The sequence below is a fragment of the Xylophilus sp. GW821-FHT01B05 genome, from assembly GCA_038961845.1.
Taxonomy (GTDB): domain Bacteria; phylum Pseudomonadota; class Gammaproteobacteria; order Burkholderiales; family Burkholderiaceae_C; genus Xylophilus.
In genome coordinates this window covers 1-113,858 of sequence record CP152408.1, presented here as the reverse complement: position 1 = coordinate 113,858, position 113,858 = coordinate 1, and the positions used below count along the sequence as shown (strand labels likewise).

General features: G+C 67.4%; 103 protein-coding genes (1 of these 103 running past the window's edge). 53 read left to right on the top strand and 50 right to left on the bottom strand.

Translation table 11 applies throughout. The features are described 5' to 3' along the window. On the bottom strand, positions 1–928 hold the 5' portion of the coding sequence (locus AAFF27_00515; protein XAH23706.1) for a sensor histidine kinase N-terminal domain-containing protein. Its footprint begins 464 nt before the window's first position; 928 of the gene's 1,392 nt are visible here — the first part of the coding sequence; the start codon lies at positions 926–928; the stop codon falls past the left edge of the window. Further along, positions 925–1,617, bottom strand: coding sequence for a response regulator transcription factor (locus tag AAFF27_00510; protein ID XAH23705.1), 693 nt, complete (start codon positions 1,615–1,617; stop codon positions 925–927). The genes AAFF27_00515 and AAFF27_00510 overlap by 4 nt, the downstream gene beginning before the upstream one ends. Positions 1,618–1,723: 106 nt before the next feature. Here AAFF27_00510 and AAFF27_00505 point away from each other — a divergent pair, with 106 nt between their 5' ends. The 3 genes from AAFF27_00505 to AAFF27_00495 are packed head-to-tail and all read left to right on the top strand — an operon-like array spanning position 1,724 to position 7,376. Beyond that, on the top strand, positions 1,724–3,040 hold the full coding sequence (locus AAFF27_00505; GenBank protein XAH23704.1) for a TolC family protein: 1,317 nt from the start codon (positions 1,724–1,726) through the stop codon (positions 3,038–3,040). Between the two features lie 47 nt (positions 3,041–3,087). After that, the gene (locus AAFF27_00500) at positions 3,088–4,308 is read left to right on the top strand and encodes an efflux RND transporter periplasmic adaptor subunit (protein XAH23703.1); all 1,221 of its coding nucleotides are present in this window, start codon (positions 3,088–3,090) and stop codon (positions 4,306–4,308) included. Continuing rightward, entirely contained in the window at positions 4,305–7,376 is a 3,072-nt protein-coding gene (locus AAFF27_00495; GenBank protein ID XAH23702.1) for a CusA/CzcA family heavy metal efflux RND transporter, read from the top strand. Before AAFF27_00500 ends, AAFF27_00495 begins: the two co-directional genes overlap by 4 nt. A 23-nt stretch (positions 7,377–7,399) precedes the next feature. On the opposite strand, the gene AAFF27_00490 is transcribed toward AAFF27_00495, so the two are convergent. The 8 genes from AAFF27_00490 to AAFF27_00455 all read right to left on the bottom strand — a co-directional run bounded on the left by AAFF27_00490 (position 7,400) and on the right by AAFF27_00455 (position 19,545). Then, the gene (locus AAFF27_00490) at positions 7,400–9,661 is read right to left on the bottom strand and encodes a TonB-dependent siderophore receptor (GenBank protein XAH23701.1); all 2,262 of its coding nucleotides are present in this window, start codon (positions 9,659–9,661) and stop codon (positions 7,400–7,402) included. A 138-nt stretch (positions 9,662–9,799) separates the two neighbouring features. Continuing rightward, positions 9,800–9,994 (bottom strand): hypothetical protein, encoded by a 195-nt coding sequence (locus AAFF27_00485; protein ID XAH23700.1) that lies wholly within the window; start codon positions 9,992–9,994, stop codon positions 9,800–9,802. Further along, positions 9,991–11,130, bottom strand: coding sequence for a PepSY domain-containing protein (locus tag AAFF27_00480; GenBank protein ID XAH23699.1), 1,140 nt, complete (start codon positions 11,128–11,130; stop codon positions 9,991–9,993). Before AAFF27_00480 ends, AAFF27_00485 begins: the two co-directional genes overlap by 4 nt. Positions 11,131–11,149: 19 nt before the next feature. Next, positions 11,150–13,552 (bottom strand): TonB-dependent receptor, encoded by a 2,403-nt coding sequence (locus AAFF27_00475; GenBank protein XAH23698.1) that lies wholly within the window; start codon positions 13,550–13,552, stop codon positions 11,150–11,152. Positions 13,553–13,701: 149 nt separating this feature from the next. Then, positions 13,702–14,688, bottom strand: coding sequence for a FecR domain-containing protein (locus tag AAFF27_00470; GenBank protein XAH23697.1), 987 nt, complete (start codon positions 14,686–14,688; stop codon positions 13,702–13,704). Positions 14,689–14,692: 4 nt separating this feature from the next. Continuing rightward, positions 14,693–15,202 carry a sigma-70 family RNA polymerase sigma factor gene (locus AAFF27_00465; GenBank protein ID XAH23696.1) on the bottom strand — a complete coding sequence of 170 codons (510 nt, stop codon included), beginning with the start codon at positions 15,200–15,202 and terminating at the stop codon, positions 14,693–14,695. Between the two features lie 278 nt (positions 15,203–15,480). Then, a complete protein-coding gene (locus tag AAFF27_00460; protein XAH23695.1) occupies positions 15,481–17,133 on the bottom strand; it encodes a methyl-accepting chemotaxis protein in 1,653 nt (550 codons plus the stop codon). A gap of 216 nt (positions 17,134–17,349) precedes the next feature. Then, a complete protein-coding gene (locus tag AAFF27_00455; protein ID XAH23694.1) occupies positions 17,350–19,545 on the bottom strand; it encodes a heavy metal translocating P-type ATPase in 2,196 nt (731 codons plus the stop codon). A gap of 106 nt (positions 19,546–19,651) precedes the next feature. On the opposite strand from AAFF27_00455, the gene AAFF27_00450 reads away from it, so the two are divergent. The 4 genes from AAFF27_00450 (at position 19,652) to AAFF27_00435 (ending at position 23,026) form a co-directional block, all read left to right on the top strand. Further along, positions 19,652–19,846 carry a cation transporter gene (locus tag AAFF27_00450; GenBank protein ID XAH23693.1) on the top strand — a complete coding sequence of 65 codons (195 nt, stop codon included), beginning with the start codon at positions 19,652–19,654 and terminating at the stop codon, positions 19,844–19,846. Beyond that, a complete protein-coding gene (cueR, locus tag AAFF27_00445; GenBank protein ID XAH23692.1) occupies positions 19,843–20,274 on the top strand; it encodes a Cu(I)-responsive transcriptional regulator in 432 nt (143 codons plus the stop codon). Before AAFF27_00450 ends, cueR begins: the two co-directional genes overlap by 4 nt. Before the next feature lie 26 nt (positions 20,275–20,300). Beyond that, positions 20,301–21,233: a LysR family transcriptional regulator gene (locus AAFF27_00440; protein ID XAH23691.1), complete on the top strand. Its 933-nt coding sequence runs from the start codon at positions 20,301–20,303 to the stop codon at positions 21,231–21,233. Between the two features lie 95 nt (positions 21,234–21,328). Then, complete coding sequence (locus AAFF27_00435) at positions 21,329–23,026, top strand: thiamine pyrophosphate-binding protein (GenBank protein XAH23690.1); 1,698 nt, start codon at positions 21,329–21,331, stop codon at positions 23,024–23,026. A gap of 123 nt (positions 23,027–23,149) precedes the next feature. Here AAFF27_00435 and AAFF27_00430 read toward each other — a convergent pair whose 3' ends face one another. After that, the gene (locus AAFF27_00430) at positions 23,150–23,917 is read right to left on the bottom strand and encodes a GntR family transcriptional regulator (GenBank protein XAH23689.1); all 768 of its coding nucleotides are present in this window, start codon (positions 23,915–23,917) and stop codon (positions 23,150–23,152) included. 108 nt (positions 23,918–24,025) lie between these two features. Between AAFF27_00430 and AAFF27_00425 the strand changes: the two genes are divergently transcribed. The 6 genes from AAFF27_00425 (at position 24,026) to AAFF27_00400 (ending at position 30,371) form a co-directional block, all read left to right on the top strand. After that, the gene (locus AAFF27_00425) at positions 24,026–25,390 is read left to right on the top strand and encodes an adenylosuccinate lyase family protein (protein XAH23688.1); all 1,365 of its coding nucleotides are present in this window, start codon (positions 24,026–24,028) and stop codon (positions 25,388–25,390) included. A 62-nt stretch (positions 25,391–25,452) separates the two neighbouring features. Beyond that, a complete protein-coding gene (locus AAFF27_00420) occupies positions 25,453–26,409 on the top strand; it encodes a tripartite tricarboxylate transporter substrate-binding protein (protein ID XAH26347.1) in 957 nt (318 codons plus the stop codon). Continuing rightward, positions 26,406–27,800, top strand: coding sequence for a class II fumarate hydratase (locus tag AAFF27_00415; GenBank protein ID XAH23687.1), 1,395 nt, complete (start codon positions 26,406–26,408; stop codon positions 27,798–27,800). Before AAFF27_00420 ends, AAFF27_00415 begins: the two co-directional genes overlap by 4 nt. Positions 27,801–27,819: 19 nt before the next feature. Beyond that, complete coding sequence (locus AAFF27_00410) at positions 27,820–28,752, top strand: histone deacetylase (protein XAH23686.1); 933 nt, start codon at positions 27,820–27,822, stop codon at positions 28,750–28,752. A gap of 60 nt (positions 28,753–28,812) precedes the next feature. Beyond that, a complete protein-coding gene (locus AAFF27_00405; protein ID XAH23685.1) occupies positions 28,813–29,349 on the top strand; it encodes an Mpo1-like protein in 537 nt (178 codons plus the stop codon). Further along, a complete protein-coding gene (locus tag AAFF27_00400) occupies positions 29,349–30,371 on the top strand; it encodes a 2-dehydropantoate 2-reductase (protein ID XAH23684.1) in 1,023 nt (340 codons plus the stop codon). Before AAFF27_00405 ends, AAFF27_00400 begins: the two co-directional genes overlap by 1 nt. 460 nt (positions 30,372–30,831) lie before the next feature. Here the strand turns inward: AAFF27_00400 and AAFF27_00395 are convergent, their stop codons facing one another. The 6 genes from AAFF27_00395 to AAFF27_00370 form a co-directional block, all read right to left on the bottom strand. Next, entirely contained in the window at positions 30,832–31,449 is a 618-nt protein-coding gene (locus tag AAFF27_00395; protein ID XAH23683.1) for a DUF502 domain-containing protein, read from the bottom strand. Positions 31,450–31,609: 160 nt separating this feature from the next. Continuing rightward, positions 31,610–31,969, bottom strand: coding sequence for a hypothetical protein (locus AAFF27_00390; protein ID XAH23682.1), 360 nt, complete (start codon positions 31,967–31,969; stop codon positions 31,610–31,612). 72 nt (positions 31,970–32,041) lie between these two features. Next, the gene (locus AAFF27_00385) at positions 32,042–32,413 is read right to left on the bottom strand and encodes a hypothetical protein (protein XAH23681.1); all 372 of its coding nucleotides are present in this window, start codon (positions 32,411–32,413) and stop codon (positions 32,042–32,044) included. Further along, positions 32,410–32,796, bottom strand: a complete 387-nt coding sequence (locus AAFF27_00380) for a hypothetical protein (GenBank protein ID XAH23680.1) — start codon at positions 32,794–32,796, stop codon at positions 32,410–32,412. Before AAFF27_00380 ends, AAFF27_00385 begins: the two co-directional genes overlap by 4 nt. Positions 32,797–32,824: 28 nt before the next feature. Continuing rightward, positions 32,825–33,349: an ATP/GTP-binding protein gene (locus AAFF27_00375; GenBank protein ID XAH23679.1), complete on the bottom strand. Its 525-nt coding sequence runs from the start codon at positions 33,347–33,349 to the stop codon at positions 32,825–32,827. Then, complete coding sequence (locus AAFF27_00370; protein ID XAH23678.1) at positions 33,342–33,968, bottom strand: hypothetical protein; 627 nt, start codon at positions 33,966–33,968, stop codon at positions 33,342–33,344. The genes AAFF27_00375 and AAFF27_00370 overlap by 8 nt, the downstream gene beginning before the upstream one ends. A gap of 416 nt (positions 33,969–34,384) precedes the next feature. Between AAFF27_00370 and AAFF27_00365 the strand changes: the two genes are divergently transcribed. The 22 genes from AAFF27_00365 (at position 34,385) to AAFF27_00260 (ending at position 58,988) form a co-directional block, all read left to right on the top strand. Continuing rightward, on the top strand, positions 34,385–35,437 hold the full coding sequence (locus AAFF27_00365; GenBank protein XAH23677.1) for an ABC transporter ATP-binding protein: 1,053 nt from the start codon (positions 34,385–34,387) through the stop codon (positions 35,435–35,437). 43 nt (positions 35,438–35,480) lie between these two features. Next, positions 35,481–36,752, top strand: coding sequence for a PotD/PotF family extracellular solute-binding protein (locus AAFF27_00360; GenBank protein XAH23676.1), 1,272 nt, complete (start codon positions 35,481–35,483; stop codon positions 36,750–36,752). A 155-nt stretch (positions 36,753–36,907) separates the two neighbouring features. After that, positions 36,908–37,804, top strand: a complete 897-nt coding sequence (locus tag AAFF27_00355; protein ID XAH23675.1) for an ABC transporter permease — start codon at positions 36,908–36,910, stop codon at positions 37,802–37,804. 2 nt (positions 37,805–37,806) lie between these two features. Then, positions 37,807–38,688, top strand: a complete 882-nt coding sequence (locus tag AAFF27_00350) for an ABC transporter permease (GenBank protein XAH23674.1) — start codon at positions 37,807–37,809, stop codon at positions 38,686–38,688. Next, the gene (locus AAFF27_00345) at positions 38,685–39,404 is read left to right on the top strand and encodes a GntR family transcriptional regulator (protein ID XAH23673.1); all 720 of its coding nucleotides are present in this window, start codon (positions 38,685–38,687) and stop codon (positions 39,402–39,404) included. Before AAFF27_00350 ends, AAFF27_00345 begins: the two co-directional genes overlap by 4 nt. A 7-nt stretch (positions 39,405–39,411) precedes the next feature. Then, positions 39,412–40,155, top strand: coding sequence for an aspartate/glutamate racemase family protein (locus tag AAFF27_00340; GenBank protein XAH23672.1), 744 nt, complete (start codon positions 39,412–39,414; stop codon positions 40,153–40,155). Between the two features lie 18 nt (positions 40,156–40,173). Next, positions 40,174–40,917, top strand: coding sequence for a two-component system response regulator CreB (gene creB / locus AAFF27_00335; protein XAH23671.1), 744 nt, complete (start codon positions 40,174–40,176; stop codon positions 40,915–40,917). A gap of 709 nt (positions 40,918–41,626) precedes the next feature. Then, positions 41,627–43,060, top strand: coding sequence for a two-component system sensor histidine kinase CreC (gene creC / locus AAFF27_00330; GenBank protein XAH23670.1), 1,434 nt, complete (start codon positions 41,627–41,629; stop codon positions 43,058–43,060). Between the two features lie 179 nt (positions 43,061–43,239). Next, positions 43,240–45,303, top strand: coding sequence for a VIT and VWA domain-containing protein (locus tag AAFF27_00325; protein XAH23669.1), 2,064 nt, complete (start codon positions 43,240–43,242; stop codon positions 45,301–45,303). Then, positions 45,300–46,196 carry an exosortase Q gene (gene xrtQ / locus AAFF27_00320; protein ID XAH23668.1) on the top strand — a complete coding sequence of 299 codons (897 nt, stop codon included), beginning with the start codon at positions 45,300–45,302 and terminating at the stop codon, positions 46,194–46,196. Before AAFF27_00325 ends, xrtQ begins: the two co-directional genes overlap by 4 nt. Then, complete coding sequence (locus tag AAFF27_00315) at positions 46,189–46,764, top strand: hypothetical protein (GenBank protein ID XAH23667.1); 576 nt, start codon at positions 46,189–46,191, stop codon at positions 46,762–46,764. The genes xrtQ and AAFF27_00315 overlap by 8 nt, the downstream gene beginning before the upstream one ends. Further along, positions 46,716–48,050, top strand: coding sequence for a biosynthetic peptidoglycan transglycosylase (locus tag AAFF27_00310; protein ID XAH23666.1), 1,335 nt, complete (start codon positions 46,716–46,718; stop codon positions 48,048–48,050). Before AAFF27_00315 ends, AAFF27_00310 begins: the two co-directional genes overlap by 49 nt. Positions 48,051–48,189: 139 nt before the next feature. Continuing rightward, positions 48,190–48,855, top strand: a complete 666-nt coding sequence (locus AAFF27_00305) for a TetR family transcriptional regulator C-terminal domain-containing protein (GenBank protein ID XAH23665.1) — start codon at positions 48,190–48,192, stop codon at positions 48,853–48,855. 743 nt (positions 48,856–49,598) lie between these two features. After that, complete coding sequence (locus tag AAFF27_00300; GenBank protein ID XAH23664.1) at positions 49,599–50,855, top strand: amidohydrolase family protein; 1,257 nt, start codon at positions 49,599–49,601, stop codon at positions 50,853–50,855. After that, positions 50,852–51,298, top strand: coding sequence for a RidA family protein (locus AAFF27_00295; GenBank protein ID XAH23663.1), 447 nt, complete (start codon positions 50,852–50,854; stop codon positions 51,296–51,298). The genes AAFF27_00300 and AAFF27_00295 overlap by 4 nt, the downstream gene beginning before the upstream one ends. A gap of 171 nt (positions 51,299–51,469) precedes the next feature. Further along, positions 51,470–52,321 (top strand): creatininase family protein, encoded by an 852-nt coding sequence (locus tag AAFF27_00290; protein ID XAH23662.1) that lies wholly within the window; start codon positions 51,470–51,472, stop codon positions 52,319–52,321. A 70-nt stretch (positions 52,322–52,391) separates the two neighbouring features. Then, positions 52,392–53,375, top strand: a complete 984-nt coding sequence (locus tag AAFF27_00285; GenBank protein ID XAH23661.1) for an ABC transporter substrate-binding protein — start codon at positions 52,392–52,394, stop codon at positions 53,373–53,375. Positions 53,376–53,557: 182 nt separating this feature from the next. Beyond that, positions 53,558–54,385, top strand: coding sequence for an ABC transporter ATP-binding protein (locus AAFF27_00280; GenBank protein ID XAH23660.1), 828 nt, complete (start codon positions 53,558–53,560; stop codon positions 54,383–54,385). Between the two features lies 1 nt (position 54,386). Then, the gene (locus tag AAFF27_00275; GenBank protein XAH23659.1) at positions 54,387–55,190 is read left to right on the top strand and encodes an ABC transporter permease; all 804 of its coding nucleotides are present in this window, start codon (positions 54,387–54,389) and stop codon (positions 55,188–55,190) included. A gap of 128 nt (positions 55,191–55,318) precedes the next feature. Beyond that, positions 55,319–56,704, top strand: coding sequence for an FAD-binding oxidoreductase (locus AAFF27_00270; GenBank protein XAH23658.1), 1,386 nt, complete (start codon positions 55,319–55,321; stop codon positions 56,702–56,704). Between the two features lie 252 nt (positions 56,705–56,956). After that, positions 56,957–57,718, top strand: a complete 762-nt coding sequence (locus AAFF27_00265; protein ID XAH26346.1) for a creatininase family protein — start codon at positions 56,957–56,959, stop codon at positions 57,716–57,718. Positions 57,719–57,902: 184 nt separating this feature from the next. After that, on the top strand, positions 57,903–58,988 hold the full coding sequence (locus tag AAFF27_00260; GenBank protein XAH26345.1) for a YncE family protein: 1,086 nt from the start codon (positions 57,903–57,905) through the stop codon (positions 58,986–58,988). 84 nt (positions 58,989–59,072) lie between these two features. Here AAFF27_00260 and mntR read toward each other — a convergent pair whose 3' ends face one another. After that, positions 59,073–59,540 carry a manganese-binding transcriptional regulator MntR gene (mntR, locus tag AAFF27_00255; protein XAH23657.1) on the bottom strand — a complete coding sequence of 156 codons (468 nt, stop codon included), beginning with the start codon at positions 59,538–59,540 and terminating at the stop codon, positions 59,073–59,075. Between the two features lie 75 nt (positions 59,541–59,615). On the opposite strand from mntR, the gene AAFF27_00250 reads away from it, so the two are divergent. Further along, a complete protein-coding gene (locus AAFF27_00250; protein ID XAH23656.1) occupies positions 59,616–60,935 on the top strand; it encodes an Nramp family divalent metal transporter in 1,320 nt (439 codons plus the stop codon). Here AAFF27_00250 and AAFF27_00245 read toward each other — a convergent pair. The 5 genes from AAFF27_00245 to AAFF27_00225 all read right to left on the bottom strand — a co-directional run bounded on the left by AAFF27_00245 (position 60,922) and on the right by AAFF27_00225 (position 66,146). Then, positions 60,922–61,473, bottom strand: coding sequence for a cytochrome b/b6 domain-containing protein (locus AAFF27_00245; protein XAH23655.1), 552 nt, complete (start codon positions 61,471–61,473; stop codon positions 60,922–60,924). The two genes, AAFF27_00250 and AAFF27_00245, sit on opposite strands and share 14 nt — an antisense overlap. An 8-nt stretch (positions 61,474–61,481) precedes the next feature. Next, positions 61,482–61,778 (bottom strand): PepSY domain-containing protein, encoded by a 297-nt coding sequence (locus AAFF27_00240; protein XAH23654.1) that lies wholly within the window; start codon positions 61,776–61,778, stop codon positions 61,482–61,484. A gap of 155 nt (positions 61,779–61,933) precedes the next feature. Next, a complete protein-coding gene (locus tag AAFF27_00235; GenBank protein XAH23653.1) occupies positions 61,934–62,626 on the bottom strand; it encodes a Fe2+-dependent dioxygenase in 693 nt (230 codons plus the stop codon). A 170-nt stretch (positions 62,627–62,796) separates the two neighbouring features. Then, positions 62,797–65,046: a TonB-dependent siderophore receptor gene (locus tag AAFF27_00230; protein XAH23652.1), complete on the bottom strand. Its 2,250-nt coding sequence runs from the start codon at positions 65,044–65,046 to the stop codon at positions 62,797–62,799. 170 nt (positions 65,047–65,216) lie between these two features. Beyond that, positions 65,217–66,146 carry a recombination-associated protein RdgC gene (locus AAFF27_00225; GenBank protein XAH23651.1) on the bottom strand — a complete coding sequence of 310 codons (930 nt, stop codon included), beginning with the start codon at positions 66,144–66,146 and terminating at the stop codon, positions 65,217–65,219. A 256-nt stretch (positions 66,147–66,402) separates the two neighbouring features. On the opposite strand from AAFF27_00225, the gene AAFF27_00220 reads away from it, so the two are divergent. From AAFF27_00220 to AAFF27_00200, 5 genes are all read left to right on the top strand, one after another. Continuing rightward, positions 66,403–66,990, top strand: coding sequence for a Spy/CpxP family protein refolding chaperone (locus AAFF27_00220; GenBank protein ID XAH23650.1), 588 nt, complete (start codon positions 66,403–66,405; stop codon positions 66,988–66,990). Between the two features lie 222 nt (positions 66,991–67,212). Beyond that, positions 67,213–67,767 (top strand): acyloxyacyl hydrolase, encoded by a 555-nt coding sequence (locus AAFF27_00215; GenBank protein XAH23649.1) that lies wholly within the window; start codon positions 67,213–67,215, stop codon positions 67,765–67,767. A gap of 105 nt (positions 67,768–67,872) precedes the next feature. Further along, positions 67,873–68,652, top strand: a complete 780-nt coding sequence (locus AAFF27_00210) for an endonuclease/exonuclease/phosphatase family protein (protein XAH23648.1) — start codon at positions 67,873–67,875, stop codon at positions 68,650–68,652. Further along, complete coding sequence (gene clsB / locus AAFF27_00205; GenBank protein ID XAH23647.1) at positions 68,649–69,893, top strand: cardiolipin synthase ClsB; 1,245 nt, start codon at positions 68,649–68,651, stop codon at positions 69,891–69,893. Before AAFF27_00210 ends, clsB begins: the two co-directional genes overlap by 4 nt. Beyond that, positions 69,883–70,857: a lysylphosphatidylglycerol synthase domain-containing protein gene (locus AAFF27_00200; GenBank protein ID XAH23646.1), complete on the top strand. Its 975-nt coding sequence runs from the start codon at positions 69,883–69,885 to the stop codon at positions 70,855–70,857. The genes clsB and AAFF27_00200 overlap by 11 nt, the downstream gene beginning before the upstream one ends. A gap of 1,308 nt (positions 70,858–72,165) precedes the next feature. Here AAFF27_00200 and AAFF27_00195 read toward each other — a convergent pair. From AAFF27_00195 to AAFF27_00185, 3 genes are all read right to left on the bottom strand, one after another. After that, the gene (locus tag AAFF27_00195; GenBank protein ID XAH23645.1) at positions 72,166–73,143 is read right to left on the bottom strand and encodes a tripartite tricarboxylate transporter substrate binding protein; all 978 of its coding nucleotides are present in this window, start codon (positions 73,141–73,143) and stop codon (positions 72,166–72,168) included. Between the two features lie 89 nt (positions 73,144–73,232). Further along, positions 73,233–74,228, bottom strand: coding sequence for a hydroxymethylglutaryl-CoA lyase (locus tag AAFF27_00190; protein ID XAH23644.1), 996 nt, complete (start codon positions 74,226–74,228; stop codon positions 73,233–73,235). After that, positions 74,225–75,433 carry a CaiB/BaiF CoA-transferase family protein gene (locus tag AAFF27_00185; protein ID XAH23643.1) on the bottom strand — a complete coding sequence of 403 codons (1,209 nt, stop codon included), beginning with the start codon at positions 75,431–75,433 and terminating at the stop codon, positions 74,225–74,227. Before AAFF27_00185 ends, AAFF27_00190 begins: the two co-directional genes overlap by 4 nt. 112 nt (positions 75,434–75,545) lie before the next feature. On the opposite strand from AAFF27_00185, the gene AAFF27_00180 reads away from it, so the two are divergent. Next, positions 75,546–76,442, top strand: coding sequence for a LysR family transcriptional regulator (locus tag AAFF27_00180; protein XAH26344.1), 897 nt, complete (start codon positions 75,546–75,548; stop codon positions 76,440–76,442). Positions 76,443–76,893: 451 nt separating this feature from the next. Continuing rightward, entirely contained in the window at positions 76,894–77,526 is a 633-nt protein-coding gene (locus tag AAFF27_00175) for a hypothetical protein (protein XAH23642.1), read from the top strand. Between the two features lie 118 nt (positions 77,527–77,644). Here the strand turns inward: AAFF27_00175 and AAFF27_00170 are convergent, their stop codons facing one another. Further along, positions 77,645–79,768, bottom strand: a complete 2,124-nt coding sequence (locus tag AAFF27_00170; protein ID XAH23641.1) for a TonB-dependent receptor — start codon at positions 79,766–79,768, stop codon at positions 77,645–77,647. 132 nt (positions 79,769–79,900) lie between these two features. On the opposite strand from AAFF27_00170, the gene AAFF27_00165 reads away from it, so the two are divergent. Beyond that, positions 79,901–80,149, top strand: a complete 249-nt coding sequence (locus tag AAFF27_00165) for a DUF3297 family protein (GenBank protein XAH23640.1) — start codon at positions 79,901–79,903, stop codon at positions 80,147–80,149. 85 nt (positions 80,150–80,234) lie between these two features. Here the strand turns inward: AAFF27_00165 and AAFF27_00160 are convergent, their stop codons facing one another. Then, complete coding sequence (locus AAFF27_00160; protein ID XAH23639.1) at positions 80,235–81,119, bottom strand: NmrA family NAD(P)-binding protein; 885 nt, start codon at positions 81,117–81,119, stop codon at positions 80,235–80,237. A gap of 38 nt (positions 81,120–81,157) precedes the next feature. Between AAFF27_00160 and AAFF27_00155 the strand changes: the two genes are divergently transcribed. Both AAFF27_00155 and AAFF27_00150 read left to right on the top strand, forming a co-directional pair. Beyond that, a complete protein-coding gene (locus AAFF27_00155; GenBank protein ID XAH23638.1) occupies positions 81,158–81,841 on the top strand; it encodes a TetR/AcrR family transcriptional regulator in 684 nt (227 codons plus the stop codon). Positions 81,842–82,301: 460 nt separating this feature from the next. Then, a complete protein-coding gene (locus AAFF27_00150; protein XAH23637.1) occupies positions 82,302–82,736 on the top strand; it encodes a cupin domain-containing protein in 435 nt (144 codons plus the stop codon). Between the two features lie 6 nt (positions 82,737–82,742). Here the strand turns inward: AAFF27_00150 and AAFF27_00145 are convergent, their stop codons facing one another. From AAFF27_00145 to AAFF27_00135, 3 genes are all read right to left on the bottom strand, one after another. After that, positions 82,743–83,693, bottom strand: a complete 951-nt coding sequence (locus AAFF27_00145) for a cation diffusion facilitator family transporter (GenBank protein XAH23636.1) — start codon at positions 83,691–83,693, stop codon at positions 82,743–82,745. A gap of 137 nt (positions 83,694–83,830) precedes the next feature. Then, positions 83,831–85,573: a methyl-accepting chemotaxis protein gene (locus AAFF27_00140; protein ID XAH23635.1), complete on the bottom strand. Its 1,743-nt coding sequence runs from the start codon at positions 85,571–85,573 to the stop codon at positions 83,831–83,833. 123 nt (positions 85,574–85,696) lie between these two features. Continuing rightward, on the bottom strand, positions 85,697–86,707 hold the full coding sequence (locus AAFF27_00135) for a zinc-binding alcohol dehydrogenase family protein (protein XAH23634.1): 1,011 nt from the start codon (positions 86,705–86,707) through the stop codon (positions 85,697–85,699). Between the two features lie 91 nt (positions 86,708–86,798). Between AAFF27_00135 and AAFF27_00130 the strand changes: the two genes are divergently transcribed. Then, positions 86,799–87,716, top strand: coding sequence for a LysR family transcriptional regulator (locus tag AAFF27_00130; protein XAH23633.1), 918 nt, complete (start codon positions 86,799–86,801; stop codon positions 87,714–87,716). Between the two features lie 129 nt (positions 87,717–87,845). On the opposite strand, the gene AAFF27_00125 is transcribed toward AAFF27_00130, so the two are convergent. The 5 genes from AAFF27_00125 to dinG all read right to left on the bottom strand — a co-directional run bounded on the left by AAFF27_00125 (position 87,846) and on the right by dinG (position 94,110). Continuing rightward, entirely contained in the window at positions 87,846–88,061 is a 216-nt protein-coding gene (locus AAFF27_00125) for a hypothetical protein (GenBank protein XAH23632.1), read from the bottom strand. Between the two features lie 83 nt (positions 88,062–88,144). After that, entirely contained in the window at positions 88,145–89,302 is a 1,158-nt protein-coding gene (locus tag AAFF27_00120; GenBank protein XAH23631.1) for a metallophosphoesterase, read from the bottom strand. A gap of 19 nt (positions 89,303–89,321) precedes the next feature. Beyond that, on the bottom strand, positions 89,322–90,806 hold the full coding sequence (locus tag AAFF27_00115) for a CYTH and CHAD domain-containing protein (protein ID XAH23630.1): 1,485 nt from the start codon (positions 90,804–90,806) through the stop codon (positions 89,322–89,324). 292 nt (positions 90,807–91,098) lie between these two features. Next, on the bottom strand, positions 91,099–91,374 hold the full coding sequence (locus AAFF27_00110) for a GlsB/YeaQ/YmgE family stress response membrane protein (protein ID XAH23629.1): 276 nt from the start codon (positions 91,372–91,374) through the stop codon (positions 91,099–91,101). Between the two features lie 570 nt (positions 91,375–91,944). Next, on the bottom strand, positions 91,945–94,110 hold the full coding sequence (gene dinG, locus AAFF27_00105) for an ATP-dependent DNA helicase DinG (GenBank protein ID XAH23628.1): 2,166 nt from the start codon (positions 94,108–94,110) through the stop codon (positions 91,945–91,947). A 58-nt stretch (positions 94,111–94,168) separates the two neighbouring features. Between dinG and AAFF27_00100 the strand changes: the two genes are divergently transcribed. Next, complete coding sequence (locus AAFF27_00100; GenBank protein XAH23627.1) at positions 94,169–94,300, top strand: hypothetical protein; 132 nt, start codon at positions 94,169–94,171, stop codon at positions 94,298–94,300. Between the two features lie 7 nt (positions 94,301–94,307). On the opposite strand, the gene AAFF27_00095 is transcribed toward AAFF27_00100, so the two are convergent. From AAFF27_00095 to AAFF27_00065, 7 genes are all read right to left on the bottom strand, one after another. After that, on the bottom strand, positions 94,308–94,631 hold the full coding sequence (locus AAFF27_00095; protein XAH23626.1) for an NIPSNAP family protein: 324 nt from the start codon (positions 94,629–94,631) through the stop codon (positions 94,308–94,310). A 34-nt stretch (positions 94,632–94,665) separates the two neighbouring features. Next, a complete protein-coding gene (locus tag AAFF27_00090) occupies positions 94,666–95,634 on the bottom strand; it encodes a tripartite tricarboxylate transporter substrate binding protein (GenBank protein ID XAH23625.1) in 969 nt (322 codons plus the stop codon). Between the two features lie 146 nt (positions 95,635–95,780). Next, entirely contained in the window at positions 95,781–96,671 is an 891-nt protein-coding gene (locus tag AAFF27_00085) for a helix-turn-helix domain-containing protein (protein XAH23624.1), read from the bottom strand. 25 nt (positions 96,672–96,696) lie between these two features. Continuing rightward, positions 96,697–97,596 carry a 4,5-DOPA dioxygenase extradiol gene (gene ygiD, locus AAFF27_00080; protein XAH23623.1) on the bottom strand — a complete coding sequence of 300 codons (900 nt, stop codon included), beginning with the start codon at positions 97,594–97,596 and terminating at the stop codon, positions 96,697–96,699. 90 nt (positions 97,597–97,686) lie between these two features. After that, positions 97,687–98,115, bottom strand: coding sequence for a hypothetical protein (locus AAFF27_00075; protein ID XAH23622.1), 429 nt, complete (start codon positions 98,113–98,115; stop codon positions 97,687–97,689). Next, positions 98,099–98,731 carry a transcriptional regulator gene (locus AAFF27_00070; GenBank protein XAH23621.1) on the bottom strand — a complete coding sequence of 211 codons (633 nt, stop codon included), beginning with the start codon at positions 98,729–98,731 and terminating at the stop codon, positions 98,099–98,101. The genes AAFF27_00075 and AAFF27_00070 overlap by 17 nt, the downstream gene beginning before the upstream one ends. 98 nt (positions 98,732–98,829) lie before the next feature. Next, the gene (locus tag AAFF27_00065; protein XAH23620.1) at positions 98,830–99,444 is read right to left on the bottom strand and encodes a 3'-5' exonuclease; all 615 of its coding nucleotides are present in this window, start codon (positions 99,442–99,444) and stop codon (positions 98,830–98,832) included. Positions 99,445–99,508: 64 nt separating this feature from the next. Between AAFF27_00065 and AAFF27_00060 the strand changes: the two genes are divergently transcribed. Next, on the top strand, positions 99,509–99,796 hold the full coding sequence (locus AAFF27_00060) for an acylphosphatase (protein ID XAH23619.1): 288 nt from the start codon (positions 99,509–99,511) through the stop codon (positions 99,794–99,796). Positions 99,797–99,839: 43 nt separating this feature from the next. On the opposite strand, the gene AAFF27_00055 is transcribed toward AAFF27_00060, so the two are convergent. After that, complete coding sequence (locus AAFF27_00055; protein ID XAH23618.1) at positions 99,840–100,580, bottom strand: GntR family transcriptional regulator; 741 nt, start codon at positions 100,578–100,580, stop codon at positions 99,840–99,842. Positions 100,581–100,892: 312 nt separating this feature from the next. On the opposite strand from AAFF27_00055, the gene AAFF27_00050 reads away from it, so the two are divergent. Genes AAFF27_00050 through AAFF27_00035 form a run of 4 tightly spaced genes read left to right on the top strand, consistent with a single transcriptional unit; the run spans position 100,893 to position 104,485 of the window. Next, positions 100,893–101,783 (top strand): dihydrodipicolinate synthase family protein, encoded by an 891-nt coding sequence (locus AAFF27_00050; protein ID XAH23617.1) that lies wholly within the window; start codon positions 100,893–100,895, stop codon positions 101,781–101,783. A 47-nt stretch (positions 101,784–101,830) separates the two neighbouring features. Further along, positions 101,831–102,811: a tripartite tricarboxylate transporter substrate binding protein gene (locus tag AAFF27_00045; protein ID XAH23616.1), complete on the top strand. Its 981-nt coding sequence runs from the start codon at positions 101,831–101,833 to the stop codon at positions 102,809–102,811. 43 nt (positions 102,812–102,854) lie between these two features. Continuing rightward, positions 102,855–103,856, top strand: a complete 1,002-nt coding sequence (locus AAFF27_00040) for a dihydroxyacetone kinase subunit DhaK (protein ID XAH23615.1) — start codon at positions 102,855–102,857, stop codon at positions 103,854–103,856. Continuing rightward, positions 103,853–104,485, top strand: coding sequence for a dihydroxyacetone kinase subunit L (locus tag AAFF27_00035; GenBank protein ID XAH23614.1), 633 nt, complete (start codon positions 103,853–103,855; stop codon positions 104,483–104,485). The genes AAFF27_00040 and AAFF27_00035 overlap by 4 nt, the downstream gene beginning before the upstream one ends. A gap of 51 nt (positions 104,486–104,536) precedes the next feature. Here the strand turns inward: AAFF27_00035 and AAFF27_00030 are convergent, their stop codons facing one another. The 6 genes from AAFF27_00030 to dnaA all read right to left on the bottom strand — a co-directional run bounded on the left by AAFF27_00030 (position 104,537) and on the right by dnaA (position 113,858). Then, positions 104,537–105,370, bottom strand: coding sequence for a DUF3883 domain-containing protein (locus AAFF27_00030; protein ID XAH23613.1), 834 nt, complete (start codon positions 105,368–105,370; stop codon positions 104,537–104,539). A 172-nt stretch (positions 105,371–105,542) separates the two neighbouring features. Next, on the bottom strand, positions 105,543–107,963 hold the full coding sequence (locus tag AAFF27_00025) for a DNA/RNA helicase domain-containing protein (protein ID XAH23612.1): 2,421 nt from the start codon (positions 107,961–107,963) through the stop codon (positions 105,543–105,545). A 93-nt stretch (positions 107,964–108,056) separates the two neighbouring features. Continuing rightward, positions 108,057–108,413, bottom strand: a complete 357-nt coding sequence (locus AAFF27_00020; GenBank protein XAH23611.1) for a nucleotide pyrophosphohydrolase — start codon at positions 108,411–108,413, stop codon at positions 108,057–108,059. 24 nt (positions 108,414–108,437) lie between these two features. Beyond that, complete coding sequence (gyrB, locus tag AAFF27_00015) at positions 108,438–111,065, bottom strand: DNA topoisomerase (ATP-hydrolyzing) subunit B (GenBank protein ID XAH23610.1); 2,628 nt, start codon at positions 111,063–111,065, stop codon at positions 108,438–108,440. Positions 111,066–111,197: 132 nt separating this feature from the next. Next, positions 111,198–112,319: a DNA polymerase III subunit beta gene (gene dnaN, locus AAFF27_00010; GenBank protein ID XAH23609.1), complete on the bottom strand. Its 1,122-nt coding sequence runs from the start codon at positions 112,317–112,319 to the stop codon at positions 111,198–111,200. Positions 112,320–112,436: 117 nt separating this feature from the next. Further along, positions 112,437–113,858 (bottom strand): chromosomal replication initiator protein DnaA, encoded by a 1,422-nt coding sequence (gene dnaA / locus AAFF27_00005; protein ID XAH23608.1) that lies wholly within the window; start codon positions 113,856–113,858, stop codon positions 112,437–112,439.

Sequence of the window (113,858 nt, the reverse complement as noted above, 5' to 3'; positions counted from 1 at the left end):
GCTGCAGCTGCATGCTGCGGCCCTCGTCGGCGCGCGCCATGGCCAGCAGTTGCTCCACCAGATGGCTGGCGCGCTCCTCGCTTTGCGCCACGCGCTCCAGTTGCTCGCGCCACACGGCCGGGTCTTTCTGCGCCAGGCCGTACTCGGCCAGCGCGCGGATGCCGGCCAGCGGCGTGCGCAGCTCGTGCGCCACGTTGCCGGCAAATTCACGCTGCGTGCGCACGCCTTCGTTCACACGCGCGAACAGGCCGTTGACGGCCTCGCCCAGGCGCTGCACCTCGCGCGTGGAGGCCGTGGCCGGCACGGGCGTCAGGTCGCGCACATCGCGCTGCTCTACCGCGCGCTGCAGCGCGGCCAGCGGGCGCAGGTCGCTGCCAATGGCGCGGCGCAGCCAGAACGCCAGCAGCGCCAGCAGCAGCAGCTGCGGCAGGATCGACAGCACCAGCACATTGCGCAGCAGGGCCTGGCGCGACTGCGTGGTCTCGGCCATCACCACATCGAAGGCCAGCGGCGAGGTGCGCTGCAGCACCACCGCGCGCAAGGCGCGGCCCTGGTAGTGGATGTCAGAGAAGCGGTAGCCCGTGTCCTCTGGCGCCGAGGGCGCATACAGGCCCGCATGGCCGGCGATCAAATTGCCATCGGGCCAGCGCACGGCAAAGAAAACGGATTCGGTCTGGTCATACAGCACCGCGCCCACCTCGCGCGGCGTAAGCGTCAGCTCCAGCCCGCCGCTGCTGTTCGGCCGCACGCTGGCGGCCACCGAATACGCGTCATCCAGCAAGGCGCGGTCGAAGGCGCGCTGGGTGAAGACACTGGCCACCACCACCGACACCACGCCGCCCACCACCCAGGCCCCGGCCAATGGCCACAGCACGTGCTGCAGCACGCGCGACCGAAGAGAACCTGGGGCTGGGGCCTGCGCAGTCAAGGCGCCTCCGCCTCCAGCATGTAGCCCAGGCCGCGCAAGGTGCGTATGCCGGCGCCGCTGCCGCCCAGCTTCTTGCGCAGGCGCGATATGAAGGCTTCGAGTGCGTTGTCGCCCAGGGTTTCGTCAAAGTCCGACAGCTTTTGCGACAGCGCACGCTTGCTCACCACGCGCCCGGGCGGGGTCATCAGCTCCCACAGCACCTCGAACTCGCGCGCCGGCAGCTCCAGCCGCGTGCTGTGCAACGAGAAGGTGCGGGCCTTGCGGTCCAGCACCAGCGCGGCCACGGTGGAGATGTCTTGCGTGCCCTGGCTGCGCCGCACCAGGGCGCGCAGCCGGGCCTCGACCTCGGCCAGCTCGAAGGGCTTGCCCAGGTAGTCGTCGGCACCGGCGTCCAGGCCGGCAATGCGCTCTTCAGTGCGGTCGCGCGCGGTCAGCACCAGCACCGGTGTGCGGTCGCCACGGTTGCGCGCGGCGCGCAGCGCGGTCAGGCCGCTGGAGAGCGCCGGGCCGGTGGGATCGACGGCCGGCAGGTTCAGGTCCAGCAGCACCGCATCGAAGGGTTGCACGCGCCAGAAATGGTCGGCCTCGGCCACCGTGCGCGCCTCGTCCACGCGGTGGCCGGCATCGCACAGGCTGCGCACCATCATGTCCCGCAGGACGACGTCGTCTTCGACCACAAGAATGCGCATGGAAGGCTGCTGTGGATAGGTATTTGATAGGTACTTCTACGGACTCAGAGGCGTTTCTGGCAGTCCGGTCAGGCGACGGTCAGTTGCCCCCGCCGATAAGGCGCATATGAGCATACGACAGTTGATTGCGGCCCTCTGCCTCGGCCCGGCCTTGCCGGCCCTGGCGCAGGTGCCCCCCGTTCCGCCGGTGAACCCGCCACCGGCCTCCACCACCACTGCTGCGGCAGCGCCGCGCAGCCTCACGCTGGGCCAGACACTGGCCGCCGCGCGCGACAACCTCGACGTTGCCATCTCGCGCGGTGCGCTGTCGGCCGCGCGTGCCGACGTACTCACGGCCGACCACGCGCCGCTGCCGGTGCTGTCGGGCAAGACCGCCTCCATCGATCTGCAGAACGGCGTCGGCTCGGGCAACACCCTGAGCCGCAAGCGCATCGACAAGGCCATTGGCATCGACTGGACCTGGGAGCGCGGCGGCAAGCGCCAGCTGCGCACCCAGGCCGCGCAGCGCGACGCCGATGCCGCCGCCGCCGACGTCGAAGACGTGCAGATGCAGCAACAGGTGGCCGCCCTGGGCGCCTACTACGACCTGCTGGCCGCACAGGAAAAGCTGGTGGAGGTGAGCGAGATCGAACGCAGCGCGGCCCAGCTCGCCAACAGCTCCAACCGCCGCGTGCAGGCCGGCGACCTGCCGGCGCAAGACGCCCTGCGCACCGAGATCGAAGCCCAGCGCGCCCAGGCCGACGTGCAGCAGGCCGCGCTGGAGCGCGACCGCGCCACCCTGGCACTGGCGCAGGCCACCGGCCTGCGCGGGCCGCTGGCCATCCAGGGCCCCTGGCCCACGCTGCCCGCATTGGCCACGCCCGCCGCCGACTACACGGCGCTGGCCGAAGCCCGCCCCGAAGTGCGCGCCGCGCTGGCGCGCGTGCAGTCGGCCCAGGCCGGACTGGACGGCGCCAATGCGCTGAAGAAGTCGGATGTGACCATAGGCGCCTCGTACGACCATTACCCCAGCGTGTCGAACCGGCTGATCGAGCTGCGTGCCTCCATCCCGCTGCAATGGGGCTATAGCTACCAAGGCGAGATCGGCCGCGCGCAGGCCACCTACACCCAGGCACAAGACGCGCTGGAGAAGGTCCGGCGCGACGCCGCACTGGAGCTGCAGGGCCTGCAGCAGGCCGCGCTCACCGCCGAGCAGCGCGCCCGCAGCTACGAGACCGACATCCTGCCGCGCGCACGCCGCGTGGCAGAAAACGCCGAGCTGGCCTTCCGCCGCGGCGCCATCCCGCTGGTGGACCTGCTCGATGCGCGCCGCACCCTGCGCGCCACGCTGCTCGACGGCATTGCCGCGCGCGGCGACTACGCCCGCGCCGCCGGCGCCTGGACGCTGCAGACCCAGCCGGCGCTGCTGGCGGCACAGCCATGACACGTTCCATGACCTCCCTCTTTTCCGCCTGCTCCGAGAGCCCTGCCATGTCCCACCCCCACCGTCTTCCGCTGCGCGCCGCGCTGACCGTTGCCGCCTGCTGCGTCCTGCTGCTGGCCGGCTGCGGCGGCGACTCCGACAGCAGCAAGCTTGCAGAAGCGCCGCCCACCGCGCCCATCGTGCAAGGCAAGCAACTGCGCTTTCCGCCCAACCACCCGCAGCTCGCGCTGCTCAATAGCGTGCCCGCCACCGCCGCGACCGAGCTGATGGTGGAGCTGCCCGCGCGCCTGGTCTGGAACGAAGAGCGCACCCAGCGCATCTACCCGCCCTTTGGCGGCCGCATCACCGCCATCGGCGCAGATGTGGGCCAGAGCGTGAAGCCCGGCGCGCTGCTGGCGCGCATCGCCTCGCCCGACTTTGGCCAGGCCCAGGCCGACACCGCCAAGGCGCAGGTCGACGTGGGGCTGTCGCGCAAGAACCTGCAGCGCCAGCGCGAGCTGTTCGAGGCCGGCATCATCGCCCGCAAGGACCTGGAGCAGGCCGAGGCCGACAGCGCACGCGCGCAGGCCGAGGCCTCGCGCGCCGCAGCCCGCACCAGCCTCTACGGCGCTGGCAGCGCGGTGAACCAGCAGCTCGGCATCAGCGCCGGCATTGCCGGCGTGGTGGTTGAGCGCAACCTCAACCCGGGCCAGGAAGTGCGGCCCGACCAGTCCGGCCCCGGCGTGCCCGCGCTGTTCGTGGTGACCGACCCGACCTCGCTCTGGGTGCAGATCGACGCCAAGGAAAGCGACGTTGCCAGCCTGCAGCCGGGCGCCACATTCACGCTGCAGGTCGCCGCCTATCCAGGCGAGACCTTCACCGGCCGCGTCACCGCAGCAGCGGACTTCATCGACCCCAACACCCGCACCATCAAGATCCGTGGCCTGGTGGCCAATGCCAACCGCCGGCTCAAGGGCGAGATGCTGGCTACCGCCCAGGTCAAGGAATCGCTGCAGGGCGTCGTGGTGCCGGCCGGCGCCGTGACCCTGGATGGCACGCGCCATACGGTCTTCGTGCAGACCCAGCCCGGCGTCTTCGAGCCGCGCGAGGTGGTGCCGGCCCACATGGGGCCAACCGAAGTGGTGCTGGCACGCGGCCTGGCCGTGGGCGAGCAGGTGGTGGCAGAAAACGCGCTGCTGCTGGCGCGCCAATTTGCCGTGGCGCGTGAAGACGCGGCCCCGGTCACGGCCCAGCCATCCGGCGCCACCAGCGAGGCCGCCAAGAAATGAAGCGCCTCATCCAGTACGCGCTGCACCAGCCGCTGTTCATCGTCCTCGGTACCTTGTTGTTCGCGCTGGCGGGCGTGATCGCCTTCCAGAACCTGTCGGTCGAGGCCTTCCCCGACGTTACCGACACCCAGGTCACCGTCATCACGCTCTACCCCGGCCGCGCGGCCGAAGAGGTAGAGAAGCAGGTCACCCTGCCGATCGAGGTGGCGCTGGCCGGCCTGCCCAATTCGATCCGCGTGTTCTCGCACACGCAGTTCGGCCTGTCCTTCACCGTCGTCACCTATGACGACAAGGCCGAGGTGAACCTGGCGCGCCAGCAGGTGGCAGAGCGCCTGCGCGGCATCGACCTGCCCGACGGCGTAGAGGCCGACATCGCGCCCAACGCCACGCCGGTGGGTGAAATCATGCGCTACCGCCTGAAGGGCGACGGCCTCACCACCACCGAGCTGCGCACGCTCGAAGACTGGGTGGCCGAACGCGGCCTGCGCCAGGTGCCCGGCGTGGCCGACGTGGTCGCCATGGGCGGCGCCATCAAGCAGTACGAGGTGCAGCCGGACCTCGACAAGCTGCGCGCCTACAAGGTCACCTTCCAGAACCTGCTCGACGCGCTCGGCCGCAGCAACGCCAACGCCGGCGGCAGCTACGTGCCGCAGGGCGCGCAGCAGTACACCATTCGCGGCATCGGGCTGCTGCGCTCGGCCGACGACATCGGCCGCGTGGTGGTGGCCGCGCGCAACGGCACGCCCATCTTGATCCGCGACATCGCGCAGGTGAAGATCGGCGCCGTGCCGCGCCTGGGCGTGGTCGGCCAGGACCTGGACGACGACGTGGTCACCGGCATCGTCATCATGCGCAAGGGCGAGAACCCCAGCGTGGTGCTGAAGGGCGTCAAGGCCAAGATCGCCGAGATCAACGCCCGCGCCTTGCCGCCGGGCGTGCAGATCGTGCCCTTCTATGACCGCACCTGGCTAATGGAGAAGACGCTCTCCACCGTCTTCCGCAACCTGGTGGAAGGCGCGCTGCTGGTGTCGCTGGTGCTCTACATCTTCTTGTCCAACCTGCGCGCCAGCCTGGCCGTGGTGGTGGTGATCCCGCTGGCCCTGTTGTCGACCTTCATGGGCCTGAAGATCATGGGCGTGCCGGCCAACCTGCTGAGCCTGGGCGCGATGGACTTCGGCATCATCGTGGACGGCGCGGTGATCGTGATCGAAAACATCATGCACCGCCTGGCCGAGAAGCGCGAGAACATGAGCGCCGAAGAACGCCGCTCGGTCATCGTCAACGCCGCCAACGAAGTCGGCCGGCCCACGCTGTTCTCGATGCTGATCATCATCGCCGCGCACATCCCGATCTTTGCGCTGCAACGCCATGAAGGCCGCATCTTCCAGCCCATGGCGCTGTCGGTTACCACGGCGCTGATCGGCTCGCTGATCTTCTCGCTCACGCTGGTGCCGCTGCTGGCCTACTGGATGCTGCGCAAGAAGCTGCCGCATGGCGACAACCGCGTGGTGCGCGGCGCCAAGCACTTCTACGGCCCGGTGCTGGACTGGGCGCTGCGCCGCCGCCGCACCGTAGTGCTGATCGCCGTCGTCGCCTTTGGCCTGACCACGGTGGTGGCCTCGCGTTTGGGGTCTGAATTTTTGCCTGAGCTGAACGAGGGCACGACCTGGGTCAACTTCACGCTGTCGCCCAATGTCTCGACCAACGAGGCCTCGCGCATCCTGCGCATGGCGCGCAAGGCGCTGCTGACCATCCCCGAGGTGCGCACCACGGTTTCCAAGGCCGGCCAGCCAGAAGATGGCACCGACCCCAAGACCATCTCCATGGCCGAGATCTTCGTGGACATGAAGCCCGAGGACCAATGGCGCAAGGGCATGACGCGCGAGAAGATCACCGAGGAAATGAACCGCGTGCTGTCGGCCATCCCCAGCATCGACCCGGCCTTCTCGCAGCCGATCCGCGACAACGTGCTGGAGTCGATCTCGCAGATCAAGGGCCAGATCGTCATCAAGCTCGCGGGTGACGACCTGAACCTGATGCAGCAGGTCACCGAGCAGATCGCGCACGAGGTCAAGCAGGTGGCGGGCGTGGCCCGCGCCGAAATCGACCGCGCCGGCCAGGTGCCGCAATTGCTGCTGGACATCGACCGCGACCGCGCCGCGCGCTACGGCCTGAACGTGGGCGACATCCAGGACGTGATCGAGGCCGCGCTGGCCGGCAAGGCCGCCACCAGCCTGTGGGAGGGCGAGCGCAAGTTCGCCGTCGCCGTGCGCCTGCCGCCCGAAGAACGCGTCATCGCCAACCTGCGCCGCACCCCCATCGCCACGCCGGATGGCGGCTTTGTCACGCTGGGCGACGTGGTCACCGTGCGCGAAACCACCGGCGCCATGAACATCGCCCGCGAAGCCGGCCGCCGCACCACCGCCATCGGCATCTTCATCGCTGGCCGCGACATGGGCTCGGTGGTGGCCGACATGAAGGCGCGCGTATCGCAGAACGTGCAGATCCCGCAGGGCTACGTGGTCAACTGGTCGGGCGAGTTCGAGAACCAGGAGCGCGCCATGAAGCGCCTGGCCGTGGTGGTGCCGATCTCGCTGCTGCTGATCTTCGTGCTGCTGTTCGACGCCTTCAAGTCCTTCAAGATGGCCGGCCTGATCCTGATCAACGTGCCACTGGCGCTGATCGGCGGCTTTGTCGCGCTGTGGGTGTTCGGCATCCCGCTGTCGGTGTCGGCCGCCATCGGCTTCATCGCGCTGTCGGGCCAGTCGGTGCTCAACGGCGTGGTGATGCTGTCGGTGTTCCAGCAGCTGCGCAACGCCGGCATGCGCGTCACCGATGCCGTGCGCGAGGGCTCGATGCAACGCCTGCGCACCGTGCTCATGACCGCCATGCTGGCCGCGCTGGGCCTGCTGCCCATGGCCTTGTCGCATGAGATCGGGTCGGAGACTCAGCGGCCGCTGGCGATCGTGGTGATTGGTGGGCTGGTTACGGCTACGTTGTTGACGCTGGTGGTGCTGCCGGCGCTGTATGTGGCTTGGTTTGCGCCTAAGGAAGAGCGCAACGCTTGAGCTACCGCACCCCGCCCATGAGCTCAAAGGTCTACCGAGACCGACATGACCACGGTGCGGGGGGCGCCCAGCCCGCTGGAGAGGGCGCCGGCCCAGTACGCTTTGTTGGCCACATTCTGGACGGCAGCGCGTATGGCGACCGGATGCCTCCCCACGCGCATGGCATAGCGGGTGCCCAGGTCGTACACGGTGCGGCCAGCCACCCATAGCGAGTTGTCGGCGTTGATGTACTGCTTGGACACCGAGACCGCGTTGCCCGCCAGGGTCAGGCCCTGTACCGTCGGCACATCCCATTCCACACCGGTCTTGGCCTGCCATTCAGGCGTGGCCGTCGCGGACTTTCCCTGGTTGTTGCCCCCTGCTGTCCTGGTCAGCCTGGCCTGTGTGTAGGCCAGGCCGCCGAGAACGCGCACGCCCTTGCTTGCCTCTCCGAAGAAGCTCCACTCCAGGCCTCGGTTGCGCTGCTCGCCGCCGAACGAGAAGACATTGCTTGCCGGGTCCGTGTACGAACTTGGCCGGGCAATCTGAAAGACGCTGAGCGTTGTGCCGAACCCTTGCATGTCTGTCTTGATGCCAATCTCTTTCTGCTTTGTCTTGAAGGGGGGAAACACCTCCCCGGCATTGGCGGCCGTGGCCGGAGCGGTGGAGCCCTGGCTCAGGCCCTCGATGTAGTTGGCGTAGACCGACAGCCTGTCGCTCGCCTTCGCCAGCAATGCAATGACAGGCGTGGTGGCGCTGGCGTCGTAGCGGGCTGTGCGAATGCCCGTGCTGCCGTTGAAGGTGTCGCTGACCACCCTCTGGCGGCGTACTCCCAGTGTCAGCTGCAGTCGATCCTGTGCGAAAGACGCGGTATTGGCGACACCCCAACTCGTCGTGTGCAATGCGCTGGTTCGCGACAGCGGCGCATTGCTGAAGCTGCTGTCAACGCCCGGAGCCGCGCTTGAGCGATAGAGGTTGCCCTCCCAATCCTTGGGCAGCATGTTGCGCAGAAATCCGAACTTGTTGTCATGCTGGTAGTGCGTTGCTGACAGCGCCAGCTCGTGGCCGACACCGCCCGTACGAAACCTTGTCCTGAGCCCGGCATCGGCCGACTCCCTGTCATAGATGGAGCGCTGATGCGCGTAGTTCGCGCGGTAGTCTCCCTGCCGGTTGTAGACGGTGTAGACCGTACTGGCCAGCGCATCGAAGTCGGTGTGGCTACGGCCATAGCTGGCGTAGGCAGTGATGTCACGCGTGACGTCCGCCTCCGCACGCAGGACGATGGCTTCATCCTTTGACGTGCTGAAGGTCCCATCGGGAGACAGCATGGTCCGCGCCTGTGGCGCGCGCGGAACCGGCAGCCCGGCGGCAAGCCCAATACCGCGATTGAGGACATCAACCTTGTCCACACCGGAATACAGATCGGCCGAAAGCCGCAGGCGATCCGAGCGCCAGTCCAAACCCAGCGCCGCGAGCTTCGCGGCCTTGGACTGATGCGCCATGGCGCTGTCACCATCCCGCCACACGCCGTTGAAGCGAATGCCCAGCTGCTTTTCGGCACCAAAGCGCTGCCCCAGATCGGCGTGCATACCCAACTGCGCATCGGATGCAAAGGTGCCCGTGATGCGGGCCAGGGGCACGTCACCCGCGCGCTTGGGAACAAGGTTGATGCTGCCCCCGACCGAGCCCCCGGGCGGCATCCCGTTCAGCAGCGCCGAAGGCCCTTTGAGCACCTCCACACGCTCTGCGATCTCGGGGCTGATGCGATAGAAAGGCAGCAGCCCGTACAACCCGCCCAGCGCAACGTCACTATTGGCCACACCGAATCCGCGTATCGAAAAACTATCGGCGACGAGGCCGATGGCGCCATCGTTGAAAACGCCTGGATCGGTCAACGAAATGACCCGGCTCAGCTCCATGGCCTGTGCGTCCTGCACGAAGGTGTCGGTGTAGCTGATGGTGTTGAACGGCGTCTCCATGAAATCCTTGTTCCCGAGCAGGCCCACGCGGCCTCCGCTGGCCACTTGCCCCCCGGCATATGGCGGCGGTGGTTCGTGGGAGCGCTCACTGCTGGCGGTGACAGTGACCGTTGGCAGCGCAGACACCGGGCCATGCGAGCTGCCCGTGCCCACTGCCTGGCCGATTGGGTCCGGAGTGCTGTCCGGTGGTGCGCCAGGCACGCCAACGGCTTGCGCCCATGCATGCGGAATGCCGGCCACGACCATGGCGGCGCCCAGTACTGCGGCCTGCAAGGCCAGGAAGATCGGCGTGTGCCGGAAAGCGTGAGCTGAATGAGGGCGTGCCATGACGGGGGGTTCCTTTGGTGATGCGGGGATATGTGTGGTGGGGCTGAGTGGTCAGCGCCGTGCCGGCGCAAGACGGTGGAGATGTCGGGCGATGCAAGCCAGCGCGGCCTTGGCCGCCGTGGCTTGCTTACCGTGGCGTCACCGAGCGCGCGGCCGCCGCCCGATCAGGGGCTTCAGGCACCAGGCACTGACCCACAGCGTCGGAATGCCCAGGCTGAGCCATGACAGTCCATCCCACGGCCCGTCACCCAGCAGGCCCGAGACCAGACCCACCAGGCTCAGGCAGGCCAGCAGAAGCGGCCCGCGAAAGATCATCCAGAGCGTCTGGTTCATGCCGCGCGCTCCTGCGGCGCTTGCCTGCGCCGGCCCGCAGCGCTGGCAAGCGCCGCCCGGGGCTTGCGGAGCCACAGGTAGATACCACTGGCGAGCACCACAATGCTCAGCACATCCAGAATGGCCCAGATGATCTTCAAGGGCATGCCGCCATAGTCGCCAAAATGGAGCGGCTGCGACAGAAACAGAGCTTTGGCATACAGGGGCATATCGCGCATATCGACCACGCGAGCACTGCCGGCGTCCACCAGCGCGGGGGAAAGCAGCCGGCTGGTGAGTGGCGCGTCGCCCACCAGGTAGACGCCAAAGTGATGCGGGCTGGCAAAGGGAGTGCCAGGGAAGGCCAGTGTGCGCACGGTCTTGCCCGGGGCTGCGGTCAGCACACTGCCCAGCACATCGTCCACCGCGGCATGCGGCGCACCTGCGGCGCGATCGGGCGGGTGCGCTGCCATCTGTGCCAGTTCGGTGCTCTGCCAGAGCATCTCAACGGGCATGGCCAGCGTATTGATGGCGCCGGTGAAGCCGACCACACCCAGCCATGCGGCTGTGACGATGCCCAGCAGGTTATGCACATCGAGCCAGAGCACGCGCGGCCCGCGCGTGTCACGCAAGGTGGCGAAGCCGAGCTTGCGCATGAAGGGCGCATACAGCACCACACCGCTGGCAATCGCTAACAAAAGCAACAGAGCCATGGCGCCGAGGAACAGCATGCCCTTCATGCCGGCAAACAGATCCACGTGCAGTTTGGCCACTACGTACATGAAGCCCTCGGTGGGCTGCCGATGCTCAAGCATCAGTCCGTCACGCAAGTCAAACAGCTGGTAGTGGGTGTCGCCGGGCAGGGAATCGCGACGCTCGGCCGTGGCGACCATGGCGTGCGGCGCATCGTCGACAAAGTAGATGTAGTTGACGACTTGGCCAGGACGCGCCGCCTGCGCCTTTAGAACAACGGCTTCGAGGGACGGCGCGCTTGTGCCCGGCACCAAGGCCGGACGCGCGGGCATGAGCAAGTGATCGATCTCGTGATGAAAGATCAGTGGCAGGCCGGTCACGCACAGCAGTAGCATGAACAGCATGCATACCAGGCTGCTCCAGCGGTGTATGGCGCTCCAGGCGCGGATGGTTCGGGATTTCACGTTCGGTGCCTCGCCTGCCTCAGAAATCCACCTGCATGGATACGCGCACAGTGCGCGTATCACCCATTGCCAGGCCACCCCAGCTCGTGACGCCGGACCAGTAGTGCCGATCAGCAAGGTTGAATATCTGCGCCCGAAAAACCACCGGGCGGCTGGCGATGCGCGTCGCGTAGCGTGCACCCGGATCGAAGCGCCACCAGGCGGGCAGGCGTTGTGTGTTCGCCTGGTCGACGTACTGACTGCTGGTGTACAGGGTGCGGCCCGTCAGCGTCAGTCCTGGCACGCCGGGCACGTCCCATTCCAGCCCCAGGTTGGCCTGGACACGAGGCACGCCAGGGGCGTCGTTGCCCTGCACCGCGGCGCTGGCGCGTGTGAGCTCTCCATCGAGCAGGCTCAGGCTGGCCATGGGACGCAGGCCACGCACGGGTTCGCCGGCCAGAGAAACTTCGAGGCCGCGGTTGCGTTGCTCTGCATTGGGGCGGTAGTAGCCGTCGGTGCCCAACTGGCCGCTGGGCTTGCCGATCTGAAAGACACTGGCGGTGGCAAGCCAGCCTGCAGCCTCGTACTTGACGCCTGCCTCGTATTGCTTGGCCTTGTACGGCTTGAAGACCTCGCCGGCGTTGTGACTGTTGGTGGGCGCCGTGTCGCCAACATTCAACCCCTGTATGTAGTTGGCGAACAGGGACACGTTTGGCCATGGCTTGACCACCAGCCCCACCATGGGAGTGAGTGCATGTTCGTCATCGCGGGTGCCGGCCGCCGGATTGACGCTGCGCACCTGCTGCTGGCGCAGGCCCAGTGTCAAGAGCACACGGTCATCGGCCAGCGCCATCGTGTCGGCCAGCGCCAGGCCGCGCAGCGTAGTGCGGCTGAAGGCCATCTCGGCCGGGCGCGACAGATCGACCTTGGGGAAGTCAATGGGGTCATAGATGTTGCTGCCAAGCGGCGTCGAGGCGAAGTTGAAGCCCACGTCCATTTCGTCGTGGTAGACGTTGGCGCCCAGGGTCCAGCGGTGCTCCACGGCGCCTGTGCGCCAGCGTCCACGCAGGCCGGCCTCGGCCGTCCACTTGCGCAGGTGCAGCGAAATGCGCGAGGGCAGCATCGTGGTCTGGCCCGAGGCATCGGTGATCATCGGATTGCTGTAGAGCCCATCCGTGGCGCTGCGTGATGCGCCGGTGGCGAAGTAGGCACCGAGTCGGTCTGAGATTTCGTAGTCCACCCGGGCGAGCAGAGACTGATCGCGCAGCACGGATCGGTCCCAGGGCTGCGCCAGGTTGCGGCGCGCATCGGGTGCTTCGGGCACCCGCACTCCTGCGGCCAGCATCGGCTGGCGGGTTGGGGCATCCACCGTCAGTTGCTGGTTCACATAGTCCAGAGACGCGCGCAACTGGCTGCCCTTGTAGTCCAGCGCGATGGCTCCCAGTTGCGTGTGGGCGTTCTGCTTGTCCCGCTCGGTGTCTCCGTCGCGAAGCACACCATTCACGCGCACGCCCCATTCCTGGTTGTCACCGAAGCGCCGCCCCACATCCACATGCGCGCCAGCCTGACTGCGCGTGGCGTAGTCCAGTGTCATGCGGGTCAGCGGCTGCGCGCCGGCGCGTTTGGGCACGATGTTCAGGCCGCCGCCCAGCGCGCCGTTGGGGGCAATGCCATTGAGCAGCGCCGTCGGCCCCTTGATGAGCTCGACGCGCTCGGCATAGGCCGCCGACGTCTGGTAGTTCGGCGCGACGCCGTAGAGCCCGTCAAAAGATACGTCGCCAATATTGCCGTCGTTGATCGGGAATCCGCGGATGGCGTAGGACTCCGTCACGCCATAGGACTGACTGGTCAGGCGCACGGAGGCGTCGGCAGCGATCACTTCGCCAACGGTGCGCGCCTGTTGGTCATCGATGGCCTGGGCCGTGTAGTTGACGGTGCTCAGCGGCGTGTCCATCACATCCACATTGCCGAGGAAGCCGGCACGTCCGCCGCGCGCGATCTGCCCCCCGGCAAAGGCCTCTGGTAGGTCGTCGGCCCGTTCGGCGCGTGCCGTCACGAGCACGGCTGGCAACGCGGGGGCTGCACCCTCGCTTTCCGGCCTGCTCCCCTTGCGCTGGAGCACATAGCGGCCGCTGCCGGAGTCCACCGCTTCGAAGCCCGAGCCCGCCAGCAGGCGCCCGAAACCCGAACCTACGGCGTAGCGCCCCTGCAGCCCGCTGCTTTGCAGGCCGTCAAGCAGGTGGGGGTCGAAGGACAGGGGAACGCCGGCCGCGCCGGCGAACTGTGCGAGCACATCGCCGAGCCTGCCGGGCGCTATCGCATAGTCCTGAATGGAGGCCGCATCCGCCGCCTCGATGGCCGAGGCAGGAAGGGGCGCAAGCGTGGCGATGGCGCCAACCGCTCCCATGCGCAGGAGCAAGCCACCCACGACGAGGGCCCGCATGCGGGGTTTGGGTTGCGGGGCTGGGCTGAAGCGCCTGAAAGCCATGGTCGAAGAACCTTTCGTCGGTGTGTTTTAGCTGTATGGACGCGTGCGCAAACGCGCGTTCAACAGCTACACCGCACGAACGAAAAAAAGGTATCACATGGACTTCAGCGGGCCTTCAGCGTGATCCAGTACGGGGTGACGCTCTCAACGCGCACCGGCAAGGATTTCTCCAGCATGTCCAGGCTGGCCAGGGTGTTGGTGACCGGGAACGCGCCGGAGACGGTCAAGCCTGCAACCGCCGGATCGCAGCGCAGGACGCCCCGGTGATAGCGCTTGAGCTCCGCCGTCAGTTCATCCAGGCGCATGTCACGGGCCAACAGCATGCCGCGCTCCCAGAGCGCGGCGCCGGGTTCCACCGGCTGCGCGGGCTCCATGGCGGAGGCAGTGAAGCGGAGCTGTTCACCCTCGCGCACGATCACCTGCGCCACGGCAGAGCCGAGGCCGCCGGCCGCGCGCACCTGCACCGCGCCCGTAAAGACAGCCAGCCGCGTGTCAGTGTCCGTGTGGCGCACACTGAAGCGTGTCCCCAGCGCGCGCATGCTGCCGTTGGCCGTGTCCACGATGAAGGGGCGTGGCGCGGCCGCAGGATCGCGGTGACTGGTAGTGACGAGAATCTCACCCGCAACGAGCGTCAGCCGGCGCTCTGCGGCGGTGAACAAGACATTGACGGAGCTGCCAGTGTTGAGCACCAGACGCGTGCCGTCGGCCAGCGTGAGCGTCCTCTGCTCGCCCGTGCTGGTGCTCAGGTCGGCGCTCCATTCCTGCCACGGCGCCAGACGCCAAGCCACCCAGCCGGCGGGCAGCGCCATAGCCAGCACGCCCATGCGCAGCGCATGCCTGCGCATGGCGGCGTGGCCCGGGCGCAGCAAGGTGTCATGCGCCAGCCTGGAGGGCACAAACTCAAGCGTGCCGAGCATGTTCTGCGCGCGCGCCCAGGCTGCGGCATGTGCAGCGCTGCGCTCGCACCAGCGCGCAAGACGCGTGCGTTCCCGCTCGGAGACCTCACTGGACTGCAGCAGCACCAGCCAGTCTGCAGCCTCCAGCAAGATGGCCGCGTCGATGTCGGGCGATGGGGGATGGGCAGCGCTCATCACCTCACCCAATCGCCAGGCAGGCGGCAAAAGCCGTGCGCATGTGGCGCTTGACGGTGATGAGGGATGTGCCAAGTTGATCGGCAACCTGCTGGTAAGTGAGGCCGTCGATCTGCGACAACACGAAGATCTGGCGTGTGCGCCCGGGCAGGCGGTCCAGCATGGCGTCGATGCGCTGCAGCGCCTCCAGGATCAGCAGGCGCGCTTCAGGCGAAGGCATCTCTGGCTCGGGCAGTTGGGCCAGCGCCTCCAGGTAGGCGCGCTCCACCTCCTGGCGCCGCCAATGGTCGACAACCAGCCCTTTGGCGATGTGTGTCAGCAGCGCCCGGGGCTCTTCGCCCAGGTGCATGGGCAGCCGCCGCGAGGCCATGACCCGCACAAAGGTGTCGTGCGCCAGATCAGCGGCATCGCAGGCATTTCCCAGTTTGCGACGCAGCCAGCTTCTCAGCCAGCCGTGATGGTCCGTGTAAAGGGTTTCGATCCGTTGCTGCAGCGCGAACTCTTCGGTGCCCATGAGGCCCTTCCTGTGCCTCATGGCCAACGGAAAATGGGTGCGTTAAATGAGAATTAATATCATTTTATTGAATTTTTACGAACAGCAGCCTGCATGGTTCCCGAAATTGAAAGAAACGTCGTCCCGCAGCACCGATCCGAAACCCCGGTTGAAAGCGGTGTAGATGCCCACGTTTGACATCGACCGCGGGCTTGGTGAGCTTGATCTGTTCAGTGCCGGAGTCACTGTGAAATGAAAAAAGCGCCCTCAGGCGCTTTTTTCATGGGCTGGCTTGCTGCTCAGGCCGCAGCAAGCTGCTTGTGCGGCTGGTGCGCCACCGCCGATGGCGCAAAGCGCGGCCCGGTGCTGCTTGGCAGGGCCAGGCCGCTTTCATCGCTCAGGTGGAAGCGGCGCACCACTTCAGCCAGGCGGCCGGCCTGCTCGCGCAGCGACTCGGCGGCGGCGGCAGACTCTTCCACCAGCGCGGCGTTCTGCTGCGTCATGCGGTCGATGTCGTTGACCGCCTGGCTCACCTCGCCAATGCCCACCGACTGCTCGGATGCGGCCGCGCTGATTTCGCCGATGACGTCGCTCACGCGCTGCACGCTGCCCACGATCTCTTTCATGGCGGCGCCGGCTTCTTCCACCAGGCGCACGCCGCCGTCCACTGCGGTCACGCTGTTGCCGATCAGGGTCTTGATCTCGCTGGCGGCCTGGGCCGAGCGCTGGGCCAGGTTGCGCACCTCGCTGGCCACCACGGCAAAGCCACGGCCTTGTTCGCCGGCACGCGCAGCCTCTACTGCGGCGTTGAGCGCCAGGATGTTGGTCTGGAAGGCGATGGAGTCGATCAGCGCAATGATGTCGTTGATCTTGCGGCTGGAGGACGAGATCTCCTGCATGCTGGTCACCGCCTGCTGCACCACGCTGCCGCCGCGCGTGGCCGCGGTCGAGGCCGATGCCGCAAGCTGGTTGGCCAACTGGGCCGAGGATGCGGTCTGCTGCACGTTGCCGCTCAGCTCGCTGATCGAGGCCACGGTCTGCTGCACATTGCCGGCGGTTTGCTCGGTGCGGCTGGAGAGGTCCTGGTTGCCGGTGGCGATCTCCTGGCTGGCGGTGGCGATGTTCTCGCTGGAGTCGCGCACCTTGGCCACCATGGCGCCCAGGCCGGCCTGCATGCTGGCCAGTGCGCGCTGCAGGTCGGCCAGCTCGTCGCGGCCTTCGGATTCGATCTTTTGCGACAGATCCGCGTTGGCGATGGCCAGGGCCGACTGGCGCGCCTGCTCCAGCGGGCCGCAGATGGAGCGCATGTTGGCCACCGTGAGCGGCACCACCGTGAGGATCATCAGCGCCACGATGGCGGCAAACAGCAATTGCGTCTGCCGCGCCACCTCGCGCTGCTGCTCCAGCGCAGCTTCCACCTGCTGGCGCAGCGCGGCTTCCAGGGCCTGCAGCTGCTTCTCGGCTTCTTCGAACTGGGCCACGGCGCGCGCGCTCATGCGGTTGGCGGTGGTGGCGGACTCATAGCCGCTGCTCTCCAGCTGGTTGGCCACGCTGGCGAACAGGTCGCGGTAGGCACCGAGCTTTTGCAGCAGCGTGGTCATGAGCGCTGCGTCTTCGGCGCTGCGGCCTTCGATGAAGGCCTTGCCGACCTTCTCTGCACGGGCCTGCGCGTCCAGCCACTTGACGCGGGTGGCCTTCACTGCCTCGGCCTTCTCGTACTGGATGATCATGTCCTTCTCGTTCTGCCGCACCGCCGACAGCGCGTCGCGCAGCTGGCCCACCTGCTCGGTCGCGGCATACGAGGTGTTCATGAAGCTCTCGCTCATGTTCTGGATGCGCAGCATGCCCAGCGCACCCGCACCGCCCAGCAGGCCCAGCAAGACCAGAACAACGGCAATCGCGCCATACATCCGAAAACGGATGGTGAAACGGCGAAGAGACAGAAAACTCATGCAAGCACTCCTAGGACGGTCAACGTGGCGGCCCGCTTGTTACGCGTCTGCGGCCACTTCCCGCCGCCGACATGGCGTGCGGGTTGTTGCTCACGCCTACTGAAAGGCGTCACCCCGGCCAAATTTGTAAATTTTGTGAGAAAAAACCTCCGGGGCTCTGTATTTTCGGCCGCGGTTCGCATCGCTGTAGGGGTGATTCCACGTACGAACCAACTGTTACGGTTTCCAGCGGCGCAGCAACAATGCATTGGCCATGACGCTGACCGAGCTGAGCGCCATGGCCGCCCCCGCCACCACCGGGCTCAGCAGGCCGAAGGCCGCCAGCGGTATGCCCGCCACGTTGTAGACAAAGGCCCAGAACAGGTTTTGCCGGATCTTGGCCACGGTGCGGCCGGCAATATCCAGCGCCGCGCCCACCAGCGCCAGGTCGGGCCGCATCAGGGTGATGCCGGCGGCGTGCATGGCCACGTCGGTGCCGCTGCCCATGGCAATGCCCACATCGGCCGCCGCCAGCGCCGGCGCATCGTTGACGCCGTCGCCCACCATGGCCACCACATGGCCGCCGGCCTGCAGGCCGCGCACCGCGTCCACCTTGCCGGCCGGCAGTACCTCGGCCTGCACCTCGGACGGCCGCAGGCCCAGGCGCTCGCCCATGGCCAGCGCCGCGCCCCGGTTGTCGCCCGACACCAGCGCCAGCCGCAGCGGCCGCGCGCGCAGGGCGGCCAGGGCTTCGCGCGCACCGACGCGCGGTGTGTCGGCAAAGGCCAGCAGGGCCAGCAGTTGGTCGCCTTCGGCCAGCGCCGACAGCGTGGCGCCGCCTTGCTGCAGATCAGCCACGCGGGCGGCCTGCGCGCCCAGGTCCACGCCCAGCTCCTCCATCCAGCGCAGGCTGCCCAGGCGCAGGCGCCGGCCGTCCACCAGGCCTTCGATGCCGCGTCCTGGCACGGCTTGCAGATCCTGCGCGGGTTGCACCTCAATGGCACGCTCAGCCGCTGCTGCCAACACCGCCCGTGCGAGTGGATGCTCGCTTCCTGCCTGCAGGGCAGCCGCCAGCCGCAGTGCAGAACCCTCTTCACAAGCTGTGGATAAGTCCAACGCGGTGAGGCGTGGCCGGCCCAGGGTCAGGGTGCCGGTCTTGTCGAAGGCCACGGTGTCCACGCGCTGCGCGCGCTCCAGCGCCTCGGCGTCACGGATCAGAATGCCGTGGCGCGCCGCCACGCCGGTGCCGGCCATGATGGCTGCCGGCGTCGCCAGGCCCAGCGCGCAGGGGCAGGCAATCACCAGCACCGCCACTGCGTGCACCAGCGCCACTTCCGCGCCCTGCCCGGCCAGCATCCAGCCAAGGGCGGTGAGCACGGCAATCACCAGCACCACCGGCACGAAGACGGCGGCCACCTTGTCCACCGTGCGCTGGATCGGGGCCTTGGCGGCCTGGGCGTCTTCCACCAGCCGGATGATGCGGGCCAGCACGGTCTCGGCGCCGGCGGTCGAGACCTCCATCACCAGCCGGCCGTCGCCGTTGACTGCGCCGCCAGTGAGCGTGTCGCCCTCGGACTTATCCACAGGCAGCGGCTCGCCGGTGAGCATGGATTCGTCGGCCTGCGAACGGCCCTCCAGCACGCGGCCGTCGGCCGGGATGCGCTCGCCCGGGCGCACCGCCAGCCGGTCGCCCACCAGCAGCTCGGCCACCGGCAGCTCGATTTCCCGGCCGTTGCGCAGCACATGCGCCGTCTCTGGCCGCAGCGCCTGCAGCGCGCGGATGGCCGAGGTGGTCTGGTGCTTGGCGCGCGACTCCAGCCATTTGCCCAGCAGCACCAGGGTGATGACCACGGCCGAGGCCTCGAAGTACAGATGCGGCATCTCCCCCGGCGCGGCGCGCCACCACAGCCAGAGCGACAACCCAAACGCCGCCGAGGTGCCCAGCGCCACCAACAAATCCATATTGCCGGCGCCCGCTTTGGCCGCATGCCAGCCGGCGCGGTAAAAGCGCGCACCCAGCCAGAACTGCACCGGCGCGGCCAGCAGCAACTGCGCCCAGGCCGGCAGCATCCAGTGCAGGCCGGCCCATTCGGCAAACATCGGCAGCAAGAGCGGCGCCGACAGCACAAAGCCCAGCGCCACCGGGCCAAAGCCGGCCCAGGGCGAGGCGTTTTCCACCGCCTGCGCCTGCTCAGGTGTGCGCGGCTCGTAGCCGGCATCGCGCACGGCGCGGCGCAGGCGCGCCTGCCACTGCGCGGCGTCCATGCCGCCGCCCTGCACCGTGACGCGGGCCGATTCGGTCGCCAGGTTGACGGCGGCGGCCTCCACGCCCGGCACGGCTTTCAGCGCCCGCTCGACACGCGCCACACAAGAGGCGCAGGTCATGCCGCCCACGGAAATATCGGCCGAGAGGGTGTTGCTTGCAGTGTTCATAAGGCGAGCCTAAAGCCTCACACCATGGCAAGGTCAAGCGCTTGACCTTGCCACCGTGGCAGGGTTCAAACTCGCAGCTACCCCATTCAAACCAAGGAGTCTTCCCATGAGCCAACAATTCCAGGTCGAAGGCATGAGCTGCGGCCACTGCTCGCAAGCCGTGCAAAACGCCGTGCAGGCCGCTGACCCGCAAGCCCAGGTCAAGGTTGACCTGCCCACCGGCCATGTCGATGTTGTAAGCACACACTCACGTGAAAGCCTGCGCCTGGCCATCGAGGGTGCGGGCTACAAGGCATCGTGAGCACGGCTGCCGCGGTCCCGGAAGCCGGCGCCACTATAGGCGCCGCGGCCCGGCGCTCGGGCGTGTCGGCACGCATGGTGCGCCACTACGAGGCGCTGGGCCTGCTGCCGCCGGTAGCCCGCACCGACAGCGGCTACCGCCTGTACGGCGAGCCCGAGGTGCACACCCTGCGCTTCATCAAGCGCGCCCGCGACCTGGGCTTTTCCATGGCCGAGATCGGCGAGCTGGTCGGCCTCTGGCACGACCGCAGCCGCGCCAGCGCCCAGGTCAAGCGCATCGCCCAGGCGCACATCAGCGACCTGGCCCGCCGCATCGCCGACATGCAGGCCATGCAGCGCACGCTGGAAGGCCTGGTGTCCTGCTGCCACGGCGACAGCCGGCCGGACTGCCCGATCCTGGACGACCTGGCGGGCGCCGCCCCCCGATAGACGCGCCGGCTGGTTACAGTCCCGGCATGGACCCCGGCGCGCTTGAATACTTCCACCTGGTCGCCCACAGCGGCAGCATTTCGCGGGCGGCCGGCGTGCTGGGCATGGAGCCGTCCACGCTGACCCGCCACATCGGCCGGCTGGAAGAAGAAGCCGGCGTGAAGCTGTTCCACCGCAGCGGCCGCGGCATGGTGCTGACGGATGCCGGCGCGCTGCTGCTGCCCGAGGCGCAAAAGCTGGTCGATGCGCTGCAGCACACGCGCCGCGTGGCGGCCGACCTGGCCGCCGGCGGCCCTTCGCAGATCGTGCTGGCGGCCCAACCGACCATTGCCCAGGTCAGCTTTGGGGCGCTGGGCCATGCGCTCAAGGCGCGCTTCCCGCGCGCCCGCATCCGGCTGGCCGAGGGCTTGGGCCACCAACTGGTGGACTGGCTGCAAGAGGGCAAGATCGACGTCGCCCTGCTCTACGTGCCGACCCAGTCGCGCATCGTCGACCACGACCTGCTGCTGCAAGAGCCGCTGCACTGCGTGCTGCCCCCCGGCCACAAGCGGCCGGTGGAACCGCTGCCCATTGCCGCGCTGCTGGACCTGCCGCTGGTGCTGCCCAGCACGCCGCACGGCCTGCGCGGCCTGGCCGAGAGCTGGGCGCAGCGCCACGGCAAGCGCCTGAACCTCGCCTTGGAATGCGACGGCTCCACCTTCATGACGCGCCGCCTGGTCCAGGCCGGCCATGGCTGCACCCTGCTGCCGCTGGCCGCCGTGCAGGAAGAGGTAGAGCGCGGCCTGCTGCAAGCCGTGCGCCTGGAAGGCGACGAGGCGCTGCGCACGGTGGCCGTGGCCACCGCCCTCAACCGGCCGCCCGCCAACGGCCTGTGGGAGACAACCCAGCTGCTGCGCCAGGTGATTGCCACGCTGGTGGCCGGCGGCCATTGGCCCGGCGTCAGCCGCATGGCTGGCTGAGCCCAGCGCTTTCGGCAAGTCTGCACTGCGGGAATGGCGGTGCGCAAAGCCGTGGCGCTTCCTAGACTGCGGCTTCCATCGTCAGGACCCGCACCATGCTCCAGGAACCCGAACTCCGCGCCGCCGCCCCCGGCCACACCTCCACCAAAGCCCGTACGGCCGGCCAGGTGCTGGTCGATTCGCTGCGCCTGCACGGTGTAGACCGCGTCTTTTGCGTGCCGGGCGAAAGCTACCTGGCCGTGCTCGATGCGCTGCACGACGTGCAGGACAGCATCCAGCTGGTGGTGGCCAAGCACGAAGGCGGCGCGGCCAACATGGCCGAGGCCGACGGCAAGCTCACCGGCCGCCCCGGCATCTGCATGGTGACGCGCGGCCCGGGTGCCACGCACGCCAGCATCGGCGTGCACACGGCGCAGCAAGACTCCACGCCCATGGTCCTGTTCGTGGGCCAGATCGCGCGCGGCCATGTCGGGCGCGAAGCCTTCCAGGAGGTCGACTACCACGCCATGTTCGGCAAGCTGGCCAAGTGGGTGGTGGAGGTGACCGACGCCTCGCGCATGGCCGAGATCGTGGCGCGCGCCTTTCACACCGCCGTCTCTGGCCGGCCCGGCCCGGTGGTGGTGTCCCTGCCCGAAGACATGCTGACCGAAGCCAGCAGCGTGCCGGCCTTTGTCTCTGCCCCGCTGGCGCCGGCGCTGCCCGCGCCCCAGGCGCTGCAGCAGATCGCCACGATGCTGGCCGCCGCCCAGCGCCCGCTGGTGGTGGTGGGCGGCAGCGCCTGGTCGCCAGAGGCGTCGGCCTCGCTGGCCGCCTTTGCCAGCGCCTGGAAGCTGCCGGTGGCCTGCTCCTTCCGCCGCCAGGACGCGCTGGACAACCGTCATCCGCAATACGTGGGCCACCTGGCGCTGGGCCTAAACCCGGCCCTGCGGCAGATGGTGGCCGAGGCCGACCTGATCCTGGCCCTGGGCACGCGCCTGGGCGACATCGCCACCGACGGCTACAGCCTGCTGCGGCCGCCAGTGCCGCAGCAAACGCTGATCCATGTGCATGTGGACGCCGCCGAGATCGGCCGCGTGTACCGCCCAACGCTGGGCGTGCAGGCCGACACCGCGCCCACGGCCGCGGCCCTGGCCGCCCTGCCCGCGCCGCCCCAGCGCCCCTGGGCCGACTGGGCGCGCGCCGCGCGTCAGACCCACGAGGCCTTCAGCCTGCCGCCGCAGCGCGCGCCCGAAGCCAGCGGCGTGGACATGGGCCTGGCCATGCAGCACCTGGGCCAGGTGCTGCCCGAGGACAGCATCCTCACCAACGGCGCCGGCAACTACTCGGTCTGGCTGCACCGCTTCTACCCCTACCGGCAGGCGCGCACCGAGCTCGCGCCCACCTGCGGCGCCATGGGCTACGGCCTGCCCGCCGCCGTGGCCGCGTCGCTGCGGCATCCCGGGCGCAGCGTGGTCTGCGTGGCGGGCGACGGCTGCTTCCTGATGTACCCGCAAGAGCTGGCCACCGCCGCAGAGTACGGCGGCAGCTTCATCGTGCTGGTGGTGAACAACGGCATGTACGGCACCATCCGCATGCACCAGGAGAACCACTACCCCGACCGCATCAGCGGCACGCGGCTGCAAGGGCCTGACTACGTGGCGCTGGCGCGGGCCTTTGGCGCGCATGCGGAGCGCGTCGCCGCCACCGCCGACTTTGCCCCGGCCCTGGAGCGGGCGCGCGCAGCCGGCGGCCTGGCCTTGCTGGAGCTGGTCACCGACCCACGGCAGATCACGCCCACCAAGCGTTTGGCATGAAAAGTGGCTTCAGCCCAGGCGCAGCCTTGGCATGTAGCTATCAATTTCAAAGCAAAAGCCATCATCACTATCAATTAGATAGCTAATAGCCCAGGCCCCGCCTGGGCTAGAGGCATATTTTGCTTAAATTTCTGGCGCCGCCGCCGTGGCACTGGCCTGCTCGCGCGTGAGCTGGACCGAGAAGGTGTAGCGGTCTGCCGGGTGCACGGTAATGCTCAGGTCGATCAATTGGCCCGCGCCGTCCAGGTAGCGGCGCACGATGCGCAGGGCCGGCGCGCCGGCCGGCGCCTGCAGCGCCTCGGCCAGCTCGGGCGGCACCAGCGCGCCTTGCACGTCTTGCCGCACCTGCGCCACGCGGCGGCCGTAGTGCGCCTCCAGCAGGGTGGACACCAGCATGTCGGGCGCCGCCTCTATGCGCGCGGGCAGGTCGGACACATCGCCCTGCTCGGCGTCCACATACACATCCGTCCAGCCCATGGGCAGGCCCGAGGGCGAGCCGTCCATGCGCACAAAGGACACGCGCAGCCAGCGCGAGCCCGGGGCGCAGCCCAGTTGCCCAGCCAACGCCCGGTCGGCCACCACCGTGGCCGTGCCGCGCAGCACTCGGGTGTGGGTGGCGCCGAAATGCACCAGGTCTTCCAGCGAGGTCAGTGACTGCCGGTAGTGGCCCGTGGGCGTGGCCGCCTCCACCCGCGTGCCGGCCTTGCGCCGGCGCGACACCAGGCCGAGCTGCTGCAGCTCGGTGATCGCCGCGCGAATGGTGTGGCGGCTCACGCCCAGTGATTCGGCCAGGTCCACCTCCTTCGGCAGCACCGTGCCCACCGGCATCTCGCCCGAGGCCATGCGGGCCGCCAGGTCGCGCGCGATCTGGGCGTAACGGGTATCGGCCATCAGCACGCCCCCCGTGGAAACCCCAGGGAACATTCAAGTCCGGTCATATTAAATTCCAATATTAAGTACGGACCTAATACCGGGTTCACCTTGTTTTCGTAGCTGCCCATGTCCTCTGCCTTCTCCGCCAGTACCGTTGTCGACTCGATTCTCTTCCGCGATGCCTTTGGCACCGCGGGCATGCGCGCCATCTTCTCCGACCACGCGCTGATCCAGCGCTATATCGACGCCGAGGTGGCCTTGGCCAAGGCCGAGGCGCGCTGCGGCGTGATCCCGGCCGAGGCCGCCGAGGTGATCGCCCGCGAGTCGCGCATCGAGCGCATCGACTTCGACCACATGCGCGAGGAAACCGACATCGTCGGCTACCCCATCCTGCCGCTGGTGCACCAGTTGGTCGCCATCTGTGGCGAGGCCGGCCGCTATGTGCACTGGGGCGCCACCACGCAAGACATCATGGATACGGCCGTCGCCCTGCAGGTGCGCGACGCACTCGACAGCATCGACGCCGACATCCGTGCGCTGCGCGCCATCCTGGCCGGCCTGGCCCAGAAGTACCGCGACACGCCCATGGCCGGCCGCACCCATCTGCAGCAGGCGCTGCCGGTGACCTTCGGCTACAAGGCCGCGATCTGGCTGGCCATGTTCGACCGCCACCAGCAGCGCCTGGCCGAGCTGCGCCCGCGCGTGGCGGTGCTTGAATTTGCCGGTGCCGCCGGCACGCTGGCTTCGCTGGGCGACAAAGGCTTTGCCGTGCAAGCCGCCATGGCCGAAGAACTGGGCCTGGGCGTGCCCGCCACCACCTGGCATGTGGCGCGCGACGGCTTTGCCGAAGCCGTGAACCTGCTGGCGCTCATCACCGGCTCGCTCGGCAAGATCGCGCTGGACATCATGATCATGGCGTCCACCGAGTTCGCCGAGGTGTATGAGCCCTTCGTCAAGGGCCGTGGTGCCAGCAGCACCATGCCGCAAAAGCGCAACCCCATCTCCAGCGAGCTGATGCTGGCGGCCTCCAAGGCCGTGCGCCAGCACGCCGGCCTGATGGTCGACGCCATGGTGCAGGACTTCGAGCGCGCCACCGGCCCCTGGCATGCCGAGTGGATCGCCATCCCCGAGAGCTTCATCCTCAGCGCCGGCGCGCTGCACCAGGCCAGGTTCGCCCTGGGCGGGCTGATCGTGGACGAGGCGCGCATGGCGCACAACCTCGGCATCACCAAGGGCCTGATCGTGGCCGAGGCCGTGATGATGGGCCTGGCCCCCTTCACCGGCCGCCAGCAGGCGCACGACATCGTCTACGACGCCTGCCGCACCGTGAACGAGCACGGCGGCACCCTGGCCGAGGCGCTGGCCGCCCTGCCCGCCGTCACCACGCACTTCGACCGCGCCGCCATCAACCGCCTGACCGACCCCGCCAACTACCTGGGCCTGGCGCCGCAAATGGTGGACCGCGCGCTGCAGCTGTCGGCGCAGATCTGATCCCGCTCAACACCTCGTAGAGGAGACATCGCTTGAAAGCACTGAAGAAAACCGCCACCGCCCTGGCCCTGGCCGCCGGCGCACTCACCCTGCACGCCACGGCACAGGCCCAGGCCTGGCCGGCGCGGCCCATCACCTGGATCGTGCCCTTTGCCGCCGGCGGCCCCACCGACGCGCTGGCGCGCGACATCGCCGACCGCACCGGCAAACAGCTGGGCCAGACCATCCTGATCGACAACGCCGCCGGCGCCGGCGGCACCATTGGCTCGGCCAAGGCGGCGCGCGCCGCGCCCGATGGCTATACCTTCCTGGTCGGCCACATGGGCTACATGGGCGCCGCGCCCGCGCTCTACAAAAAGCTCAGCTACGACCCGGTGAAGGACTTCGAGGCGGTGTTCCGCTTCCCCGACACGCCGCTGGTGCTGCTGGTGCCCACCAATTCGCCCTACAAGAACGCGGAAGAACTGGTGGCCTTCGGCAAGAAGAACCCGGGCCGCCTCAATTTCAGCAACGCGGGCGTGGGCTCGACCTCGCACCTGGTCGCGGCCTTGTTCGCCAGCAAGGCTGGTATGCAGATCACCTCCGTCGCCTACAAGGGCGCGGCCCCGGCCATGAACGACCTGATCGCCGGCCAGGTCGACGCCATGTTCGACCAGACCAACACCGCCCTGCCGCAGATCGGCCCACGCCTGAAAGCCATAGGCCTGACATCGGACAAGGAAATGGCGCAGTTCCCCGGCGTGCCCGCGCTCGGTGCCAAGGTGGTGCCGGGCTTCGAGACCGCCACCTGGTATGGCATCTACGCACCGCGCAACACGCCCAAGGACGTGGTCGAGAAGATGCACCAGGCCTACCTCAAGGCGCTGGACGACAAGGCCTGGACGCAGAAGATGGCGGCCCAGGGCATACGCCTGCTGCCGGTGGCCGACTACGCGCCCGCCGCCTTCGCCCGGCACACCGCGGCCGAAGTCGAGCGCTGGAAGAAGGTCGCGGCCGAGGCCAACATCAGCGTCGAATGAGCGCCACCCGCACCGAGCACGACGCCTTCGGCCCGGTCCAGATCCCCGCCGGCCGCTACTGGGGGGCGCAGACCCAGCGCGCGCTGGAGGTGTTCGACATCGGCGAAGAGCGCTTCCCGGCGCGGCTGCTGCACGCCTTCGGGCTGCAGAAGATCGCCGCCGCGCGCGCCAACCTGCGCTGCGGCACGCTTGATGCGGCGCTGGCCCAGGCCATCATCAACGCCGCCACCGAGCTGCGCGCAGGCCGCTTCGATGCCGACTTCCCGCTCACCATCTGGCAGACCGGCTCCGGCACCCAGACCAACATGAACGCCAACGAGGTCATTGCCAACCGCGCCAACGAGCTGCTGGGCCAGCCGCTGGGCAGCAAGCGGCCGGTGCACCCGAACGACCACGTCAACGCCTCGCAGTCGTCCAACGACAGCTTTCCCACGGTGATGCACATCGCCACCGCGCAAGAGCTGCACGAGCGCCTGCTGCCCGCGCTGGCGCTGCTGCGCGATCGCCTGCAAGAGCGCGCCCAGGCCTTTGCCGGCGTGCTCAAGGTCGCGCGCACCCACCTGATGGACGCCGTGCCCATGACCATGGGCCAGGCCTTCGACACCTTCGCCCGGCAGGCCGCGCTGGGACGCGAACGGCTGCTGGGCACGCTGCCGCGCCTGCTGGTGTTGCCCCAGGGCGGCACCGCGGCCGGCACCGGGATCAACGCGCCGCCGGGCTTCGATGTGGCCTTCTGCGAAGAGGCCAGCGTACTTGCCGGCCTGGCCTTTGTGCCCAACCCCAGCAAGTTCGAAGGCATGGGCGTGCACGACGCGCTGGTGGAGGTATCGGGCGCGCTCAACACCGTCGCCAGCTCATTGCTGAAGATCGCCAACGACATCCGCCTGCTGGGCTCGGGCCCGCGCTGCGGCCTGGGCGAATTGCGCCTGCCGGACGACGGCCTGACCTCATCCATCATGCCCGGCAAGCGCAACCCGACCATCGCCGAAGTGCTGGCACAGGCCTGCCTGCAGGTCATGGGCAACCACAGCACCATCACCCTGGCCAATGCCTCCGGCAACTTCGAACTCAACGTCGCCAAGCCGGTGCTGATCCACAACCTGCTGCAGTCGATCCGCGTGCTGGCCGATGCGGCCCGCGTCTTCGCCGAGCGCCTGGTGAAAGACCTGGAGCTGGACCACGCGCGCCTGGCCGCCAACGTCGAGCAGGCGCTGCTGGCGGTCACCGCGCTCAACCCGGTGCTGGGCTACGACCGCGTGGCACAGATCACCCGCAGCGCGCTGGAGCGCGGCACTAGCCCGCGCGCCGCGGCCCTGGCGCTGGGGCTCATCAGTGCCGAGGACTACGACCGCTTGGTGGACCCGGCCGCCATGGCTGCGCCGCATAGCTGACCGCCACAATGGGCGGCCCATGATCGCCCACTACGCCGACCACTTCGTGCTGCCGCTGCCGGCCGGCCACCGCTTCCCCATGGCCAAGTACGCGGCGCTGCGCGACCGGCTGCTGGCACAGTTCCCGGATATCCGCCTGCGCGAGGCGCCACCGGCCACCGACGGCGAGCTGGCCCTGGCGCACACGCCCAGCTACATCGCGGCGGTGGCGCAAGGCCTGCTGACGGCAGAGCAGCAGAAAGCCATCGGCTTTCCGTGGTCGCCGGCCATGGCCGAGCGCGCGCGGCGCTCAGTGGGCGGCACCATCGCCGCGCTGCGCACCGCGCTGGCGGACGGCCTCTCGGCCAACCTGGCCGGCGGCACCCACCATGCCAGCGCCGACGGCGGCAGCGGCTTCTGCGTGTTCAACGACGTGGCGGTAGCCGCGCGCGTAGTGCAGGCCGAGTGGGGACGCCGCACGCGCCGCGCCTGCCAGGTCGCCATCATCGACCTCGACGTACACCAGGGCGACGGCACGGCGCGCATCTTCCGGCGCGACCCGACCGTGTTCACGCTGTCGCTGCATGCCGAGCGCAACTTCCCCTTCGAGAAGCCGCCCGGCGACCTCGACGTGGGCCTGCCCGATGGCTGCGGCGACGCCGACTACCTGGCCGCGCTGGACCGCGCCCTGGCGCTGCTGGACGAACACTTCGCCGCCGACCTGGTGCTCTACCTGGCCGGCGCCGACCCGCACGAGGGCGACCGCCTGGGCCGGCTCAAGCTCAGCGACGCCGGCATGCAGGCGCGCGACCGCCGCGTATTCGACTGGGCCGGCCAGCGCCGGCTGCCGCTGGCCTTTGTCATGGCCGGCGGCTACGGCCGCGACATGGACACCACGCTGCGGGTGCAGACCGCCACCTACGGCGTGGCGCTGGAGGCCTACCGGCGCTGGCATGCCGAGGGTCGCCCCTAGCTGGTGCAAGGCGGTCCATAGGCGTCAAATGGCTCCATCCCCACCACCCACGGTGACGCCATGAAAACCCTGACTGACCAGCTCACGCAGTACGCCGCCTACCACCGCGACCGCCGCAACGTCGCCACGCATTTCGCCGGTATTCCCATGATCGTCGTCGCCGTGGCCATCCTGCTGGCCCGGCCCCGGCTTGAACTGCTGGGCGTCACCGTGTCGCCGGCCACGCTGGCGGTGCTGCTGTCGGCCATCTACTACCTGCGGCTGGATCTGCGCCTGGGCGCGGCCATGGCCGTGCTGCTGGCCGCTGCACTGGTGCTGGCGCAGACGCTGGCGGGCGCATCCACCACCGTCTGGCTCGCCAGCGGCATCGGCCTGTTCGTCGTCGGCTGGGTGCTGCAGTTCATCGGCCACTGGTTCGAGGGCCGCAAGCCGGCCTTCGTCGACGACATCATGGGCCTGATCATTGGCCCGCTGTTCGTCGCGGCCGAGGCCGGCTTTGCCTTTGGCTGGCGGCTGGAGCTGCAGCAGGCGATAGAGGCGCGCCTGCCACCCACTCCCAGCGCCATGCAGCACACGCAGCGCTCGGCCCATTCCTGATGGCGAGCCCGATCTTTCCCGGCCCGGTGCTGGTCATGGGCGCCGGCAATATCGGCTGCTTTCTGGGTGGCCAGTTGGCCGCTGCTGGCGCGCAAGTGAGCTTTGTCGTGCGCCCGCGTGTGCACACGGCGCTGGTGCAGCGCGGCCTCACGCTCACCGATCTCGACGGCTCACACCAACACTTGCCCGCATCGACCCTGCGGCTGCTGCCAAGCGTGCCGCATGGCGAGGCCTTCTCGTTGGTACTGCTCACGGTCAAGAGCGGCGCCACCGCCACAGCGGCAGCAGAACTGGCCGCATCGCTCGCACCCGGCACCCTGGTGCTATCACTGCAAAACGGTGTCGACAACGCCGCCATCGCGCAAGCTGCTGCGCCTGGCCTGCGCGTGCTGCCGGGCATGGTCCCCTACAACGTCGCAGAAGAAGGCCCAGGCCGCTACCACCGCGGCACCACCGGCCGGCTCGCCGCGCAAGACGATGCCGCGCTGCAGCCCTGGCTGCCCGGCTTCGCCCACGCCGGCCTGCCGCTGGAGCTGCACACCGACCTGCGGCCAGTGCTGTGGGGCAAGCTGCTGCTCAACCTCAACAACCCGGTCAATGCGCTGTCGGGTCTGCCGCTGCGCGACGAGCTGCTGGACCGCGGCTACCGCCGCTGCCTGGCCGGCCTGATGGAAGAAACGCTGAGCGTGCTGGCCCGCGCGGGCCTGCAGCCGGCGCCGGTATCGCCCGTGCCGCCGCGCTGGCTGCCGGCCTTGCTGCGCCTGCCCACGCCGCTGTTCCGCCTGCTGGCCGCGCGCATGCTGCGCATAGACGCCCGCGCCCGCTCCAGCATGGCCGACGACCTGCGCCTGGGCCGCACCAGCGAGATCGACGCACTATGCGGCGCCGTGGTCCGGCTGGCCCAGGCGCACGGCCTGGCGGCGCCGCGCAACCAGCACATGGTGGAGCTGATGCAACACCAGACCGAGCGGCCCCGGCCCATGCCATCGGCGCGGCTGCAGGCGGTGCTGGCCGGGTCTTAAGAGCATCTCTTTCAAGGTCTTGTCATGTATTTGGTAGTTCTTGTGACTTGCTGAGTTCCGGAGCCGGGACTCGCCCCGGCGGGGGCAACCAACAACCGAACAGCCGGCCCCCAGCGAGGGAGGGAGTAGTACCGGGGCCGAGCGTAGCGATGGCCCGACTGGCGGTCCCGGGTCCCCTCTGTGGCGTCGAGGAGCGGAGGAGTCGGCAGGTTGCCCGTAGCGCAGCGGAGGGACGGCGAGGACTGTTTGAGCGAAGCGAGTTCCGCAGCCACCTGCCGACTCTGAGCACCGGAGAGCAGTCCGCGCAGCGGACCGCCACAGTGGGGTCGCCTTTTCTTCGGTTACCTTCTTTTGGCGAAGCAAAAGAAGGTGACTGCGCCGCCGGGCGCACATCCCGGCACCCGCCGCCTGCAAGGCACACAGCGCAGGGATACCTCGAAGACCTTGAAAGGGCTGGGTCCTAAAACGGCCGCGGCGCCGCCGCCGGGTCCACCGGCGCCCGCGCCATCCACGCAATCAGCGAAGAGCGCATCGCCTCTTCCACCGACATCTCTATCGGCGTCACCCAGGATGCAGGCACAAACACGGTATAGCCGCCGATGTTGTAGCCCATGGGCAGATACACCGCCACCCGGTCGCCGGGCAGGAAGCCCTCTGGCAAGCCCTGCATGCCGCGCCGCGTGACCAGGCCCACCAGCTCCACCTCTTGCCCGGGCCGGCGCAGCAGCACCACTTGTTGCGCCTTTTGCTGGTTGCCCGCAGGGGTGAAGTAGTCGGCAAAGCTCTTCAGCGAAGAGTAGATGCTCTTGACCACCGGGATGTTGGTGAAGGGCAGCTCCACGAACCACAGCAGCCGCCGCACGTGCGCCACCGACACCAGGTAGCCCACGCCCACGATGAAGGCCACCGCGATCACCAGGCCCATGCCCGGTACGTGAAAGTCGCCAAACACCGGCCGCAGCACCGCCAGCGCCGTGGCCTCGACCCAGGCCAGGAACATGAACAAGAGGTAGAGCGTGAGCACCACCGGCAGCACGGTGATCAGGCCGCGCAGGAAGTATTGGGTCAGTCGTTTCATGGCAGGGACCTTCTGGGCATTGCCCTGTTGCGGCAGCATGGTAGCGCCCCCTGCCGCGCAGCATGTAGCGCAAAGTTCTGCGGCCGCGCCAATGCGAACGGCACCATGAAAAAAGCCCCGGCGGATGCTCGGGGCTTGTCTGTCCGCGCAGTGCAGATGGTCAGAACACCATGTCCTTGTCGACGTCGGTGGCCTTGCGGCGGGCCAGCGCCAGGTTGGACTTGGCCTTGTCCAGCACGAAGTAGATGAACACGCCGTCGCGGCGCGAGGACGGGCGAATGATGTGGTACTGCTTGCCCAGCGTGATCAGGATGTCCTCGATCACGTCGTTCAGGCCCAAAGCCTTCATCGTCTTCATCTTGGCGCGCACCACGTCCGTGTTGCCGGCGGCCGCCACTTCCATGTCCACGCCGGCGCCAGCGGAGCCCAGCATCATGCCGCTGGTGGAGTCCACCACGGCGGCGCACAGCGCGCCGTCGACCGCCAACAGCTCTTCGAGTGTTTGTTTGATGGTTGCCATTTCTTCCTTCTCTCGTTTCTCAGGTACGCAGGCTCCATGGGCCTGCGCGATAGGAGACTTGCGTCCCGAAAATCAAGGCGCCGACGGCGCCGCCAGCTGTTGCGACAGGGCACGCACCTGCTTCTGCGCCGACACCCAGTCGGTCTGGCGCAGCTCCCCCACGCAGATCACCAGCAACGGGGGGCTGGCCTGGCACGGCATCACGGCCAGCGCACCGCGCACGTGGTACATCACGGCGGCACTCAGCGGGCCCAGCGCGGCAAAGTGGGCTTGCAGGCGATGGTGCATGCGCCAGTAGTCCACGGCGGCCTCCCACAGGGCTTCTTCACCTTCGCCGTGGTGCAACAGCACCAGCCCGCTCTCGGACTCCACCAGCGCGCATCCACGAATGCCTGCCAATGTCACCAGGCGCTCCAGGGCCGACCGCAATGCGGCCTGCTTCATGCCGCGTCCGCAAAGCGCCGGGCGGCCTCGCTCACCTGCAGGCGCACCATGCCCAGCAACGCGCTGCGGTCGGTGACCACGGTCATCACCAGGTCGCCGCCAAACACCGGAATGGCGCGCGCCACCACGTAGCCGCCGCTGGATTCCAGCACCACGCCCTGCGTGTCGCCGATGTCGCAGCTGCGGCCAAGTTCGCAGGACAGCGCCACCAGGGAGCTGGTCATGGCCGCCACACGCGACGCGTCCAGATTGCGGCGGCAGGCGCGCGCCACATCGAAGCCGTCGATGGTGGCGAAGTGCACGGAGAACGCGCCGTCGAGCGAAGAGACGATCTCGTCAGCCAGCGACTGGGCCAGCGAGTAGCGGGGATGGGAAATTGTCATGAAGCGTGAGAAAAAACAGTCCGCAGGGTCAGCCCGCACTGTCGACCAAATTGAGCAAGGCGTCGACGAGCAACAGCACGTCGTCACGCTGGCGCACGTCCACCGCCAGCACCGGGCACACCAGCCCCCGTGCGGCCAATGCCTGCGCGTAGTCGTCGAGCGAGGGCAGCGGGTGTGCGTCGGTACGGCCCACGCCCAGCACCAGCGCGGTGCTTGCATCGGGTGCCAGCACGTCGAGGTAGGTGGCCATGTCGGCCAGCGGATCGGCGGCGGAGTTGTCGGCGAGGTAGACCACGCCCAGCGCGTTCTGCGCCAGCACGCGCCACATGAAGTCGAAGCGCGCCTGGCCGGGCGTGCCGAAGAGCCGCACGCGGTCACCCTCGCCCAGGTCGATTTCGCCAAAGTCCATGCCGACGGTGGTCATCTCCTTGTGCAAGGTCGGGTCGCTGTTGCGCACATCGGTCACCACCGGTGCCACGTCGCTGATGACGCCGATGGCGGTGGTCTTGCCCGCGCCTGGCGGGCCGCTGAAAAGAATCTTGTACTCAGCCACGCGGGCCTCCTGCAATGCCCAGCCGCGCGCGCAAGCGCTGCACCAGCCCGCTGCGCACTGGCGTTACCGCCGCGCCCGAAGGCTCTACCGTGCCAGGCCGCGCGGCCTGGGCAAGGTTGGCCACGGGCTCGCCACCGGGGTTCTCGACGATGCCCAGCGCCTGCATTGAATCGACGAAGTCCACGCAACGCTCCATGGGCACGTTGCTCATCAGGCTCAGGCGCGAGAGCGTGACCGGGCGCGACATGAAGCTCGCCAGCCGCGGGTAGTACTTGTGCTCCATCAGGGCCAGCGCCGGAGGCCAGCGCTTGAGGCGCAGCTCCACCTGCTGGGCGACGCGGTTGCCGGCCGCAGCCGGCGCCCGGGGCACCAACGCATTGCCCAGCATCTGCTCGACCTGGCCCAGTGCAACGACGAAATCCTCCATCTGCAACGGCAGCGGCAACACCGCGTCGGGCAGGCCTGATCCGGGGCAGCCCAGCAGCAGCGACTGCACAGCCACGCTACCGCCGACAGGGGCACGCAGCACGGCGTCGGCCTGGCCGTCCTCCACGCAGTGCCAATTCGCGGTAAAGCGCGCATCGGCAATCACGAGGAAGGTATTGATCTGCGCAGCCATGCGTGGAGCAAGGCCGGTACAGCGCAGGAGGTAGTTGGATCGTGTGGCGCCGGTTTTCATGAAAAGCTCGTCGGCGCCATGACAGTGGTTGTATCAGTACGCCCTGGCGAGCAAACCGTCCGCGCCCACCTCTGGTCCGCGGCACGCCGTCGGCCCCCCGAGGCGATCGGCCGATTTTAAGGACTTTTGCCTGAGCGACAGTGCCCGCACGCGCCCATGGGCGCCGCCCCGCCTCAAGTGTCCCCGTTACGCAACGGCGCGCCGGGCGGGCCCGAATAGGCCGCCTCCAGCATCCGGCGGCGCACCGACTCGGCGCATACGCCGCCCATTGCGCACCATGCGGCAGCTTTTTTGTACGCAATTTGTGCCAGTTATTCCATACAACCATGGCATGCCTTTTGCGATCAGGGCGCGGCATGGATGCATCTTCCGCCCCGTCCTCTCCCGGCTTCGCAGTCGAACTGGTCGCGCTGAGCAAGCGCTATGACGGCGGCAGCGTGGCGGTGGACAGCATCAACCTGCGCATCGCGGCCGGCAGCTACTGCTGCCTGCTCGGGCCCTCGGGCTGCGGCAAGAGCACCACGCTGCGCATGGTGGCCGGGCATGAGTCGGTGAGCAGCGGCGACATCCTGCTGTTCAACCGCAACATCACTGACCTGCCAGCAGCCGAGCGCGGCACGGCCATGATGTTCCAGAGCTTCGCGCTGTTCCCACACCTGTCCGCGCTCGACAACGTGGCCTTCAGCCTGAAGATGAAGGGCGTGGGCAAGAGCGAGCGCCACGCCAAGGCGCGCGACCTGCTGGAGCGCGTGTCCCTGGGCCACCTGGCGCAGCGCAAGCCCGGCGAACTGTCGGGTGGCCAGCAGCAACGCGTGGCGCTGGCGCGCGCCCTCATGACCAGCCCCAAGGTGCTGCTGCTGGACGAGCCGCTGTCCGCGCTCGACCCCTTCCTGCGCGTGCAGATGCGCGCCGAGCTGCGCCGCTGGCAGAAGGAGCTGGGCCTGACCTTCATCCACGTCACCCACAGCCAGGAAGAGGCCATGGCCCTGGCCGACACCATGGTGGTGATGAACCAGGGCGTGATCGAGCAGGTTGGCTCGCCGCACGAGATCTACAACCGCCCGGTCAACGAGTTTGTGGCGCGCTTCATGGGCGGCCACAACGTGCTGCACACGGCAGAAGGCCCCGTGGCCGTGCGCAATGACCGCATCCGCCTGTCCCCAGCCGGCACTGCGCCCAGCGGCCTCGCCGCCCAGGTGACCGATGTCGAATACCAAGGCAGCTACGTGCTGATCGGCCTGCAGGCCACGGCCGCCGACGGCGGTGGCCCGGCCATTGCCGCGACCCTGCCCGAGGCCGACTTCAATGCGCTGCCCTATGCCGTGGGCCAGCGTGTCGAGCTGGCCTGGCTGCCGGCCCATGCGCATGCGCTGCAGGCCACGCCCCATCCCGTTTCCGCCGCCGCCTGACGGTTCTCAGGTGCCCCCAACCTTTGTTCGAGGAGCTTTAGCCATGTCCGACACCACCGACCACCCGTCCGCAGGCCTGAAGCGCCGCTCGCTGCTGACCGGCACCGCCGGCATCCTGGCCAGCGGCCTCGCGCCCGCTGTCCACGCGCAAGAAAAGCCGGTGCTGCGCTACCTGGGCACGGCGGTGAATCAGGACAAGGCGATTGCCGAGAAATTCAAGGCCGACACCGGCATCACCATCCAGTACGTGGCCGTCACCACCGACGACGTCACCAAGCGCGCCGTCACCGCACCCAACAGCTTCGACCTGATCGACACCGAGTTCTTCTCGCTCAAGAAGATCGTGCCCACCGGCAACCTGAAGGGCATAGACACCAAGCGCATCAAGAACGCCGACAAGATCACCTCGCTGTTCACCACCGGCACCATCGCCGGCAAGGCCGTGGGCGACCAGGGCACGGCGCCCAAGAAGGTGATCTTTCTCGAAGGCGAAAAGAGCAAGGTGTTTGCCAAGTCGCCCACGCAGTTCATGTCGCTGATCCCCACGGTCTACAACGCCGACACGCTGGGCATTCGTCCCGACCTGATCAAGCGCCCCATCGAGAGCTGGGCCGAGCTGCTCAACCCCGAGTTCAAGGGCAAGACCGCCATCCTCAACATCCCCTCCATCGGCATCATGGACGCGGCCATGGTGGTCGAGGCCAAGGGCATCCACAAGTACGCCGACAAGGGCAACATGACCAAGGCCGAGATCGACCTCACGATCAAGACCCTGATCGAGGCCAAGCGCGCCGGCCAGTTCCGCGCGCTGTGGAAGGACTTCAACGAATCCGTGAACCTGATGGCCTCGGGCGAAGTGGTGATCCAGTCCATGTGGAGCCCGGCCGTCACCGCCGTGCGCACCAAGGGCATTGCCTGCAACTTCCAGCCGCTGAAGGAAGGCTACCGCGCCTGGGCTGCCGGCTTTGGCCTGCCGGCCACGATCGCGGGCAAGAAGCAGGACGCGGCCTACGAGTTCATCAACTGGTTCCTCGACGGCTGGGCCGGTGCCTACCTGAACCGCCAGGGCTACTACAGCGCCGTGCTCGACACCGCCAAAACCAAGATGGAAGCCTACGAGTGGGCCTACTGGATGGAAGGCAAGCCCGCCGCCCAGGACATCAAGAGCCCCAACGGCGACCTGCTGGCCAAGGCCGGCAGCGTGCGCGACGGCGGCAGCTACGAGCAGCGCATGGGCGGCATCGCCTGCTGGAATGCGGTGATGGACGAGAACGAATACATGGTCCGGAAATGGAACGAATTTGTGGCTGCCTGAAGGCAGTCCACACATTCGACCCCCAGGCTGCGCTGCGCTTCGCCAACCCCCTGTGAGGGGGCGACACCAGTGGCCCGGCAAAGCCGGTTCCACGGTGTCCTGCGAAGGGGCTTCGCTGCGCTTGCCTTGGGGACGAACGTCGGATTCTCTGCACTATGAACACACCTGCTCCTTCATCACGGCCGCTGCACGCTATCAAAGCCTGGTGGCAGGCGGCGCCGTTTGCGCTGGTGTTTTTGTTCTTCTTCATCGCGCCGCTGTTGCTGGTGGCGGCGGTGAGCTTCTGGCCTTCCAGCGAGTACGAACTGATCCCCGGCTTCACCGTGCAGAACTACGCCACGTTGTTCGAGGGCTGCAGCAACCTGGCCGACCCTTGCCTGGCGCTGCGCACCTACTGGTCCACGCTGCAGTTCAGCCTGATGGCCTGGGGCGCCACGCTGGTGCTGGGCTTTGCCATTGCCTACTTCCTGGCCTTCCACGTGCGCTCCACGGCCATGCAGACCGCGCTCTTCGTGCTCTGCACCATTCCGTTCTGGACATCGAACGTGATCCGCATGATCTCGTGGGTGCCGCTGCTCGGGCGCAACGGGCTGGTCAATGATTTCTTGCTGGGCATCGGCCTGGTGCAGGAGCCGGTGGAGTGGCTGCTGTTCTCGCGCTTCTCGGTGGTGCTGGCCTTTGTGCACCTCTACACCATGTTCATGCTGGTGCCCATCTTCAACTCCATGATGCGCATAGACCGCTCGCTGCTGGAGGCGGCAGACGACGCCGGCGCCTCTGGCTGGCAGACGCTGTGGAACGTCATCGTGCCGCTGTCACGCACCGGCATCCTGGTGGGTTCGATCTTTGTGCTCACCATCGTCATGGGCGACTTCGTCACCGTCGGTGTGATGGGCGGCCAGCAGATCGCCTCGGTCGGCAAGATGATCCAGGTGCAGACCTCTTACCTGCAGTTTCCGCTGGCTGCGGCCAACGCCGTGGTGCTGCTGGCGGTGGTGCTGATGATCGTCGTCGCGCTCAACCGCCTGGTTGATCTGCGCAAGGAGCTTTGACCATGTCACGCCGCCGCTCCCGCAGCTTCTGGCCCCTGGCCGTGTTGTTTGGCCTGTTCGTCGTGTTTCTCTATGGCCCGGTGGCGACCATCTTCGTGCTGAGCTTTCAGGGGCCCTCGGGCGGGCTGACCTTTCCGATGCGCGGCTGGTCCACGCACTGGTATGCGCAGCTGTGGCAAGGCCTGGGCACGGTGGACATCGCCGCCGCGCTGCAGCGCTCGCTGGCGCTGGGCACGGTGGTGATGGTGCTCACCGTGCTGCTGTCGCTGGGCGCGGGGCTGGCGTTTCGCAAGCGCTTTGCTGGCTCGGGCGCGCTGTTCTATGTGGCCATTGGCAGCCTGATCATGCCCTCCATCATCATCTCGCTGGGCATAGGTTTGCAGTTCCGCCTGATCGATGCCGGCATCAAACATGTGTTCGAAGCCCTGGGCGCCGACGGCCTGCTGGAGAACTACGGCACCGCGCTGGGCCTGTTCACCTCGGCCCTGGGCGCGCACCTGACCTGGACCCTGCCCTTTGGCCTGCTGATCATGTTCGCGGTGTTCAACCGCTTCAACCCGGCCTACGAAGAAGCCGCGCGCGACCTGGGCGCAACGCCCTGGCAGGGCTTTCGGCACGTGGTGCTGCCGCTGGTCGCGCCCTCGGTGGTGGGCATAGGCATGTTCGGCTTCACGCTGTCGTGGGACGAGATTGCGCGCACCTCGCAGGCCATTGGCGACGTCAACACCTTGCCGCTGGAGCTGCAAGGGCTGACCAGCACCGTCACCACGCCCGCCATCTACGCCCTGGGCAGCGTCACCACCGTGGTGTCGCTGCTGGTGATGGCGCTGGCCTTGCTGCTGGCGCGGCTGCTGGGCCGCCGTGCCGGCAAGGCGCGCACATGAAATCCGCCGCCACCGACAACGCGGCCAGCCAAGGCAGCGACGAGATCTACGAGCGCATCCTCGCCGCCGTGCTGGACCACCAGTTGCCGCCCGGCACCAAGCTGGTGGAAGACCGCCTGGCCACCGCCTTTGGCGTCTCGCGCACGCGCATCCGCCCAGCGCTGGTGCGGCTGGCCAACGAGCAGGTCGTGACCATGGCGCCCAACCGCGGCGCGGTGGTGGCCCAGCCCACCGAGCAAGAGGCGCGCGAGGTGTTCGAGGTGCGCCGCATGATCGAACCCACCCTGGTCGAACACTTCATGGCCCGTGCCAGCAAGGCAGACCTGGCCCAACTGGCGCGCTGCCTGGACGACGAAGAAGCCGCGCGCGCAGCGGGCGACATGCGCCGCGCGATCCGGCTCGCCGGCACCTTCCACCTGGAGATCGCCGACCGCTCCGGCCATGCCACGCTCGGCCGCATCCTGCGCGACCTGACATCGCGCACCTCGCTGGTCCTCATGACCTACAGCTCGGCCCACGCCCGCGAGCGCGAAGAAGCCACCGCCTGCGGCTGCCGCGAGCACCGCGCGCTGTTCGACGCCATCCGCCTTGGCGACGCGCGCGAGGCCGCGCGCCTGATGCACGCCCATCTGCTGCGGCTCGAAGCACAGCTGCACTTCGAGCCGCCCGCTGCCACCGGCCCGGACCTGGAAAAGCTCTTTGGCCACGCCGCCTGACATCCCCATGCAGGACCTGCTCGTCCTCAACCCCAACACCACCGCCTCGATCACCGCCCTGCTGCAGCAGCATGTCGCCGCAGCCCTGGGCCGTGACCTGGCAACGGTACACACGGCCACCGCGCGCTTTGGCGCCCCCTACATCGCCTGCGAAGCCAGCTACGCCGTGGCCGCGCACGCCGCCCTCGACTGCTGGGCCGATTGGCAAGCGCAGCACACCGGCCCGCAGCCCGGTGCGGTGCTGATCGGCTGCTTTGGCGACCCGGGCCTGCTGGCCCTGCGCGAAAGCGCCAGCGTGCCCGTCACCGGCCTGGCCGAGGCTGCCTTCATCGAAGCCGCAGCCCACGGCCGCTTTGCCATCGTCACCGGCGGCGCGCGCTGGGAGCCCATGCTGCAGCGCCTGGCCCATGCCCTGGGCCATGGCCCGCAGCTGGCCGGCATCCACACCGTCACCCCCAGCGGTGCCGAGCTGGCGGCCAACCCGGAGCACGCCCAGCACCTGCTGGCGCGCGCCTGCCGCGACGCCGCCCAGGCCACCGGCGCCAACGCGGTGATCCTTGGCGGCGCCGGCCTGGCCGGCATGGCGGCCGCCATCCAGCCCCTGGTGGGCGTGCCGCTGATCGACAGCGTGGCCGCCGGTGCGCGCCAGGCTGCTTTGCTGTGTGGCCAGCCCGGCGCACGTGCCAGCGCTGGCTTCGATGTGCCATGGAGCGGCCTGTCAGCCGCAATGCAGTCCCTGGGCCGGCCCTGATACGGCGAGAATCCGGGCATGACGACCACCCGGCCCCGCATCCTGATCGCCGAAGACGAGCCCGGCATTGCCGACACCCTGCAGTACGTGCTGCAGACCGACGGCTTCACGCCCATCTGGTGCGCCACCGCCGAAGAGGCCATTGCCCAGTTCACCGCCGAGCCGCCCGCGCTCGCCATCCTCGACGTCGGCCTGCCCGACCTCAATGGCTTCGAACTCTTCAAGCGCCTGCAGGCCCTCAACCGTGCCGCCGGCGGGCCCGAGGTGCCGATGCTGTTCCTCACCGCGCGCAGCGACGAGATCGACCGCGTCGTCGGCCTGGAGCTGGGCGCCGACGACTACATCGCCAAGCCCTTCTCCCCGCGCGAGCTGGTGGCCCGCGTGCGCACCATCCTGCGCCGCAGCGGCCGCGTGCAGTCCACACCCGCTGCCACGCCGCAGCCTGCGGCAGCACCCGTCGCGCCCTTCGTGGTCGATGCCGAGCGCATGCAGATCCGCTACTACGGCCAGTTGCTGGACCTGTCGCGCTACGAGTACGGACTGCTGCGCCTGCTGGTGCAGCGCCCCGGCCGCGTGTTCACGCGCGATGAGCTGCTGAACCTGGTGTGGGACGACACGCGCGAGAGCTTTGACCGCACGGTGGATGCGCATATCAAGACCTTGCGCGCCAAGCTCAAGGCCGTTGCGCCGGATGTGGAGCCGATTCGCACCTTGCGGGGGACGGGGTATGCGTTGCATGAAGAGTTGCCGGTGAGGTTGTGAGAGACGCCTTGCTGACTCCCGCGTCTGGCTACTCCTGCGGAGGGCGGGTGCCGGGAGTTCGCCCCGGCGGGCGAGTAACTTTCTTTCGCGTCGCCGAAAGAAAGTCACCAAAGAAAGGGCGACCCCGCTGTGACGGTCCGCTGCGCGGACTGCTCTGCGGTGCTCGGAATCGGCAGGCGGCTGCGGAACTCGCCTGCGGCTCAAACAGTCCTCGCCGTCCCTTCGCTTCGCTGCGGGCAACCTGCCGATTCCTCCGCTCCTCGACGCCACAGAGGGGACCCCGGGACAACCGGTCGGGCCATCGCTGCGCTCGGCCTGCGGAGCCCCCACCCCTGCCCTCCCCCAAAGGGAGAGGGAGTAGAGAAGTTAGGCCGTTTGGTATTGCTCCCTCCCCCGCTGGGGGAGGGCTGGGGTGGGGGCCGGCTGTTCGGCTGTTGGCTGCCCGCTTGCGCCGTTGGCAGGGCCGAGCAGCGCAGCGACGGGCGGATCAGGGATCGCCCTTGTCTGAGCCGCAGGCGAGTTTGGGCGATACCCCGCCCGGCGCGAGCAGCGCAGGGAAGCCCGCAGGGCCCCTGACTCCGGCTCACCTTTCTTTTGCCTACTTTTCTTTGGCGAAGCAAAGAACAAGTAGGTCGCCCGCCGGGGCGAGTCCCGGCTCCCGCCCTCAGCAAGAGGCACAGAAACAGCGGTGGCAGGGAGCAAACCCAGCATGACCCGCCGCACCCGCATCTTCCTAGCCATCCTCCTGATCTACGCCGCCGGCATCGGCGTGCTGCTCTACCGCGTCGTCGCCGACATCGATCCGCGCTACCGCGAGTCGGCCGAAGAGTCGCTGGTGGAAACCTCGCAGTTGCTGGCCAGCCTGGTCGAGCAGGATGTGGTCGCTGGCGCGGTCATCACGCAGCGGCTGGGGCCGCTGTTTCGCTCGGTCTACGCGCGGCGCTTTTCCGCGCAGATCTACAACCTGCACAAGGACCAGGTGGAGCTGCGCTTCTACGTCACCGACCGGCGCGGCATCGTGCTGTATGACTCGCTGGGCCGCAGCATGGGCCAGGATTTCTCGCGCTGGGGCGATGTGCGGCAGACGCTGTCGGGCACCTACGGCGCGCGCACCACGCGCGACGTGGCCAGCGAGCCGCGCAGCGCCGTCATGTACGTGGGCGCGCCGATCCGCTGGGGCAACGAGATCGTCGGCATGGTCAGCGTTGGCAAGCCGGTGCAGAGCTTTGGCCAGTTCGTGGAAGATGCGCGCGCGCGCACCATCGGCGTCTTCGCGGGCTCTGCACTGGCACTGGCGGTGCTGGCCGCCATTGCCTCGATCTGGCTGGTGCGGCCCTTTGGCCTCACGGCTGGCTACATACGCTGGCTGCGCACGCAGCGCGGCTTTCACCCGGTGCGCATGCTGCGCCAGGCCATCAGCATGCTGCGCGCCGCCGTGGGCGAACTGCGCGATGCCTTCACCGGCCGCAACACCGTGGCCGACTATGTGCAAACCTTCACGCACGAGGTCAAGTCGCCGCTGTCGGCCATACGCGGCGCGGCCGAGCTGCTGCAAGAGCCCTCCATGCCGCAGCCCGAGCGCGTGCGCTTCCTGGGCAACATCACGCGCGAGACCGGCCGTATCCAGGAGATCGTCGACCGCATGATGGAACTCACCGCGCTGGAGGCGCGCCGCGTGCTGGACCAGACCCAGGCCGTGGCGCTGGCCCCGCTGCTGCAGGACGTGGCGGCCGGTGCCCAGGCCGCCGCGCGCGGCGTGCGCGTGCTGGTCGCCGTGCCTGCCGATGCCACGGTAGAGGGCGACCCGTTTCTGCTGCGCCGCGCGGTCAGCAACCTGCTCGACAACGCCATCGACTTCGCGCCCGCTGGCAGCGAGGTGCTGCTGGCGCTGGAGCCCGGCGCGCGCCTGGCCCGCATCACCGTGCGCGACCACGGCCCGGGCGTGCCCGACTACGCGCGCGACAAGGTGTTCGAGAAGTTCTATTCCCTGGCCCGCCCCGGCGGCCGCAAGAAAAGCACCGGCCTGGGCCTGGCCTTTGTGCGCGAGATCGCGGCACTGCACGGCGGCCGCATCACGCTCGTCAATGCGCCAGGCGGCGGCGCGTTGGCCACCTTGGCGCTGCCACTGCGCGCGGGCAATTGAATTCAAGAGAAATAGGCCTCCATCCCATACCCCACCTGGGCTTATAGCTATATTTTTCATAGCTATTAGCAGCACTTCACAGCCACTTCACACAACACACACCGGCTTCTTACTGCCTTCCCGCGCGCCTTCGACAGTGCCACCTGTGCACCGTCGCACAGCCCCACAGGAAGAACAAGATGCCGTCCCTCCCAGCCGCCGACCCGCGCACGGGCCATAGCTTCCGGCTCTGGATCGCCACCCTGGGCGCCGCCACCGTCTGCTATCTGGCGATGAGCGCGAACCCGCTCGGCGCGCAGGAGCTGGCACCGTCCGCCACCACCGCCGAGAGCCCCTACTTCTTCGTCGCCAGCGACGACCCTTCGGTAGACCGGCTGCCACTCAAGGGCACCGAGGTGGAGGTGCGTGTCTCCGGCGTGATCGCCGACGTCACCGTCACCCAGCACTACCGCAACGAAGGCACACGGCCGATCGAGGCGCGCTATGTGTTCCCGGGCTCCACCCGCGCCGCCGTGAACGGCCTCAACGTGCGCCTGGCCGACCGCCTCATCACCGCGCAGATCCGCGAGAAGCAACAGGCGCGCATCGAATACGCCGCCGCCCAGCGCGAGGGCAAGACCGCCGCGTTGCTGGAGCAGCAACGGCCCAACGTGTTCCAGATGAATGTCGCCAACATCCTGCCGGGCGACGACGTGAAGGTGGAGCTGCGCTACACCGAGCTGCTGGTGCCCGATCGCGGCCAGTACCAGTTCGTGTTCCCGACCGTGGTCGGCCCACGCTACAACAGCCCGCAATCACAAAGCGCAGGTGAAAAGTGGGTGGCGCAGCCCACGCTGCGTGCCGGCGTGGCATCGCCTGCCGCGTTCAAGCTGCATGTCGCGCTCGACACGCCGCTGGGCCTGCAAGAGATCCGCTCGCGCACCCATGCACTCGATGTGCAAAAGACCGACCGTGACCGCCATGCCGACATCGCACTGGCCAGCAACGCCGGCCCGGCCAATGACCGCGACTTCATCCTCGACTGGCGCCTGGCCGGCGACCGCATCGCATCCGGCCTGATGCTCTACCCGGGCCAGGGCGAGCACGCAGAGAACTTCTTCCTCGCCATGGTCGAGCCGCCGCAGGCCGTGGCCGCCAGCGCCATCACGCCGCGCGACTACATCTTTGTGGTGGACATCTCGGGCTCCATGCACGGCTTTCCGCTGGACACGGCCAAGGCCACGCTGCAGCGCCTGATCGGCGGCCTGCGGCCCAGCGACAGCTTCAATGTGCTGCTGTTCTCGGGCAGCAACAAGATGCTGTCGCCGCACTCGGTGCCCGCCACCCGCGCCAACATCGACCAGGCCCTGGCCACCATCCAGAACTACAGCGGCAGCGGCAGCACCGAGCTGATCCCGGCGCTGAAGCGCGTCTATGCCGAGCCCAAATCGCCCGACGTCTCGCGCACCGTGGTGGTGGTAACCGATGGCTATGTGACCGTCGAGCGCGAAGCCTTCGAGCTGGTGCGCCGCAACCTGTCGCAGGCCAACCTGTTTGCGATTGGCATCGGCTCCTCCGTCAACCGCAGCCTGATCGAAGGCCTGGCCCGCGCCGGCATGGGCGAGCCCTTCGTCATCACCGACCCGGTGCAGGCGCCCGAGCAGGCCGCGCGCTTTCGGCGCATGGTCGAGTCCCCCGTGCTGACCAGCGTCAAGGCCAAGTTCGAAGGCCTGGATGTCTACGACGTGGAGCCCGCCGCGCTGCCCGACGTGCTGGGCGAGCGCCCGGTGATCGTCTTTGGCAAGTGGCGCGGCGAGCCCAAGGGCCGCGTGGTCATCGAAGGCCTCGGCGCCAGCGGGCCCTTCAGCCAGTCGCTCGATGCCGCCAGCGCCGTGCGCACCGATGCATCGGCCCTGCGCGCGCTGTGGGCACGCCACCGCATCGCCAGCCTGTCAGACCAAGAAGCGCTGGAAGGCGGCGACGCCTGGCGCCAGCGCATCACTGATCTGGGCCTGCAGTACCAGTTGCTCACGCAGTACACCAGCTTCATCGCGGTGGACCAGGTCGTGCGCAACGCTGCAAACAACAGCACCAGCGTGGACCAGCCTTCGCCCATGCCGCAGGGCGTGAGCGATCTGGCGGTGGGCGCGGAAGTGCCCGGCACGCCTGAGCCAGAAGTCTGGGGCGCCATGGCGCTGGTGGTCTCAATGCTCTACATGCTGCGCCGCCGCGCCCGCCGGCAAGACCCACGGAGGCTCGCATGACCCTCGTCAAACTCGCCCAGCGCCACCCGCGCCTGCTCGACTGGAGCATCCGCCTGGACCGCGCACCGGCCTGGCAATGGCTGGCGCTGCTGGCCGCCGCCCTCACGCCCACCTGGGCCTGGATGGCGCGGCGCCTGGTCGACGGCTCGGATGACCCGCTCGGCCTGCTGGCACTCGCCACGCTGGCCGTGCTGGTGGTGCAGCGCCGCCACGTGCTGCGCGTATCGCCGCGCCTGGGCTGGCTGCTGCTGGCGCTGGCCGGCACCGTGCTGGCCACGGCCACGCGTGGCGCGCTGCCGGCGCTGCTCACCAGCCTGTTGTCGGTGCTGGCGCTGGCCTGCGGGCTGCTGGCCTTTGTGCCCACGCATGGCGTGCAGCGCGTGCCGGCGCTGCCGGTGGTGGGGCTGGCCGTGCTGGCGCTGCCGCTGCTGTCGTCGCTGCAGTTCTACGCCGGCTACCCGCTGCGCGTGCTCACGGCCGAGGCCAGCCGCTGGCTGCTCGCGCCCTTCTTCACGGTGCTGCGCGAAGGCAGCACGCTGCTGGTCGATGGCCGCATGGTGATCGTCGATGCGCCCTGCTCCGGCGTGCAGATGGCCTGGCTCGGCTACTTCAGCGCCTGCGCCGTGGCGCTATGGGCACAGCGCGATGGCCGCAGTTTTCTGGCGCGGCTGCCGGTGGTGGGCGTGCTGGTGCTGCTGGGCAATGTGCTGCGCAACAGCTTGCTGGTGGCGGCCGAAGGCGCGGGCCAGCCGCTCGCGCCCTGGGCGCACCAGGCGCTGGGCCTGCTGCTGCTGGCCCTGGTCTGCGGCGGCATAGCACGCGCCATGGCCGGGCAGCGCCTGCCGGCTTTCTCCACCCCACGCTTCACCACCTACGGAGGCCATCATGCTTGAGCGCTGGCTGCCCAACAGCTTCACCCACCGCGTGGCCTGCAAGGCCGCCTGCGCCATCGTGCTGCCGCTGTGCCTGGCCTGGGGCACGGCGCAGGCGCTGCGGCAATCGCCCACCCCTGTCGCCACGGCCGACAGCTTTCATGAATGGCCATCGAGCTGGGACGGCGCTGCGCTGCGGCCGCTGGCACTGGGCGCGGTGGAGCAGCGCTTTGCCGAGCGCTTTCCCGGCGCCCTGGCGCGCATGACCGATGGCCAGCGCGTGTTCGTGCTGCGCCAGGTGCGCACGCCCACGCGCATGCTGCACCCAGCCGCCGACTGCTACCGCGCGCTGGGCTATCGCATCAACGCCGAGCGCCTGCAGCAAGACGCCCAACAGCGGCTGTGGCGCTGCTTTACCGCGCAGCACGGCACCGGCGCGGCGCTGCAGGTGTGCGAGCGCATAGAGGCCGCTGATGGCACGGCCTTTACCGACACCTCGGCCTGGTACTGGTCCGCCGCCGCAGGCCAATCCACCGGCCCATGGCAGGCCGTCACCGTGGCCACGCCGCTGGCGCGGGGGCCGCTGTGAAAGCGCTGCTGCTGCGGGGCGCTGCCCAGGTGCTACGCGCACTGGCTGCGGCCGGCGTGGCCTTTGCTGTGCTGGTGGCCATGGTGGGCGTGGTGGTGCTGCTGTTCCTCGGCCTGCGCCTGCATGCGCCGGCTGCGGGCGAATGGTCGGCGCCGGTCGGCGGCATCGACATCGGCGTGCCCAGCGCGCTGCGCCTGGCCACCACGCCCTGGTTCGCGCCCTGGCTGGATGGCCGCCGCATCGCTACCCGCCACGGCAGCGTGTTGCTGGGCTGGGACGCGCCCACGCGCACGCTGTCGCTGGAATGCGCGCCCTGCCGCGTGGCCCTGCCCGCGCTGGGCGCGCAAGCCGTGCCGCTGGCGCGGCTGCGGTTGACGGTGCGGCGCGCGCTGGACGACCGCCTCAGCGGCACGCTGGAGGCCGCGCCCGCCACGCCCGGCCCGCTGCTGCAGGCCAACTGGCACGGCCAGCTGACGCAGCAAGACCTGCAGATCGAGGCCGCCGTGCCGGCCACGCCCATCGCCAACTGGTATGCGGTGCTGGCGCCCGGCCTGCCCGAACTGCGCCAGGCCCGCATCACCGGCAGCATGGCGCTGCAGGCACGGCTCAGCCTGCCGCAGCGGCAGTTGGCAATGCGGCCGGAGGTGCAGGGCTTTACGGTCGAAGGCCTGGGCACCGAGGCATTGCTGGGCGCGCACAGCGCCTGCGGGCCTTCCGCCGGGCTGGGCAATGACAGCTGGCTGGCGCGCGCCGTCATCGCCGCAGAAGACCAGCGCTTTTTCGAACACCCCGGCTATGACCTGGTGGAGCTGGGCGCCGCCTTCGAGGCCAACCAGGCGCGCGGCGACATCGTGCGCGGCGGCAGCACCGTGAGCCAGCAGCTCGCCAAGCTGCTGCTCACCGGCAGCGAGCGCGACGCCCAGCGCAAGCTGCGCGAGCTGCTCTACGCGGTAGAGATGGAGCGCACCCTGGGCAAGGCGCGCGTGCTGCAGCTGTACCTGGACAACGCGCCCTGGGGCGCCGGCGTGTGCGGCGCCGAGGCCGCCGCGCAGCGCTACTTTGGCCGCAGCGCCCGCACGCTGGCCCCGGCCCAGGCGGTGTGGCTGGCTGCCATGCTGCACAACCCGGGCGCCGCCTCCAGCCGCTGGGCACAAGACGGCCACATCGACCTGCCACGCGCCCGCTGGGTGGCCGAGGGCGTGCGCGGCATCCGCCCCGCGCAGCGGCGCGCGCTGCTGGCGCAGTTGCAGCAGGCGCCGGCCTGGGCTGTGCCTGCTGCGCCTTGATGCGGCACTCTGTTTTTTATAGCTAATAGCCCAGGCTGCACCTGGGTTAGAGGCACTTTTTCTATAAATTCCCCGTTCGGGCCGGCCCCGGCAGGCATCGTGCTTAAATTCCGCACTGCCCCAGCTCCGCCGCCCTGCCTTGACGACACCGCCCACGCCCACAGCCGATACGCCCGATGCCCCTGCCGCGCCACGCAGGCGCCTGGGCCGCGACCGCATCCTGGCGGCGATCCGCGAGGCGGCCATTGAGGAATTCAGCCTGCACGGCCTGCGCGGCGCGTCCACCCAGTCCATCGCCGAGCGCGCCGGCCTGACCAAGCCGCAACTGCACTACTACATCCCCGGCAAGGACGAGCTGTACGAAGACCTGCTGGGGTCCGTTCTGGAAGGCTGGTCCCACGCCTTCGCCTTCGACGAAACCGACCCCGACCCCAAGCGCGTGCTGGGCAACTACGTGCAGAAGAAGCTCGACTACGCGCTGGACAACAGCGGCCTGTCGCGCATCTTCACCGGCGAGCTGCTGGCCGGCGGTGCCCACCTGGACAAGTACTGGCCGCGCGCGCTTGCCTCCACCGACCAGAAGGTGCGCCTGATCGAGGGCTGGATACAGCGCGGCCTGATCCAGCCGGTGGACGCCCGCCTGCTGCTGATGCAGATCTGGGCCATGACCCAGCACTACGCCGACTACGGCGTGCAGGCGCGCGTGATGCTGCGCCTGCCGCCCGACGCGCCCATAGACCGCGCCCCCATCGCGCGCCAGATCACCAATTCCGTGCTGCTGCTCTGCGGGTTGGCACCAGACTGAGGCGCGCGCCCTCCGGCCGCCGCTGGCGCGGCCACCGCACCAGGCTGGCACGGCCTTTGCGTAAATCTGACCGTTCGATCAAATCAAATGGTCAAAGATGCGCGTATTCGTTTTTTGCTGCCGGCTGGTTGATGCCCGTTGCTACGCTGGGCAGCACGGCGCGCCTGTGCTGCGCTGTGGCGAGTGGGAGATGGGGCGGTTCGTATGAGGGGATTGCGTCTCCTGCGGAGGGCGGGTGCCGGGAGTTCGCCCCGGCGGGCGAGTAACTTTCTTTCGCGTCGCCGAAAGAAAGTCACCAAAGAAAGGGCGACCCCGCTGTGGCGGTCCGGCTTTGCCGGACTGCTCTGCGGTGCTCGAAGTCGGCAGGCGGCTGCGGAACTCGCTTCGCTCAAACAGTCCTCGCCGTCCCTCCGCTGCGCTGCGGGCAACCTGCCGACTCCTCCGCTCCTCGACGCCACAGAGGGGACCCCGGATAGCCAGTCGGGCCATCGCTGCGCTCGGCCCGTTTGTACTACTCCCTCCCCCGCTGGGGGAGGGCTGGGGTGGGGGCCGGCTGTTGAATGTTCAGGCTGTCCCACGCCGTTGGCAGGGCCGAGCAGCGCAGGGCCCCTGACTTCGGCTCGCCTCTCTTTTGCCTACTTTTCTTTGGCGAAGCAAAGACAAAGTAGGTCGCCCGCCGGGGCGAGTTCCGGCACCCGCCGCCAGCAAGGCAAGCAAACCACCAAGCCAGGGGCAGGCCGCCCATGAGAGAAGCCCACCTCCTCCACCAAGCCCGCCTCCCCCAATGGCTGCTCCCCACCACCTGGCCCAGCCAGGGCACGCAGCCCGCCCTGGCAGACATCCACATCACCCAAGGCCGCATCGCCAGCATCGTTCCCGCACAGCACACACCCACGGGTGACGCCGTACAGCACCTGCAAGGCGCCCCCGTGCTCCCAGGCCTGGTAGACGCCCACACCCACCTGGACAAATCCTTCACCCTGCCGCGCATGGGCGCAGTCAAACCCGGCCTGCTAGGCGCCATCGAGGCCATGATGGCCGACCGCCAGCACTGGACGCCGGCCGACGTGCATGCGCGCGCCTCCAAGGCGTTGCAATGGGCCTACGCAGCCGGCGTGACCCGCCTGCGCACGCACTGCGACTGGTGGGAGCCGCATACCGAGCCGGTCGCGTGGAACGTGCTGCGCGAGCTGGCCGAGGAATGGCGTGGCCGCATCGCCATCGAGCGGGTCACCCTGGTGCCGCTCTACCTCTATGCCGACGCCGCCACCGCCGACGCACTGGCGCGCCGCGTGGCCAGCAGCGGCGCGGGCGCCGTGATGGGCGGCTTCGTGCATTCGCACAACTGGGACCCGCAGGCGCTGGCGCATCTGCTCGATGCCGCCGCGCGCCACGACCTGGACCTGGACCTGCATGTGGACGAAGAGCTGCACCCCGGCGCGCAAGGCCTGGCCGCCATCGCGCGCCACCTGAAGGCCAGCGGCTACGCCGGCCGCGCCGTCTGCGGCCATACCTGCGCGCTGGCCGCCAAGCCCGAGGCCGAGGCGCTGGCCGTGCTCGACGCGGTGGCGCAGGCGCCCATCACCCTGGTCACCCTGCCGCTCACCAACCTGCTGCTGCAAGACGCCGTCACCGGCCGCAGCCCGCGCCAGCGCGGCCTCACGCTGGTGAAAGAGGCGCGCGCACGCGGCATCCCGCTGCTGATCGCCAGCGACAACGTGCAAGACCCGTTCTGCCCCGTTGGCAGCTACGACCCGCTGGAGTCATTGGCCGCGGGCGTACTCGCCGCGCAGCTGGATCAGCCCTTTGACCGCTGGACCGACGCGCTGTGCCGCAGCGACTGGCTCACGCGCACGCCGGGCCGCCTGCCGCTGCAGGTGGGCGATGCCGCCGACCTGCTCATCTTCACCGCCGCCGACAGCTGGGGCTTCCCCTCGCGCACGCAGCCGCGTACCGTTTTGCGCGCGGGCCGGCCCATCAATGAAGGAGTTCCCACATGAGCGGAGCCAAACCTCTTGCGCGTTATTCGGCCTACCGCCGCGTAGGCGACATCGTCTATCTCTCTGGCGTGATCCCGGTCGATCCCGAAGCCGCCCGCATCGTGCGCGGCTATGCCGACATCCCGCCCGAGGCAGCCGAGCGCATAGGCCGCACCGGCGAGTTCTCCAGCGACATCAAAGAGGGCCCCATCCTGGCGCAGAGCTGGATGGTGCTGGACCTGATCCGCCAGACCGTCGAGTCCGCCGGCGGCCAGATGTCTGATGTGTTCAAGCTGGTGCAGTACTTCAAGAACCTGGACCACTTCCCGCTCTACAGCCGGGTGCGCCGCCAGTTCTTCCCGGGCGAGCCGCCGGCCTCCACCGTGGTCGAGGTCAGCGGCCTCATGCCCACGGCCGACGTGCTGATCGAGGTCGAAGCCACCGCCCACATCCCGCGCAAATGAAACACCCCCAGGCTGCGCGCTTCGCGTCTTCGCCAACCCCCTTGCAGGGGGCACATCCAGCGGCCCGGCAGAGCCGGTTCCGCGGATGTCCTGGCATGGCCTGCTCCGCGGCCTTTGGTGCCTCTCTGTGGTCGGCGCAGCGCCATGCATAACTGATACCGAAAGACTCCCATGCTCCACGGCTACACCCCGCCCCACCGCTTCCTGCCCTACCTCAGCTGGACCGATGTCGATGCGCTGCCAGACCGCGCCAACACCGTCATCGTGCTGCCCTGCGGCGCCATCGAGCAGCACGGCCCGCACCTGCCCTGCTCGGTCGACAGCGTCATCGCCTCCGGCGTGATCGGCCGCGCGCTGGCGTTGCTGCCGGCCAGCGTGCCGGCCTATGCCATGGCCCCCATCACCTACGGCAAGTCCGAAGAGCACCTGCACTTTCCCGGCACCATGACGCTCACCGGCACCACGCTGCTGTCGACCATGGTGGAGATTGGTGAATCGGTCTACCGCGCCGGCTTTCGCAAGCTGGTGTTCGCCAACGGCCACGGCGGCCAGCCCCAGGTGCTGGAGATGGCCGCGCGCGAGCTGCGCCTGCGCCATGGCGACTTCGTGGTGATACCGCACGGCGTATCGCGCCTGCCCAATGCATCGGGCGGGCAGATCAGCGAGCAAGAGAAAAAACTCGCCATGCACGCCGGCCATTCAGAGACCGCGCTGATGCTGGCCCTGGCGCCCGACACCGTGCACATGGAGCGCGCCGCAGCCAACTTTCCGCCGCCCTTCCCGATCAAGCTGCTGTCGCCCGACGGCCGCCCCGCCTGCGCCTGGACCGCGCGCGACTTCGGCCCCAGCGGCGTGATCGGCGACCCGACCACCGCCACGCGCGAGCAGGGTATGGAGATCTTGGAGACCCTGGCCGCCAGCTGGGTGCAGGTGCTGACCGAGCTGCACGCGCTGCGCTGGGTGGTGCGCGAAGAAGCCACCTGGGAGCGCGGCCACCACGCCGGCTTCATCCAGACCGCCTGAACACCTGTCGGCGCAGTCCTTGCATTGCCCGCGCAACCCCTTCCACCCACGCTCCACCAAAGGCCCCACCATGCGCATCCGCACCGCTTCCCGCCTCGGCTTTCTCGCCCTTGCACTGGCTGCCGCCAGCGCGGCGCAGGCCGATGAAAAGTTCGTCTACATGACCAACTGGTACGCCCAGGCCGAGCACGGCGGCTTCTACCAGGCACTGGCCACCGGCCTCTACAAAAAGGCCGGGCTCGACGTCAGCATCAAGATGGGCGGCCCGCAGGTCAACGCCATCCAGATCGTCGCCGCCGGCCAGGCTGATTGCGTCATGGGCTCCAGCGATCTGCAGGTGATGCAGGTGCGCGCAGGCGGCGTGCCGCTCACCACCGTGGCCGCCTTCTTCCAGAAAGACCCGCAGGTGCTGATCGCGCATGAAGACGTCACCAGCCTGGAGCAACTGAAGGGCAAGACATTGCTCATAGGCCAGGCCGCCAACCTCAGCTTCTGGCCCTGGCTCAAGGCCAAGTACGGCTTCACCGACAACCAGACGCGGCCCTACACCTTCAACATCCAGCCCTTCGTCGCCGACAAGAACACCGCGCAGCAGGGCTACCTCACCTCCGAGCCCTTCGCCATCCAGAAGGCCGGCGTCAAGGCCAATGTGCTGATGTTCAGCGACCAGGGCTACCCCGCCTACGCCACCACCATCAGTTGCATGGACAAGACCCTGAAGGACCGCAGCAAGGCCGTGGCCGCCTTCGTCAAAGCCTCTGCAGAAGGCTGGAAGAGCTACCTGGCAGACCCGGCGCCGGCCAACGCCCTCATCAAAAAAGACAACCCCAACATGACGGATGAGCAGCTCGCCTACAGCGTCGCCAAGCTGAACGAGATGCGCATGATCACCGGCGGCGACGCCGCCACGCAGGGCATAGGCACCATCACCGAAGCGCGCAGCAAGGCCAGCTACGACTTCCTGGTCAGCGCCAAGCTGATCGACCCGGCCAAGGTCGATGTCAGCAAGACCTACACCACGGCCTTCATCAAGGACGTCAAGGTCATGCCCTGAGAGTGATGGCCCCGTTCACTCCTCCGTTCGGGCTGAGCCTGTCGAAGCCCCGCCCCCACGGCGACCAGCCCTTCGACAAGCTCAGGGCGAACGGAATCAGCTGAACAGCATTCGCCCCAAGTCCCCCACCACGCCCTAAAACCACGGGAGCCCCGCTCCCGTGCCCCCATCGAAAGGCACCCATGATCCCCGCAGAAGCCGCCACGCTGGCCGCACCGCCCAAGCTGCCGCCCACCGGCATTCCCGCCGTCGAATGTCTGTCCGTCGAGAAGACCTACCCCAACGGCACCCAGGCCCTGCAGCCGGTGGACTTGAAGATCGCCGAGGGCGAGTTCGTCACCCTGCTTGGCCCATCCGGTTGCGGCAAAAGCACGCTGCTGAAAATGGTCGCCGGCCTGCTCGAACCCAGCGACGGCCGCCTGCTGCTGTGGCGCAAGCCGGTGGCGCAAATCCATGACTGCGCGCAGAAGCTGGCCTTCGTCTTCCAGTCGCCCACGCTCATGCCCTGGGCCAGCGTGCAGAGCAATGTGCGCCTGCCGCTGGACCTGGCCGGCGTGCCGCGGCAAGAGGCAGACGCGCGCGTGGCCGATGCGCTGGCCCTGGTCGGCCTGGCCAAGTTTGCCAACGCGCTGCCGCGTGCGCTGTCGGGCGGCATGCAGATGCGCGTATCGATCGCGCGCGGCCTGGTCACCGAGCCCGACCTGCTGCTGATGGACGAGCCCTTTGGCGCGCTGGACGAGATCACGCGCCACAAGCTCGACTCGGATCTGCTGGAGCTGTGGCAGCGCAAGAAGCTCACCGTCATCTTCGTTACGCACTCGATCCACGAGGCGGTGTTCCTCAGCAGCCGCGTGGTGATGATGGCCGCGCGCCCGGGCCGCGTGGTCGAGCAGTTCCACATCGATGCGCCCTACCCGCGCAGTGCCGACTTCATGGTCTCGCCCGAGTTCGCGCGCTACGCAAAAGCGCTGCAAGACAGCCTCCTGCGCGCAAGTGCTGAGGAGCACTGAGATGAGCCGCACCCCCTTGCTGCACCAGCCACGCGTGCAACGCATCGTCTACCCGCTGCTGGTCGGCGCCGTGCTGCTGGTGCTGTGGCAGGCGCTGGTCACCGGGTTTGATCTTCCGCCCTACCTCGTGCCCTCGCCCTTGCTGATGCTGCAGACCTTGTTCACCGACTGGGCGCCGCTGGGCCTGGCGCTGTGGGTCACGGTGAAGATCACGCTGCTGGCCTTTGTCGCGGCCACCGTGGTCGGCGTGCTGATCTCCTTCTTGTTCGTGCAGAGCCGGCGCATCGAGACCGCGCTGTTTCCCTACGCCGTGCTGCTGCAGGTCACGCCCATCGTGGCGGTGGCGCCGCTCATCATCATCTGGGTCAAGGACCCGGTGCTGTCCATGGTGATCTGCGCCGCGCTGGTGGCGCTGTTTCCCATCATCAGCAACACCACGCTGGGCCTGCGCAGCATCGACCCGGATCTGCAGGCTTACTTTCGCCTGAACCGCGCCACGCGCTGGCAGCAACTGGTGCGCCTGCGCATCCCCAGCGCGCTGCCCTACTTCTTTGGCGGGCTGCGCATCTCCAGCGGCCTGTCGCTGATAGGCGCGGTGGTGGCCGAGTTTGTCGCCGGCACCGGCGGCAGCGGCGCCGGCCTGGCCTACCAGATCCTGCAGGCCGGCTTCCAGCTCAACATCCCGCGCATGTTTGCCGCGCTGCTGCTGATATCGCTCACCGGCGTGGCGCTGTTCGCCGCCATGGCCTGGGCCACGCGCCGCGCGCTCGGCTCCTGGCACGCCAGCGAGCAATCGCATGACTGATACCAAGTTGCGCTCACTCAAAAAATCCGTTCGGGCTGAGCTTGTCGAAGCCGGGGAGCCCCTTCGACAGGGCGAACGGTTTCTATTTGGGCCGCAAACCGCATGACCCACTCCGCCAAAGACACCGCATGACCATCACCGCCACCCCCGTGGAACGCCTGCAGGACGCCCTGCCCGATGCCGACTGGATCGTCGACGCCTCGCGCGTGGCACGCCTGTCGCAAGACTTCGCCTGGTACAGCCCGGTGCTCAAGCGCCAGCTGGCCGACAAGCGCGCCGACATCGCCGTGCGCCCGCGCACCGAGGCCGAGATCCGCAGCGTGGTGGCCGCCTGCGCCAAAGAGGGCATCCCGATCACCGTGCGCGGCAGCGGCACCGGCAACTACGGCCAGTGCATCCCGCTGCAGGGCGGGCTGGTGCTGGATTTATCGGCCTACAACGGCTTTGGCTGGGTGCGCAATGGCGTGGGCCGGGCGCAGGCCGGCATCCGGCTGGCGGCGTTTGACGACGAGGCCCGGCCGCACGGCTGGGAGCTGCGCTGGCTGCCCTCGACCTTTCGCAGCGCCACGCTGGGCGGGCTGTTTGGCGGCGGCTTTGGCGGCGCCGGCTCGATCACCTACGGCCCGCTGGCCGCGCCCGGCAACGTGCTGGGCCTGCGCGTGATGACGGTAGAGCCCGAGCCCCGCGTGCTGGAGCTGCGCGGCGCCGAGGCCATGCTGCTGCACCACACCTACGGCACCAACGGCATCGTGCTCGAGCTGGAAGTGGCGCTGGCGCCGGTCACCCCCTGGACCGAATGCATCGCGCTGTTCGACGCCGGCGATGCCGGCTACGCCGCCGCGCTGGACTGCGCCAGTGCGCTGGCCGCGGCGCCCGGCATCAGCAAGAAAGAGGTGTGCTTCCTCGGCGCGCCAGTGCCCGACTACATGGCCTCGCTGGCCGAATGGCTGCCCGCCGGCGGCCACGCGCTGCTGCTGTCCATCGCGCCGCAGTCTGAATCCACGGCGCAGGAAATGGTCGCCGCGCGCGGCGGCCGCATCAGCTACCGCAAAGATGCCGACGAGGTACGCGCCGGCAAAAAAACGCTGCTGGAATACACCTGGAACCACACCACCCTGCATGCGATGAAGGTCGACCCCACGCTGACCTACCTGCAGACCGGCTTCGACCCGGCGCGCTACCGCGAGCAAGTGCTGGCGCTGGAGCAGGCGCTGGGCGGCGAGGTGCTGATGCACCTGGAGTTTTTGCGCACCAAGGACGGCGCCCTCACCTGCAGCGGCCTGCAACTGGTGCGCTTCAGCACCGAAGAGCGGCTGGAGCAGATCATGCAGATCCACCGCGAGCACGGCGTGCACGTCAACAACCCGCATGTCTACATCGTCGAAGACGGCAAGCAGGGCCAGCTCAACCCCGCCGTGCTGGAGATGAAGCGCCGCTTCGACCCGCAAGGCCTGCTCAACCCGGGCAAGCTGCGCGGCTGGGAACAGCAGCAGCCGCAAGCCCGCGCCGCCTGAAGCTACTGTTTTTATAGCTATCAGCCCAGGTCACGCCTGGGCTAGAGGCATTTTTTATTCAAATTCCTATTCGGCAGCGCACCAAAGCTTACAAGTTGCCCCCGGAACCACGCCAAAGCTCTTGTCCAATCGCTGCTTTCGGTTTGCGCAGTGCAGCGGCGAGGAGCGGGAATGGCGGTTGTAGGTAAGGGACGGCGTGCCGCCCTGGGGCAGTTGCTGGGGGCCGCCGGCGGGCTGGCCGCGCTACCGGCCATGGCCGCCACGCAGGCTGATGCCAGCAACGCCGGCCCCACCAGCGTGTGGCTCGAAGACCTCACCTGGCCCGAACTGCGCGATCGCATCCAGGCCGGCAGCACCACGCTGATCGTGCCCATAGGCGGCGTCGAGCAAAGCGGCCCCTTCATTGCACTGGGCAAGCACAACCAGCGCGTGCGCGCCATCGCGCAAAAGATCGCCGAGGCGCTGGGCCATGCGCTGCTGGCGCCCGTCGTCGCCTACGTGCCCGAGGGCAACACCGCACCGCCCACCTCGCACATGCGCTTTCCCGGCACCATCACCGTGCCGGAAGAAGTCTTTGTGCAAACCCTGATGTCCGCCGCCGAAAGCCTGCGCGTGCATGGCATGCGCCATGTGGTGTTTCTGGGCGACCACGGCGGCTACCGCAAGAGCGTGGAGCGCGCCGCCGCGCAGCTCAACCGGCGCTGGGCCGGCAGCGCCCAGGCCCTGGTGCCGCCCGAGTACTACCGCGCCAGCTCTGACGGCTTCAACGCCATCCTGCGCCAGCAGGGCTTCCGTGACGACGAGATCGGCACCCACGCCGGCCTGGCCGACGCCGCGCTGCAACTGGCGGTCGCGCCTGATGCGGTACGCAGCCTGCGCAATGCGCCCAAGCCCGGCGCGGCCGACGGCGTCTACGGCGGCGACCCGCGTCGCGCCACTGCCGCGCTCGGCCAGCGTGGCGTGGACTTGATCGTGCACGACACCGTCGCCGCCCTGCGCCGCGACATCAAATGAAGCTCATCCCCAGGCTTCGCGCTTCGCGTCTTCGCCAACCCCCTTGGCAAAGCCGGTTCCACGGTGTTTCTGGCGCCATGAATAACTGATACTTTTTTCTGTGATGGAGCTTTCGATGCAGCCTGCCTGCCCACCCTTCTTCCGCGCCACGCTGTTGGCCGCCGCCCTGTTCTCCGGCGCCGCCATGGCACAGGTCACCCCAGTCCTGCCCGGCACGCCGCCGGTGCCCGACGCGCGCAACCTCTACAGCACCGCCGGCGCCAAGCTGCTGAGCCCGGCCGTGGCCGGCGCGCTGCCGCGCATCTACGTGCCCAACCTGCGCTCGGACGACGTCTACGTGATCGACCCGGCCACGCGCAAGGTTGTGGATAAGTTCAAGGTCGGCCGCTCGCCGCAGCACATCGTGCCGTCCTGGGATTTGAAGACGCTCTGGGTCACCAACAACGCCGAGGGCAAGAAGGACGGCAGCCTGACGCCGATCGACCCGCTCACCGGCAAGCCCGGCACCCCGGTGCCGGTGGACGACCCCTACAACATGTACTTCACGCCCGACGGCAAGCACGCCATCGTCGTCGCCGAGGCCTTGAAGCGCCTGGACTTCCGCGACCCGCACAGCATGGCGCTGCAGTTCTCGCTCAGCACGCCCAACTGCGCCGGCATCAACCACGCCGACTTCGCCATCGACGGCCGCTACGCCATCTTCACCTGCGAATTCGGTGGCCACCTGGTCAAGATCGACATGGTCGATCACAAGGTGCTGGGCTACATCAAGCTCTCGGCCGGCGGCATGCCGCAAGACATCCGCGTCTCGCCCGACGGCAGCCGCTTCTACGTCGCCGACATGATGGCCGACGGCATCTTCGAGATCGACGGCGACGCCTTCAAGGAAGTCGGCTTCATCCCCACCGGCCCCGGCACGCATGGCCTCTACCCCAGCCGCGACGGCAGCAAGCTCTACGTGGCCAACCGTGGCTCGCACCAGGTGCACGGCAAGCGCGGCGGGCCGGGCAGCATCTCGGTGTTCGACTTCGCCACGCGCAAGGTCGTCGCCAACTGGCCGATCCCCGGCGGCGGCAGCCCGGACATGGGCAACGTCAGCGCCGACGGCACGCGCCTGTGGCTATCCGGCCGCTTCGACGACGTGGTCTACGACATCGACACGCGCAGCGGCCAGATCACCAAGATCCCCGTCGGCGCCGAGCCACACGGGCTTACCGTCTGGCCGCAGCCGGGGCGGTATTCGTTGGGGCATACCGGCAATATGCGGTAGTCGCTGCTGTTCTACGCGGTTTCGCGCTCAGGCCGTTCGCCCTGAGCTGTTCTTTTCGGATGAGCGCCGCTTGATAACTTGGTATCAGCGTGCCTTCTGCGCCTTCATGAAGCGCGCAAAGGCCGCCAGCGTGGCCTCGCTCACGTGGTGCTCCATGCCCTCGGCATCGCGGCGCGCGGTGTCTTCGTCCACGCCCAGGGCCAGCAGAAAGTCCTCGACGATGCGGTGCCGCGCACGGCTGGCCGTGGCAATCGCCACGCCTTCTTCGGTCAAGAACACGCCGCGGTAGGGCCGCCGCACCACCAGGCCGGCCTCGCCCAGGCGGTCCAGCATCTTGGCCACCGTCGGCTGCGCCACGCCCAGGCGCGCCGCAATGTCCACCTGGCGCGCCTCGCCACCGTCGCGGATCAGGTCGTCGATCAGCTCGACATAGTCTTCCACCAGCTCCAGCCGGTGCGCCTCACGCACCTGCCGGAAGCCTTCGACATGTATATCGGCCTCCACCAGCCGGGGCGGTGCGGGCGGGGGGCTCTTCTTCTTTGTCACCATCATCGCGGGTGCTCCAATTTATAGCTTGGGCTATATTAGCGCCTCTCGATCGCCCGGACTTCGGGCAGGACCCATTCGATGAACCAAGTGCGCGACACCGCGCCGCCGCCCAGCCTGGGCGCAATGAACGGCAGCATCCCGGTGCCGGCCAACAGTGGCTGGCTGCGCCGCTTCCTGGCTTTTCTGGGGCCGGGCTATATGGTCTCGGTCGGCTACATGGACCCGGGCAACTGGGCCACCGACATCGCCGGCGGCTCCAAGTTTGGCTACATGCTGCTGTCGGTCATCCTGCTGTCCAACCTGATGGCCGTGGTGCTGCAGGCGCTGGCCGCGCGCCTGGGCATTGCCACCGGCCTGGACCTGGCCCAGGCCTGCCGCGCGCGCTATTCGCGCCCGGTCAACCTGGCGCTGTGGCTGGCCTGCGAGGCCGCCATCATCGCCTGCGACCTGGCCGAGGTGATTGGCACGGCCATCGCGCTCAACCTGCTGTTTGGCATTCCGCTGGTGATCGGCGCCATCATCACCGCGGTCGATGTGTTCCTGGTGCTGCTGCTGATGCGGCGCGGCTTTCGCGCACTGGAGGCCTTCATCATCGCCATGCTGCTGGTGATCTTCGGCTGCTTCGCCATCCAGATGCTGCTGGCCTCACCGCCCGTCCGCGAAGTGCTGGCCGGCTTCATCCCGCGCGCCGAGGTGGTGACCCATCCCGAGGCGCTGTACCTGGCGATCGGCATCATCGGCGCCACCGTGATGCCGCACAACCTCTACCTGCACTCCTCCGTGGTGCAGACCCGCGCCTACGAGCGCAACGAAGAAGGCCGGGCATCGGCCATTCGCTGGGCGGTGGCCGACAGCACCATTGCGCTGACGCTGGCGCTGTTCGTCAACGCCGCCATCCTGATCATGGCCGCCAGCGTGTTCCACCAGGCCGGGCGCACCGATGTGGAAGAGATCGAGCAAGCCTTCCACCTGCTCTCGCCCATGCTCGGCGTAGGCCTGGCCTCGACCCTGTTCGCGGTGGCGCTGCTGGCCTCGGGCGTCAACTCCACCGTCACCGCCACGCTGGCCGGCCAGATCGTGATGGAGGGCTTTCTGCGCATGCGCCTGCCCGACTGGGCGCGCCGCCTGATCACCCGCGGCATCGCCATCGTGCCGGTGGTGGTGGTCACCATGCTCTACGGCGAAAAAGGCACGGCCAAGCTGCTGGTGCTGAGCCAGGTGGTGCTGTCCATGCAACTGCCCTTTGCCGTGATCCCGCTGGTGCGCTTTGTCTCCGACCGCAAGCTGATGGGCAAGTTCATCACGCCGCGCTGGCTGAGCGCCATCGCCTGGGTCATTGCCACCGTGATCGTGGTGCTGAACTTGAAGCTGCTGTTCGACATCTTCACGGGCGCGTGATTTCCTCTGCGTCCACCGCCTCTGGCGCGCCGCTGCGTTTGCGGCCCGACAGCATGGCCGCCACCAGGTTCTCGCGGTGGCGCAGGCTGGTGAACAGCACGCCGGCGATATGCAGCGCCACCAGCACCAGCACGCCCCACGCCAGGCCACGGTGCAGCAGCTCCAGCCAGGCCATGCCCCAGAACATATCGGTGGTGTAGAGCCAGCCCGTCACGCTGGCCGCGGCCACGCAGCCCAGCAGGGCCAGCACCATCCAGCCGCCCAGCGGGTTGTGGCCCAGGTAGCGCGGCTCGGTGCCGCGCCAGACCTGCAGCGCATAGCGCCAGGTGGCGGCCGGCGCGCGCATGAATGATGTGAAGCGCGCACTGCGGCTGCCGCAAGCACCCCACAGCAGCCGCGCCGCAACCACCGCCAGCGCCGTATAGCCTGCGGCCTCGTGCCAGGGCAACTGCTCTTCGCCGATCAGCCAGGCAGCAGCAACCGAGGCCGCCAGACTCCAGTGCAGCAGGCGCACGGGCCGGTCCCAAACGCGCTGCATGCCCACGCTCACGAGGGCTGTTTTACTTCGCCGACCTTCTCGAAGGTCTTGGGGTGGAAGAACACCTCCACCCGCTCGCCCTTTTCATTGAAGCCGTAGACCTCGTAGCAGCCGTTGAAGTTCTTCACCTGCCGCACCTTCCAGCCTTCGCCGGTCAGCTTGCGCTGCAGCTCCATCTGCGGCCGCATCTCGTCCTTGGGCACAGGCTCGCACTTGACGGCGTTGTGGTCCACGTATTGGGCGGCAGCGCCGCCGCAGCCCAGGGCGGCCAGCAGGCCGGCCATGCAAAGCAGGGATTTCTTCATGAAAAGTCTCTCAAAACGAATGGGCGATCTTGCTCAAAAGGCCGCGGAGCAGGCCAAGCCAAAACATCCGCGGAACTGGCTTTGCCAGGCCGCTGGATGTGCCCCCTTGAGGGGATTGGCGCAGCGACACGAAGTGCGCGCAGCCTGGGGGTGGTCTAAACGTCCAGCCACATGCGTAGCAGGTTGTGATAGGTGGAAGTGAGGCCAATCACGGAGGGGTCAGCCTCGCCCAGATGGGCCGCGCTGCGCAACCGGCGCAGATGATTGTCCATGTCGAACAGCAAGCGGCGCTGCTCGTCGCTGCGCACCATGCTCTGGATCCAGAAGTAGCTGGCCACGCGGTGGCCGCGCGTGACCGGCTCGACACGGTGCACGCTGGTGCCGGGGTACAGCACCAGGTCGCCTGCGGCCAGCTTCACGCGCTGCTCGCCAAAGGTGTCTTCCACCATCAGCTCGCCGCCGTCGTACTCGCTCGGCTCCGACAAGAACAGCGTGCACGAGATATCGGTACGCACGCGGCCCGCACCATTGCGCAGGTAGCGCACGGCGCTGTCCACGTGGTTGCCAAAGCTGTTGGCGGCGCCGCCATAGCGGTTGAACAGCGGCGGCGATATCTGCTTGGGCAGCGCCGCCGAGAAGAACAGCTGGTGCCGCTCCAGCCCGCGCAGCAGCAATTGCTGCACCGCCTGAGTGGCCTCGCAGGCCTCGGGCAACTGCTCGTTGTTCTTGGCCTCGGCCGACTGGCTGCCCGCGGTGATGCGGCCATCGCCCCAGGGGGCAGTGGCCAGGATCTCGCGGGCGCGGGCCACTTCGGCCGGCGTCAGGACTTCACGTATGTGCAGCAGCATGGTGCGGAATTATCCGGTGCATAGCTCGCATCGCATCAAACACAACAGCACCAAAGGCCGCGGAGCAGGCCATGCGCAGACATCCGCGGAACCGGCTTTGCCGGGCCGCTGGATGTGCCCCCTGCAAGGGGGTTGGCGAAGACGCGAAGCGCGAAGCCTGGGGGTGTTTTTCAGAACCGGATGCCGACCGTAGCAAGCACCTGGCGCTTCGGGCCCAGGATGGTGAAGCCCGGGTAGAGCTGGTCGCCATAGGCCTTGTTGCGCAGGTTGTTGACGTTGATCTGGGCGAACACGTCGGGCGTGAACTTGTACTCGACCAGGGCGTCGGCCACCATGTAGCCGGGCACGCGGGCCGTGGCCGATGCCGCGCCGGTGGTGCCGGACAGCGGGCGGTTCTCCGTGGCGCCGTGCGCACCCAGGCCCACGCGCAGCTTGGCCGTGGCCTGGTAGGTCACCCAGAGCGCGCCCGACTGCTTGGGCGTCAGGCCCACGCGCTGGCCCACCGAGGCCTGGGCTGCGGCGGCGCTGCCGGCCTGGTCGATCTTGGCCACCGGCACCCAGGTGTAGGAGCCATAGATTTCCCACTGCGGCGTCAGGCGGCCCACCACGTCCAGCTCCAGGCCGGCGGTATGGCGCTTGCCCGACAGGGTGTAGGCGTCGCCGGCGAAGTCGGCATCGGTGGTGCGCTCGTTGTACTTCTCGGTGCGGAAGATCGCGCCGCGGGTGGACAGCTTGCCGTCCAGCCAGTCGAGCTTGGCGCCCAGTTCGATGTTGCGGCTCTTCTCCGGCGGCGTGTTGGCGTTCTGCGGCGTCACGTACTGGTAGGTGTCGGCCGAGGTGTTGAACGAGGTGCCGTAGGAGACGTGGTAGGACTGCGTTGGCGAGGGCTGGAACAGCACGCCGCCACGGTAGCTCCACGGCGAATTCGACAAATGCGTACGCGTGATCGTGCTGGGCGTGTTCTGCACGCCGGTGGCATAGGCCAACTGCTCGAAGTCACCCTTGAAGCTGTCGTAGCGCACACCGCCCAACAGCTTCCAGGCCGGCGCCACCTGCACCAGGTCCTGCGCATACAGGCCAAAGGCCTTGGCCGAGTAGTTGCTGGAGTTGCGCCACTGCGGCGACAGGCCGCTGCCGACCAGGCCGGCGCCGTCGTCGGGCGTCCCCACCTGGGTGTTGGGCCGGGTGCCCAGCGTCGAGCCGTTGTTCTGGAAGCGATTGGCCCGCTCGTCGGCGGCATCCACGCCGGCCAACAGTTCATGGCGCAGGCCCAGCGCATTGAAGGCCTGGCTGTAGTCGCTCTGGAAATAGGTCGCCTTGTAGCGGTCCTTGCGCGGCGTCAGGCCGGCACGGGTCAGGACGGTCGCGCTATTGAACACGGTGGTGCCCGCCGCGGCCCCCACGGCGGTGCTCCACTGCGAGCGCTCGAACACGCCGCTGCGCAATTGCGTGCGCAGCTCACCGCCATTGCCAAAGAGATGCTTCCAGGCGCCAAACACGTAGTTGGCCTCGCCGTTGACGAAGTCGGCGCTGGTGCCATAGAAGTCGCCCGGCTTGACCGGTGCCAGGCTGCCATTGAAGTAGCGCACGGCCGACATCGGCACGTTGTTGTTGTTCAGGTGGAACAGGCCAACGGTGAACTCGTCGCCCGTCCCCAGACCCCAGCTGTAGCTGGGCGCGATACCGTTCTTGTCGATCTTGGCGCCGCCGTTGTCGGCCTTGTTGTACATGGCGTTGATGCGCAGCGCCGAGGTCTCGCCGGTACGGATGTTGAAGTCGGCCGTGGTGCGGAAGTAGCCGCCCGTGCCCACCGTGCCCACCACGTCGGTCTGGTCGGCCAGCTCCGGCTTCTTGCTGACCTGGTTGACCACGCCGCCGGTGGAGCCACGGCCGAACAGCATCGAGGCCGAGCCGCGCATCACTTCCACGCGGTCGAGGTTGAAGGTGTCGCGGTCGTACTGCGACGGGTCGCGCATGCCGTCGATCATCAAATCGCCGGTGGAGGCGATCGGGAAGCCGCGCAGGCGGATGTCCTGATCCGTACCGTTCTCGGTGGCGGCGAAGGTGATGCCGGCGGTGTAGTGCAGGGCTTCGCGCAGGGTGTCGAGCTTGACGTCGTCGATCAGCTTTTCGGTGATGACGGTGATCGACTGCGGAATGTCGCGGATGTCCTGGTTGCCCTTGCCGATGGTGGTCTTCTTGGTCTGCAGCGCGTCCTTGCCCTGCACTGCCGTCTCGGCCTTCTCGGTCACGGTCACGGGCTTGAGCGACTGTTCGGCCGGCGCGGTCTGCGCCCAGCTGCCGACGGAGGCCGCCAGCATCAGCGCCCCAAGCGGGAACATCGCCTGCTCGGCTGGGGAACTGGTTTTGGCCGCGTCACGGCGCGAAGATGGCGGGAGATGGCGTGTGGAACGGACCAAGATGGGCCTCTTGTGGAAGTAGTGAAACGAATAGGGCTCGCGCAATTGCGCGAGCCCTCGCCTCACCGCAACCACGTCGCGGCCGATTCTAGATACAGATAAGAACGACTATTAGTCGCAATCACACATTTTCATGACAAAAGGGCGACTTGGCCGCCCAACTGTCGGCATCACGCCACAACAGCGCCTGGCAAGGCCGCCAGCTGTCCTTCCTGCACCTCGCCGCCCAGCGCCTCCAGCAGGTCGGGGATCAGCTTTTGCAGCTCGCCGGTGGCAATGGCCGCATCGGTATCGAAGCCGTCCTCCTTCTTGCCCGAAGTGCCGTCGAACACGCCTTCCAGGAACGTGATCTTCTTGATCTGCATGCCCTCGGTCAGCAAAAAGGACACGCGCTCGTCCCAGGTCATGGCCAGCTTGGTCGGCAGCTTGCCCTGGGTGATGTGCTCGCGCACCTCCTCGATGTCCAGCGGGTGGCGGGCATAGCGCACCACGGCCTTGGATTCGTCGCTGGCCTTCAGCTCGCATTCGCGGTCCACGCTGAAGCCGGCGGGCGGCTCCTGGCTCACCAGCCATTCGGACATGGACGCGACCGAGGTCACATTGGTATTGACCGGCGACACGACAAAGCCCGGCATGGCCTCGACCAGCGCCGTCACCAGCTCATCCGCCCGGCCTTGGCTGGAGGCGCCCAGCACCAGCATGCGGGCGTCCGGGTCTATCCACACCGTGGTTGCGCCCTGTTTGGTGAAGGCCATGGGCAGCAATTGCAGCAGCACGTCTTCCTTCAGCTCCTTGCTTTCCTTCTTGCCGGGCTTGCGGCCGGTTTCCTTCTCGATCTGGGCGATGCGCTCTTGCAGCTTGCGCCGCACCACCGAGCCGGGCACCGCCTTGGCCTCGACCATGTGCTTCAGGATCCACTGGCCGGCGACGGACTCGGCCAGCGGGCCGTGCGCCTCGCCGCGCGGCTCGATCCAGCCGGCCGAGCGCTCCTGCGACGCGCCGCAGGGCTCGAAACGGGCCTTGCCCAGGTTCTCTTCCAGTTGCTCCAGCGAGCCCGTCCAGCCGGGCGCGATGCGGTACACGATCACGTTCTTGAACACTTGCAGTCTTTCCTGATGGCCGGCCCGTGCGGGCCGCGAAGGCCTATTGTCGGCGCGCCGCGCGGCCACCTGGTTTATGGGGCTTGTCCTACACGTGCGCGTCTGCAGCGGGTATGACACTGGCCGCGGCCACGGCTGGTCATGAAGATTTACAAGAGACACATCACTGCCCCACGCCGCGCTTACAAGGCACTTCGATACTGGGGCGCAACCTGATGCCATTTGGCACCCGGGGTTTCTCAGAAAGGAAGCTCTCATGCGATTCATTCCTCGACACCTCCTCATTGCCAGCGTGCTGGCATCGTCCGGCTTTGCCGCTTTTGCGCAAACGCCTCCACCACCCGCCGACGGCGCAGCGCCACCGCCCGCCGAAGCCCGCCACCACGGCCCGCGCGGCGAGCGGCCTGACCGGGCCGGCATGCAGCGGCGCATGGACGCGCACTTCGCCCAGCTCAAGCAGCGCCTGCAGCTCAGCGCTGACCAGCAAGGCGCCTGGGACACTTTCACCAGCGCAGTGCGTCCCGGCCCGGACGGCCCCGGCGGCCATGCACGCCTGGGTTTCGACCGCGGCGAATTCGCCAAGCTGACCACGCCCGAGCGCATCGACCGCATGCGCGCCCTGCGCCTGCAGCGCCAGGCCGAGATGGATCGCCGCGAGGACGCCATCAAGACCTTCTACGCCACCCTGACACCGGCGCAGCAAAAGACCTTCGACAGCCAGCCCATGCACCACATGGGCCCGGACGGCCATCCGGGGCCACGCGGCGAGCACGGCCACAAGGGCGGCCCGCGCAAGGGCCCGCCGCCGGCCGCGACCGACGCTGCGCCGCAGCCCAAGTCGTAAGGGCGACGCACCCGCCGGTGCCGTGAGACACCAAGGGCCCGCTGCTGCGGGCCCTTTTTGTTGCGGCTCCCGGAAATAGGGCACAACACAGCGCCGCGCGCTTGCGGCCCGCCAGACACCAGCACGCAGCACCATGGCATTCGGGGCACGCCTCGCACGCCCGGGACTTTCTCTCTACACTGCAAGCCCACCTTCTACAGACTCCTTCCCACCCGCTCGACCATGCCTACCGCGCGCTTCCACGTCTTTGCCGCTGCCGCAGCAGCGACGGTCCTGCTCACTGCAGCCCTGCCCGCACAGGCCGACCCCACCGCCAAGTCGGGGGTCTACCTGCAGTACGAACGCACCCCCAGCGACACCAAGGTGGCCACGGTGGGCATTACCGCCCCGATCCAGTGGAGCAGCACGCTCTGGGGCACCAAGGTCGGCGCCTACTGGGATCTGTACTACAGCCGCCTGGCCATCGACAGCATCTCCGAGCACATGAGCCTGATCGGCCTGGTGCCCTCGTTCCGGCTGCGTCTCAACCAGGGGGCTTCGCCCTGGTTTGCCGATGCCGGCGTAGGCCTGACCTACGTCGACGGCCTCTATCACACCGACCGCAAAGAGTTCAGCACCCGCTTCAACTTCGCCTCGCACCTGGGCGTGGGCTACAGCTTCGGCACGAACTTCCAGCACGAGGTGCAACTGCGCGTGCAGCACATCTCCAATGCCGCCATCAGGCGGCCGAACCCGGGCGAAAACTTCGTGCAGCTGCGCTACGGCTACACCTTCTGACGCCGGTTGCCACTCGGACGGCTTGCCGTCCTACAGTGGCCGCAGCAGCGCCACTTGGAGAATGCCAGGCCGGGGTGCACGCCCTCTCCTGATCCGTACTCCCGCATGACTGCTGCCACGCCCCTGCCCACCGACCCGCCTGTGACCGTGCGCGTGCTCACCGTCAATATCCACAAGGGCTTCACCTCCTTCAACCGGCGCTTCATGCTGCACGACCTGCGCGACGCAGTGCGCAGCGTGTCGGCCGACGTGGTGTTTTTGCAAGAGGTGCTGGGCACGCACGCCAAGCACCCGAACCGCATCGCCAACTTCCCGCCAGCGCCGCACTACGAGTTCCTGGCCGACAGCATCTGGTCGCAGTTCGCCTATGGCCGCAACGCGGTCTATGACAACGGCCACCACGGCAACGCGCTGCTGTCGAAGTTTCCGATCGTCCACCACCAGAACCACGACGTCTCCATCAGCGGCCCCGAGCGCCGCGGCATGCTGCACTGCGTGCTGCGCCTGCCCGGCCGCGCCACCAACCTGCATGCGATCTGCGTGCACCTGGGCCTGCAAGAGCACCACCGGCGCAAGCAGTTGCACCTGATGTGCGAGCTGATCCGCAAAGACATCCCGGCCAACGCGCCGCTGGTGGTGGCGGGCGACTTCAACGACTGGCGCAGCCGCGCCCACGAGATCCTGCGCAAGGGCGCCGGCCTGCGCGAAGTCTTCGTGCAGGCCGAGGGCCGCGCCGCGCGCACCTTCCCGGCCAAGATGCCGGTGCTGCCGCTGGACCGCATCTATGTGCGCAACGCCGTGGTCCATGCCCCCTTCGTACTGCCGCGCCGGCCCTGGTCGCACCTGTCGGACCACGCACCGCTGGCGGCCGAACTCTCGCTATGAACCCAGGCCGGCGCGCACGCTGGACCGATGGCAACCAGCTGCGCCTGCTGGAGAACGGCGAGGCCTTCTTCCCGCGCGTGTTCGAGTGCATCGCCGCGGCCCGGCACGAGGTGGTGCTGGAGACCTTCATCCTGTTCGAAGACAAGGTCGGCCTGGCGCTGCGCGACGCGCTGGTGCAGGCCGCGCACAACGGCGCCCGGGTGCACGTCATGATCGACGGCTATGGCTCGCCCGACCTGTCTGATGCCTTCCTGCATTCGCTCAGCTCCCAGGGCGTGCGGCTGCGCGTGTTCGACCCGGCACCGCGCATCTTCGGCCAGCGCCTGAACCTGCTGCGCCGCATGCACCGCAAGCTGGTGGTGGTGGATGGCAAGCGCGCCTTTGTCGGCGGCATCAATTACTCGGCTGACCACCTGGCCGACTTCGGCCCCGAGGCCAAACAAGACTACGCGGTCGAGGTCAATGGCCCGGTGGTCGCCCACATCCACCGCTTCGTGCTGCATGCCGTCGGCGCGGCGCGGCCACACAGACCGCAGGCCGCCGCCCCGTTGCAGCCAGAGCTGCCGCCCGCAGGCGCCGCGCAGGCCTTGTTCGCCACCCGCGACAACCATCGCCACACCACCGACATCGAGCGCCACTACCGCGCCGCCATGCGCACCGCGCGCGAGCGCGTCGTCATCGCCAACGCCTACTTCTTTCCCGGCTACCGCCTGATCCAGGACATGCGCCGCGCCGCGCGCCGCGGCGTGGACGTGCGCCTGATCCTGCAGGGCAAGCCCGACATGCCCATTGTCAAAACCGCGGCCAGCATGCTCTACCACCACCTGCTGCATGCGGGCGTGCGCATCTACGAGTACACCGACCGGCCGCTGCACGGCAAGGTCGCGCTGGCCGACCGTGAATGGGCCACCGTCGGCTCCAGCAACCTCGACCCGCTGAGCCTGTCGCTCAACCTCGAAGCCAACGTCGTCATCCGCGACCGCGCCTTCAACGAACAGCTGCACGCGCGGCTGGATCACCTGATGCAGCACAGCTGCAAGCGCATAGAAACCCAAGACCTGGGCACCGAATGGAGCGGCTGGCGCCTGGTGCGCAGCTTCTTCGTGTTCCACATCCTGCGCTGGTACCCGTCCTGGGCCGGCTGGCTGCCGCGCTCGTCCCAACGGGCCCAGCCCGTGCACTGGTCCGACACCGGCAGCGCGCCCGAGGGCAGCGGCCCGACGCGCACCGATGCCGCCTGAGGCGATGCCGCTCTGGCAGCGCCTGCGCCGCCACGCGCACTGGCGCTGGGCCGCGCGCATCGCCAGCCTGGCCTTGCTGCTGCTGATCGCGGCGCTGTTGTACCGCCAAGGCCGCAACATGGACTGGCCCGGCGTCTGGCGTGCCGTGCGCGCACTGCCGCCGCCCGTGCTGCTGGCCGCCGCCGGCCTGGCGCTGGCCAGCCACCTGCTCTACGGCTGCTTCGACCTGATCGGCCGCCACTACAACCGCCTGCCGATCCGCGCGGCCACCACCGTCGGCATCACCCTGGTCAGCTACCCGTTCACGCTCAACCTGGGCTCCCTGATCGGCGGCGTGGCGGTGCGCCTGCGCCTGTACTCACGCCAGGGCCTGGCGCCGCTGCAGATCGGCCAGATCGCAGCCACCAGCGTGCTCAGCAACTGGATCGGCTACTTCCCGCTGGCCGGCGCCGCCCTGTGGCTTTGGCCGCCCAAGTTATCCACAGACTGGCTGCCCGTCACCCCGCCCTGGCACGCCATCGCCCTGCTGCTGGCCGCCGTGCCGCTGGCCTACTGGCTGCTCTGCGCCTGGCGCCACGGCCGGCCGCTGGCATGGCATGGCCACCGCTTTGTGCTGCCCGGGCCCTGGTTCGCGCCGCTGCAGGTGGCGGCGTCCGCCATCAACTGGGCGCTGATGTCTGGCGCGGTGTGGATGCTGCTGCAACAGCAGGCGCCCTATGCGGCCGTGCTGTCGACCATGCTGTTTGGCGCAGTGGCCGGCCTGGTGTCGCGGGTGCCGGCCGGCCTGGGCGTGCTGGAGGCCGTGGCCGTGGCGCTGCTGGCGGGCCTCGCGCCGACAGAGCAGGTGCTGGCCGCTGTGCTGGCCTACCGGGCGCTGTACTACTTCGGGCCGCTGCTGCTCGCGGTACTGGGCTTTGGGCTGGTGGAGTGGCGCGCGCGGCGGCGCACATCCACTATTAAATAGATAGCTATAAGCCCAGGCTGCACCTGGGCTTAAGGCATATTCAGCTCATAAAAACTTATCCACAGGCACGGCTCCGCGGTCGCCCTGTTGTTACATATTAGCTATTGTTTTTATAGCTACAAGCCCTTGTTCTATAAGGGCTTTCTTACTTTCTCCAAGAAGAAAATTTTTCGCGCCCTGCCGGCCACTGAAAACCCTGGGGATAGTTCCGGCACAAGCACGCAGTTATCCACAGCGCCGCGGCGCTCTGGAAAGTTGTTATCTGTTCGGTCTGCGCGCACCAGGCCCGCGTCCACATGCTTGTCGCCGCCGCAAGTCCTTGATCTGGCGCTGGAAAAGTGACTTATCCACAGAAGAGGCGCTCGCCTATTACTACTACTATTTAGAAATAGCACTGATAGAGAAGAACTGGCGAAAGCCGCGAGCCTGTTCCGGCCACGCTTGTGTGCCAGGCCCGTGTGCAGAGCAAAAGTGGTTTCGCCGCGGCCACCGCCGCGCAAGTCGGCGCTTCAAAATCGATGGAACCGGCCCTTGCTGCCGGCAGTAGCGGTTTTGAAGACTTTGGGCCGCCACGCGGCGGCGGCCAAAACCGGCTGGCGCGTGCGCTCGCCGCAAATCAGACGCGCCAAAGTCGCTGGAACTGCCTCCAGCGGGCCACTGCAGCCGCTTTGAAGGCCCTGGAGCGCCGCCTCAGCCGCGCGGCAAGGCTGGGCAGCCCGCGCCGCGGCCAGCGCACTGGCGCGTCAAAGTCGCTGAAGCCGCAATGCACTGCAGGCCACGGTGCGTCCAGCGGTTTTGAAGCGCCTGTTTTGTTCCGGCAGAAGGGGGCCGGGCCATCTTTTGGCCATGCGCGCGGCAGCCGTCCGCAGCACACAACGCGTGGCTGCGCACTTGTAGCTATTGTTTTAATAGCTATTAGCCGGCGTCCAGCAAGGGTTTCAGCTACTTTTCTTCAAAATTTCATCGCATTGCCGTGCGGCGGAATTTTGATAACTCTGTGGATAGTTCTGGCACAACTCGCAGCTTATCCACAGGCGCGGCGCGGTCTGCGGAGTTGTTCGCAATGCGCTCTGAAAGGACCAGCCCGGCGTCCACATGCTTGTCGGCGCCGCAAGTCCTTGACGCGGCATGGGGAAAAAGGACTTATCCACAGAAGAGGGCGTCCCTTACTACTACTACTAATTTGAAATAGAAGTTATAGACATGAACTGGTAGAAGTCGCGCGCTCTGCCAGCCCGCGCGAAGCGCGGGGAAAAATAAAAAAACCCCGCCAAAGGCGGGGTCCATGGGTGAGAAAGCAGCTCCGAATCAGTCAGCTTCGATATGCGCGGCTTTGACGACTGCGGTCCAGTTGGCGGTTTCGCGCTCTACCAGCGCATTGAGCTGCTGCGGGTTCAGATAGTCGGCCACGGCGCCTTGCTCTTGCGCTTTTTTCTGGAAAGCCGGGTCGGCCACCACCTTGGCGATCTCGGCGGACAACTTATCCACAATCGGCTTGGGCGTCTTGGCCGGTGCGAACACGCCAAACCACGAGGTCGCGTCGAGCTTGGGCAGGCCGGCTTCGGCCGTGGTCGGCACATCGGGCAGGCTGGGCAAACGCGCTTTTCCGGTGGTGGCCAACACCCGCAGGCGGCCCGACTGGATGTGCGGGATGAAGGGCGGCGCCGTGCCAAAGGTGATGTCGACCTGGCCGCCGAGCAAATCCTGCAGCGCCGGGCCGGTGCCCTTGTACGGAACGTGCGTCATCTGGATGCCGGCCTGTTGTTCCAACATGGCGCCCGTTGCATGCTGCAGCGAGCCATTGCCTGAAGACGCGTAATTGACCTTGCCCGGATTGGCTTTTGCAAAGGCGATGAACTCGGCCATGGTCTTGTACGGCAGGTCGGCGCGCACCACCACGATCTGCGGCGCCGACAGCACATTGGCCACCGGCTGCAGCTCTTCCGGCTTCCATTGCAAGGGCTGTTTGCTGACCAGCGGCGTGATCACGTGGTAGCCCGAGTACTGCATCAACAGCGTGTAGCCATCGGGTTCCGCGCGCTTGACCGCGACCGCCGCGATGCCGCCGTTGGCGCCGCCGCGGTTATCCACAACCACGGTCTGCCCCAGCGCCGTGCCCAGCGGCACACCAAGCATGCGCGCGGAAATATCGGTGGTGCCGCCAGCAGCGGTGGGCACCAGCAACAGCACCGGTTTGTTCGGATAGTGGCCGGTCTGCGCGTGTGCAGAAAAACCCAGGCTGGCAAAGGTGGCCAGTGCCAGCACATGGCGGCGGGTGATGTTCATGAAAAGTCTCCTGTCGTTGTGGATAAAACTGCGACCGTTCGGGCTGGGTCCTTCGACAAGCTCAGGACGAACGGTTCTCTCTTTGGACATCAATGCACGGCATCGCGCGCCAGCGCGCGTTCGCGCAGCGCGGCAAAGTCCGCCGGCGGCGCATGCAGTGCCAGGCGCGGGCCGGCCTTGGCGATCTGGCTCGGGATGTCATGGCCGATCAGCGCGGGCAGGCGCGCGGCGGCCGCCAGCAACTGCGGCAGATCGCAGCCTGTGGAAAAGTCCATCAGCTGCAGCGCGTGCACGATTTCTTCGGTGCAGACATTGCCGCTGGCGCCCGGCGCATACGGGCAGCCGCCGAGTCCGCCCAACGATGCGTCGAAGCGGTCAGCACCCGCGTCGATCGCGGCCAACACATTGGCCAGGCCCATGCCGCGCGTGTTGTGGAAGTGCAGGGTCAGCTCGGCTGCGGGAAAGCGTTGGCGAAAAGCGCGGGTCAGCGCGGCGACCTGTGTCGGGTAGGCCATGCCGGTGGTGTCGCACAAGGTGATTCCCCTTACCGTGCCCTCGCCATCCTGTTCCAGAAAACGCCCAGCCCAATCCAGCACCACGGCCGCATCGACATCGCCTTCCATCGGGCAACCGAAAGCGCAAGACAGCGACACGTTCACCGCGATGCGCGACTGCTGCGCCAGCGCCACCACCTGCGTCAGCGCGGCAAAAGACTGGGCGCGCGTCATGCGCAGGTTGGCAATGTTGTGGGTTTCGCTGGCCGACATCACCAGGTTGAATTCATCAGCGCGCGCATCCACCGCGCGCTCGGCGCCGCGCAGGTTGGGCACCAAACAGGTGTAGACCACGCCGGGCACACGGCGGATTTCGCGCAGCACGATTTCCGCATCGCGCAGCGCGGGAATCGCCTGCGGCGAGGTGAAAGAGGTGACCTCGATCTTGGCCAGCCCGGCAGCCGACAGCGCATCGACCAGCGCAATCTTGTCGGCCGTGGGCACAAAGGCCGATTCCATTTGCAGCCCATCGCGCGGGCCGACCTCTTGCAGGTAGATACGGCGTGCGGCGCCACTCCAAATTTCGCTCATGCAACGACCCCCTTTTCACGCAACAACTGAATCTGCCCCGCGCTCAAACCCGCTTCGCGCAACACCGCATCGGTGTCATCGCCCAGGTGCGGCGCAGAAGAACGCACGCTGCCCGGCGTGGCCGACAGCTTGGGCACGATGCCCGGCACGTCCAGCACATGGCCGTCGCGCGTGGTCTGTTGCAGCACCATGTCGCGGGCGCGGTAGTGCGGGTCGCTGTGGATATCTTTGGCGGTGTAGACCTTGCCGGCCGGCACGCGCGCGGCGCCCAGGATCTCCATCACATCGGCAATGGAGCGCGCAGCAGTCCAGGCGCCGATGGCCGCATCGATCTCGTCCACGCGCGCCACGCGGCCGGCGTTGTCTTGCAGATCCGGCGCCGTGGCCAGATCAGTGCGGCCAATGCTTTCCATCAAGCGGCGAAAAATGCTGTCGCCATTGCCTGCGATCAGCACATAACCGTCGGCGCACTTGTAGGCGTTTGACGGCGCAATGCCCGGCAAGGCACTGCCCGCGGCTTCGCGCACCGCGCCAAAAGCGCTGTACTCGGGCAGCAAACTTTCCATGCAGTTGAACACCGCCTCGTGCAGCGCGACGTCTATCACCTGGCCTTCGCCGCCATGCACTTTGCGGTGGTACAGCGCCATCAATACGCCAATGGTTCCGTGCAGCGCGGCCAGCGTGTCGCCGATGGAAACGCCCACGCGCACCGGCACGCGGCCGGGCTCGGCGGTGAGGTGGCGCAAGCCGCCCATGGCCTCGCCGATCACACCGAAACCGGGCAGGTCACGGTAAGGCCCGGTCTGGCCGTAGCCGGAAATGCGCAACATCACCAGCCCGGGGTTGAGCGCATGCAGCGCGTCCCAGCCCAGGCCCCAGGCTTCGAGCGTGCCGGGCCGAAAGTTTTCCACAAGCACATCGGCTTCGGCGATCAGTTGGCGCGCGATGTCCTGGCCTTCGGCGCTGCGCAGGTCGAGTGCGATCGAGCGCTTGTTGCGCGACTGCACCTGCCACCAGACCGAGGTGCCGTCCTGCAACAGGCGCCAGTTGCGCAGCGGGTCACCGCTGCCCGGGGCTTCGATCTTGACCACGTCGGCGCCAAAGTCGCCCAAGGTTTTGCCGCAGAACGGGCCGGCGATGAGCTGGCCCATCTCGACCACGCGCAGGCCGGAGAGCGCGCCAACGGAAAGGGCGGCGGAAGTCATGCGTTTGTCTCTCTTCAGGGGAAAAACGCATCATGGCCAGCGCCGTGGCAACTGCAAAACGCTCAATGGCGAAGCCACCATCGCCAAACGCGATGGTGTAATCGCCCGCAGCATGCGGCTCGACCCGGTTTCCCTCAGGCTTTTTGTCGCGGTGATGGAAGAAGGCACCATCGCCAACGCCGCCGCGCGCGAGCATCTGGCCGCATCCGCCGTGAGCAAGCGCATCAGCGAGCTCGAAGCCGCGCTCAGCGCCGTGCTTTTCCAGCGCAGCAACAAAGGCACCGAGCCCACCGCCGCCGCTTTTGCCTTGCTGGGCCTGGCGCGCGGCGTGCTCAACGGGCTGGACGACATCGCCGCGCAAATGCAGGGCTACGCCGACGGCCTGCGCGGCCAGGTGCGGGTGGCGGCCAATATCTCGGCCATCACGCAGTTTCTGCCGGCGCAATTGCGCGGCTTCATGCAGCGCTACCCGCTGGTGCAGGTGCGCCTGCAGGAATGCATCAGCACCGTGATCGCGCGCCAGGTGGCAGACAACATGGCCGACATCGGCATCCTCAACGCCGGCCACTACGGCGAAGAACTCACCCAACTGCCCTACCGGCAAGACGAGCTGGTGCTGATCGTGCCGCGCGGCCACGCCCTGGCGCGCCGGCGCCGCAGCACGCTGCGCGAGGCGCTGGCCTACGACATCGTCGGCGTGCACCCGGGCAGCGCCATCAACAACCAGCTGATCCAGGCCTCCGCCGAAATCGGCCTGCCGCTGAAGTTGCGCATCCAGGTCACCAGCTACGACGCCCTGTGCCTGATGGTCGACGCCGGCCTGGGCATTGGCGTGCTGCCGCGCGGCAGCGCCGCGCTCTACCAGCCGGCGCTGGCGATCCAGGCCGTGGCGCTGGACGAGCCCTGGGCCCGGCGCGACCTGGTGATCTGCGTGCGTGCGCCGGGCAGCCTGTCGCCGGCCTGCCAGTTGCTGGTGGACCACCTGGGCCGCAATTCAGGCACCGTTTAGGGGCATTCTTGGCGGTTTTGCCTATTTTTTAGGCGCATGTGGATAACTTTGTGGATGGTTTTCGCGCAAAAGCGGGCTTGTCCACAGACCGGCGCCGCGCCCGAAAGTTGTTAGCGCCCAGCCAAAAAGCTCCGGGGTGCGGGACCACAGGGTTGAATAAATCACAACTGCTTGATTGCTAAGGGAAAAACCCGGTTATCCCCATTTTTTGGCGCCCTCTACTACTACTGCTATTTGTTTTAAGAAGAATTGAGAAAGAACAGCCGGCAAGACACCGGCGCCAGGGCCGCCTCGCCAAAACGCCGCGTTTACGCCACGTTTTGAAGGGGTAAACCCTTATGAATCAAGGGCTTGGGCTGTTTTATTTGCCAGATGGACAAACGGCCAACGCAGCCGCCGCCTGCTGCGCTATGGTGCGGATTCCCTGGTTTCAACGGCAAGCGCAGCACCCATGGGCCTGGACGACCGCGACTACCTGCACCAGCGCCGCGAACCGGCGCCGGCAGCGCTGCGCCCTCCGGCCGAGCCATCGGTTGGCGGCATCCTGGCCAGGATGGTGATCGGCGTGCTGGTGCTTGCGGGGCTCTACAAGGCCTCTGACTACCTCTGGGAGTGGCGGGGGCAGGCTGTGATTGCCGCGCCCGCCCTGGAGGCTCCCAGGGCCCCTGCCGGGCCTGTGCTGCCATCCACGGCCTTTGCCGAGCCATCTCCGAGCCCGCAGGCGCCGGCCAAAACCTTCAGCAAGTGCACGGCCGCCAACGGCCGCGTCAGCTATTCCGACGGCGCCTGCCCGCCCGGCAGCCGGCGCAGCCCGCTGCAACTGGTGCCGGAGCAAAACCTGGTGCGGGGCGAGCGGGCGCCCTCCGCGCTCCCGGTACTGCCACCGGTGCCAGCCACCCGGCGCGCCAGCCCGGCCGTGGCGGAAGCGCCCGACGCCACGGCGCAGCAGTGCCAGCGCCTGGCGCAGCGCGTCGTCCAGCTCGACGCCCAGGCCCGGCGCCCGCAAGACCCGCAGTACCAGGACTGGCTGCGCACCGAGCGCCAGGCCGCACGCGACCAGCAGTTCCGCCTGCAATGCTCCTGAGCGGGCCGGCGGGTTTCTGGCGCTGAAGAATTTTAAGAAAAAGTGCCTCTAGCCCAGGCTGCACCTGGGATATAAGCTATATAAAACATAGCAATAAGAGCGCACCGGCGCTGCGCCTTCAGAAGCGCATGCGCGCCGTCAGCCGCAGCGTGCGCGGCTCCATTGGGTGCACATGCCGGCCGCTGATGCCCTCGCTGCCGCAGGCGCCGGCCAGCGCCTCGCGCGCGGTGCACGAGGCATACAGGTACTCGATGTCATTGCCCTGCTTGCCCAGCAGGTTGAACAGGTCCAGGCCCAGCGTCAGTTGCCGGTTCACCGCGTAGCGCGTGCCCAGGTTCAGCAGCGTGCTGGGGCGTGAACGCACGCTGTTCTGCGTATCCAGCGCGCGCGGCCCCATGTGGCGCAGGCGCAGCGTGGCCAGCCACGGGCCTTGCTGCCAGACCGCGCCGGCGGCCAGCACGCGCTCGACCGCGTTGTCCACGTAGTTGCCTTCGCCCTCGGCCGGCGTGCCGACGAAGCGGGCGCGCGACCAGGCGGCGTCGGCCTCCAGGCGCCAGGCCGGGCTGGCCTGCCAGCGCAGCGTGGCCTCCAGCCCGCGCCGGCGGCTGGCGCGGCCGGGCTCGGTGCTGCCGGCGTCGCCCACGTAGACCAGCTCTGAATCCAGCCGCAGCTGCCACAGCGCGGCCGTGACGGTGAGTTTGTCGCTTGGCGCAAAGCGCCAGCCCAGCTCGCTGCCGCGGCCCTTCACCAGCGCCGGCACGCGCTGCGCCGCCAGCCCGGTCTGCGGGTCGGTGCTGATGGTGGCGCCGCGCACGTCATTGCTGTGAAAGCCGCTGCCGGCGTTCAGGTAGAACTCCTGTTGCGGCGTGAAGGTATAGGCCAGCCCGGCCTTGGGGCTGGCCAGCGCGTCGTGGCCGCTGCCGCTGTTGGCCGCGCCGTAGAGCGCTTCGCGGCCGCGCACGTCGTAGTGCAGCAGGTCGCCGCGCAGCCCGGCATAGCCGCGCCAGCGCTCGCTGAAGTTCACCAGTTGCTGCGCATGGACCGAGAACAGGTCTTGCGACACCTTGTCGTCGCGGATGGTGGACAGGCGCTCGCGCGCCTCGGTCGCGTACAGGCCGACCTGGGCAATGCGGTCGCCACGCCACTGCGCGCCAAAGCTCAGCACGCCGTCCAGGCCGGCGATGCGGGTGGGCATGCGGTGCAGCGCCTGCGCGCCGAACACGCGGCGGCGGTCGGTCTGCTCGAACTGGTCGCCATGCGCCGGGTCGTTCAAAAAATAGGTGAAGTCCGAGAACAGGTCGAAGCGGTAGTCGATGGCATAGGCGCTGATATCGGTCTGGCCGGCGGCATCGTGGCGGTACCACTGGCCAGACAGGCTCAGGCGGCGCGTGCGGCCGCCATCGCTCGGGTCGAGCGAGCCGAAGCGGCCGATCTCGCCGTCGTCCACCGCGCGCTCGGGCACCTGGTCGGTCGAAGTCCAGCGGCTTTGGTAGGCCATGGCCGTGAGGTGGAAGCCGCGCGCCTGCGAGCCCTGCGAATAGCGCAGCACGCCGTTGAACTTGCGCAGGCGCTCGGGCACGTCCCAGGGGCCGTTGTTGCCGGCCAGCTCCAGCGCGCCCAGCCAGGTGTGGTCGTCCTGCGTGCGCGAGCCGGCCAGCAGCGCGCGGCGGTAGCCGTGGCCGCCGAAAGTCAGCTCGGCAAACGGCGCCTGCAATGCGCTCAGGTAGTCCATGCTGGCGCTGCCGGCCAGCGAGAAATCGCCGCTGTCGGCAAAGTACGGCCCCTTGCGGTAGCGCACGCCCGAGACCAGCTCCGGGATCAGGAAGTTGAGGTCGGCAAAGCCCTGGCCATGCCCGTGCGTGGGCATGTTGACCGGCATGCCATCCACCGTCACCGCGAAGTCCGTGCCGTGGTCCAGGTTGAAGCCGCGCAGGAAGTACTGGTTGGCCTTGCCGTCGCCCGAATGCTGGGTGGCGACCACGCCCGGCACCGCCTCCACGATGTCGCCCGGCCGCTGCCGGGGCCGCGACTGGAACGAGGCCTGCTCGGCCGCGCCCTCGCTGGCGCTGTCGGCCGAGCCAATGGCCGCGTCGCGCGGGCCGCGCACCTGCACCTCGGGCAGATGGCTTTCCTGCGCCAGCGCCGGCGGCAGGCCGCACAGCAGCGCCGCGCAGGCCAGGTGCTGGCGCCGGGGCAGGGACAGAAGACGGTGGGTGAAAGTACGGTGCGCGCCAGCGGGCATGGAGTGGATCGTGGCTGAAACCAGGATTCTCTACAGCGCACCGCCTGGGTCCATACGCCTTTGGGCGCACGCCGCCATCCGGCCCGGGCGCCGATCGGTTGCAGAATGGCGCCCTTCGAGAAAAAGGCTCCCATGACCGACACCATCCAAACCCCGCCCCTGCCCGACCACCTGTCCATCGACCCGCGCAGCCCGCACCACGTCGCCGCCGTTTTTGAGCACGACATCGGCATCCGCTTCAACGACAAGGAGCGCATGGACGTCGAGGAATACTGCGTCAGCGAAGGCTGGATCAAGGTCCCCGCCGGCAAGACCCTGGACCGCAAGGGCAAGCCGCTGCTGATCAAGCTGAAGGGCAAGGTCGAGGCGTTTTATCGCTAGCACAGCAACCTGGAAGTAGAGGAAGACGCGCTTTCATGTTCCGATATCTCCAGGGTGCTGTCCTTGGCATCTGGGCGCTTGCCGATCACCTGCTTTGAAATACGCCCAGGTTTTCGGTCAACCATTCCGTCAACGAGCGCGGGGCCTTCCCGGTCAGTTCTTCGACTGTTGACGTCGTCTCAGCGATCGTCGACTGGCGGAACATCTGGTCGAGTCCCACCAAAAGATCGGCTACCAACGGAGAAAATCCGGCGCCAAGCAGGGACTCTCGTTGCTCGGCTGGCAAACGGTCGGCGTAGGCAACCGGATGCCCGAGCAGGCGGGCCAACTCGGCTGCCACCTGCTGCATGGTCCACGCGCGTGGACCAGACAGGTGGTAGGCACGTTGCGATTTCGGCTCGACCTCTTCGAGCAATGCGATGCGGGCTACGTCCGCAACATCGCGGGTATCGATGAAGTTCACCCGACCATTCCCCGCTGCGCCAGCCCACGAACCGGCAGCGATGTGTGGCCCCACGCGTTTGAGCACATCGTTGAACGTCGTTGGCCGCAGCGCCGTAGAGGCGATGGGCTGCTGCGCCAGGTGCGCCTCGATCTGCATGTGCCAGGCAAGGGGAAGAAGTCGGGTCGCGGGACCGAAGGCAGACAGCTTGACGATGTGGCGAACGCCTGCTGCAACGGCTGCATCGATCAATGCGATCTCGTTGGCGACCTGCTCCAGGGAGGTGCCATGCGCAATGAAAAGCCGGTCGACGCCGCGCAGCGCCCCCTCAAGCGTGTCGACGCGTTTGAAGTCAACTTTTAGCGTGGCAACCCCTTGCGGCAGTCGCGCTGCGCTGGATTGGCGCGTCAGCAGGACGAGGTCAATCGGATCGTCGGCGAGCAATGCCGTCAATGTCGCGCCAACGCGCCCGGTTGCGCCCGCGATGGCGATCCTGGGTTTCACATCGGAATTGGAGGGGTTGGGCATGTCAGCGTCCTTAGCAAGTATCATGGAACGATAGGTCCATGTATCTTGGAATGATGATTCCAAATTGTCAAAGGATTTTTCAGATGAGCGGAAAACCGCAATACGACGAAGGTGCCGTCATTGACGCAGCCGTGGATGCCTTCTGGCGTCACGGATACGCGGCTACAACGATCAACGTGTTGACAGAGGCGACGGGGCTATCGCGTTCAAGCCTCTACCAACGCTTCCAGGACAAGGATGGCCTGTTCGAGGTCGTGCTTGCAACTTATACGGAGCGGGTGATACGCCGGATCACGTCGTTCGAGGGCGGCAGTGCGCGTGGGCGGCTCGAGGCGCTGCTACGGGGGCTGCTTCCAGTGCGGCCCCGCCGGCCCCCGGGGTGCCTGCTCGCAAGAAGCTGTGCCGAGCTGATCGATCTGCCGCCGGCAGGACAGAAGGCGGCAATCTGGGGGATGGGCCAGCAGCACCGTTTGCTCGAAAGCCTGCTTCAGGAAGCCATTGCCGTGGGCGAACTACCCACTGGTGCAGATGCCGCCGCGCTGGCGTGGCACTTTCTTGGGGTGATGCAAGCGATCCTGAATTTTCCGCAGGCCGGTGCTAGCAGGAGCGAATTGGACCGGATGATCGCCGTTGCGATGTTGGCGTGGCCGGCGGGCGATGTTGCGCAAACCATCCAACAGCCGGCCCCCACCCCAGCCCTCCCCCAGCGGGGGAGGGAGTAATGCAAAGGCCGAGCGAAGCGATGGCCCGACTGGCAGTCCCGGGGTCCCCTCTGTGGCGTCGAGGAGCGGAGGAGGCGGCAGGTTGCCCGTAGCGCAGCGAAGGGACGGCGAGGACTGTTTGAGCGAAGCGAGTTCCGCAGCCGCCTGCCGACTTCGAGCACCGCAGAGCAGTCCGGCAAAGCCGGACCGCCACAGTGGGGTCGCCTTCTCTTTGGTGACTTTCTCTTGGCGACACAAGAGAAAGTTACTCGCCCGCCGGGGCGAACTCCCGGCACCCGCCGCCCGCAAGGCAAGGAGCGCCGAGATATCTCAAAGACCTTGAAAGGAACGCGCCATTCATGCACAGCGCTCATGAGAGCTTGCCGGCTCTGCCAGCTAGTCGTGACGGGGCGTACTTCGTACAGTTGAGCGCTCGGAGCCGCGACCTAGCGCGCTCCTCCATCTCCAAAAGGGAAACCGCATGAACACTCCCGCAGCAACAGACGCCCAGGCATCCCGGGTGACGGTAACGCCGGCCGGCTCGCAGGCCAGCGCCAAGGGGCCTGAGCAGTACTTCACTGGCGTGGTGCGCATAGACGCGCCCTTCCAGCGCACCGAGCCCGCGCGCATCGGCGGCGCCACCGTCACCTTCGAGCCGGGTGCGCGCACCGCCTGGCACACCCATCCGCTGGGGCAGACGCTGATCGTCACGGCCGGCGCTGGCTGGGTGCAGGAATGGGGCGGCGCGCTGCAGCCGATCCGGCCGGGCGACGTGGTGTGGATTGCGCCGCTGGTCAAGCACTGGCACGGCGCCACGCGCACCACGGCCATGACGCACATCGCCATGGCCGAGGCACAGGACGGCAAGGTGGTCGACTGGCTGGAGCAGGTCAGCGACGAGCAGTACGCCGCTTAAGCGGCGCTAGCCTGCGGCGTTTTGCGCCGGCGCGTGGTCCAGGTCCGGCCGGTTGCGCGGGTCCACGTGCACCATCAGGCTCAGCACCGGGTGCTGCTCCAGCACGCGCTGGCGGGCGCGCACGGCGATGTCGTGGCCGGCTTCCACCGTGATGGTGGCGTTGACCTCGATGTGGGCATCCACCGCCAGCATGTCGCCCAGGCGGCGGGTGCGCACGTCGTGCACGCCTTCCACGCCGGGGGTGGCGGCCAGGGTGCGTTCGATGGCCTGCACCTCGTCGCTTTCAGCGGCGCGGTCGACCAGGTCTTGCAGCGCGCCCCAGCCAAAAGTCCAGCCCATCTTGGCCACCATCACGCCCACCACCAGCGCGGCGATCGGGTCCAGCAGCGGGTAGCCCATGAGGTTGCCGACGATGCCCAGGCCCACCACCAGCGACGAGGCCGCATCCGAGCGCGCATGCCAGGCATTGGCCACCAGCATGGTGGAGCGCACGCGCTGCGCCACGGCCAGCATGTAGCGAAACAGGCCCTCTTTGGTGACCAGCGCAATGGCGGCCACCCACAGCGCCACGCCGTGCACGCGCGGGATGCTTTGCGGGTCTTCCAGCTTGCCCACGGCCGACCACAGCATGCCGCCGCCCACGGCCAGCAGGATGGCGCCCAGCACCAGGGTGGCGGCGGTCTCGAAGCGCTGGTGGCCGTAGGGGTGGCCGGCGTCGGCGCCACGCCGGCTGTGGCGGCCGGCAAACAGCACGACAAAGTCCGACACCAAGTCTGACAGCGAGTGGATGCCGTCGGCGATCAGGCCCTGCGATTTGGAGAACACGCCGACCGTGATCTGCACCGTGGTCAGCACGATGTTGACCGCCACGCTGACCCAGGTGCTGCGCCGGGCGGCGCGGGCGCGGTCCTCAGGGGTGAAGCGGCTGTCGTCCGGGGCGTCGTGCTGGAAGTTCATGGGCGTTGGCTCCTTCTGCCCGGCATTCTGCGGGACGCCACTTATCCACAGGGCGAAAGCTACGTTTTATATAGCTAAAAGCCCAGGTGGGTACTGGGCTTTAGGCACTTTTTATTAAAAATTTGCGGCTGCGCCGCTTAGAAGCTTTCCCACTCATCGTCGCCCTTGCCGGCGGCCGTGGTGGCCAACTGCGGCTGCGGTTGCGCTGCGGGGGCGCTGGGGCGGGCCAGCGTCGGTTCTTTCTTCACAACCGGTGCGGGCTGGCGCAGTGGGGTGGCGGGCGCGGCCACTGGGCGCGGCGCTGGCGTTGCCGCGCGTGGCGTGGCATGCGCGCCGGCGGCCAGCTTGAACACCGCCACCGCGTCCACCAGGTGCTGCGCCTGGCCCTTCAGGCTGCCTGCGGCGGCGGCGCTTTCTTCGACCAGCGCGGCGTTTTGCTGCGTGGCCTGGTCCATCTGCGTGACGGCTTCGCCCACCTGGGCCACGCCGGATGCCTGCTCGGCGCTGGCGGCGCTGATCTCGCCCATGATGTCGGTCACGCGGCGGATGGCGGTGACCACTTCCTGCATGGTGCTGCCGGCCTGGTCGACCAGCGCGCTGCCCTGCTCGGCCCGCTGCACGCTGTCGGCGATCAGGCCCTTGATCTGCTTGGCGGCATCGGCGCTGCGCTGGGCCAGGCTGCGCACTTCGCTGGCCACCACGGCAAAGCCGCGGCCTTGTTCGCCGGCGCGCGCGGCTTCTACTGCGGCGTTGAGCGCCAGGATATTGGTCTGGAAGGCGATGCCGTCGATCACGCTGATGATGTCGGTGATCTTGCGCGAGCTGTCGTTGATGTCCTTCATGGTGCCCACCACCTGGGCCACCACGTCGCCGCCGCGCGCGGCCACGCTCGATGCGTTCTGCGCCAGCTGGTTGGCCTGGCGCGCGTTGTCGGCGTTCTGCCGCACGGTGGAGCCCAGTTGCTCCATGGAGGCGGCGGTTTCTTCCAGCGCGCTGGCCTGCTCTTCGGTGCGGCTGGAGAGGTCGGCATTGCCTTGTGCGATCTGGGCGCTGGCGGTGGCCACGCCTTCGGCGTTCTGGCGCACGTTGGCGACCACGCCCGCCAGGCTGGCCTGCATGGTCTTGAGCGCCGACAGCAGTTGCGCGGTTTCGTTGCGGCCCTCGGCCTCGAAGTGCAGGCTCAGGTCGCCCACGGCCACGGCGCGCGAGATATCCACAGCCTGGTTCAGCGGCCGCGTGATCGAGCGCAGCAGCAGCCAGCCAAACACGGCCAGCAGCGCAATGGCGGCCGCGCCCAGCGCCAGCAGCAGCGTGATGGCCGATTGATAGGACTCGTTGGCGCGCTGGTGGGCCGCGTCGCTGCGCGCCAGTTGGAAGCGGACCATCTCGTCCGCAGCCGCGATGGCCGTGTCCTGCAGCGGTGCCACCACGCTTGTCAGCAACTGGTTGGCCTCGGCCGTCTGGTTGGCCGTGCCCAGCGCTATCACCTTGTCGGTCGGCTCGCGCAGCGCTGCCACGGCGGTCTCCAGCTTGGCAAGCAGGGCCTTGCTTTCTGCACTGGCCAGCGTGCCCTGCAGTTGCTTGTCCAGCGCGGCGTACTCGGCACGCACCTGGCTCACGCGCTCGGCCAGCTTCTGGAGGGCGGCCGGGTCGGTTTCCAGCACCACGTTGCGCGACACGATGGCGCGCACGCGCAGGTTGTCCTTGATGTCCTTGGCCAGGATGATCTTGGGCAGCCGGTCATCGGTGGCGGTATCCAGGTGGCCCTTGATCTCGCCCATGCGCGCTGCGCCCAGCCACACCATCACGGCGATCAGCCCCGCAGCCACAACAATGCCGGCGCCCAGGCGGGTGCCGATTTTCAGGTCATTCAGATTCATGGGACGGGTACGCGCAGCGGCAAAAAAGGGGAACTCATTATCGTTTTGGCTGCTGGCGATAAGGACCCGTTCGTCGCGGACAGAAGCGATGGCTGGTATGCCATGCGCCTCGGCCGTGCCCGGTCAGAAGCCTTCCAGCACCACCTTGCCCTGCGCCTTGCCGCTCTCGATAAAGGCATGGGCGCGCCGCAGGTCGGCCGCATTGATGCGGCCAAACACCTGCTGCGCCGTGCTGCGAATGCGGCCCGCGTCCACCAGCGCGGCGACCTCGGCCAGCAGCTCGCCCTGGCGCTGCTGGTCGGGCGTGCCGTAGAGCGAGCGGGTGAACATCATTTCCCAGTGCAGCGACAGGCTCTTGCGTTTCAGCGGCATGGCGTCCAGCGCGTCCATGTCGTCGATCAGCGCCAATTGGCCTTGCGGGCGCAGCAGCTCGATCAGTTGCGGGTAGTAAAGCGGGGTGTGCGTGAGGCTGGCCACCATGTCCACTGCGTCAACCCCCGCCGCGTGCAGCGCCGGCGCCAGCGGCTGATGGTGGTCTATCACCAGGTCGGCGCCCAGGTCCAGGCACCACTGCCGGGTTTGCGGCCGCGAGGCCGTGGCCACGATGCGCAACTGCGTGAGCTGGCGCGCCAGCTGGATCAGGATCGAGCCGACACCGCCCGCCGCGCCCGTCACCAGCAGCGTCTGGCCGGCGCCGCCGCCTTTGGGTACGCGCAGGCGGTCAAACAGCAGCTCGTAGGCGGTGATGCTGGTCAGCGGCAGGGCGGCGGCCTGGGCCTCGTTCAGGCTCTTGGGGGCCAGCGCCGCGATGCGGGCATCCACCGTGTGCAGCTCGGCATTGGCGCCGGGGCGGTCGATGGCGCCGGCGTAGTACACGCGGTCGCCCAACTGGAAGCCGCGCACCTCGGCGCCCAGGCCCTCGACGATGCCGGCCGCGTCCCAGCCCAGCACCTTGGCCTGACCAGCCGGCGGCGCGCTGTTGCGGCGCACCTTGGTGTCGACCGGGTTGACGGAGACCGCGCGCACCCGCACCAGCAAATCATGCGGGCCGGGCTGCGGCGCGGGCAGCTCCAGGTCCAGCAGCGAATCCGCGTGGTCTGCGGGCAGGGATTGGGTGTAGCCGACGGCTTTCATGGCGAGGGGGCTTTCAAGAAGATGAAGAATCGGCCACTCTATGACCGCCATCAAAATTTGATAAGCAGGCAAAAATCAGGATCAGCTTCAAATGAAAATTGAAAATACCGCCGACCTGCAACTGCTGCTGCACACCGCCCGCACCGGCTCCCTGAGCGCTGCCGCGCGGGCGCTGGGCAGCAGCCCGGCGGCGGCCAGCGCGGCGCTGAAGCGGCTGGAGCGGCAATTGGGCGCGCGCCTGTTCGAGCGCTCCACCCGCGCGCTGCGGCCCACCGCCGCCGGCCAGACCCTGCTCGGCTACGCCGAGCGCGCACTCGAGCTGCTGGCCGAGGCCGAGTCGCTGGTGTCGGCCGAGCACGGCGCTTTGCTGGGCACCGTGCGGCTGGCTGCGCCCTCTGACCTGGCGCGCAACCTGGTCTTGCCCTGGCTGGACGACTTTCTGGCGCTGCACCCGGGCGTGCAACTGGCGCTGTCTGTCAGCGACCGCGTGCTGGACGTGGTGCGCGACGAGGTCGATGTGGCGCTGCGCTTTGGCGTGCTGGCCGATTCCCGCCTGGTGGCGCGCCCGCTGGCCATGACCAACCGCCTGGTCTGCGCCGCCCCGGCCTACCTGGCGCGCCATGCCGCGCCGCAGACGCCGCAGGACTTGCTGCAGCACAACTGCCTGACCTACCAGGTGGCGCGCGGCCGCTTTGACCGCTGGCGCTTCTTGCCGCGCGCGGCCGGTGCCTGGCAAGAGGCGCAGGCGCTGGAGGTACGCGTGCGCGGCGACCGCACCGCAGACGACGCCGCCATCGTCCACCAATGGGCCGTGGCCGGCCACGGCGTGCTGTGCAAGTCGCGCCTGGACGTGGCGGCGGATTTGCGCAGTGGCCGCCTGCTCGAGCTGCTGCCCGACTGGCAGACCGAGCCCTATCCGCTCAACGCCGTGCTGCCCAGCGGCCGCTTTGTGCCCGCGCGGGTGCGGGCGGTGGTGGATTTTTTGGCGGAACGGTTTGCGGCGGGGTAGGTGATTCGGCTTTGATCGTTGCTATATAAAACGTAGCTATAAGCCGGTGTACCTTCTGCAATTCAGGTCAATTTGTACATGAAGTGCAGGTTTAACGCCGGCATATAGCTATCATTTTTACAGGGCAGCTTATTTCTTCAGCTGGATCTTGCCGTCTTGCACGTACTCGTCGAACTGCGTGCGCGGGATCGCGGTCAGGCCCACCACGCCGTCGGCGGCCTCCCAGCTCAGCGTGGCGCTGTCGGGCGCAAGGTCGACTTCGATCTGGCCCTTGGGGATGACGATCGGCGCGCCATCGCCCGGGGTGTAGGTGACGTGGCCGGTGATGGTGGCGAACTGGGACATGGCATCTCTCCTCGGAATGGATCGCACGCCAGCGATGGGCGTGGTGAAGCGCTATTGCACACCCAATCCGCCGGCGGCATGTTTCAGAAGGCTGTGGCCGATCCGCCCTGCCGCACCAGCCGTATCAGCGTGATCTCCGACGGCGCGCCCAGCCGCTTGGGCGGCCCCCAGTAGCCGGTGCCGCGGCTGACATAAATCCACATGCCCTGCAGCCGGTGCAAACCGGCGACGAAGGGCTGCTGCAGCGGCACCAGCAGGTTCCACGGCCAGAACTGCCCGCCGTGCGTGTGGCCCGACAACTGCAGCTGAAAGCCGGCCTCGGCCGCCGCCGCTGCACTGCGCGGCTGGTGCGCCAGCAGCACCCGCGCCGTGGCGGCAGCGGGCGCGCCGGCCAGCGCGCGTTGCGGGTCGCTGGCCTGCGTGGGCTCGAAATGCGCCGCATGGAAATCCGTGATGCCGGCCAGCAGCAGCGCGTCGGCGTCAGGGCTCTTGGGCGTGGGCCGCAGCAGCACGTGCTCATTCAGCAGCACCCGCAGGCCCAGCCGGCGCCACTCGGCAATCCAGGCATTGGCGCCGGCGTAGTAGTCGTGGTTGCCGGTGACGGCAAAGCTGCCGTGGCGTGCGCGCAGGCCGGCCAGTGGCGCGATGTGCTCGCGCAGCTCGGGCACGCTGCCGTCCACCAGGTCGCCGGTGATCACCACCGCATCGGCCTGCAGCGCGTTGACCTTGCGCACGATGCGCTCGATATAGGCGCGCCGTATGGTCGGGCCCACGTGCAGGTCGCTCAGCTGCACGATGGCAAAGCCCTGCAGCGCCGCCGGCAGCTGCGGCAGCGCAATGTCGATGCGCCGCACCCGCGCCGTGCGCCGTGCGTTCCACACGCCCAGCAGGGATGCGGCGGTGGCGCCCAGCACGGCCGCCACGGCGCTCCACAAGGCCCAGCCGGCGCTGGTCGCACCAACGGCCCAGGCGCCCAGCAAGGCCAGATCGCGCACCAGCGTCAACAGCAGCAGCGACGAGAACCAGCCCATGGCCAGCAGGCCCAGCCACTGCCAGCCCTTGTGCAGCGGCACCGCGCGCTGCCGCCGCACAAAAGGCAGGGGCAAGGCCACGGCCGACACCAGCAGCCACAGCGCCAGCAAGGGCCCGGCGGGCATCAGCGGCGCCAGCGCGGGCACCAGCCGCAGCGCTATGTAGCAGTGCAGCAGGGTGGTCAGAAAAACCAGGGGTTTGATCGGCATGAGGGTGCTTATGTGGGGCTCAGCCGCGCTTTTTCCAGAAGGGGCTTGCATCGGCGATGCGGCCCAGTGCCTTGCCGCAGGCGCGTGCCTGCACTGGCTGGCGTGCGCTGAGCCAGCCCACGGCAAACCAGGCGCGGGCATCGGCCGCGCTGGCGGCGCGGTACAGCGCGCAGGCCACGGCCTCGTCGTGGTACTGGCCCAGCAGGTCTTGCGCCGGCCGCAGCGCCTCCAGGTAGCGTGCCGCCGCCTTGTCCGCGCCCAACAGCGGCGCTGCAAATTCCGCCAGGTAGCGCAGGCGCTTGAGCCGGCGGCGCACGCGGTGCTGCGCATCGAGCGCGAGCGTTGCGAAGCGCGGCGCGTCTTCCAGCACCTGCGCCTGCAGCGCGCGCAGTTGCCGGCGCAGCGTGCGCCGCGCGGCGCTGGCCTCCAGCCCGGGCGCTGCGGCATCGGCCGCGGCAAAGCCGACCAGCGCAATCAGCACTGCCTGAAACGCCGGCGCCCGCACCGCCTCGCCCGGCGGCTGCGCGCCGGCATCCGTCGCCTGCCATGCCACCGGCGGGCCGCCCGCGGCCAGCAACTGCGGCTGCACCACGGCCAGCGCCTGCTCGCGGTCGCGCTGCGCGCCCAGCACGTCAAAGGCCTGCGCCAGCGGTGCTTGCCAGGCCGGGTCCAGGCCCGGCGCCAGGGCATCGAGCGCGCGCAGCGCAGTGCGCAGGCGCCGTATGCCAATGCGCAACTGGTGCAACTGCTCGGCATCGGTGCTGCCGGCCGCGACCTCGCTTGCGCCGGGCAGTATCTGCGCCAGGCAAGCCGTCACCACCGCTTGTTGAATGGCGCGGCCCGAGGGCTGGGGCGCGAAGACGGGCGCACTGGCCTTCACCGCTGGCACCGTGGCCACGCCGGCGCACAGGCGCTCGCCGCGCTCGGCCTTGGACAGGGTGCTGAGCCACAGGCCGTGCCGCTGCGACCAGCGCTGCGCCAGATCGGCCAGCGCCTGCGCGTCGCCCTGCACCAGTTCCAGCTCCAACTCACACACGGGCGACACGCGCCGGCCACCGCCCACAGCAGGCGCGTTGACCTGGCCCACATCCAGCGCCAGCTCGACCACGCTGCGCCCCACCCGCACCAGGCGGCGCTGGCGCCAGATGTCGGTGCCATAGGTCTCCACCAGCACCGGCTCGGCGCCCAGCACCTGTTCCAGCCGCGCGCCCACCGGCGTGCCCTGGTGCCGGCCCAGATCGGGCGTGGCACCGGCTGCGGCGCCCAGGTCTACCTCGTGCTCCAGCCGCTGCAGCGGCCCCTCGCCGGGCGCCTTGGCGGTCTGCACCCAGCGCCGCCCTTCCTTGCGCAGGCGCAGCACCATGTTGTGGGCGGCCAGCGCGCCATCAGCCGTGTCGAAATAGCGCGCCTGCAGGTGCAGACGCTGCACCGCGCCACGGCGCAGCGCGGCCTCTACCGCCGCCAGGCGCTCAGGCGGGATCTGAAACTTGAACTCGAACTCCATGGGGGTCTTGGTGTGTGCCGTACGGCCCCCATGGTAGGCCGGCTGGCAGTGAGAATGGGCCGCGCCGCCATCTCAGGCGGCACTATATTTTTAATAGCTATAGGTCCAGGTGCTGATTGGGCTGAAGGGCCCTTTGGCTCAAAGCCTGTGCGCCATCACTGCTGAAACAGCGGTTGCTGCGCCTGCAGCGGAACTGGCTTTGCCAGGCCGCTGGAGAGGTCTTGCAGACCGAGCCGGGCCAGTGGCCCGGCCCTTCGCCAGTCACGAAGTGCGAAGCCTGGGGTGCTCTATCTCACACCGGCAGCACGCGCGGCAGCAAGTAACGGCGACAGACCAGCAGCACCACGACGGCGCCGACAAGCGCTGCTGTGAACCCGTTCAACTGCTCGCGGCTCCAGAGATGCGCGGCCTCGCCGGCAAGGCTTGCCGCAAGCGCGCCGGCGATGCCGATGCCGGACGTGGCGAGCAAGCCCATCATGCCGGTGAAGCGCCCCAGTGGCTTGAACGCGTTGACAAGCAGGCCCACGATGAAGCCTGCAAACAGAATCCAGAAAAGTCCGGTGGTCATGTGATACCCCTCAGGTAGCCGTGCGCGGGCAGCGCCCAGACGAAACTGTCGGGGTAGTGGCGCAGGGTAGGCTACATACCGCGCGCCTTGCTACGGGTATACGTGCGGTCTGGAAAATAAACCGGCGGGCCTTCAGGACCGTCCCTTTCAAGGTCTTTGAGATATCCCTGCGCTGTGTGCCTTGCGGGCGGCGGGTGCCGGGATGTGCGCCCGGCGGCGCAGTCACCTTCTTTTGCTTCGCCAAAAGAAGGTAACCGAAGGTCGCGAAGCGGGGCTCCGCTCACTTCGCAAAGCGAAGTTATGCGGAGACCAAAAGGCGACCCCACGTGCTGCGTCCCCTGCGCTGGCGCTGCGGGGCAACCTGCGGTACTCGCGCCAGGCGGGGTCTCGCTCAAACTCGCTTCGCTCAGACAGGAGCGATCCCTTATCCGCCTGCCGCTGCGCTCCTCGGCGCATCCCGAGGGGACCCGGGACAGCCACACGGGCCATCGCTGCGCTCGGCCTGGCTCCTGCTGTCAGCAAGACACGAGAACGACCGAGCAGATCACAAGACCTTGAAAGGGATGGCCCTCAGGGCGCTGCCTCCAGCGCCCCGCGCCGCTCCCGCGCAAACGGTGGCAGCCCTTGCAGCAGGCGCTGGCCATAGCTGGTGCCGGTCAGGCGGCGGTCGTAGCAGACCACGCGGGCGCGGTCTTCTTCGGTGCGGATGGCGCGGCCGACCCATTGCGCCAGGCGGATGGCGGTGGCCGGCACCACCAGCTCGCTGAAGGGGTCGCGGCCCACGGCGCGCAGCCATTCGGCGCGCGCCTCGCCCACCGGGTCGTCGGGTGGCGCGAAGGGCAGCTTGGTGATGAACAGGGTCTCGCACAGCTTGCCGGGCAGGTCCAGCCCTTCGCCAAAGGACTGCATGCCAAAGATGATGGACGCATCGCCTGCCGCCACGCGCTCGCGGTGACGCCGCAGCAACTGCGTGCGCGGCAGTGCGGTCTGCACCAGCACGGCCGGGCGCAGGGCATCAGGCAAGGCCTCGACCGCCTGGCGCAACTGCTCGCGCGAGGTGAACAGCACCAGCGCGCCAGACCTCACATCGGCCAGGTCGTGCACCAGCGCCTGCACCATCTCGGCGGTGAAGGCCGCGGCATCGCGCGGATCGGCGGCGGTCTCTGCCGTGAGCAGCGTGCCCTGCGCGGCGTAGTCGAAGGGGCTGGGCACCTCCAGCGTGCTGGCGGCATCGTCGCCATGCAGGCCGGTTTCGCGCAAGAAGAAATCAAAGTGCCCGCAACTGGTGAGCGTGGCCGATGTCAGCACCGCGCCGCGCACCGTGCTCCACAGGTAGTTGCGCAGCGCATTGCCCGGCAGCACCGGGCTGGCATGGGCGTGCAGTACATCGTCCTGGCCTTCCTTGGCTTCGAGCGTGAACCACTTGGCTGCGGGCACGGCGCCAGGGGTTGCGTCCTGCAGCAGCAGTTGCGCCGTGGCCAGCACCTCGTCCAGCCGGGGCGCGAGCATGCCGATCTGCGCATACAGCGTGGACAGGCGCCGCGCCTCGTCGGGTTTGTCGCGCATCTCGGCGCGCAGGGCTTTGGCAATGGCGCGCAAGGATTGCGTAAAGCCCTCTGCGTGGTGGGCGAGCAGGCCCAGCGGCTCCAGCAGCGCCTCGGGCAGTTCGCCACGCGGCACGCGCACGCGGGCCGGGCCCCAGCCGCCTTGTTGGCCGCGCAGCGCGCTGCCGTACAGGTCTTGCACCAGGCGGGCGACATCGATCAGCGCCTGCCGCAGTTGCGCCGCATCGCGCGGGATGTCGGCGATCTCGCTCACCTCCAGCAGGGCGCCTATGCGCAGCGCGCGGCTGGCCAGGCGCTCGACCCAGGCGTGGCGGCCCAGGTCCATGCGGCAGGCGAACTGGTCCAGCGCGGTGCCAGGCAGGTGGTGCGCCTCGTCCAGCACCAGCAGGCAGTTGTCCAGCTCGGGCAGCAGCCGCGCGCCCAGCGACGACAGCAGCAGGTCGTGGTTGGCGACGATCACTTGCGCGCCCACCAGCTCCTTGCGCTTCTCGTAGTAGCTGCACTCGCTGAAGGCCGGGCAGTGCTTGCCGGTGCAGGTGCCGGCTTCGGCCGCTACTGGCGACCAGACTTCGGGCACCGGCGGCGTGTCGAGCGAATCGCGGTCGCCGTCCCAGCCGCCCTTGGCCAGTGCCTGCGCCATGCCGGAGTAGAACTGCATGCGCGCCTCGGTCTCATGCGCGGGCCGGGCCGCGCGGGCGGCGGCTTCTTCCTCGGCGAACAGGTCGTCCTCGTCGGTGGCCTCACCCGTGCCTGCCAGGCGCTCCAGCTTGAGCTTGCACACATAGCGCCCGCGCCCCTTGGCCAGCGCAAACTTGAAGGGCTGTGGCAACTGCGCGGCCAGCGCCGGCAAATCCTTGTTCACCAGTTGCTCTTGCAGCGCCACGGTGGCGGTGGATATCAACACCCGCGTACCGCGCGCCAGCGCCAGCGTGATCGCCGGCACGCAATAGGCCAGCGACTTGCCCACGCCGGTGCCGGCCTGCACCACGGCAATGGCGCGCACCGGCGCGTCATCGCCCTCTTCCACCTTGCCCAGCGTGGCAATGGAAAAGGCCTGCGTCACCTGCTCGGCCATGTGCCGCTGGCCGGGACGGCTGCGGAAATTTCCGGTGGATTGCACCACCTCGTCGAACGCCTGCAGCGCTGCCCGGGACCACTCTGAAGAAGACATGGGGCGAGTGTGGCACGGCCCCGGGGCCGTGCCCGGCTAGTGTCGCGTCAAGCGTGATGTGAAGGATGGGTGCGAAGGCATCGGCGTGCAGCGCAAGGCGCAGGCCGCAGCCCAGGCTTTACGCCTGGGCAAGGGCTGCAACGCAGCGATGCGCGGCGAGGGCAAGCGCACACCGGCAGATCATGCTTGACGCGACACTAGGCCCGGGGCTGGAAGAAGGGCGTGGGCACCATCAGCTTGGTTTCCTGGGCCAGCAGGTAGCCGGCATCTGCGCTTTTTTGCAGATAGGCGATCCAGGCGGGATCGCGCTGCATGGCCTCGCGCTTGCTCGCGCGGTCGGCGGCGCTTTGGAACACCCAGATGTGGGTGTAGCTGTTGACGTTGCCGGTCTCGGTCTGCAGATAGGCCAGCGGCTCGCCCAGGTGGCGGCGCTGGGCTTCCCAGCCGTGCTCGGCATAGAGCGCCAGGTGGCGCTTGAGCGTGCCGGCGCGGCAGGTGTAGGTGCGGACGTCATAGAGCATCAGGTTTCTTTCTTGGAGTGGATATGGGGTGTGTTCAGTCAACGGTGGCGCCAGAGCGCTCCACCAGCACGCCCCAGCGCTTGACCTCTTGCGCGACGAAGGGGCGGAAGTTCTCTTGCCGGTCACCGATCGGATCGGCGCCCAGTTCCTTCAGCCGTGCCTGCACGGCGGGGTCGGCGACGGCACTGGCGATGGCGGCCGAGAGCCTGGCCAGCACGGGCGCGGGCGTGGCGGCCGGCGCGAACAGGCCGAACCAGGAGCTGGCATCCACCTGCGGAAAGCCGGCTTGCGCGAAGGTGGGCACATCGGGCAGATTGGCCCGGCGCGCCTTGCCGGTAACGGCCAGCGGCCGCAGCTTGCCGGCCTGCACTTGCGTCAGCACCTCGGGCAGGTTGGCGAACATGGCCTGGACCTGGCCGCCGATAAGGTCGGTCTGCGCCAGCGTGCCGCCCTTGTAGGGCACATGCGTCATGCGCGCACCCGTGACGGAGTTGAACAGCTCGCCGGCCAGGTGCGCGGCGGTGCCGGTGCCACCAGAAGCAAAGTTCACCTGGCCGGCCGTGGCCTTGGCGTAGCTGGCCAGCTCTGCCGGCGTGCGCGCCGGCACCTCGGGGTTCACCACCAGCAGCAAGGGGACCGAGGCCAGGTTGGAGAGCGGTGCAAAGTCCGCCGTCAGGCTGTAGTCGAGCTTGCGGTAGAGCGTGGCATTGATGGCGTGGCTGGAGGTGGCCAGCAGCAGCGTGTAGCCGTCTGGCGCAGCGCGGGCCACGGACACGGCGCCGATGTTGCCGCTGGCGCCAGCCTTGTTCTCCACCACCACCGGTTGGTTGAGCTGCTCTGACAGCCGCTTGCCCACCACGCGCGCGATCACGTCGGTGGCGCCACCGGGCGCGAAGGGCACCACGATCTTGAGCGGGCGCTTTGGAAAATCTTCAGGCTGTGCCTGCGCCAGGGTGCTGGCCCCCAGCAGCGCCAGGGCCAGGGCCCGCAGCATTTTGTTCATGAATGTCTCCTAGTTTTTTGAGCGCGGCAACGCGGCTGGGCCGCAGCGCTGAGTGGAGGCTGAACTCTAGAAAGCTTCGCCCCGCGCGCGGTAGGACTTAAGCGCGCTTGTATTGCACTTTTTTGCGCCGTGCCTTGCGCGCAGGGCTAGCGCCCCGGCGCGGCGTAGCGCTTCTTGAACTGGCCCGGCGTCAGCTGCGTGTGCTTCTTGAAGAAGCGGCAGAAGTAGGCGTAGTCCTCGAAATTGAGCTGGAAGGCGATCTCTGCCGCGCCCATGTCGGTGTTGCTCAGCAGGCGCTTGGCCTCCAGCACCTGGCGCTCCTGCACCAGCTGCCCGGCGGTCTTGCCCAGCGTGCGCTTGACGGCCTCGTTGAGCTGGCGCTCGGTCACGTGCAACTGCTGCGCATAGTCGCGCAGCGGGCCGAAGTTCAGGTAGTGCTGCTCCACCAGCAGCCGGAAGCGCCGGGCCAGCGCATGGCCGCGCGGCGGCCCGTCGTCGGCGCCGCGCTCGGGGTAGAGCCGGGTGAGCCGCGTCAGCAGTATCAGCAGATAAGAGCGCACCACGTCGAAGCGGCCTTTGGCATTGCCGCGCACTTCTTCATCCATGGCCTGCAGCAGCGGCAACAGGGCATCGTGCTGGGCCTGCTCCAGGTACAGCACCGGCGCATCGGTGGCGATGTGAAAGAAGGGGAACTGTGCAATGTCGTCGGCACGCGGGAACATCTGCACGAAAAATTCGGTGCTGAAGTTGACCACGTAGCCCCGTGGCCGCACCGTCGAGGCCCAGGCATGCAACTGCCCCGGAGAGACGAAGAACACCGTGTTGGCGCGCAGCTCGAAGCTCTCGAAGTCCAGCAGGTGCTGGCCTTCGGCAGCGCTCATCCACAGCAGGTGGTAGTAGTTGTGCCGGTGCGGGAACGCACGCGGAATGTCGGGCCGGTCTTCGAGCCGCACCAGATCGAAATAAGACGCCCCCTGCGCACCGCTGAAGTCGGAGCGGTCGAAGGTGGGAAATGCCGGGACGGTTGGAATGACCACAAGCCTCTGCGCCAGCGAGCTGGTGCTAGCCGAACTGCACGCAGCGCATGCTCAGCGTGCCAGAGTGAAAGCTCTCGAACACCGTGCGCGCCTTCTCCGTCGGCCCCGCCGCGCCCAGCGCGTACAGAAACGGGTAGTAGTGGTCTGGCGTGGCTACTGCGGTCGCGGCGCCTTGCAGCTTCTGGTAGGCGATCAGCGCCTTGTCGTCGCGCCCGGCCAGTGCGGCCTTCACCGCGTCGTCAAACTGCTGCGCCCAGGGCCGGCTGGCCGTGGGTGCGGCGGCCACACCACGGTCGGTGGCGCGCAGGTTGTGCACCACATTGCCGCTGCCCATCACCAGCACGCCCTTGTCGCGCAGCGCGGCCAGGTCCCGCCCCACGGCGTAGTGGAAGGCGGCCGGCTGGTCGTAGTCGATAGAGAGCTGAAACACCGGCACATCCGCCTTCGGGTACAGGAACTTGAGCACCGTCCAGGTGCCGTGGTCCAGGCCCCATTGCTCGGTGGCCTGCACCGAGGCCTGCTTTACCAGCGCCGCCGTCTCCCGCGCCAGCGCGGGGTGCCCGGGCGCCGGGTACTGGATGTCGAACAGCGCCTGCGGAAAACCGCCAAAGTCATGTATGGTGCGCGGCAGCGCCTGCACGCCCACCCCCGTGGCGCCCTGGCTCAGCCAGTGCGCCGACACGCTCAGGATGGCCGTGGGCGGCGGCAGCTCCTTGCCCCAGGCCACCAGGCGCTGTGTGAAGGGGTTGTCCTGGATCGCATTCATCGGGCTGCCATGGCCCACAAAAATCACCGGCATGCGCCGCTGCGGCCGCACATCCCCCGCCGCTGCCTGGGCCAGGTCGGACAGCGTTGCCAAAGCGGCGGTGGCGCCAAGGGCGGAGGTGTTCATGAGGAAGTTGCGGCGGCTATGGGTGGGGTGCATGTGGCAATGGGCGAGAAAGCCGGGTCAGGGAGACCTGGGCCATTCATGGATACCGATGCTTGCAATTGGTTCAGGGGAACGAGCGAAACCTCAAGCGTTTGGAAAGGGTGGCAGCGCAGCCACCTTGTCGGCCACCCTATGGCACGCCGCGACCAGATCGCGGACGATGCGCTCATCCACCTGCAGGTCGCCCTCGTACTCGCCGAGGTTGCGAACCTCGTGGCACTTGGATAGGACGCGCCACACCTCCGGCCCCAAACCCAGCGTATGCGGGAGCAGTTGGAAAACGATGTACCGGTTGCCTGACCGATAGCCATGCCACCGCAGTGCGGCCAAGCACAGGGCATGGGCCGCGTTGTAGGCAAGGTCGAAGCGGCTTTCGACAGCAAGACTTGCTTGCCCCGCATCCTTCAGTCTTGCAAGTGCGGAGCGCAACAGACCCGCAAACTCCTTGGCGTCGGGCGCTTCGGCGCGCAAGGGTTTGCCGGGCCCGCACAGCATGTCAAACGCGGATGTCATCCTCTCCCCCTATGAGCCAGATTTTGGGTTGCGCCAGGACGCGCGTCAGAAACGCGTCGGCATTGGCGAGCCGCTTGGCAATGTCTGCAAGCGTCAGTATGGTGGGATTGACCGGACGACCCAGTTGCGTGCCCACGGCATCCAGCAGCGCGAAGGTGTCTGCGTAATTCAGAGTGTCGCTGACCAGCATCAGGTCGATGTCGCTGGAGGCGGCATCCCGTCGTTTGGCCACTGAGCCGAACACGAATGCGGCCTTGATCTGGTGAGCCAATGGCGCCAGGGCAGAACGCAGCGGTTCTGCCAGGCCGAAAGTCTTGCGCACGATGCCGCACAACTCGGCAAAAACGGGCGAGTCCGGGTTGGCCTGGTAATGCTTTTGGTTGCCTACGGGCCGTACCGTCACCAAGCCACTGCCTGCCAAACGCGCAAGCTCGCGCTGGACTCCGCCCGAGCCGGCGCCCGCCAAGGCGATCAGTTCGGTGGCGTAGAAGCTGCGGTCCGGCTGGCCAAACAGCAGGCCGAGCACGCGCTGCTGGGTTCCGGAGAACAAAGCAGTGCCAAGGCTTGTATCCGGCTCGGCAGAGGACGCAGCTTGTGAAGTCGTTTCAATACCCATTTTGGGTATTTTAATACCCAAAATGGGTATTTGACGCAAAACCAGGCGCCGCGAATCTCACTCAAGCGCCCGCGAACCATGGAGCTTCGGCATGGCAGTCACACCTGCGTGAGGTAGCGGGCAATAACTTTGGGCAAGGCCAGGCGCTGCGCACTCTGCAACTGCGCCAGCAGGCTGTGCTGGGCGCGCGGCAGGCCATAGCGTGCGTGCAGATCTGTCTGCATCTGTTCCAGCAATGCTGCGGCCATCTCGGCGTCGGCCAGCGCGCGGTGGGCGCGGCCGGTAGGCGCCAGTCCATGCAGCGCTGCCAGCGCCCCCAGCTTGTGGCTGCGGGCTTCTGGATACAGCCGGCGAGACAACAGCATGGTGCAGACAAAAGGCTGCGGCGCCGCATGCCCCGCGCGCTCCAGCTCTGCCGCCCAGAAGCGCCGGTCAAACGAAGCGTTGTGCGCCACCATCGGTGTATCCCCCACAAAGCGGCTGGCCTCGGCCATCACCTGCTCCGCCGGTGGTGCGGCAGCGACCATGGCATTGCTGATGCCGGTGAAGGATTCGATGAAGGATGAGATCCGCACGCCCGCATTCATCAGGCTCTGGAAGCGATCCACGATCTGGCCGCCCTCCATCAGCACGATGGCGATTTCCGTCGCGCGGTCGCCCTGCGTGGGGGAGAGGCCGGTGGTTTCGAAGTCGATGATGGCGGTGCGGGGCATGGGGGGATCGTAGGGGATGCGGCCGACGGTCAGCCAAGGCCGGGCCTCAGATACATTGCGGGCCATGAACGTCGTTTGCAAGCACCTGACAGTCCATGGCCTGGTACAGGGCGTGTACTACCGCGCATCCATGGTGCAGGCCGCCGAGCGCCTGGGGGTGCGCGGCTGGGTGCGGAATCGGCGCGACGGTACGGTGGAGGCCTTGGCGGAGGGGGACGCCTCGGCCGTGGATGAATTCGTCACCTGGGCACACCAGGGCCCGCCGGCAGCGCGCGTGGCGCGGGTGGAGTCCACTGACCTGCCGGCGCCGGCTGTGCCGGCACAGGGCTTCGCGCAACGCGACACGGCGTAGCTGCCCGCAGGCTCTTCGCCTGCCGGTCAACACGCGTCGGGTTTCACCCCACAGGCCGCTGGCTGATGTGCAGCATCACCTCCAGCACCCGGTGCTTGGAGCTTTCGATGTGGGCCATCATGTGGCGCAGCGCGCCCTCCTGGTCGCCGGCGGCCAGTGCCTGCAGAAACTGCAGGTGCTCGCGCATGGCGGGCAGCACCTGCACCGGGCGCATGGTGTCGGCATCGAAGCGGATCAGGCGCACGTGCAGGCTGTTGACGCGGTAGATCTCTGACAGGATCTCATTGCCGATCGAGTCGACCATCATGTCGTGCAGGCCCCAGTCCACCGCTTGCGCGTCCTTCTCCAGTGCCGGGTCGGGCTGCGGCGCCAGGGCGCGGTCGAGGATGGCCTGGTGGTCGGCGATCTGGCGTTCGATGGTGGCGGGGCTGGCCGTTTGCGCAAAGTGCTGCGTGGCCTCGCGCTCGACCATGGTGCGCACCTGCCAGGCATTGCGGATCAGCTTCATATCGACGTTGGCGATCTGCAGCCCGCGCTTGGGCACCGCCTTGATGAGCCCGGCCGCCTCCAGCCGCGGCACCAGCTCGCGCACTGCCGCCAGCGGCATCTCCAGCAGCTTGACCAGCTCGCGCTGCGACACAAACTGCCCCGGCCGGATGCGCGCATCAATGATCTGCTGCCGAAAGCCCTGGTAGGCCAGATTGCGCTGCGTCGTGGGGAGCGCGGCCGTGCGATCGGCGCGCCCTGGATCGCGGGCGGGTTGAACTCGTTTTGCTGTAGCCATGCCTGGATGGTAAGCGCGGCAACACTGAAACACGCCACTGCAACGCGTACTGAGCACAATCTGACCTGTCAGGGATTTTACTAACATCTATCTGACATGTCAGATGTAGGATAGCGACACCTCAGACACCCGCTGCACTGCCCGTCACCCGCCACGCCCAAAGCCGTTCGGCACAAAAGGCCGCGGAGCAGGCCATACCAAAACATCCGCAGAACCGGCTTTGCCGGGCCGCTGGATGTGCCCTGCAAGGGGGTTGGCGAAGACACGCAGTGCGAAGCCTGGGGGTGTTCCCACCAACCATGGAGTTTTTCAATGGGTCTCGAACTCACCGGCGTCATCCCGCCACTGGTCACACCGTTCACCGCCGATGGCGACATCGACGAAGCCGCGTTCCGCAATGTCATTCGCTTCAACCTCAGCAAGGGCGTGCACGGCGTCTGCCCCGGCGGCAGCAGCGGCGAGGGGCACACGCTCACGCTGGACGAGTTCGTGCGCATCATGGAAATCACCGCCGACGAGGTAAAGGGCGCCGTGCCCATCGTGGCCGGCATCATCTCCAACAGCACCCGCGACGCGATCAACCGCGCCAAGGCGGTTGCGCACCTGCCCATCGCCGCGCTGCAGGTCACGCCCGTGCACTACCTGTTCAAGCCCGACGAAGACGCGACCTACCGCCACTTCAAGGCACTGACCGAGGCTGTGGATATCCCCGTCATCATCTACAACGTGGTGCCGTGGAACTACTGCACCCCGGCCCAGTTGATCAAGCTGATGACCGATCTGCCCGGCGTGCAGGGCGTCAAGCAAAGCCAGGGTGACCTGAAGCTGATGGCCGATCTGCTGCAGGACGTGCCCGCCGGCTGCAAGATCTATTCGGCAGTGGACGCCCTGCTCTATTCCTCGTTTGCGCTGGGCGCCCACGGCACCATTGCGGCAACGCCGGCCGCCATTCCCGGCGTGTGCGTTGCGCTGTGGAACACGGTGCAGGCCGGCGACCACGTCAAGGCCTTCGAGATGCACAAGGCCATGCTGAACTACTGGAACGCCATCGTCGCCGACAACCTCCCGGCCAACATCAAGACCTCGATCACCTTGCAGGGCTGCGACGCCGGCCTGCCGCGCGCGCCCATGCCCCCGACCAGCGAGGCCCAGCTGGCAAAGATCAAGACGGCCCTCACTGCCGTGCTGCGATACGAAGCCTGAGCACTCGGGCGCAAGACGCCGCACACCCACAACCACGGAGACAAGACATGGAAATCAATCGCCGCAAACTGCTGACCCTGGGCGCGCTCGCCACCGCGAGCGGCAGCTTCGCCTCCAGCGCCTGGAGCCAGTCCTTCCCGAACAAGCCGGTCACCCTGATCGTGCCCTTTGCCCCGGGTGGCAATACCGACCTGGTGGCACGCCTGGTGGGGGTATCGCTGGGCAAGGTGCTGGGCCAGTCGGTGGTCATAGACAACCGCGCCGGTGGCGGCGGTGCCATTGGTGCCGGGCAAGTGACCCGGGCCCCGGCCGATGGCTACACGCTGCTGTTGTGCGGCGCCGGCGTGATCGTGACGCTGCCCGAGATGATCAAGACGCCCTACAGCCGCACCAACTTTGCGCCGCTGGGCCTGGTCAACAAAAGCTCCATGGTGCTGCTGGCGCGCAAGAACGAAACGCGCTTCAAGAACTTTGCCGAGCTTGCCGCCTATGCGCGCTCGGGCGAAGGCAAGCTCACGGCTGCCCACTCCGGCCAGGGCACGCCCAACCACCTGGCGCTGCTGCAGCTGGAGAACCTGCTCAAGACCAAGTTCACCATCGTCAGCTACAAGGGCTCGGGCCCGGCGCTGGTCGACCTGATCGGCGGCCAGATCGACGTGCACTTTGACCAGGTCACCAGCTCGCTGCAGCACATCAAGTCGGGCTCGCTCCAGGCACTGGCCGTGCTGGGCCCCACGGAAGACCCGGCCCTGCCCGGCGTGCAAACCGTGGCCCAACTGGGCTTTGGCGACATCGACGGCACCACCTACATCGGTGTGCTGGCCCCCGCCGGCACGCCCAAGGACATCCAGGACAAGCTTGCCGCCGCCCTCCAGCAGGCGGTGAAAGACCCGCAGATGATCGCCAGCGCCCGCGAGCTGGGCAGCGTGGCCTACCCCGGCACGCCGCAGGAATTTGCCAAGGTGCTGGACGCGGAATACACGCTCTCCAGCAAGGCCGCCAAGGAAGGCCGCCTGAAAACAGAGTGATGCCGCACAGCCACCCAACCCACCAGCAAAAGACAGCCCACCCGTGAAGAAGATCCTCAACCGCCCCGACGCCTATGTAGACGAGATGCTCCAGGGCCTGTGCCTGGCGCATGGCGAGGCCCTGCGCCAGATCGGTGACGACGGGCGCGTCATCGCGCGCACCGGCGGCGCCATACCCGGCAAGGTCGGCATCGTCACGGGCGGTGGCTCGGGGCACCTGCCGGTGTTCCTGGGCTACATCGGCGCGGGCCTGCTGGACGCCTGCGCCGTCGGCAACGTGTTCGCCGGCCCGCGCGTGGCCGATTGCCAGGCCGCTGCAGAGGCCGCCAATGGCGGCGCCGGCATCCTGCAGCTGTACGGCAACTACGGCGGCGACCGCATGAACTTCGACATGGCGCAGGAGTTTCTTGAGCTGGAAGGCATCGAGGTCGCATCCGTGCGCGTGGCCGACGACGTCGCCAGCGCACCAACTGCCGAGCGCCACAAGCGCCGTGGTGTGGCGGGCATCGTCTACGCCTACAAGATCGCCGGCGCACGTGCGGCTGCGGGTGGCTCGCTGGAAGAAGTGCGCGCGGCGGCGGAGAAAGCCGCACTGGCCTGCCGTTCGATAGGCGTTGCGCTCACCCCTTGCGTGGTGCCCGAATCAGGCAAGCCCTCATTCACCATCGCGGATGACGAAATCGAGTTTGGCATGGGCATCCACGGCGAGCCCGGCATCTGGCGCGGCAAGCTGCCCACCGCCGATGCCCTCGCACAAGAAATGCTCGACCGCCTGCTGCCCGAGCTGGACCTGCAACGCGGCGCCCGCGTCGCCGTACTGGTCAACAGCCTGGGCGCCACGCCGCCCGAAGAGCTCTACATCCTCTACCGCCACATCGCCCGCGTGCTGGCCGACAAGGGCGCCACGCCCGTCATGCCCCTGGTAGGCCGCTACGCCACCTCCATGGACATGGCCGGCGCGTCACTCACCCTGATGCCGCTGGATGCAGAGTTGGAAGCGCTACTGCGCGCGCCGGCCGACTGCCCGTTCTGGAGGGTGGCATGAGCGCTCTTCCCGCCCCCACCTTCTCGGTCGATGGCCCAACGCTGAAGGCAGCCCTGGCACGCTGGTGCCAGGCCATGACCACCGCCGCGCCCGAGCTCAACGCGCTCGACGCCCGCCTGGGCGATGGCGACCTGGGTACCACGCTGCAGCGTTGCGCAGAGAACATCACAGGCGCACTACCCACCTCCGGCGACTCGCCCGCCGCGATCTTCAAGGCCTGCGCATCGGCCTGCGCCAAGGCATCCGGCTCAAGCTTCGGCACGCTATTGGCCGTAGCCTTCCTGACCGCAGCCAAGTCACCCCACGCGGCCACCGCTCTCGACCGTGACGCCATGGTGGCAATACTGTCCGCCGCGCTGGAGGCCCTGATGGCCCGTGGCGGCGCGAAGCTTGGTGACAAGACCATGCTCGACAGTCTGGAGGCGATCAGCCGCGCGTTGCATGAGGCGCCAGCAAATGCTGATGCCGCCATGCTCAAGAGCGCGGCACACAACGCTGCCACCACAGCCCTCGACGCACTACGCAATCACCCCAACAAGATTGGCCGCGCGCGCATGTTTGCGCAGCAGAGTGTGGGTTTGGATGATCCGGGGATGGTGGCTGTGTTGCGGATGGTGGAGATGTTGTAGGCTGTGCGGTTCAGGGGGTGTGAAGAACCAGATGCGGCGGCGCAATTTGGGCTAGTCGAAAGACGCCCGATAGGAAACGGGGTCAAGGACACAGTGGCTGTCCAGAGTGCCCGGCAAATCAAACAGCCGCGGCGCTTTGCGAAAATCAAACAGGCGATATAGGTGGAACTGCAGTGGTTCTTGCCGGGAGAGTTGCAACTCCCCGCGAGACACATAGAAAGGTGTTTCACGCCCGAAGGACGTCGTTTTAACTTCGATGAATCGCTCTCGGCCGTCTGGTTCAAATGACAGCACGTCATAGCCCAGTCCATCGCCTCGAGCTTGGGACACAAGCTCGATCCGGTTTGCCAGCTTCGTATAGCCTAGTTGATGGAGCCGCCACTGCTCGAACTGAACTACGAGCTCTTCTCCTGCCAAACCCAAGGACCGATTCATAGTTTCACGCTCAAGGTAGTCCCGTTTGACGGCCTTGAATGAATACTCTGCAGTGGGCTCCGATGCACGGTGCCGGCGTATCGGAGCAGCCTCCAGCATATGAGTAAATTCTGTCTGGCCTACGTGCACTGCCGGTTGCTGCGTTGCCGCCCATGCAGCTTCTTGTAATAGAGTCGCGTCGTGTAGCTGCTCCGCAACCACCGTAGCAAGAAGCGCCTGATAGTTGAAACGTGGTTGATAGCCCCGGATGTAGGGATAACCGAGGTCAAGCAGCACTGCACTGATATTGCAGTGCTTGAATTCGAGCGACCCCGATGAGCGATCCGGCAATTTCACATGCAGTGCTTGGCGGTGCCGCGTTTTGTTGTAGTTTTGTCCTGCCAACTCCAGAGTCAGCATATGCAAATAGTCGGCAACGATGGCCTCAAGCTCGATCAGGGTCCAGTCCATCCGCCACCTCACACATCAATATTTGCCATCTGCAGCGCACCAGTCGTAATAAAGACCCGGAGGGGCTTTACCTCGTCCCTTTAGGCATGTCGAGCACCAGTCCACCTTGATCGCGTCGTCGATCTTCCGCAACGGCGCAGTGTTTATTTCGCACAGGTTTTAGTCACGCGCGTCAGAGCACCATCAGCATTTCTGCTATCACCGAAAACTCCTCGTCCTCGCCAACTTCTAGCACGATGGTCTCGAACCCCGGTCTGTCCGTTTCTGGTGCCAGCTCAATGCGCGTATGCCGCCATGTTCCGTCAGCCTCTAGGATTTTTTCGCTGGAATATCTTTTTATGGTGTAGCTGCCGCCTGTCTCAGGGTCCGCGATGCTGCGATGTTGCACCACTACGATCTTGCCATTCCGGGTGCCTCCAGGTGCTGCGCGGAAGAGGCACCACGCGCCATTGGGAATCCGTTTATTCATAGATTCACCAACTACCTGCGCTACGAACAACCCCGTTTGATAAGACACCCAGTCGGGTAACTCCACCCAATCCTCTGCATTCTCTTCGAGGGATTGAGGTTCAGAGAAAGAGCCTGCGGCGAAGCGTAGTGCTATCACGGGGGCCGCATTACTTCCTGCAGCCCGCTCGGCCGCAGTCACTGTGCGTAGCGGGAAGACGTTGGTTGCTTTGGCAGTGGAAATCGCATCAAAGGTCAGATCGATAGCCGGCGGGACAACCGCATGCAGGCGTGCCCGCAGATATTCAGCCAGGGCGCCGTCCGTGCAGTACACAAAGCATCCGCGTATCCCCCTGGTCATCAGAGTTCGATAGGTGTTCTTAATAATGCGATCCGCCATTTCCTTGGCAGCGTGCGGATCGCGTTTGAGCAGGCTTTTCAGGCCCTTGATGGATTTGTCGGATCGGGCACGACCATTGACATTGGGTTGGATCTTTCCATCCCGGTACCCTAAGTCAGGGCCGATGATCACACCCACGTAGTCCAACTCTAAGCCCTGACACGTGTGTATACACCCGACTTGCTCCACGGAACCTGGCGTCACGATCCACAGGCTTCCATCTTGGCTGAGATTCCAGCGGCGCTGATAACCGTACTCGGGGATATCAATGTCGAATGCCTGCGGGTCGGTTTTGCTGGGCCAGCCCCAACAATAGCCCGCAACCACTCGGGCTTTGTTTGCTGCTTGGTTCTTTTTGTGGATCAGTGCATGTAGCTCGGTGGGACTATCGACCACGCGGAAATCGTACTCGGTGGTGTCCAGTGTCTGGTTCGCTGTCGGGCGAATGGCCAGGGAGTCGTCGAGCCATGCCATATAGCCGTCGGAACCACTGCATCTGAACTGGGAGGCCAGGCTCAGTTCGGTGACTTGGGCACCCAGCGCAGCGGCCCATCGGCGCAGTTCGCCAGTGTGTCCAATGTCCGAAATGGTGACACGTTGGTCGTCATCTACGAAGAACACGCTACAACGCGCAGATGTGATGATCTCCTTGACCTGATTCTCCCCAAGATTTCCGTACAGGCCGGATTTCTCGTTGAGTCGGTGGGCTTCATCCACAATCAATGCGTCGAAGTTGTCCACGGCGGGATCGGTGAATGCGCCTGACCCACTGAAGAGGTTGCTGATACGCGTTTTCTTGAAAGTACCCGTCAACTTGGCTTCAAACACCGCGCGCGGGGCTGCATTCTTGGATACATAGCGCGCGTTCCGGCCCTTGGCGATCAACGCGGCAAGCAGGTTGATGGCCACGACCGATTTGCCGGTGCCAGGGCCGCCCTGGACGATGACGACCTGCTTGGTGGCACTGGCAGCCCGGGCTTCGGCTTCGAGGACGCTCTCGTATACCAACTTCTGGTCGTCGATCAATACGAATTCGTTTTTGCCTTGAAGAAGACCAACCACTGCGTCTGCGAGCATCTTGGATGGCTGGATGCGGCCATGCTCGATGCGATAGAGCAGGTTCTTACTATCACCATGGCGCACGTGCCGCCGAATGAAGGCCTGCAGCCTATCCCGCTCGGGTTTGAGGAAAAGAGGCGCTCGTTCGATGTGGGGCGAATAGCTGGGGTGATCGATAACCCCGTCGCGTTGAGGATAGTTATGCAGATAGGCGCAGGGCTGTAAAGCGATCCCATCATCCAACACTGCTGCGTTGAAATCATTGAGTAGCGCTGCGTAAGACCACGCCTGGTACGAGGGATGAGCGCCTTCGGTTTCTCCGGCGCGGCCGCCCCGGCGCGCCCATATGATGCCGTCTTTCTCGCTAATGCGTGCTTCGGACCATTGTTTGAGCTCGACGATGACTACTTTGGGCTGGCGTTGTTCATCCAATCCGGTGATGAGGAAATCGATCCGTTTGGCGGTTTGTGGCACCTGGTACTCGATGGCAACGCCGGCATCGTCTGGGATTTCATCGTCGTTGAGCACTTTCGCCATGTGCGACAGCGAATGCGTCCACGCACGCAACTCTGCTGGGCTCACCCGTTGGCCTGTGGCGTGGCTGTAATGTCGTGAAACAACGTCTTCGATATCGTCCTGAAAAGCATGCCGTAGAAACTGGCGCTTGTCGGCTTGGTAGATGATCACCAGTAAGGCACTCCCCTGTACTCAAAACAGCCCGCGTGGATGGCACTCCAGATGCTGCACCCATGCGTATTGTGGTGTACGGGGTGGCAATGGTTACAACTCGTTGTACTTGCGATTGTTGCCGCGTGCTTGTTCTACGGGGTATTTCTGCTCGTTGATCTCCACCTTGGAGTGCGCTGCTTCGAGCAGGTCGATCTTTAAGGTCGTGGACATCTGCACTAGATAGAGCAAAACGTCGGCCATTTCATGCGCCACGGCCCGCTTCTTCTCGGAGGAGAGATTTCGGCTCTGATCTTCGGTGAGCCACTGAAAGTGCTCCAGCAACTCACCGGCTTCTACGATCAACGCAGAAGCAAGATTCTTAGGGGAATGAAACTGGCCCCAGTCCCGCTGGCTCGCAAACTCCTGCAGGCGGAGCGCCAGTTGCTGAAGCGTGAGTTCTTGAGACACGTTGATGCGATCTAGCTCAGCAACTTAGACGTCAATATTCCCCGCCCGTAACGCATTAGTCTCAATAAACTCCCGCCGCGGCTCCACCTCATCCCCCATCAGCATGGTGAACACCCGGTCCGCTTCGATCGCATCGTCGATCTGCACGCGCAGCAGGCGGCGCACGTTGGGGTCCATGGTGGTTTCCCAGAGCTGCTCGGGGTTCATTTCGCCCAGGCCCTTGTAGCGCTGGCGGGCGGTGACGCGTTCGGCTTCGCTGATGAGCCAGCGCATGGCCTGGCGGAAGTCGGTGACTTTTTCTTCCTTGGCCTTGTCGCCCTCGCCGCGTTTGACGATGGAGCCGGGCGCCAGCAGGCCGTTGAAGGTCTGGGCGGCGCGGGCCAAAGCTTCGTAGTCGGCGCCGTGGACGAAGTCTTGCGTGATGACGCTGCTCTTGACGTTGCCGTGGTGGCGGCGGCTGATGCGCAGGATGGGTTTGTCGGTGCGCACGTCGAATTCGCTGCTGACTTCGGCTGGGATACCGTTGGTGGTCAGCTCGCGCAGCTTGGCCTGCAGCGCTACGGCGCTGGCCTCGGCGGATTCGACCGTGTCCAGGTCCAGCGCCACGCCGTCGGCCATGGCGCGCAGGGCCTCTGCGTCCATGAAGACGCCCAGGCGGGCGATGACGGCCTCGGCCAACTGGTGCTTGCTGGCCAGGTCGTCCAGGGTCTCTGCGCTGAGCGTGCGCGGGGCGTCGCCGCCGGTGCTCACGCTGGCATCCTTCAGCGCCACGCGCAGCAGGAAGCTGTCGAGCGCGCCGGCGTCCTTCAGGTACTGCTCTTCCTTGCCGACCTTGACCTTGTACAGCGGCGGCTGCGCGATGTAGATGTGGCCGCGCTCGACCAGCTCGGGCATCTGGCGGTAGAAGAAGGTCAGCAGCAGGGTGCGGATGTGGGCGCCGTCCACGTCGGCGTCGGTCATGATGATGATGCGGTGGTAGCGCAGCTTGGCAACGTTGAAGTCGTCCACGCCGGCCGTGCCGCCGACGCCGGTGGCCTTGCCGATGCCGGTGCCCAGGGCGGTGATCAGCGTGAGGATTTCATTGCTGGTCAACAGCTTTTCGTAGCGGGCTTTTTCCACGTTCAGGATCTTGCCGCGCAGCGGCAGGATCGCCTGGAACTTGCGGTCGCGGCCCTGCTTGGCCGAGCCGCCGGCGGAGTCGCCCTCGACGATGTAGATCTCGCACAGCGCCGGGTCTTTCTCCTGGCAGTCGGCCAGTTTGCCGGGCAGGCCCATGCCGTCGAGCACGCCCTTGCGGCGCGTCATTTCGCGGGCCTTGCGCGCGGCTTCGCGGGCGCGGGCGGCTTCGACGATCTTGCCGCAGATGATCTTGGCGTCGTTCGGGCGCTCCAGCAGGTAGTCGGTGAGCAGGCGGCCGACGATGTCTTCCACCGGCGCGCGCACTTCGCTGGAGACCAGCTTGTCCTTGGTCTGGCTGCTGAACTTGGGCTCGGGCACCTTCACGCTCAGCACGCAGCACAGGCCTTCGCGCATGTCGTCGCCGGTGACCTCGACCTTGGCCTTCTTGGCCAGCTCGTTTTCTTCGATGTACTTGTTGATGACGCGGGTCATCGCGGCGCGCAGGCCGGTCAGGTGGGTGCCGCCGTCGCGCTGCGGGATGTTGTTGGTGAAGCAGAGCACCTGTTCGGTGTAGCCGCTGTTCCACTGCATCGAGACTTCCACGCCGATGTGCGTGCCGGGGATGCCGCCATAGGTCTCGGCCGGCTTCTCGCCCGCGGCGTAGAAAGGCGTGGGGTGCAGGGCGGTCTTGCCCTTGTTGATGAACTGGACAAAGCCCTGCACGCCGCCGGCGCCGGAGAAGTCGTCTTCCTTGCCGGTGCGCTCGTCCTTCAGGCGGATGCGCACGCCGTTGTTCAGGAAGCTCAGCTCGCGCAGGCGCTTGGCCAGGATCTCGTAGTGGAAATCGTTGTTTTCCTTGAAGATGTCCGTGTCGGGCAGGAAGTGCACCTCGGTGCCGCGCTTCTCGGTGTCGCCGATGACGCGCATGGGCGATACGTCCACGCCGCCCACCTGCTCGATGATGCGGTTCTGCACAAAGCCGCGGCTGAATTCCAGCACGTGGACCTTGCCTTCGCGTCGCACCGTCAGGCGCAGCATTTTCGACAGCGCGTTGACGCAGGACACGCCCACGCCGTGCAGCCCGCCCGAGACCTTGTAGCTGTTCTGGTTGAACTTGCCGCCGGCGTGCAGCTCGGTCAGCGCGATCTCGGCGGCACTGCGCTTGGGCTCGTGCTTGTCGTCCATCTTGACGCCGGTCGGGATGCCGCGGCCGTTGTCGGTGACGCTGATGGAGTTGTCGCTGTGGATGGTGACGACGATGTCGTCGCAGTGGCCGGCCAGGGCTTCGTCGATGGAGTTGTCCACCACCTCGAACACCAGATGGTGCAGGCCCGAGCCATCGGAGGTATCGCCGATGTACATGCCGGGCCGCTTGCGCACGGCCTCCAGGCCTTCAAGGATGGTGATGGAGCTTTCGCCGTAGGCGTCGGACGTGACTTCCACCGGCACCGCGTTCTCGATCTCGGGTTCATAGACGGGCTCGGTGTGGGGCACCGCGTCGGCGTTCGTCTGGGGCTTGGAGGTGTCGGTCATGTCTTTCCCTTGCGGCCCGGCCCACGGGGGGCGGGACATTTTCTAAGCCAAAAAGGCTTGTAGCCCAGGCGGGGCCTGGGCTTTTAGCTATGATTTATATAGCAAATGATGATCAGGAGCAGTAGCGGGATCTCAGATCCGCATCGGCATCACGACGTATTTGAAGTCGGCGTTCTCGGGGATGGTCAGCAGCGCGGAGCTGTTGGAGTCCGAGAGTTCGAGGGTCACCATGTCTTGCGACATGTTGGCCAGGGCATCGATCAGGTAGGTCACGTTGAAGCCGATCTCGATGGTGTCGCCACCGTAGTCGATGTCGAGCTCGTCCTGCGCCTCTTCCTGCTCGGCGTTGTTGCTGGCCACGCGCAGCGTGCCCGGCTCCAGGTTCAGGCGCACGCCCTTGAACTTCTCGCTGGTCAGGATGGCGGTGCGCTGCAGGCTGCCCAGCAGCGGCGCGCGGCCCAGGGTGACGCTGTTCTTGTGGCCCTTGGGGATCACGCGGTTGTAGTCGGGGAACTTGCCCTCGACCAGCTTGGTGACGAATTCCATGCCGCCAAAGCCAAACTTGGCCTGGTTGTTGGCGAACTGCATCTCGATGCGCGGCGGGTTCTCGGCGTCGCCGGCGTCGGTCAGCAGGCGCTGCAGCTCCAGCACGGTCTTGCGCGGCAGGATCACCTCTTGCTTGGGCACTTCGACGTCGAGCTGGGCCGAGGCAAAGGCCAGGCGGTGGCCGTCGGTGGCCACCAGCGACAAGGTCTTGCCTTCGGCCACAAACAAAATGCCGTTCAGGTAATAGCGGATGTCATGCACCGCCATCGAGAACGACACCTGGCCCAGCAGGCTCTTGAGCGTTTTCTGCGGCACGCTGAAGGCCGGGCCGAAGTTGGCCGCCTCTTGCACCAGGGGAAAGTCTTCCGCCGGCAGCGACTGCAGCGTGAAGCGGCTCTTGCCGCCCTTGAGCACCAGCTTGCCGCCGGTGGATTCGAGCGACACCGTCTGGTCCGAGGGCAGGGTGCGCAGGATGTCGATCAGCTTGCGCGCGCCAATGGTGGTGGTGAAGCTGCCTTCATCGCCGCCCAGCTCGGCCACGGTGCGGATCTGGATCTCAAGGTCGCTGGTCGTCAGCTGCACCTGCGGGCCGGTCTTGCGGATCAGCACATTGGCCAGGATGGGCAGCGTATGCCGCCGCTCCACGATGCCCGCCACCGATTGCAGAGCCGAGAGCAGCGTTTCTTGGGTGGCCTTCAAGACGATCATGTCAACCTCTTCTCCAGAATGCGTTGTCGATAGGTGCGGCGCCCGGGCGCGGGCACCATCCGGCATTTTCGCCGGTTTCAGGGCTGGTTTCGGGGTAAGCCCGCATAGCCTGCGGGCCTAGCCTTTCAGCGTCTGTTCCAGCACGTGCAGTTGCTGGTTCAGCTCGGTGAGCTGCTGGCGCTCGGCGGCGATCTTGCGCACCGCGTGCAGCACCGTGGTGTGGTCGCGGCCGCCAAACAGCTCGCCGATCTCGGGCAGGCTCTTTTGCGTCAGTTCCTTGGCCAGGTACATGGCAATCTGGCGCGGCCGCGCAATGCTGGCCGGGCGCTTCTTGCTGTACATGTCGGCGACCTTGATTTTGTAATAGTCGGCCACCGTCTTCTGGATGTTTTCCACACCAATCTGCCGGTTCTGGATCGACAGCAGATCGCGCAGGGCTTCGCGTGCCAGTTGGATGCTGATGTCCTTCTGGTTGAAGCGCGAATAGGCCAGGATCTTGCGCAGCGCGCCTTCGAGCTCACGCACGTTCGAGCGCACGTTCTTGGCAACGAAGAAGGCCACTTCCTCGGGCATCTCGGTGGCCTCGGAGCGCGCCTTGTTGATCAGAATGGCCACGCGCATCTCCAGCTCGGGCGGCTCGATCGCCACCGTCAGGCCAGAGTCAAAACGCGATACCAGGCGCTCGTGGATGTCGGCCAGGCCCTTGGGGTAGGTGTCCGACGTCATCACGATGTGGCTCTTCTTGGCCAGCAGTGCCTCGAACGCATTGAAGAATTCTTCCTGCGTGCGGTCCTTGTTGGCGAAGAACTGCACATCGTCTATCAACAGCAGGTCGAGCGAGTGATAACGCTCCTTGAACTCGTCGAAAGTCTTGCGCTGGTAGGCCTTGACCACATCCGACACGAACTGCTCGGCATGGATGTAGAGAACTTTCGAGTCGGGCTTGTCGGCCAGCAGCTTGTTGCCCACCGCGTGCACCAAGTGGGTCTTGCCCAGGCCAACGCCGCCGTAGATGAACAGCGGGTTGTACAAATGGCCCGGCATGCCGGCCACGTGCATGGCCGCAGCGCGCGCCATGCGGTTGGCCGTGCCCTCCACCAGCGTGTCGAAGGTCAGCGCGGAATTCAGGCGGTTCTTGAACGCCGCCGGCGCGCTGTCATCGCCCAGGGCCACGGGCTCGGGCAGCGCGGCGGGCGCGCTGGTCATCGTGGCAGCAGGCGGAAGGCTAGTACGTACGGGAGCTTCACGCTGAGTAAGGGCTAACTCAAGGGCGATGGGCTGACCGTAGATGCGCTCCAGCGTCTGCGCAATGCGGCCTGCGTACTGTGCGCGGATCCAGTCCAGCTTGAAGCGGTTGCCGACATACAGGGTGACGCGGGACAGGTCTTCGGTCACCTGGGCCACCAAGGGCTTGATCCAGGTGTTGAACTGCTGCTCTGGCAGCTCTTGCGCCAGTTGTTCTATGCAGACCTGCCACAGGCTCTGGCCTGCGTCGTCAGGGGCGCCGGGGCCGGCGCCGGGGGGGAATCCCTCGGTCAT

Coding starts and splice junctions, on each gene's coding strand:
- AAFF27_00510 (XAH23705.1), bottom strand. CDS start 1,617: ATGCGCATTCTTGTGGTCGAAGACGACGTCGTCCTGCGGGACATGATG.
- AAFF27_00505 (XAH23704.1), top strand. CDS start 1,724: ATGAGCATACGACAGTTGATTGCGGCCCTCTGCCTCGGCCCGGCCTTG.
- AAFF27_00500 (XAH23703.1), top strand. CDS start 3,088: ATGTCCCACCCCCACCGTCTTCCGCTGCGCGCCGCGCTGACCGTTGCC.
- AAFF27_00495 (XAH23702.1), top strand. CDS start 4,305: ATGAAGCGCCTCATCCAGTACGCGCTGCACCAGCCGCTGTTCATCGTC.
- AAFF27_00490 (XAH23701.1), bottom strand. CDS start 9,661: ATGGCACGCCCTCATTCAGCTCACGCTTTCCGGCACACGCCGATCTTC.
- AAFF27_00485 (XAH23700.1), bottom strand. CDS start 9,994: ATGAACCAGACGCTCTGGATGATCTTTCGCGGGCCGCTTCTGCTGGCC.
- AAFF27_00475 (XAH23698.1), bottom strand. CDS start 13,552: ATGCGGGCCCTCGTCGTGGGTGGCTTGCTCCTGCGCATGGGAGCGGTT.
- AAFF27_00470 (XAH23697.1), bottom strand. CDS start 14,688: ATGAGCGCTGCCCATCCCCCATCGCCCGACATCGACGCGGCCATCTTG.
- AAFF27_00465 (XAH23696.1), bottom strand. CDS start 15,202: ATGGGCACCGAAGAGTTCGCGCTGCAGCAACGGATCGAAACCCTTTAC.
- AAFF27_00460 (XAH23695.1), bottom strand. CDS start 17,133: ATGAGTTTTCTGTCTCTTCGCCGTTTCACCATCCGTTTTCGGATGTAT.
- AAFF27_00455 (XAH23694.1), bottom strand. CDS start 19,545: ATGAACACTGCAAGCAACACCCTCTCGGCCGATATTTCCGTGGGCGGC.
- AAFF27_00450 (XAH23693.1), top strand. CDS start 19,652: ATGAGCCAACAATTCCAGGTCGAAGGCATGAGCTGCGGCCACTGCTCG.
- AAFF27_00440 (XAH23691.1), top strand. CDS start 20,301: ATGGACCCCGGCGCGCTTGAATACTTCCACCTGGTCGCCCACAGCGGC.
- AAFF27_00435 (XAH23690.1), top strand. CDS start 21,329: ATGCTCCAGGAACCCGAACTCCGCGCCGCCGCCCCCGGCCACACCTCC.
- AAFF27_00430 (XAH23689.1), bottom strand. CDS start 23,917: ATGGCCGATACCCGTTACGCCCAGATCGCGCGCGACCTGGCGGCCCGC.
- AAFF27_00425 (XAH23688.1), top strand. CDS start 24,026: ATGTCCTCTGCCTTCTCCGCCAGTACCGTTGTCGACTCGATTCTCTTC.
- AAFF27_00415 (XAH23687.1), top strand. CDS start 26,406: ATGAGCGCCACCCGCACCGAGCACGACGCCTTCGGCCCGGTCCAGATC.
- AAFF27_00410 (XAH23686.1), top strand. CDS start 27,820: ATGATCGCCCACTACGCCGACCACTTCGTGCTGCCGCTGCCGGCCGGC.
- AAFF27_00405 (XAH23685.1), top strand. CDS start 28,813: ATGAAAACCCTGACTGACCAGCTCACGCAGTACGCCGCCTACCACCGC.
- AAFF27_00400 (XAH23684.1), top strand. CDS start 29,349: ATGGCGAGCCCGATCTTTCCCGGCCCGGTGCTGGTCATGGGCGCCGGC.
- AAFF27_00395 (XAH23683.1), bottom strand. CDS start 31,449: ATGAAACGACTGACCCAATACTTCCTGCGCGGCCTGATCACCGTGCTG.
- AAFF27_00390 (XAH23682.1), bottom strand. CDS start 31,969: ATGGCAACCATCAAACAAACACTCGAAGAGCTGTTGGCGGTCGACGGC.
- AAFF27_00385 (XAH23681.1), bottom strand. CDS start 32,413: ATGAAGCAGGCCGCATTGCGGTCGGCCCTGGAGCGCCTGGTGACATTG.
- AAFF27_00380 (XAH23680.1), bottom strand. CDS start 32,796: ATGACAATTTCCCATCCCCGCTACTCGCTGGCCCAGTCGCTGGCTGAC.
- AAFF27_00370 (XAH23678.1), bottom strand. CDS start 33,968: ATGGCTGCGCAGATCAATACCTTCCTCGTGATTGCCGATGCGCGCTTT.
- AAFF27_00365 (XAH23677.1), top strand. CDS start 34,385: ATGGATGCATCTTCCGCCCCGTCCTCTCCCGGCTTCGCAGTCGAACTG.
- AAFF27_00360 (XAH23676.1), top strand. CDS start 35,481: ATGTCCGACACCACCGACCACCCGTCCGCAGGCCTGAAGCGCCGCTCG.
- AAFF27_00355 (XAH23675.1), top strand. CDS start 36,908: ATGAACACACCTGCTCCTTCATCACGGCCGCTGCACGCTATCAAAGCC.
- AAFF27_00350 (XAH23674.1), top strand. CDS start 37,807: ATGTCACGCCGCCGCTCCCGCAGCTTCTGGCCCCTGGCCGTGTTGTTT.
- AAFF27_00345 (XAH23673.1), top strand. CDS start 38,685: ATGAAATCCGCCGCCACCGACAACGCGGCCAGCCAAGGCAGCGACGAG.
- AAFF27_00340 (XAH23672.1), top strand. CDS start 39,412: ATGCAGGACCTGCTCGTCCTCAACCCCAACACCACCGCCTCGATCACC.
- creB (XAH23671.1), top strand. CDS start 40,174: ATGACGACCACCCGGCCCCGCATCCTGATCGCCGAAGACGAGCCCGGC.
- creC (XAH23670.1), top strand. CDS start 41,627: ATGACCCGCCGCACCCGCATCTTCCTAGCCATCCTCCTGATCTACGCC.
- AAFF27_00325 (XAH23669.1), top strand. CDS start 43,240: ATGCCGTCCCTCCCAGCCGCCGACCCGCGCACGGGCCATAGCTTCCGG.
- xrtQ (XAH23668.1), top strand. CDS start 45,300: ATGACCCTCGTCAAACTCGCCCAGCGCCACCCGCGCCTGCTCGACTGG.
- AAFF27_00315 (XAH23667.1), top strand. CDS start 46,189: ATGCTTGAGCGCTGGCTGCCCAACAGCTTCACCCACCGCGTGGCCTGC.
- AAFF27_00310 (XAH23666.1), top strand. CDS start 46,716: ATGGCAGGCCGTCACCGTGGCCACGCCGCTGGCGCGGGGGCCGCTGTG.
- AAFF27_00300 (XAH23664.1), top strand. CDS start 49,599: ATGAGAGAAGCCCACCTCCTCCACCAAGCCCGCCTCCCCCAATGGCTG.
- AAFF27_00295 (XAH23663.1), top strand. CDS start 50,852: ATGAGCGGAGCCAAACCTCTTGCGCGTTATTCGGCCTACCGCCGCGTA.
- AAFF27_00290 (XAH23662.1), top strand. CDS start 51,470: ATGCTCCACGGCTACACCCCGCCCCACCGCTTCCTGCCCTACCTCAGC.
- AAFF27_00285 (XAH23661.1), top strand. CDS start 52,392: ATGCGCATCCGCACCGCTTCCCGCCTCGGCTTTCTCGCCCTTGCACTG.
- AAFF27_00280 (XAH23660.1), top strand. CDS start 53,558: ATGATCCCCGCAGAAGCCGCCACGCTGGCCGCACCGCCCAAGCTGCCG.
- AAFF27_00275 (XAH23659.1), top strand. CDS start 54,387: ATGAGCCGCACCCCCTTGCTGCACCAGCCACGCGTGCAACGCATCGTC.
- AAFF27_00270 (XAH23658.1), top strand. CDS start 55,319: ATGACCATCACCGCCACCCCCGTGGAACGCCTGCAGGACGCCCTGCCC.
- AAFF27_00265 (XAH26346.1), top strand. CDS start 56,957: ATGGCCGCCACGCAGGCTGATGCCAGCAACGCCGGCCCCACCAGCGTG.
- AAFF27_00260 (XAH26345.1), top strand. CDS start 57,903: ATGGCACAGGTCACCCCAGTCCTGCCCGGCACGCCGCCGGTGCCCGAC.
- mntR (XAH23657.1), bottom strand. CDS start 59,540: ATGATGGTGACAAAGAAGAAGAGCCCCCCGCCCGCACCGCCCCGGCTG.
- AAFF27_00250 (XAH23656.1), top strand. CDS start 59,616: ATGAACCAAGTGCGCGACACCGCGCCGCCGCCCAGCCTGGGCGCAATG.
- AAFF27_00245 (XAH23655.1), bottom strand. CDS start 61,473: ATGCAGCGCGTTTGGGACCGGCCCGTGCGCCTGCTGCACTGGAGTCTG.
- AAFF27_00240 (XAH23654.1), bottom strand. CDS start 61,778: ATGAAGAAATCCCTGCTTTGCATGGCCGGCCTGCTGGCCGCCCTGGGC.
- AAFF27_00235 (XAH23653.1), bottom strand. CDS start 62,626: ATGCTGCTGCACATACGTGAAGTCCTGACGCCGGCCGAAGTGGCCCGC.
- AAFF27_00220 (XAH23650.1), top strand. CDS start 66,403: ATGCGATTCATTCCTCGACACCTCCTCATTGCCAGCGTGCTGGCATCG.
- AAFF27_00215 (XAH23649.1), top strand. CDS start 67,213: ATGCCTACCGCGCGCTTCCACGTCTTTGCCGCTGCCGCAGCAGCGACG.
- AAFF27_00210 (XAH23648.1), top strand. CDS start 67,873: ATGACTGCTGCCACGCCCCTGCCCACCGACCCGCCTGTGACCGTGCGC.
- clsB (XAH23647.1), top strand. CDS start 68,649: ATGAACCCAGGCCGGCGCGCACGCTGGACCGATGGCAACCAGCTGCGC.
- AAFF27_00200 (XAH23646.1), top strand. CDS start 69,883: ATGCCGCCTGAGGCGATGCCGCTCTGGCAGCGCCTGCGCCGCCACGCG.
- AAFF27_00195 (XAH23645.1), bottom strand. CDS start 73,143: ATGAACATCACCCGCCGCCATGTGCTGGCACTGGCCACCTTTGCCAGC.
- AAFF27_00190 (XAH23644.1), bottom strand. CDS start 74,228: ATGAGCGAAATTTGGAGTGGCGCCGCACGCCGTATCTACCTGCAAGAG.
- AAFF27_00185 (XAH23643.1), bottom strand. CDS start 75,433: ATGACTTCCGCCGCCCTTTCCGTTGGCGCGCTCTCCGGCCTGCGCGTG.
- AAFF27_00180 (XAH26344.1), top strand. CDS start 75,546: ATGCGGCTCGACCCGGTTTCCCTCAGGCTTTTTGTCGCGGTGATGGAA.
- AAFF27_00175 (XAH23642.1), top strand. CDS start 76,894: ATGGGCCTGGACGACCGCGACTACCTGCACCAGCGCCGCGAACCGGCG.
- AAFF27_00170 (XAH23641.1), bottom strand. CDS start 79,768: ATGCCCGCTGGCGCGCACCGTACTTTCACCCACCGTCTTCTGTCCCTG.
- AAFF27_00165 (XAH23640.1), top strand. CDS start 79,901: ATGACCGACACCATCCAAACCCCGCCCCTGCCCGACCACCTGTCCATC.
- AAFF27_00160 (XAH23639.1), bottom strand. CDS start 81,119: ATGCCCAACCCCTCCAATTCCGATGTGAAACCCAGGATCGCCATCGCG.
- AAFF27_00155 (XAH23638.1), top strand. CDS start 81,158: ATGTATCTTGGAATGATGATTCCAAATTGTCAAAGGATTTTTCAGATG.
- AAFF27_00150 (XAH23637.1), top strand. CDS start 82,302: ATGAACACTCCCGCAGCAACAGACGCCCAGGCATCCCGGGTGACGGTA.
- AAFF27_00145 (XAH23636.1), bottom strand. CDS start 83,693: ATGAACTTCCAGCACGACGCCCCGGACGACAGCCGCTTCACCCCTGAG.
- AAFF27_00140 (XAH23635.1), bottom strand. CDS start 85,573: ATGAATCTGAATGACCTGAAAATCGGCACCCGCCTGGGCGCCGGCATT.
- AAFF27_00135 (XAH23634.1), bottom strand. CDS start 86,707: ATGAAAGCCGTCGGCTACACCCAATCCCTGCCCGCAGACCACGCGGAT.
- AAFF27_00130 (XAH23633.1), top strand. CDS start 86,799: ATGAAAATTGAAAATACCGCCGACCTGCAACTGCTGCTGCACACCGCC.
- AAFF27_00125 (XAH23632.1), bottom strand. CDS start 88,061: ATGTCCCAGTTCGCCACCATCACCGGCCACGTCACCTACACCCCGGGC.
- AAFF27_00120 (XAH23631.1), bottom strand. CDS start 89,302: ATGCCGATCAAACCCCTGGTTTTTCTGACCACCCTGCTGCACTGCTAC.
- AAFF27_00115 (XAH23630.1), bottom strand. CDS start 90,806: ATGGAGTTCGAGTTCAAGTTTCAGATCCCGCCTGAGCGCCTGGCGGCG.
- AAFF27_00110 (XAH23629.1), bottom strand. CDS start 91,374: ATGACCACCGGACTTTTCTGGATTCTGTTTGCAGGCTTCATCGTGGGC.
- dinG (XAH23628.1), bottom strand. CDS start 94,110: ATGTCTTCTTCAGAGTGGTCCCGGGCAGCGCTGCAGGCGTTCGACGAG.
- AAFF27_00095 (XAH23626.1), bottom strand. CDS start 94,631: ATGCTCTATGACGTCCGCACCTACACCTGCCGCGCCGGCACGCTCAAG.
- AAFF27_00090 (XAH23625.1), bottom strand. CDS start 95,634: ATGAACAAAATGCTGCGGGCCCTGGCCCTGGCGCTGCTGGGGGCCAGC.
- ygiD (XAH23623.1), bottom strand. CDS start 97,596: ATGCACCCCACCCATAGCCGCCGCAACTTCCTCATGAACACCTCCGCC.
- AAFF27_00075 (XAH23622.1), bottom strand. CDS start 98,115: ATGACATCCGCGTTTGACATGCTGTGCGGGCCCGGCAAACCCTTGCGC.
- AAFF27_00070 (XAH23621.1), bottom strand. CDS start 98,731: ATGGGTATTGAAACGACTTCACAAGCTGCGTCCTCTGCCGAGCCGGAT.
- AAFF27_00065 (XAH23620.1), bottom strand. CDS start 99,444: ATGCCCCGCACCGCCATCATCGACTTCGAAACCACCGGCCTCTCCCCC.
- AAFF27_00060 (XAH23619.1), top strand. CDS start 99,509: ATGAACGTCGTTTGCAAGCACCTGACAGTCCATGGCCTGGTACAGGGC.
- AAFF27_00055 (XAH23618.1), bottom strand. CDS start 100,580: ATGGCTACAGCAAAACGAGTTCAACCCGCCCGCGATCCAGGGCGCGCC.
- AAFF27_00050 (XAH23617.1), top strand. CDS start 100,893: ATGGGTCTCGAACTCACCGGCGTCATCCCGCCACTGGTCACACCGTTC.
- AAFF27_00045 (XAH23616.1), top strand. CDS start 101,831: ATGGAAATCAATCGCCGCAAACTGCTGACCCTGGGCGCGCTCGCCACC.
- AAFF27_00035 (XAH23614.1), top strand. CDS start 103,853: ATGAGCGCTCTTCCCGCCCCCACCTTCTCGGTCGATGGCCCAACGCTG.
- AAFF27_00030 (XAH23613.1), bottom strand. CDS start 105,370: ATGGACTGGACCCTGATCGAGCTTGAGGCCATCGTTGCCGACTATTTG.
- gyrB (XAH23610.1), bottom strand. CDS start 111,065: ATGACCGACACCTCCAAGCCCCAGACGAACGCCGACGCGGTGCCCCAC.
- dnaN (XAH23609.1), bottom strand. CDS start 112,319: ATGATCGTCTTGAAGGCCACCCAAGAAACGCTGCTCTCGGCTCTGCAA.
- dnaA (XAH23608.1), bottom strand. CDS start 113,858: ATGACCGAGGGATTCCCCCCCGGCGCCGGCCCCGGCGCCCCTGACGAC.